This window comes from Pseudomonas sp. NFPP24 (genome assembly GCF_900112095.1).
GTDB classification, from domain to species: Bacteria; Pseudomonadota; Gammaproteobacteria; order Pseudomonadales; family Pseudomonadaceae; genus Aquipseudomonas; species Aquipseudomonas extremorientalis.
Window position 1 is genome coordinate 403,442 of record NZ_FOKD01000004.1, and the last position, 115,343, is coordinate 518,784.

Annotated in this window: 88 protein-coding genes, 2 tRNA genes and 1 riboswitch (2 of these 91 running past the window's edge); of the genes, 64 read left to right on the top strand and 26 right to left on the bottom strand. The window is 61.6% G+C overall.

Features of this window, described 5'->3' with window-relative positions; translation table 11 throughout:
- The 3 genes from BM026_RS11310 to aceE form a co-directional block, all read right to left on the bottom strand.
- A protein-coding gene (locus BM026_RS11310) for a putative bifunctional diguanylate cyclase/phosphodiesterase (RefSeq protein ID WP_071492324.1) crosses the window boundary here: on the bottom strand, nt 1-2,168 show its 5' portion. The gene continues 526 nt to the left of window position 1, outside the view; 2,168 of the gene's 2,694 nt are visible here — the first part of the coding sequence; it begins with the start codon at nt 2,166-2,168; its stop codon lies beyond the left edge, outside the window.
- 315 nt (nt 2,169-2,483) lie between these two features.
- A complete protein-coding gene (gene aceF, locus BM026_RS11315; protein ID WP_093513457.1) occupies nt 2,484-4,133 on the bottom strand; it encodes a dihydrolipoyllysine-residue acetyltransferase in 1,650 nt (549 codons plus the stop codon).
- An 11-nt stretch (nt 4,134-4,144) separates the two neighbouring features.
- Nucleotides 4,145-6,790 (bottom strand): pyruvate dehydrogenase (acetyl-transferring), homodimeric type, encoded by a 2,646-nt coding sequence (gene aceE / locus BM026_RS11320; RefSeq protein WP_058423512.1) that lies wholly within the window; start codon nt 6,788-6,790, stop codon nt 4,145-4,147.
- Between the two features lie 383 nt (nt 6,791-7,173).
- On the opposite strand from aceE, the gene glnE reads away from it, so the two are divergent.
- Genes glnE through BM026_RS11360 form a run of 8 tightly spaced genes read left to right on the top strand, consistent with a single transcriptional unit; the run spans nt 7,174 to nt 17,117 of the window.
- The gene (gene glnE / locus BM026_RS11325; RefSeq protein ID WP_093528566.1) at nt 7,174-10,113 is read left to right on the top strand and encodes a bifunctional [glutamate--ammonia ligase]-adenylyl-L-tyrosine phosphorylase/[glutamate--ammonia-ligase] adenylyltransferase; all 2,940 of its coding nucleotides are present in this window, start codon (nt 7,174-7,176) and stop codon (nt 10,111-10,113) included.
- Nucleotides 10,114-10,167: 54 nt separating this feature from the next.
- Nucleotides 10,168-11,202 carry a lipopolysaccharide heptosyltransferase II gene (gene waaF / locus BM026_RS11330; RefSeq protein WP_071492320.1) on the top strand — a complete coding sequence of 345 codons (1,035 nt, stop codon included), beginning with the start codon at nt 10,168-10,170 and terminating at the stop codon, nt 11,200-11,202.
- 1 nt (nt 11,203) lies between these two features.
- Nucleotides 11,204-12,265, top strand: a complete 1,062-nt coding sequence (gene waaC, locus BM026_RS11335) for a lipopolysaccharide heptosyltransferase I (protein ID WP_092246538.1) — start codon at nt 11,204-11,206, stop codon at nt 12,263-12,265.
- A complete protein-coding gene (locus BM026_RS11340; protein WP_092246541.1) occupies nt 12,265-13,389 on the top strand; it encodes a glycosyltransferase family 4 protein in 1,125 nt (374 codons plus the stop codon). Before waaC ends, BM026_RS11340 begins: the two co-directional genes overlap by 1 nt.
- Nucleotides 13,386-14,192 (top strand): lipopolysaccharide core heptose(I) kinase RfaP, encoded by an 807-nt coding sequence (rfaP, locus tag BM026_RS11345; protein WP_071492317.1) that lies wholly within the window; start codon nt 13,386-13,388, stop codon nt 14,190-14,192. The genes BM026_RS11340 and rfaP overlap by 4 nt, the downstream gene beginning before the upstream one ends.
- Nucleotides 14,192-14,926 carry a lipopolysaccharide kinase InaA family protein gene (locus BM026_RS11350; RefSeq protein WP_093121300.1) on the top strand — a complete coding sequence of 245 codons (735 nt, stop codon included), beginning with the start codon at nt 14,192-14,194 and terminating at the stop codon, nt 14,924-14,926. Before rfaP ends, BM026_RS11350 begins: the two co-directional genes overlap by 1 nt.
- A complete protein-coding gene (locus BM026_RS11355; protein WP_093121299.1) occupies nt 14,923-15,675 on the top strand; it encodes a lipopolysaccharide kinase InaA family protein in 753 nt (250 codons plus the stop codon). The genes BM026_RS11350 and BM026_RS11355 overlap by 4 nt, the downstream gene beginning before the upstream one ends.
- Nucleotides 15,675-17,117 (top strand): lipopolysaccharide kinase InaA family protein, encoded by a 1,443-nt coding sequence (locus BM026_RS11360; protein ID WP_093513453.1) that lies wholly within the window; start codon nt 15,675-15,677, stop codon nt 17,115-17,117. Before BM026_RS11355 ends, BM026_RS11360 begins: the two co-directional genes overlap by 1 nt.
- On the opposite strand, the gene BM026_RS11365 is transcribed toward BM026_RS11360, so the two are convergent.
- Nucleotides 17,118-19,202 (bottom strand): TonB-dependent receptor family protein, encoded by a 2,085-nt coding sequence (locus BM026_RS11365; RefSeq protein WP_093513452.1) that lies wholly within the window; start codon nt 19,200-19,202, stop codon nt 17,118-17,120.
- Between the two features lie 198 nt (nt 19,203-19,400).
- On the opposite strand from BM026_RS11365, the gene BM026_RS11370 reads away from it, so the two are divergent.
- The 6 genes from BM026_RS11370 (at nt 19,401) to BM026_RS11395 (ending at nt 26,037) form a co-directional block, all read left to right on the top strand.
- On the top strand, nt 19,401-19,757 hold the full coding sequence (locus BM026_RS11370) for a YceK/YidQ family lipoprotein (RefSeq protein WP_092246553.1): 357 nt from the start codon (nt 19,401-19,403) through the stop codon (nt 19,755-19,757).
- Between the two features lie 142 nt (nt 19,758-19,899).
- Nucleotides 19,900-21,657 (top strand): carbamoyltransferase family protein, encoded by a 1,758-nt coding sequence (locus tag BM026_RS11375; protein WP_092246556.1) that lies wholly within the window; start codon nt 19,900-19,902, stop codon nt 21,655-21,657.
- Nucleotides 21,658-22,554 carry a GNAT family N-acetyltransferase gene (locus tag BM026_RS11380; protein WP_093528569.1) on the top strand — a complete coding sequence of 299 codons (897 nt, stop codon included), beginning with the start codon at nt 21,658-21,660 and terminating at the stop codon, nt 22,552-22,554.
- Entirely contained in the window at nt 22,551-23,951 is a 1,401-nt protein-coding gene (locus BM026_RS11385) for a PIG-L deacetylase family protein (protein WP_093528572.1), read from the top strand. Before BM026_RS11380 ends, BM026_RS11385 begins: the two co-directional genes overlap by 4 nt.
- 59 nt (nt 23,952-24,010) lie before the next feature.
- Nucleotides 24,011-25,159, top strand: a complete 1,149-nt coding sequence (locus BM026_RS11390) for a glycosyltransferase (protein WP_093528575.1) — start codon at nt 24,011-24,013, stop codon at nt 25,157-25,159.
- Complete coding sequence (locus tag BM026_RS11395) at nt 25,156-26,037, top strand: glycosyltransferase (RefSeq protein ID WP_092246568.1); 882 nt, start codon at nt 25,156-25,158, stop codon at nt 26,035-26,037. The genes BM026_RS11390 and BM026_RS11395 overlap by 4 nt, the downstream gene beginning before the upstream one ends.
- 54 nt (nt 26,038-26,091) lie before the next feature.
- Here BM026_RS11395 and BM026_RS11400 read toward each other — a convergent pair whose 3' ends face one another.
- Nucleotides 26,092-27,948 (bottom strand): O-antigen ligase family protein, encoded by a 1,857-nt coding sequence (locus BM026_RS11400; RefSeq protein WP_092246570.1) that lies wholly within the window; start codon nt 27,946-27,948, stop codon nt 26,092-26,094.
- Nucleotides 27,949-28,105: 157 nt separating this feature from the next.
- Between BM026_RS11400 and msbA the strand changes: the two genes are divergently transcribed.
- From msbA to BM026_RS11415, 3 genes are all read left to right on the top strand, one after another.
- On the top strand, nt 28,106-29,911 hold the full coding sequence (gene msbA, locus BM026_RS11405; RefSeq protein WP_093121291.1) for a lipid A export permease/ATP-binding protein MsbA: 1,806 nt from the start codon (nt 28,106-28,108) through the stop codon (nt 29,909-29,911).
- A 109-nt stretch (nt 29,912-30,020) separates the two neighbouring features.
- Nucleotides 30,021-31,445: a bifunctional D-glycero-beta-D-manno-heptose-7-phosphate kinase/D-glycero-beta-D-manno-heptose 1-phosphate adenylyltransferase HldE gene (gene hldE, locus BM026_RS11410; RefSeq protein WP_093513448.1), complete on the top strand. Its 1,425-nt coding sequence runs from the start codon at nt 30,021-30,023 to the stop codon at nt 31,443-31,445.
- A complete protein-coding gene (locus BM026_RS11415) occupies nt 31,438-32,364 on the top strand; it encodes an NAD-dependent epimerase/dehydratase family protein (protein WP_071492299.1) in 927 nt (308 codons plus the stop codon). Before hldE ends, BM026_RS11415 begins: the two co-directional genes overlap by 8 nt.
- A 28-nt stretch (nt 32,365-32,392) precedes the next feature.
- On the opposite strand, the gene BM026_RS11420 is transcribed toward BM026_RS11415, so the two are convergent.
- From BM026_RS11420 to BM026_RS11435, 4 genes are read right to left on the bottom strand one after another with little or no spacing between them, the layout of a single operon-like run.
- A complete protein-coding gene (locus BM026_RS11420; RefSeq protein WP_093528578.1) occupies nt 32,393-33,352 on the bottom strand; it encodes a metal ABC transporter ATPase in 960 nt (319 codons plus the stop codon).
- Between the two features lie 41 nt (nt 33,353-33,393).
- Nucleotides 33,394-34,206: an aldo/keto reductase gene (locus BM026_RS11425; RefSeq protein ID WP_092246578.1), complete on the bottom strand. Its 813-nt coding sequence runs from the start codon at nt 34,204-34,206 to the stop codon at nt 33,394-33,396.
- Nucleotides 34,203-35,378 (bottom strand): NAD(P)/FAD-dependent oxidoreductase, encoded by a 1,176-nt coding sequence (locus BM026_RS11430; RefSeq protein ID WP_092246580.1) that lies wholly within the window; start codon nt 35,376-35,378, stop codon nt 34,203-34,205. The genes BM026_RS11425 and BM026_RS11430 overlap by 4 nt, the downstream gene beginning before the upstream one ends.
- A 55-nt stretch (nt 35,379-35,433) precedes the next feature.
- Nucleotides 35,434-35,769 carry a DMT family transporter gene (locus BM026_RS11435; RefSeq protein WP_012721885.1) on the bottom strand — a complete coding sequence of 112 codons (336 nt, stop codon included), beginning with the start codon at nt 35,767-35,769 and terminating at the stop codon, nt 35,434-35,436.
- A gap of 101 nt (nt 35,770-35,870) precedes the next feature.
- Between BM026_RS11435 and BM026_RS11440 the strand changes: the two genes are divergently transcribed.
- Both BM026_RS11440 and waaA read left to right on the top strand, forming a co-directional pair.
- A complete protein-coding gene (locus BM026_RS11440) occupies nt 35,871-36,761 on the top strand; it encodes a LysR family transcriptional regulator (RefSeq protein WP_093513446.1) in 891 nt (296 codons plus the stop codon).
- A 23-nt stretch (nt 36,762-36,784) separates the two neighbouring features.
- Nucleotides 36,785-38,062, top strand: coding sequence for a lipid IV(A) 3-deoxy-D-manno-octulosonic acid transferase (gene waaA / locus BM026_RS11445; protein ID WP_093528581.1), 1,278 nt, complete (start codon nt 36,785-36,787; stop codon nt 38,060-38,062).
- A gap of 38 nt (nt 38,063-38,100) precedes the next feature.
- Here the strand turns inward: waaA and BM026_RS11450 are convergent, their stop codons facing one another.
- Nucleotides 38,101-39,540, bottom strand: coding sequence for a TolC family outer membrane protein (locus BM026_RS11450; RefSeq protein ID WP_071492293.1), 1,440 nt, complete (start codon nt 39,538-39,540; stop codon nt 38,101-38,103).
- 196 nt (nt 39,541-39,736) lie between these two features.
- A riboswitch (TPP riboswitch) is annotated at nt 39,737-39,842 on the top strand.
- A 144-nt stretch (nt 39,843-39,986) separates the two neighbouring features.
- On the opposite strand from BM026_RS11450, the gene thiC reads away from it, so the two are divergent.
- Nucleotides 39,987-41,876 carry a phosphomethylpyrimidine synthase ThiC gene (thiC, locus tag BM026_RS11455; protein ID WP_071492292.1) on the top strand — a complete coding sequence of 630 codons (1,890 nt, stop codon included), beginning with the start codon at nt 39,987-39,989 and terminating at the stop codon, nt 41,874-41,876.
- Between the two features lie 130 nt (nt 41,877-42,006).
- The gene (gene cytX / locus BM026_RS11460; protein WP_093528584.1) at nt 42,007-43,299 is read left to right on the top strand and encodes a putative hydroxymethylpyrimidine transporter CytX; all 1,293 of its coding nucleotides are present in this window, start codon (nt 42,007-42,009) and stop codon (nt 43,297-43,299) included.
- Here cytX and BM026_RS11465 read toward each other — a convergent pair.
- Complete coding sequence (locus tag BM026_RS11465; RefSeq protein ID WP_092246590.1) at nt 43,265-44,002, bottom strand: RsiV family protein; 738 nt, start codon at nt 44,000-44,002, stop codon at nt 43,265-43,267. The genes cytX and BM026_RS11465 overlap by 35 nt on opposite strands.
- Before the next feature lie 193 nt (nt 44,003-44,195).
- On the opposite strand from BM026_RS11465, the gene BM026_RS11470 reads away from it, so the two are divergent.
- The 8 genes from BM026_RS11470 to BM026_RS11505 all read left to right on the top strand — a co-directional run bounded on the left by BM026_RS11470 (nt 44,196) and on the right by BM026_RS11505 (nt 53,131).
- Complete coding sequence (locus BM026_RS11470; protein ID WP_058423483.1) at nt 44,196-44,813, top strand: NUDIX domain-containing protein; 618 nt, start codon at nt 44,196-44,198, stop codon at nt 44,811-44,813.
- Nucleotides 44,804-45,253, top strand: coding sequence for a DUF1249 domain-containing protein (locus BM026_RS11475; protein ID WP_012721893.1), 450 nt, complete (start codon nt 44,804-44,806; stop codon nt 45,251-45,253). The genes BM026_RS11470 and BM026_RS11475 overlap by 10 nt, the downstream gene beginning before the upstream one ends.
- Before the next feature lie 97 nt (nt 45,254-45,350).
- Nucleotides 45,351-46,166: a 3',5'-cyclic-AMP phosphodiesterase gene (cpdA, locus tag BM026_RS11480; protein WP_093528587.1), complete on the top strand. Its 816-nt coding sequence runs from the start codon at nt 45,351-45,353 to the stop codon at nt 46,164-46,166.
- A 184-nt stretch (nt 46,167-46,350) separates the two neighbouring features.
- A complete protein-coding gene (locus BM026_RS11485; protein ID WP_071491694.1) occupies nt 46,351-46,959 on the top strand; it encodes a YqiA/YcfP family alpha/beta fold hydrolase in 609 nt (202 codons plus the stop codon).
- A 44-nt stretch (nt 46,960-47,003) separates the two neighbouring features.
- A complete protein-coding gene (gene parE / locus BM026_RS11490) occupies nt 47,004-48,911 on the top strand; it encodes a DNA topoisomerase IV subunit B (RefSeq protein ID WP_071491693.1) in 1,908 nt (635 codons plus the stop codon).
- Nucleotides 48,911-49,906: an esterase-like activity of phytase family protein gene (locus BM026_RS11495; RefSeq protein ID WP_093121283.1), complete on the top strand. Its 996-nt coding sequence runs from the start codon at nt 48,911-48,913 to the stop codon at nt 49,904-49,906. Before parE ends, BM026_RS11495 begins: the two co-directional genes overlap by 1 nt.
- 73 nt (nt 49,907-49,979) lie before the next feature.
- On the top strand, nt 49,980-52,244 hold the full coding sequence (gene parC / locus BM026_RS11500; protein ID WP_092246599.1) for a DNA topoisomerase IV subunit A: 2,265 nt from the start codon (nt 49,980-49,982) through the stop codon (nt 52,242-52,244).
- Between the two features lie 176 nt (nt 52,245-52,420).
- Nucleotides 52,421-53,131: a PqiC family protein gene (locus BM026_RS11505; protein ID WP_071491691.1), complete on the top strand. Its 711-nt coding sequence runs from the start codon at nt 52,421-52,423 to the stop codon at nt 53,129-53,131.
- Between the two features lie 186 nt (nt 53,132-53,317).
- Here the strand turns inward: BM026_RS11505 and BM026_RS11510 are convergent, their stop codons facing one another.
- Entirely contained in the window at nt 53,318-54,805 is a 1,488-nt protein-coding gene (locus BM026_RS11510) for an AhpA/YtjB family protein (RefSeq protein WP_071491690.1), read from the bottom strand.
- Between the two features lie 133 nt (nt 54,806-54,938).
- Here BM026_RS11510 and serB point away from each other — a divergent pair, with 133 nt between their 5' ends.
- Nucleotides 54,939-56,153 (top strand): phosphoserine phosphatase SerB, encoded by a 1,215-nt coding sequence (gene serB / locus BM026_RS11515; protein ID WP_093528590.1) that lies wholly within the window; start codon nt 54,939-54,941, stop codon nt 56,151-56,153.
- Nucleotides 56,154-56,234: 81 nt separating this feature from the next.
- Here the strand turns inward: serB and asd are convergent, their stop codons facing one another.
- The 3 genes from asd to BM026_RS11530 are packed head-to-tail and all read right to left on the bottom strand — an operon-like array spanning nt 56,235 to nt 59,519.
- Nucleotides 56,235-57,095, bottom strand: coding sequence for an archaetidylserine decarboxylase (gene asd / locus BM026_RS11520; protein ID WP_093528593.1), 861 nt, complete (start codon nt 57,093-57,095; stop codon nt 56,235-56,237).
- 15 nt (nt 57,096-57,110) lie between these two features.
- Nucleotides 57,111-57,926 (bottom strand): thiosulfate sulfurtransferase, encoded by an 816-nt coding sequence (rhdA, locus tag BM026_RS11525; RefSeq protein ID WP_093528596.1) that lies wholly within the window; start codon nt 57,924-57,926, stop codon nt 57,111-57,113.
- A 57-nt stretch (nt 57,927-57,983) separates the two neighbouring features.
- A complete protein-coding gene (locus BM026_RS11530; protein ID WP_093121280.1) occupies nt 57,984-59,519 on the bottom strand; it encodes an HDOD domain-containing protein in 1,536 nt (511 codons plus the stop codon).
- 166 nt (nt 59,520-59,685) lie between these two features.
- On the opposite strand from BM026_RS11530, the gene motA reads away from it, so the two are divergent.
- Together motA and motB are read left to right on the top strand one after the other, a co-directional pair.
- Nucleotides 59,686-60,537: a flagellar motor stator protein MotA gene (gene motA, locus BM026_RS11535; RefSeq protein WP_058423471.1), complete on the top strand. Its 852-nt coding sequence runs from the start codon at nt 59,686-59,688 to the stop codon at nt 60,535-60,537.
- A gap of 3 nt (nt 60,538-60,540) precedes the next feature.
- On the top strand, nt 60,541-61,560 hold the full coding sequence (motB, locus tag BM026_RS11540; RefSeq protein WP_071491685.1) for a flagellar motor protein MotB: 1,020 nt from the start codon (nt 60,541-60,543) through the stop codon (nt 61,558-61,560).
- Nucleotides 61,561-61,956: 396 nt separating this feature from the next.
- Here motB and rsgA read toward each other — a convergent pair whose 3' ends face one another.
- The gene (gene rsgA / locus BM026_RS11550; RefSeq protein ID WP_071491684.1) at nt 61,957-62,988 is read right to left on the bottom strand and encodes a small ribosomal subunit biogenesis GTPase RsgA; all 1,032 of its coding nucleotides are present in this window, start codon (nt 62,986-62,988) and stop codon (nt 61,957-61,959) included.
- 108 nt (nt 62,989-63,096) lie between these two features.
- On the opposite strand from rsgA, the gene orn reads away from it, so the two are divergent.
- Nucleotides 63,097-63,639, top strand: coding sequence for an oligoribonuclease (gene orn / locus BM026_RS11555; RefSeq protein WP_010213620.1), 543 nt, complete (start codon nt 63,097-63,099; stop codon nt 63,637-63,639).
- Nucleotides 63,640-63,818: 179 nt separating this feature from the next.
- Nucleotides 63,819-64,433 carry a trimeric intracellular cation channel family protein gene (locus tag BM026_RS11560; protein ID WP_058423469.1) on the top strand — a complete coding sequence of 205 codons (615 nt, stop codon included), beginning with the start codon at nt 63,819-63,821 and terminating at the stop codon, nt 64,431-64,433.
- On the opposite strand, the gene queG is transcribed toward BM026_RS11560, so the two are convergent.
- Nucleotides 64,430-65,494, bottom strand: a complete 1,065-nt coding sequence (gene queG, locus BM026_RS11565) for a tRNA epoxyqueuosine(34) reductase QueG (RefSeq protein ID WP_092246613.1) — start codon at nt 65,492-65,494, stop codon at nt 64,430-64,432. The two genes, BM026_RS11560 and queG, sit on opposite strands and share 4 nt — an antisense overlap.
- A gap of 63 nt (nt 65,495-65,557) precedes the next feature.
- On the opposite strand from queG, the gene BM026_RS11570 reads away from it, so the two are divergent.
- The 12 genes from BM026_RS11570 (at nt 65,558) to BM026_RS11625 (ending at nt 79,906) form a co-directional block, all read left to right on the top strand.
- Nucleotides 65,558-66,418, top strand: coding sequence for an NAD(P)H-hydrate dehydratase (locus BM026_RS11570; RefSeq protein WP_092246616.1), 861 nt, complete (start codon nt 65,558-65,560; stop codon nt 66,416-66,418).
- Nucleotides 66,406-66,876, top strand: a complete 471-nt coding sequence (gene tsaE / locus BM026_RS11575) for a tRNA (adenosine(37)-N6)-threonylcarbamoyltransferase complex ATPase subunit type 1 TsaE (RefSeq protein ID WP_071491680.1) — start codon at nt 66,406-66,408, stop codon at nt 66,874-66,876. Before BM026_RS11570 ends, tsaE begins: the two co-directional genes overlap by 13 nt.
- Before the next feature lie 15 nt (nt 66,877-66,891).
- The gene (locus BM026_RS11580; RefSeq protein WP_025857370.1) at nt 66,892-68,313 is read left to right on the top strand and encodes an N-acetylmuramoyl-L-alanine amidase; all 1,422 of its coding nucleotides are present in this window, start codon (nt 66,892-66,894) and stop codon (nt 68,311-68,313) included.
- On the top strand, nt 68,313-70,229 hold the full coding sequence (gene mutL / locus BM026_RS11585; RefSeq protein WP_093528599.1) for a DNA mismatch repair endonuclease MutL: 1,917 nt from the start codon (nt 68,313-68,315) through the stop codon (nt 70,227-70,229). Before BM026_RS11580 ends, mutL begins: the two co-directional genes overlap by 1 nt.
- On the top strand, nt 70,229-71,200 hold the full coding sequence (gene miaA, locus BM026_RS11590; RefSeq protein WP_093528602.1) for a tRNA (adenosine(37)-N6)-dimethylallyltransferase MiaA: 972 nt from the start codon (nt 70,229-70,231) through the stop codon (nt 71,198-71,200). The genes mutL and miaA overlap by 1 nt, the downstream gene beginning before the upstream one ends.
- 94 nt (nt 71,201-71,294) lie before the next feature.
- Nucleotides 71,295-71,555 carry an RNA chaperone Hfq gene (hfq, locus tag BM026_RS11595; RefSeq protein ID WP_058423463.1) on the top strand — a complete coding sequence of 87 codons (261 nt, stop codon included), beginning with the start codon at nt 71,295-71,297 and terminating at the stop codon, nt 71,553-71,555.
- A 12-nt stretch (nt 71,556-71,567) separates the two neighbouring features.
- Nucleotides 71,568-72,869, top strand: a complete 1,302-nt coding sequence (gene hflX, locus BM026_RS11600) for a ribosome rescue GTPase HflX (protein ID WP_071491677.1) — start codon at nt 71,568-71,570, stop codon at nt 72,867-72,869.
- A 96-nt stretch (nt 72,870-72,965) separates the two neighbouring features.
- Nucleotides 72,966-74,141 (top strand): FtsH protease activity modulator HflK, encoded by a 1,176-nt coding sequence (hflK, locus tag BM026_RS11605; protein WP_028615515.1) that lies wholly within the window; start codon nt 72,966-72,968, stop codon nt 74,139-74,141.
- Nucleotides 74,141-75,007 (top strand): protease modulator HflC, encoded by an 867-nt coding sequence (gene hflC / locus BM026_RS11610; RefSeq protein ID WP_025857365.1) that lies wholly within the window; start codon nt 74,141-74,143, stop codon nt 75,005-75,007. Before hflK ends, hflC begins: the two co-directional genes overlap by 1 nt.
- A 293-nt stretch (nt 75,008-75,300) precedes the next feature.
- Nucleotides 75,301-76,488 carry an ATP phosphoribosyltransferase regulatory subunit gene (locus BM026_RS11615; protein WP_016972601.1) on the top strand — a complete coding sequence of 396 codons (1,188 nt, stop codon included), beginning with the start codon at nt 75,301-75,303 and terminating at the stop codon, nt 76,486-76,488.
- Nucleotides 76,489-76,542: 54 nt separating this feature from the next.
- Nucleotides 76,543-77,832, top strand: a complete 1,290-nt coding sequence (locus BM026_RS11620; protein ID WP_071491676.1) for an adenylosuccinate synthase — start codon at nt 76,543-76,545, stop codon at nt 77,830-77,832.
- 139 nt (nt 77,833-77,971) lie between these two features.
- Nucleotides 77,972-79,906 carry a methyl-accepting chemotaxis protein gene (locus BM026_RS11625; RefSeq protein ID WP_071491675.1) on the top strand — a complete coding sequence of 645 codons (1,935 nt, stop codon included), beginning with the start codon at nt 77,972-77,974 and terminating at the stop codon, nt 79,904-79,906.
- Between the two features lie 108 nt (nt 79,907-80,014).
- Here BM026_RS11625 and BM026_RS11630 read toward each other — a convergent pair whose 3' ends face one another.
- The 4 genes from BM026_RS11630 to BM026_RS11645 all read right to left on the bottom strand — a co-directional run bounded on the left by BM026_RS11630 (nt 80,015) and on the right by BM026_RS11645 (nt 83,070).
- Nucleotides 80,015-81,574, bottom strand: coding sequence for an ABC transporter permease (locus tag BM026_RS11630; protein WP_093121275.1), 1,560 nt, complete (start codon nt 81,572-81,574; stop codon nt 80,015-80,017).
- Nucleotides 81,574-82,599, bottom strand: a complete 1,026-nt coding sequence (locus tag BM026_RS11635; protein ID WP_092246624.1) for an extracellular solute-binding protein — start codon at nt 82,597-82,599, stop codon at nt 81,574-81,576. Before BM026_RS11635 ends, BM026_RS11630 begins: the two co-directional genes overlap by 1 nt.
- 145 nt (nt 82,600-82,744) lie before the next feature.
- Nucleotides 82,745-82,831 (bottom strand) — tRNA-Leu (locus BM026_RS11640).
- 152 nt (nt 82,832-82,983) lie between these two features.
- Nucleotides 82,984-83,070: transfer RNA gene (locus tag BM026_RS11645), tRNA-Leu, on the bottom strand.
- Nucleotides 83,071-83,295: 225 nt separating this feature from the next.
- On the opposite strand from BM026_RS11645, the gene rnr reads away from it, so the two are divergent.
- The 7 genes from rnr (at nt 83,296) to dnaB (ending at nt 90,556) form a co-directional block, all read left to right on the top strand.
- Entirely contained in the window at nt 83,296-85,923 is a 2,628-nt protein-coding gene (rnr, locus tag BM026_RS11650; protein ID WP_071491670.1) for a ribonuclease R, read from the top strand.
- Entirely contained in the window at nt 85,920-86,681 is a 762-nt protein-coding gene (gene rlmB / locus BM026_RS11655; RefSeq protein ID WP_093528605.1) for a 23S rRNA (guanosine(2251)-2'-O)-methyltransferase RlmB, read from the top strand. The genes rnr and rlmB overlap by 4 nt, the downstream gene beginning before the upstream one ends.
- Before the next feature lie 290 nt (nt 86,682-86,971).
- On the top strand, nt 86,972-87,394 hold the full coding sequence (gene rpsF, locus BM026_RS11660; protein WP_003236224.1) for a 30S ribosomal protein S6: 423 nt from the start codon (nt 86,972-86,974) through the stop codon (nt 87,392-87,394).
- 28 nt (nt 87,395-87,422) lie between these two features.
- The gene (rpsR, locus tag BM026_RS11665) at nt 87,423-87,653 is read left to right on the top strand and encodes a 30S ribosomal protein S18 (RefSeq protein ID WP_002551829.1); all 231 of its coding nucleotides are present in this window, start codon (nt 87,423-87,425) and stop codon (nt 87,651-87,653) included.
- Nucleotides 87,654-87,689: 36 nt separating this feature from the next.
- Nucleotides 87,690-88,583, top strand: a complete 894-nt coding sequence (locus BM026_RS11670) for a YybS family protein (protein WP_071491668.1) — start codon at nt 87,690-87,692, stop codon at nt 88,581-88,583.
- A gap of 18 nt (nt 88,584-88,601) precedes the next feature.
- On the top strand, nt 88,602-89,048 hold the full coding sequence (gene rplI / locus BM026_RS11675; RefSeq protein ID WP_003171376.1) for a 50S ribosomal protein L9: 447 nt from the start codon (nt 88,602-88,604) through the stop codon (nt 89,046-89,048).
- A 110-nt stretch (nt 89,049-89,158) separates the two neighbouring features.
- Nucleotides 89,159-90,556, top strand: coding sequence for a replicative DNA helicase (dnaB, locus tag BM026_RS11680; protein ID WP_071491667.1), 1,398 nt, complete (start codon nt 89,159-89,161; stop codon nt 90,554-90,556).
- A gap of 6 nt (nt 90,557-90,562) precedes the next feature.
- Here the strand turns inward: dnaB and BM026_RS11685 are convergent, their stop codons facing one another.
- Nucleotides 90,563-94,519, bottom strand: a complete 3,957-nt coding sequence (locus BM026_RS11685; RefSeq protein ID WP_093528638.1) for a dermonecrotic toxin domain-containing protein — start codon at nt 94,517-94,519, stop codon at nt 90,563-90,565.
- A gap of 218 nt (nt 94,520-94,737) precedes the next feature.
- Between BM026_RS11685 and BM026_RS11690 the strand changes: the two genes are divergently transcribed.
- The 6 genes from BM026_RS11690 (at nt 94,738) to BM026_RS11715 (ending at nt 105,563) form a co-directional block, all read left to right on the top strand.
- Nucleotides 94,738-97,041: a YgiQ family radical SAM protein gene (locus BM026_RS11690; RefSeq protein ID WP_071491665.1), complete on the top strand. Its 2,304-nt coding sequence runs from the start codon at nt 94,738-94,740 to the stop codon at nt 97,039-97,041.
- A 204-nt stretch (nt 97,042-97,245) separates the two neighbouring features.
- Nucleotides 97,246-98,166 (top strand): Ssp4 family T6SS effector, encoded by a 921-nt coding sequence (locus tag BM026_RS11695; RefSeq protein ID WP_071491664.1) that lies wholly within the window; start codon nt 97,246-97,248, stop codon nt 98,164-98,166.
- Entirely contained in the window at nt 98,163-98,612 is a 450-nt protein-coding gene (locus BM026_RS11700) for a hypothetical protein (RefSeq protein ID WP_071491663.1), read from the top strand. The genes BM026_RS11695 and BM026_RS11700 overlap by 4 nt, the downstream gene beginning before the upstream one ends.
- A gap of 187 nt (nt 98,613-98,799) precedes the next feature.
- Entirely contained in the window at nt 98,800-102,090 is a 3,291-nt protein-coding gene (locus BM026_RS11705) for a transglutaminase family protein (RefSeq protein ID WP_093528608.1), read from the top strand.
- A gap of 96 nt (nt 102,091-102,186) precedes the next feature.
- Nucleotides 102,187-104,673, top strand: a complete 2,487-nt coding sequence (locus BM026_RS11710; protein ID WP_093528611.1) for a circularly permuted type 2 ATP-grasp protein — start codon at nt 102,187-102,189, stop codon at nt 104,671-104,673.
- A complete protein-coding gene (locus BM026_RS11715; RefSeq protein WP_092246636.1) occupies nt 104,673-105,563 on the top strand; it encodes a transglutaminase family protein in 891 nt (296 codons plus the stop codon). Before BM026_RS11710 ends, BM026_RS11715 begins: the two co-directional genes overlap by 1 nt.
- A gap of 46 nt (nt 105,564-105,609) precedes the next feature.
- Here the strand turns inward: BM026_RS11715 and BM026_RS11720 are convergent, their stop codons facing one another.
- A complete protein-coding gene (locus BM026_RS11720) occupies nt 105,610-105,792 on the bottom strand; it encodes a hypothetical protein (RefSeq protein ID WP_034105670.1) in 183 nt (60 codons plus the stop codon).
- 332 nt (nt 105,793-106,124) lie between these two features.
- Between BM026_RS11720 and azu the strand changes: the two genes are divergently transcribed.
- On the top strand, nt 106,125-106,571 hold the full coding sequence (gene azu / locus BM026_RS11725; RefSeq protein ID WP_010213586.1) for an azurin: 447 nt from the start codon (nt 106,125-106,127) through the stop codon (nt 106,569-106,571).
- Between the two features lie 99 nt (nt 106,572-106,670).
- On the opposite strand, the gene nadE is transcribed toward azu, so the two are convergent.
- The 3 genes from nadE to BM026_RS11740 all read right to left on the bottom strand — a co-directional run bounded on the left by nadE (nt 106,671) and on the right by BM026_RS11740 (nt 109,828).
- Complete coding sequence (gene nadE, locus BM026_RS11730; protein ID WP_071491657.1) at nt 106,671-107,498, bottom strand: ammonia-dependent NAD(+) synthetase; 828 nt, start codon at nt 107,496-107,498, stop codon at nt 106,671-106,673.
- Nucleotides 107,499-107,501: 3 nt separating this feature from the next.
- Nucleotides 107,502-108,716, bottom strand: a complete 1,215-nt coding sequence (gene pncB, locus BM026_RS11735) for a nicotinate phosphoribosyltransferase (protein WP_065900159.1) — start codon at nt 108,714-108,716, stop codon at nt 107,502-107,504.
- A 221-nt stretch (nt 108,717-108,937) separates the two neighbouring features.
- Nucleotides 108,938-109,828 carry a LysR family transcriptional regulator gene (locus BM026_RS11740; RefSeq protein WP_071491656.1) on the bottom strand — a complete coding sequence of 297 codons (891 nt, stop codon included), beginning with the start codon at nt 109,826-109,828 and terminating at the stop codon, nt 108,938-108,940.
- A 153-nt stretch (nt 109,829-109,981) separates the two neighbouring features.
- On the opposite strand from BM026_RS11740, the gene BM026_RS11745 reads away from it, so the two are divergent.
- The 4 genes from BM026_RS11745 to BM026_RS11760 all read left to right on the top strand — a co-directional run.
- Nucleotides 109,982-111,472 (top strand): L-piperidine-6-carboxylate dehydrogenase, encoded by a 1,491-nt coding sequence (locus tag BM026_RS11745; RefSeq protein WP_058423442.1) that lies wholly within the window; start codon nt 109,982-109,984, stop codon nt 111,470-111,472.
- 95 nt (nt 111,473-111,567) lie between these two features.
- The gene (locus tag BM026_RS11750; protein WP_092246640.1) at nt 111,568-112,851 is read left to right on the top strand and encodes an L-pipecolate oxidase; all 1,284 of its coding nucleotides are present in this window, start codon (nt 111,568-111,570) and stop codon (nt 112,849-112,851) included.
- A 374-nt stretch (nt 112,852-113,225) separates the two neighbouring features.
- Nucleotides 113,226-114,362: a branched-chain amino acid ABC transporter substrate-binding protein gene (locus BM026_RS11755; protein ID WP_025999776.1), complete on the top strand. Its 1,137-nt coding sequence runs from the start codon at nt 113,226-113,228 to the stop codon at nt 114,360-114,362.
- Between the two features lie 139 nt (nt 114,363-114,501).
- Nucleotides 114,502-115,343, top strand: the 5' portion of a protein-coding gene (locus tag BM026_RS11760) for an ABC transporter permease subunit (protein ID WP_058423439.1). Its footprint extends 73 nt past the window's final position; 842 of the gene's 915 nt are visible here — the first part of the coding sequence; it begins with the start codon at nt 114,502-114,504; its stop codon lies off the right edge, out of view.

Consider the following 115,343-nt stretch of genomic DNA (forward strand, 5'->3'; position numbering starts at 1 on the left):
CCAGCGGCGGTCAACTGACGGCTCATGCGACAGGCCTGGCGCGCGATCCATTTGCCGATGGGGATAATCAGGCCGGTTTCTTCAGCCACGCTGATGAATTGGTCAGGGCGGATCATGCCTTTTTCCGGATGGTTCCAGCGCAATAGCGCTTCCATGCCCAGCAGACGGCCACTGCGCAGGCACAGCTTGGGCTGGTAGAACACGTCCAGTTCGTTCTGGGTGAGGGCGCGGCGCAGGTTGTTCTCGACGAACAGCTTGTAGCTGGCCTCGGCATTCAGCGCTTCGGTAAAGATCTGCACCTGATGTTTGCCGTTGGCCTTGGCCTTGTGCAGGGCCAGGCCGGCGTTACGCATCAGGGTCTGCGGGTCGCGGCCATGCAGTGGCGCGCAGGCCAGGCCCACGGAGCCGGTGACGCTGATCAACTGGTTGTCGACGAACATCGGCTTGTCGAGGGTCGCGAGCAATTGGCTGGCCACCAACTGGCCACTTTCCAGATCGGTGTCGTCGAGCAGCACCGCAAACTCGTTGCTGGCAAAGCGCGCCAGGCTGCCACCGGTGCTCAGGCTGTTGCGCAGGCGCCGGGCCAGGCTGATCAGCAGCTTGTCTCCGGTCTGGTGGCCTAGGCTGTCGTTGATGCGCTTGAAGTTGTCGATGTCCACCAGCAGCAGGCTGATCGGGCTGTCGCTGTCACGGGCGAAGCGTTCATCGAGGTTGCGAATGAACGCCGGGCGATTGCCCAGGTTGGTCAGGTTGTCCGTGTAGGCCAGGCGCTCGATACGCTGCTGGGCCAGCTTGGTCTGGGTAATGTCTTCGTAGATGCCGATGTAGTGCGTCAGCTCACGGTTGTCGCCATACACCTTGGAAATCGACAGCTGGCCCCAGTAGGGCTCCAGGTTCTTGCGCCGGCTCTTGAATTCGCCCTGCCAGCTGTTGCTTTTGGCCAGGCTCGAGGGGGCGTCGAACAGCAATTCGCTGAGGTTCTCCAGCGCCGGCAATTGGGCCAGGCGGTGGCCGTGGACCTCTTCGGCGCTGTACTGGGTGATCGCAGTAAAGCTTGGGTTGACGTACTCCACTACACCATCGCAGTTGACCAGCAGAAAGGCGTTGGCGCTTTGTTCCACGGCACGCTGGAACAGGTGCAGGGCGCTGGTGGCGGTGCGGCGGTTGTGGTTGTTGATCACCTGGGCGAACTGGTCGGCCAACTCGCCGGCAAAGGCAATTTCATCGGCCTGCCAGGCGCGGGTGCTGCCGCTTTGCTCCAGGCACAGCACGCCCACCACATGGCCATCGACGCGAATGCTCGCGTCAAGCATCGCGTGGATGTCTTTGTCGCGCAGGCTGTCGGCCATTTCTCGGGTGCGCGGGTCGCGCAGTGCGTTGGTGGCGTCGATGGCCCGGCTGGAGTGCAAGGCTTCCAGGTAGTCCGGGAAGCAACTGGCGTCGATAGGCTCGGGCAAGTGATGCTGCCCGTCTGCGCGGTGGTAGGCGGAGATCGGCACCAGGCGCTGGCCTTCAAGGTTCCAGATGCTGGCGCAGTCGATCTGGTAGATATCGCAGGCGCTGCGGGTGATCAGCTCGGCGGCTTCCTGCAGCGAATTGTTAGTGGTGTAGCGCTGGCGGGCCAGCAGCAGGATCAACTCCTGTTGGGCGCGCACCCGCTCAAGGTGCTGCAACTGTTCCTGCTGGGCCCGCTGGTTGAGTTCCAGGGCGATCTGCAGGCGGCTGTTCTGGTTCTCCAGGTCTGCCGTGGGCACGGCAGTGGGGATTTCACTGAACAGGCCATCGACTACCATCAGGTAGCCGCGCAGCAGGTGGCGATTGTGTTGTTTGTAGGCTTCGCCCATTTCCAGCAGGCTCAGCGGGCCGTCGCTGGTGTGCAGGGTGTAGCGCACCAGGTAGTGCGGGCTCTGGTTCAGTTGCTGCTGGATGATGTCGTGCAGTTGATAGCGCGCCTGGGGCTCCATCAGGCTGGCGTAAGGAGTGCCGATCAGCGCGCACAGCTCGACCGCCGGCAGGCCGAATTGGCGCTCGCAATTGGGGTCGAGGTAAAGGAGGGCCCAGCTTGCCTCATTAAGCCGCTCGAAACGCAGCATACCGAGGCGCGAAGGCACCGGTAACTGCGTCACTACCTCGGCCGCCATTCGGGCGACATCGGGCTGGCTTTTCATGGGGGAGACTCACTTGAAATAACGCGCACGGCGCCGGGCTCACGCCCTCTTTTCTGTTGCCTGCGGCAAGGTTGCATCATGCGGCGCGGGCTGACAAGAGAGGATGAAGGCTAAGTGCTATAACGGGGTTATCGGCTGCGGAAGGGATTTCTGCAATCGAGGTGATGGAAGGTGTACAAACCTGTCTTGTATGTCCAGTTTCCTGCCTGAAAGCCGGCAAAAAAAGCCCCGCCAAGTGGCGGGGTTGAGGTACGAGCGTGGCGCTCGAAAATCGATACAGCCAGGCCTCCTCAGTGAAGAGGAGGCCGTGACGGTTTACAGCAAGATCGTGCGGATATCGTTCAGCACTTGGCCCAGACGCTGGGTGAAGCGCGCAGCGGCGGCGCCGTTGATCACACGGTGATCGTAGGACAGCGACAGCGGCAGCATCAGCTTCGGCTGGAACGCTTTACCGTCCCAAACCGGCTGGATAGTCGCCTTGGACACACCCAGGATCGCCACTTCCGGCGCGTTGACGATTGGCGTAAAGCCAGTACCGCCAATGTGACCGAGGCTGGAGATGGTGAAGCATGCGCCCTGCATGTCGTCCGGGGTGAGCTTCTTGTCGCGGGCCTTGGCAGCCAGCGCGGCGGCTTCGGCAGCGAGTTGCAGCAGGCTCTTCTGGTCGACGTTCTTGATCACCGGTACCAGCAGGCCATCCGGGGTGTCCACCGCGAAACCGATGTGCACGTACTTCTTGCGGATGATCGCCTTGCCGCTTGGCGCCAGCGAACTGTTGAAGTCCGGCAGCTCCTTGAGCAGGTAGGCACAGGCCTTGAGCAGCAGCGGCAGCACGGTCAGTTTCACGCCGGCTTTTTCGGCCACGGCTTTCTGCGCAATGCGGAAAGCTTCCAGGTCGGTGATGTCGGCCTGGTCGAACTGCGTCACGTGCGGGATGTTCAGCCAACTGGCGTGCAGGCCGGCCGCGCCGATTTGCATCAGGCGGGTCATCGGCACTTCTTCGACTTCGCCGAAGCGGCTGAAGTCCACGGTGCGGATCGGCGGAATGCCCGAACCACCGGTAGCGCCACCAGCAGCTGGCGCTTCCTTGGCTTTCTGCATCATGGCCTTGACGTAAACCTGCACGTCTTCCTTCAACACGCGACCGTGAGGGCCAGTGGCCGACACAGCGCTCAGCTCCACGCCGAACTCACGGGCCAACTGACGCACGGCAGGGCCGGCGTGAACCTTGGCACCGCTTGGCGCAGGTGCGGCAGCAGCAGCGGCCGGAGCGGCCTCGACTTTTGCAGCAGGTGCATGTGCAGGTGCAGCGGCAGCCGGTGCGGCTTCAGCCTTGGCGGCTGGAGCAGCGGCCGGGGCTGGGGCGGCGGCAGGCGCTGCGCCTTGTACTTTCAGCTTGAGGATGAAGTCACCGGTGCCGACTTCGTCTTCCAGCTTGACCGCAATGCTTTCCACCACGCCGGCAGCCGGCGAAGGGATTTCCATGGAGGCTTTGTCGGACTCCAGGGTGATCAGCGACTGGTCGGCTTCGACGGTGTCGCCGACCTTGACCAGCAGCTCGATGATCTTGGCCTTGCCCGACGAACCGATGTCCGGGACGTGAATGTCCTGGACAGTGGCGGCGGCAGGTGCGGCAGCCGCAGCGGCAGGCGCTTCGGCAGGTTTTTCAGCAGCAGGCGCAGGTGCAGCGGCGGCAGCAGGGGCCGCCGGCGCAGGGGCCGCATCAGCGGCACCTTCGATTTCCAGCTCCAGCAGTTCGTCGCCTTCTTTCAGGCGGTCGCCCAGCTTCACTTTCAGGCTCTTGACCACGCCGGCCTTGGGAGCAGGGATTTCCATGCTCGCCTTGTCCGATTCCAGGGTCAGGATGCTCTGGTCGGCTTCGACGGTGTCGCCGACCTTCACAAACAGCTCGATTACTTCACCTTCACCGCTGCCGATGTCAGGTACGCGAATGAGTTCGCTCACAAAAAGTCTCCTCAGCAGTCCAGTGGGTTGCGTTTTTCCGGGTTGATCCCGAACTTGACGATAGCGTCAGCCACCACCTTCGGTTCGATCTCACCACGGTCAGCCAAGGCTTCCAGGGCTGCCAACACCACGAAGTGACGGTCAACTTCGAAGAAGTGACGCAGCTTCTTGCGGCTGTCACTGCGGCCGAAACCGTCGGTGCCCAGGACTTTGAATTCCTTGGACGGGACCCACTGGCGAATTTGTTCAGCAAACAGTTTCATGTAGTCGGTCGAAGCGATCACCGGGCCTTTACGGCCGGTCAGGCACTCTTCAACGAAGGTGCGCTGTGGCTTCTGGCCAGGGTGCAGGCGGTTGTGACGCTCTACGGCCAGGCCATCGCGACGCAGTTCGTTGAAGCTGGTCACGCTCCATACGTCGGCCCCGACGTTGAACTCGTCACGCAGGATCTTGGCCGCTTCACGCACTTCGCGCAGGATGGTGCCGGAGCCCATCAGCTGTACGTGGTGCGCTGCTTCCTTGGTGTCTTCTTCGAGCAGGTACATGCCCTTGATGATGCCTTCTTCCACGCCGGCCGGCATGGCTGGCTGCTGGTAGGACTCGTTCATCACAGTGATGTAGTAGAAAACGTCCTGCTGCTCTTCGGTCATCTTCTTCATGCCGTCCTGGATGATCACCGCCAGCTCGTAGCCGTAGGTTGGATCAAAGGTGCGGCAGTTCGGGATGGTGGCAGCCAGGATGTGGCTGTGACCGTCTTCGTGTTGCAGGCCTTCGCCGTTCAGCGTGGTACGACCGGCGGTGCCGCCGATCAGGAAGCCACGGGTACGGCTGTCGCCTGCTGCCCAGGCCAGGTCGCCGATACGCTGGAAGCCGAACATCGAATAGAAGATGTAGAACGGCAGCATCGGCTGGTTGTGGCTGGAGTACGAAGTACCGGCAGCGATGAAGGAGCTCATTGCGCCCGCTTCGTTGATGCCTTCTTCGAGGATCTGGCCCTTCTTGTCTTCCTTGTAGAACATCACCTGGTCTTTATCGACTGGCTCGTAGAGCTGGCCGACGGAGGAGTAGATGCCCAACTGACGGAACATGCCTTCCATACCGAAGGTACGGGCTTCGTCCGGGATGATCGGGACGATGCGCGGGCCGATGTCCTTGTCCTTGACCAACTGCGCGAGGATCCGCACGAAGGCCATGGTGGTGGAGATTTCACGGTCGCCCGAGCCGTCAAGGATAGCCTTGAGGGTGCTCAGGTCCGGCGTCGGTACGCTGAAGCTCTGCGCGCGGCGTTGTGGCACGAAACCACCCAGTGCGGCGCGGCGCTCGGCCAGGTAGCGGGCTTCGGCGCTGTTCGGCTCCGGCTTGAAGAACGGCAGGTTTTCCAGCTCTTCATCCTTGACCGGGATGTCGAAGCGGTCACGGAACAACTTCAGGCTGTCGACATCGACTTTCTTGGTGTTGTGCGCAGTGTTCTTCGCTTCGCCGGCACCGGTGCCATAACCCTTGATGGTCTTGGCCAGGATGACGGTCGGTTGTTCTTTGTGGTTGACCGCTTCGTGGTACGCCGCGTAGACCTTGTACGGGTCGTGGCCGCCACGGTTGAGTTTCCAGATTTCGTCGTCGGACAGGTCGGCAACCATCGCCTTGAGTTCAGGCGTGTTGAAGAAGTGTTCGCGGACGAACGCGCCGTCCTTGGCCTTGTAGTTCTGGTACTCGCCGTCGATGACTTCGTCCATGCGACGCTGCAGGATACCGTCGACGTCCTTGGCCAGCAGTGGGTCCCAGAAACGACCCCAGATGACTTTGGTCACGTTCCACTGGGCGCCGCGGAACACGCCTTCGAGTTCCTGGATGATCTTGCCGTTGCCGCGAACCGGGCCGTCGAGGCGCTGCAGGTTGCAGTTGATGACAAAGATCAGGTTGTCCAGCTTCTCGCGGCCGGCCAGGGAGATGGCGCCCAGGGATTCCGGCTCGTCGCACTCGCCGTCGCCCAGGAAGCACCAGACCTTCTGTTTGCCTTCAGGGATGAAGCCACGGGCTTCCAGGTACTTCATGAAGCGTGCCTGGTAGATCGCCTGGATCGGGCCCAGGCCCATGGATACGGTCGGGAACTGCCAGAAATCAGGCATCAGCCAAGGGTGCGGGTACGACGACAGGCCGTTACCGTCCACTTCCTGGCGGAAGTTGTTCATGTGTTCTTCGCTGATGCGGCCTTCCATGAACGCACGGGCGTAGACGCCTGGCGAGGTGTGGCCCTGGAAGTAGATCAGGTCGCCGCCGTGTTCGTCGGTCGGGGCCTGGAAGAAGTAGTTGAAGCCGATGTCATACAGGGTTGCGCTGGAAGCGAAGCTGGAGATGTGACCGCCCAGGTCCGAATCTTTCAAGTTCGTGCGCATTACCATCGCCATGGCGTTCCAGCGTACCAGCGAGCGAATGCGGCGTTCCATGAACAGGTCGCCAGGCATGCGTGCTTCGTGGGTAACGGGGATGGTGTTGCGGTATGGCGTAGTGATGGCGTAAGGCAGTTGCGAGCCGCTGCGGGTCGCGAGTTCGCCCATACGGGTCATCAGGTAGTGAGCACGGTCTTCGCCTTCTTTGTCGAGAACCGATTCCAGGGCGTCCAGCCATTCCTGGGTTTCGACGGGATCGAGGTCTTGCATGGCTTGCTCCAGGGCGGAAAGGCTACCAGAATCGGTTGCCTGAAGTTTGCGACTGGCCTTGTGGGCAGACGACATAAATTCTTGGATGGCCGAAGGTTGCTTCGGCGTCCTGTAGTTTTACTACAAATCGTCGGCCATTTCAGCCTTTCGAATGTATATACGAGTAGTAAAACTACACAAGACTGAGCGTATGGCTCGGTCTGGCTGGTGAGCATAATCGTTATTGTTGATCTTTTGCGAACAAGAAAAGGTGAAAGCTTGATGTTGGCTGCCAAAATGAAATTAATTTCAGCTATTTCTAACCTTTGTTCGACAGTCCTTCATAGAGCGTGGTCCTTGCGTTCACAACACGTAGCCAATTACACGCCGATCAAGGATAGACCATGAGCCTTCCAACACTGGCCCAACTACCGGCCATTCTCTTGCCAAAAACCCAGCGGGCCGAGCAGTCATTTCGTGACGCAGTGGCCGCGCTGGACGACGATCATGGACTTTCTGCGTGGACGCCGCAACGGTGGGCCGACTTCGCCCGCGTGTGCGCCGCCAGTGATTTCGTCATTGAACAGAGTGTTCGTGACCCTTTGATGTTGCTCGAACTGGCCGCCTGGGGCGAATTGGACCGGGGTTTTGCGCCCGGCGAGCTGTGCGGGCAGATTGCTGGCGCTGTGCAACAAGTCGAAACAGAAGATGAACTCGGCCGTGTGCTGCGTCGCCAGCGCACGCGCCAGCAAGTGCGCATCATCTGGCGCGACCTGACCCGCCAGGCCGACCTGGTGCAAACCTGCCGCGACCTTTCCGACATGGCCGACGCCTGCATCGACCAGGCCTACCAGTGGCTGTACCAACGTCACTGCGTACAGTTCGGCACGCCCACCGGGCGGCGCAGCGGCGAGCCGCAGCACATGGTGATCCTCGGCATGGGCAAGCTCGGTGCGGTGGAGTTGAACCTGTCGTCGGATATCGACTTGATCTTCGCCTACCCCGAAGGTGGCGAGACGGTGGGTGTGAAACGCGCCCTGGATAACCAGGAATTCTTTATCCGCCTTGGTCAGAAACTGATCAAGGCCCTCGACCCGATCACCGTTGACGGCTTTGTGTTTCGCGTCGACATGCGCCTGCGCCCCTACGGCTCGGCCGGTGCGCTGGTACTGAGCTTCAACGCGCTGGAGCAGTATTACCAGGATCAGGGCCGTGACTGGGAACGCTACGCCATGATCAAGGCGCGGGTCGTGGCCGGCGACCAGGTGGCCGGTGCACAACTGCTCGACATGCTGCGGCCGTTCGTCTATCGCCGCTACCTGGACTTTTCCGCCATCGAAGCGCTGCGCACGATGAAGCAGTTGATTCAGCAGGAAGTACGGCGCAAAGGCATGGCCGACAACATCAAGCTGGGCTCGGGCGGCATCCGCGAAGTGGAGTTTATCGCCCAGGCGTTCCAGTTGATCCACGGCGGCCGCGACCTGAGCCTGCAACAGCGCCCGCTGCTCAAGGTGCTCGGCACCCTGGAAGGCCAGGGTTACCTGCCGCCGGCGGTGATTGCCGAATTGCGCAATGGCTACGAATTCCTGCGTTACACCGAGCACGCGATCCAGGCGATTGCCGATCGCCAGACACAAATGCTTCCGGACAGCCCCGAAGACCAGGCGCGCATTGCCTTTATGTTGGGCTTTGCCGATTGGGACGCTTTCCACGAGTGCCTGATGTACTGGCGCGGTCGGGTGGACTGGCACTTCCGCCAGGTGATCGCCGATCCGGATGAAGAAGAGGGCGAAGAAAGCGAGTTGGTGGTGGGCGGTGAGTGGTTGCCGCTTTGGGAGGAATCCCAGGATGAAGAGGCGGCCTGCCGTCAGTTGGCCGAAGGTGGTTTTACCGACGCGGCCAAGGCGCTCAAGGCGTTGGCCGGCCTGCGCAACAGCCCGCAACTGCGTGCCATGCAGCGTTTGGGGCGCGAACGGTTGGATGCTTTTATACCGCGCCTGCTTGCCCAGGCGGTCGAGCACGCCAACCCGGACCTGGTGCTGGAGCGCGTGTTGCCGCTGGTGGAAGCCGTCGCCCGGCGTTCCGCTTACCTGGTGCTGCTCACGGAAAACCCCGATGCCCTGCGCCGTCTGCTGACCCTGTGCGCCGCGAGCCCGTGGATCGCCGAGCAGATCACCCGTTTCCCGCTGTTGCTCGACGAATTGCTCAACGAAGGCCGCCTGTTCAAGCCACCGCTGGCGCCGGAACTGGCCGCCGAACTACGCGAGCGTCTTACACGCATCCCCGAAGATGACCTTGAGCAACAGATGGAAGCCCTGCGGCACTTCAAGCTGGCCCACCGCCTGCGCGTGGCGGCCTCGGAGATTGCCGGCAGCCTGCCGCTGATGAAAGTCAGCGACTACCTGACCTGGCTCGCCGAGGCCATCCTCGAACAAGTGCTGGCCCTGGCCTGGCGCCAGACCGTGGCGCGCCATGGCTCGCCGCAGCGGTTGGACGGCACCCTGTGCGATCCTGGGTTTATCATTGTCGGTTATGGGAAAGTCGGCGGTATAGAACTGGGGCATGGTTCGGACCTGGACCTGGTGTTTATCCACGACGGTGATCCCCAGGCGGAAACCGATGGCGCCAAGCCCATCGACGGTGCGCAGTTCTTCACGCGCCTGGGCCAGCGCATCATTCACCTGCTGACCACCCAGACCAACTCGGGCCAGTTGTATGAAGTGGACATGCGCCTGCGACCTTCCGGCGCATCCGGTTTGTTGGTGAGTTCGCTGGGGGCGTTTGAGCGCTATCAGCAAAATGAAGCCTGGACCTGGGAGCATCAGGCCCTGATCCGTGCGCGGGTGCTGGTGGGCAGCCAGGATGTGGGCCAGGCGTTCGAGCGGGTACGGGCTAAGGTATTGGGGCAGGAGCGGGACCTGGCGAAGCTGCGCCAGGAGGTCAGCGAGATGCGCGCCAAAATGCGTGACAACCTGGGCACCAAGGGCACGGCGGCCGGCACCGGCGCCAATGCCTTCGAAGCCACGGCGCTGTTCGACCTCAAGCAGGACGCCGGAGGTATCGTCGATATTGAATTTATGGTGCAATACGCGGCTTTGGCGTGGTCTGCGCAACATCCATCGTTGCTGCGCTACACCGACAATATCCGCATTCTGGAAGGCCTGGAGCAGGTAGGCTTGATGCCCGCCGCCGATGCCCATCTGCTGCGTGAGGTGTATAAGGCCTACCGATCCGCCGCGCACCGCCAGGCCTTGCAGAACGAGGCCGGTACAGTGGCCGGGGATCAGTTTGCCGACGAACGGCGCCAGGTAATGCGAATCTGGCAGGCGCTGGGGCTGAGCTGAAACACTATTACGGCGGGGAGGCATAAGCCTCCCCGCATCGTTTGTGGAAACTACATGAATATTCTGATCGTTGGGCCCAGTTGGGTCGGTGACATGGTGATGGCGCAGACACTCTTCCAGTGCCTGCGCGTGCGTTACCCGGACTGCCAGATCGACGTGCTCGCCCCCGAGTGGAGCCGGCCGATCCTCGAGCGCATGCCCGAGGTGCGCAAGGCCTTGAGCTTCCCGCTCGGCCACGGTGCCCTGGAGCTGGCAACCCGCCGTCGCATCGGCAAGTCCCTGGCGGGTGAGTACGACCAGGCGATCCTGCTGCCCAACTCGCTCAAGTCGGCGCTGGTGCCGTATTTTGCCGGTATCCCCAAGCGCACCGGCTGGCGCGGCGAGTTCCGCTACGTGCTGCTCAATGACGTGCGCACGCTGGACAAAGCCCGCTACCCGCTGATGATCGAACGCTTCATGGCCCTGGCCTATGAGCCGGGTGCCGAGTTGCCCAAGCCGTATCCGCGCCCGAGCCTGCAGATCGACCCGCTGAGCCGCGACGCGGCCCTGGCCAAGTTCGGCCTGACCCTGGACCGGCCGGTGTTGGCCTTGTGCCCCGGCGCCGAGTTTGGCGAGTCCAAGCGCTGGCCGTCGGAGCATTACGCGAAGGTGGCCGAGGCGAAGATCCGCGAAGGCTGGCAGGTGTGGCTGTTCGGTTCGAAGAAGGACCATCCGGTAGGTGAAGACATTCGCCAGCGCCTGATCCCCGGCCTGCGTGAAGAGGCAGTGAACCTCAGTGGCGACACGTCCCTGGCCGAGGCCATCGACCTGCTGTCCTGCGCCGATTCGGTGGTGTCCAACGACTCCGGCCTGATGCACGTGGCCGCTGCGCTGAACCGCCCGCTGGTGGCGGTGTATGGCTCCACCTCGCCGGGCTTCACGCCGCCCTTGGCCGATCAGGTCGAAGTGGTGCGCCTGGGCCTGGAGTGCAGCCCATGTTTTGACCGTACCTGCCGTTTCGGCCACTACAATTGCATGCGCCAGTTGTTGCCACAGCCGGTGAACGAGGCCTTGCAGCGGTTGCAGGGCTCTGCGGTCGAGGTCCGATAGCTTGCGCGTACTGGTAATCAAGACCTCATCCCTGGGCGACGTGATCCACGCCTTGCCGGCGCTGACCGACGCGGCGCGGGCGATCCCCGGCATTCAATTCGACTGGGTAGTGGAAGAAGGTTTTGCCGAGATTCCCACCTGGCACCCGGCGGTCGACAAGGTGATCCCGGTGGCGATCCGCCGCTGGCGCAAAAACATCTGGCAAACCATCAAGAGTGGCGAATGGCAGCGCTTCAAGCAGCAAGTCCAGTCGACCAAATACGATCTGGTGATCGACGCCCAGGGCCTGCTGAAAAGCGCCTGGCTGACCCGTTATGTGCGTGCGCCCGTCGCGGGTTTCGACAGAAACTCCGCCCGCGAGCCGATGGCCGCGCGTTTCTATTCGCGACGCCTCGCCGTTGCGCGAGGGCAACACGCGGTGGAGCGTCTGCGCCAGTTGTTCGCCGTGGCGCTCGGATATGACCTGCCCAAAGGCCTGGGCGACTACGGCCTGAGCACTGAAAAGCTCTTGGGCCTGCCGCCGAAAAAACCTTTTGTGCTGCTGTTGCACGGCACCACCTGGGACACCAAGCACTGGCCCGAAGCCTACTGGCGCGAGCTGGCCGAGCGCATGGGGCGCCTGGGTGTCGACGTGAAATTGCCGTGGGGTAACGCCGCCGAAAAAGCCCGTGCCGAACGCCTGGCCCAGGGCCTGCAAAACGCCGAGGTGCTACCCAAGCTGAACCTGGCCGGTGTGGCTCGTGTATTGGCCGGCGCTCGCGCCTGTGTGGCGGTGGACACCGGTCTCGGCCACCTGGCCGCCGCGCTGGATGTGCCGACCATCTCCCTGTTCGGCCCGACCAACCCCGGCCTGACCGGTGCCTACGGCAAGCGCCAGATTCATCTGGCCAGCGACTTCCCCTGCGCGCCGTGCCTGCAAAAGCAATGTACCTATCAACCGACGGCCGACGACCTGCGTCGGTTCGACCTCAAGCGCGAGTCGCCCCTGTGCTTCACGCGCCTGAACCCAGAGCGTGTGGCAAGCCGACTGAGCACGTTGTTATTGGCTGAGGAGCTGCACTGATGCAACTGGCTTTTGTGCTGTACAAATATTTCCCCTTCGGTGGCCTGCAGCGCGACTTCATGCGCATCGCCCTGGAGTGCCAGCAGCGCGGCCATCAGATTCGTGTGTACACGCTGATCTGGGAGGGCGACATCCCGCCCGGCTTCGAAGTGCTGGTGGCGCCGGTCAAGGCGTTCTTCAACCATCGGCGCAATGAAAAGCTCAGCGCCTGGATGGCTGCCGACCTGGCCAGGCGCCCAGTGGACCGCCTGATCGGCTTCAACAAAATGCCCAACCTGGACGTGTACTACGCCGCCGACGGTTGCTTTGAAGACAAGGCGCAAAACCTGCGCCACTCGCTGTACCGCTATTTCGGCCGCTACAAGCACTTCGCCGAGTACGAACGCGCAGTGTTCGCCAAGGACGCCAAGACCGAAGTCCTGATGATTTCCGAAGTGCAGCAGCCGCTGTTCATCAAGCATTACAACACCCCGGTGGAGCGCTTCCACCTGCTGCCACCGGGCATTGCCCAGGACCGCCGCGCACCGCCGAATGCCGCCGAAATCCGTGAGGGTTTCCGCAAGGAATTCAACCTCGGCGACGACGAGTTGCTGCTGGTGCAGATCGGCTCGGGCTTCAAGACCAAAGGGGTCGACCGCAGCCTCAAGGCCGTGGCCGCGTTGCCGCCTGAATTGAAAAAACGCACGCGCCTGTTTGTAATCGGCCAGGACGACCCCAAGGTATTCCAACTGCAAAGCGCCACCTTGGGCTTGGGCGATAACGTGCAGTTCCTCAAGGGCCGCAGCGATATCCCGCGTTTCCTGCTGGGCGCCGACCTGTTGATTCACCCGGCGTACAACGAAAACACCGGCACCGTCTTGCTCGAAGCCCTGGTGGCCGGGTTGCCGGTGCTGGTCTCGGCGGTATGTGGGTATGCCCACTACATTGCCGAGGCCGACAGTGGCCTGGTACTGGATGAGCCGTTTGAACAAGCGCAGCTCAACCAGTACCTGACGCACATGCTCACCGACACTGCACAGCGCGCGGCCTGGAGCCGCAATGGCCTGGCCTTCGCTGAGACGGCCGACCTTTACAGCATGCCGCAGCGCGCTGCGGATGTGATTCTGGCGGAGCCAAAACGATGAAGTTGATTCTTGCCGAACCGTTCAAGACATTGTGGGCCGGGCTTGATGCCTTTGCCGAAGTCGAGAAACTGCAAGGCCAGGTATTCCGTGAGCTGGCGGCGCGCCGCACGCTGCGCACCGTGGTGGATGGCCGTCCGTATTTCGTGAAGATCCACCGTGGCATCGGCTGGGGCGAAATCTTCAAGAACCTGATTACCGCCAAGCTGCCGGTGCTGGGCGCAGGCCTTGAATGGGCGGCGATTCATCGACTTCAGGCACTCGGCGTGCCGACCATGACCGGCGTGGCTTTCGGCGAGAAGGGCAGCAACCCGGCGGACCAGCACTCGTTCATCATCACCGAAGAGCTGGCGCCGACCCTCAGCCTCGAAGACGTCACGATCAATTGGGTCGCCGAACCGCCTGCGCCCGCGTTGCGTCATGCCCTCACGGCCGAGCTGGCGCGCATGGTTGGCGATATGCACCGGGGTGGCGTAAACCACCGCGACTGCTACCTGTGCCACTTCCTGCTGGACACCGCCAGGCCCATCGATGCGAACAACATCAAGCTGTCGGTGATCGACCTGCACCGCGCTCAACTGCGTGCCCATCTGCCGCTGCGCTGGCGCGACAAGGACCTGTCCGCGCTGTACTACTCGGCGCTGGATATCGGCCTCACCCGTCGCGACAAGCTGCGTTTCCTCAAGGGCTACTTCCGCCAGCCGCTGCGCCAGATCCTCGCTGAGCAATCGGCGTCACTGAGCCTGATGCAGCGCAAGGCCGACAAGCTGTATGCGCGCAAGCTGCGTTATGGGGATGCGATCTGATGGCGGGTTGGAACCTGGAACCTGCGTACGCCAGCCTGGCGGATGATTTCGGCAACCTCGAAGCGGTCTTCGCCCTGCAGGGCGAGCGCCTGACCCGCGATCCGCTGTCGGAAGTGATCCGCGTGGAGCGTGGCGGGGTCAACTATTACGTCAAGCGCTACATTGGTGCCGGCAAAGGGCTGCGGCGCTACCTGGGCAAGCCGCGGGTCAAGTCCGAATGGCAGAACCTCAAGCGTTTCGCCAAATGGGGTATTCCCACCGCTGATGTGGTTGCCTGGGGGCTGGAGCGAAAGGGCCTGGCCTATGATCGTGGGGCGATGATCACCCGCGAGCTGCCGAAGACCGAAGACCTCTCGGTATTGGCCGAGCGCAACGATGCGCGCCTGCGCGACCCCAAGTGGGTCGACGCGGTGAGCCGTCAGCTCGCCGAATACACACGCACCATGCACGATCATCGCTTTACCCATAACGACTTGAAGTGGCGCAACCTGTTGATCGATGACCAGCAGACCCTGTACCTGATCGACTGCCCCAACGGCGATTTCTGGCGCGGGTTCTGGCTCAAGTACCGCATCACCAAAGACCTGGCCTGCCTGGACAAGGTGGCCAAGTATCACTTGTCCGCCACCCAGCGCCTGCGTTTCTACATGCAATACCGTCAGCGCCGACACCTGAGTGCAGCGGACAAACAGCGTATTCGCCACGTGGTGAAGTTTTTCGAGGGACGTGAATGAGTGATTTCCTGGCGGCTGAAGACCGGGCGCTGCTGGAGCGCAACGGCTTGGCGACGTTCGACGCCCTGTGGGCCAAACAACTGGATGCAGTGGATGAACCCAACACCAGTCGCGGCGGCTGGAGCAGCGTGTTTCGTCTGGAGCTGGACGGCCACGGTTATTACCTCAAGCGTCAGAGCAACTACCTGACGCGCAGCCTGCACCGTCCCTTTGGCGAGCCGAGTTTCTCCCGCGAGTTCCGCAATATCAGTCGTTACCGCAAGCTCGGCATCCCTGCCTTGCAGGCGGCTTTCTACGGCGAGCGCAAGGTGGGCGGCGAGCATCGCGCCATGCTGCTGACCCGTGCCCTGGACGGCTGGAATGACCTGGATTCGCTGCTGGGGCAGTGGCCTCAATTGAGCGACGCCCAGCACCACGCGATCCTGCTGGCCTGCGGTCAGCTTGCGCGCCGGTTGCACAGCGTCGGCCAGGTGCATGGCTGTTTTTATCCCAAGCATATTTTTATGCAGGCCACCGGCGACGGCTATGCCGCGCAGTTGATCGACCTTGAGAAAACCCGCCCGCTGCTGTTCGGCTGGCGCGATCGGGTCAAGGACCTGGAGCCGTTGTTGCGACGTGCACCGCAGTGGTCGGATGAACAGGTGCGCCAACTGTTGGCCGCCTATCTTGATCAATCGAAGGACAGCGCGCTGGTCACCAGCTGGCTGCAGAAACTGACCGCGCGCCGTAGTCACAAGGAAAACCGTTGATGCGTCTGTCCGAGCTTAAAGCCGCCGGCCGTAACCCCGGGCTGCCACTGACCCTCGAACTGGCCGATGCGGCCGGCCCGGGCCAGTTGCAACTGCTGAGCCTGTTACGTGTGCTGCCGGGCGAGCGTTATGTGGGGGCGGCGGTCTGGCGCGGTCGTCCGGTTTTGGCCAAGTTACTGGTGGGCAGCAAGGCGGCGCGGCACTTTCAGCGTGAACTCAGCGGCGTGCGCCTGCTCGCCGAGCAAGGCCTGACCACGCCGTTGCTGCTGGCCGATGGCTTGCAGGAAGGCGAGGGCGGCTGGCTGCTGTTCGAGTTCATCGAGGGCGCCGAAAGCCTGGCCGCTGCCTGGCAGGCCGTCGAAGACCTGCCGCCGCTGGCTGACGAACAAACCGCCGTGCTGGCCGAAGCGCTGGGTGCCATTGCGCAGATGCACACCAGGGGCCTATGGCAGGAAGACCTGCACCTGGACAACCTGCTGCGCCAGGACGGCAAGCTGTACCTGATCGATGGCGCCGGGATCCGCGTCGAAGAAGCGGGTAAACCGCTCTCACGCAACCGTGTGCTGGAAAACCTCGGGGTGTTTTTCGCCCAGTTGCCGAAGAATATCGAGCCGTTTACCGAAGAGCTGCTGGTGTACTACCTGCTGAGCAACGGCGAGCACGCCCTGCCGCTGGAAGCCCTGGAGAAACAGGTGCGTAAAGTCAGTGCCTGGCGCCTCAAGGACTTCCTGAGCAAGGTCGGCCGTGAATGCACGCTGTTCAGCGTGGTGCGCGGCGCCTTTGCCTTGCGCGCGATCCGGCGGGAAGAGGAACCGGCCATGCTGCCGGTGCTGGAACAGGCTGACGCACTGCTGGACCAGGGGCATTTGTACAAGACCGGCGGCGCCGCCAGCGTGGCCAAGGTCGAGGTGGCCGGTCGGCCGCTGGTAATCAAGCGCTATAACATCAAGGGCTTCGCCCACTGGCTCAAACGCTTCTGGCGTCCGAGCCGTGCCTGGCACTCCTGGCGCGAAGGCAACCGCCTGGCGTTCCTCGGTATCGCCACGCCCAAGCCGCTGGCGGTGCTGGAAAAACGCTTCTTCTGGTTGCGCCGTCGCGCTTACCTGGTCACCGAATACCTGCCCGGCCCAGATATCATCGAGCGCTTCGCGCCGTACGTTGAAAATGGTGACGCGCCGGAAAACGAACTGCAGGCGCTGGATCACCTGTTCGCCGAGCTGATCCGTGAACGCATCAGCCATGGCGATTTCAAGGGCCACAACCTGTTCTGGGACCAGGGCCGCTGGTCGCTGATCGACCTGGACGCCATGTGTCAGCACGGCTCCGAGGCGAGCTTCGCCCCGGCGTATGCCAAGGACCGGGCGCGGTTCATGCGTAACTGGCCCGAAAGCAGTGCGTTGTACCAATTGATTGATCAGCGGTTGCCTCGAGACATCAACTGATCAGAACCGATACTCCGCCCCGGCGCCTGCATACCACGAACGTCCAGGCGCCGCTTCGTAGTAGCGGTTATTGCCGTCGCCGACGATCACCGAGCCGACGTACTGGCGGTCGAGCAGGTTGTCCAGGCGCAGGGTCTGGTGGAAGGTCCAGTGTTCGACTTTCTGCTCAAAGCGGGCGCGCCAGTTGAATACGCTGTAGGCCGGGGCGGCGTGTTGGCTGTTGGTGTCTTCGACGTAGACCTGGCTGCGGTACATCCCTTCGAGGGCGGTGCTGACCCAGTCCCTTGGTTTCCAGCTCAGTTCTGCGAACAGCGTGGTTTGAGGGACTCCCGGCAGGTAGTTGCCCTTGTCGACGGCGGTGTTGCCGCTGACGAAGTCACTGTCGTAGGTGGCTTGCAGGCGGGTGTAGGCGAGGTTGGCGCTCCAGTGCTCGCTGAGCTGGCTTTCGATGCCCAGTTCGAAGCCGCGGCGCAGGGTGCGGCCGGCGTTTTGGTAACTGGTGCGGCCGTCTTTGGATTGAGCGACCACTAACTCATCTTCTGTAGTTATCTGGAATACGGCCGCATTGATCCTGGTATTTTTCACTTGGGCCTTTAATCCCACTTCGTACTGTGTGCTCTCTGACGGTTTCAAGCCGAAGTTGAAGCCCTCCACATTGCCCGGCGCATAGGCCAATTCGGCCTGGGTTGGTGTTTCGAAGCCTTTGCCCGCGCTCACATAACCATGCAGTTCAGGCGTGAACGCATACATCACGCTCATTGACGGCGTATTTTTCTGATAGGTCTTGTTGCCGCTGGAATCGCCGTTGCTGAGGAACTGGTCGTCAACGTCCAACTGCATGGTGCTGTGCCGGACGCCGGCTTGCAGGGTCCAGCGGTCGAGGGCCCAGTTGGCCTGGATATAGGGGTCGAGACTGCGGGCGGTGTCGATTTCATCGCGGCGCAGTTGGCCTTTTACGCCGAGGGTGTTGCCGCTGTAGTTCTGGTAGCCGTGGCGACTGTCTTCGCTTTGATCGAAATCCAGGCCGGAGATGATCATTAGCTCGCCCGGTGCGCTTTCAATAGGCTGTATCCAACGCACGCTGCCGCCATAGAACTTGCGGTCGAATTGCACCACGCCGCCGCCACGCTCGTTGGCGGGTGTGCCCTTTGGAATCGACAAATACTGAATCACACTCCGCCGCCCCGTATATCCGTTCACCTGCAGTGTCGCATCGCCGAAGTACCGCTCGTAATTCATTCCCAATTGCTGATGATCGATGCTTTTACGCGTGTTGTACGTCAGCGCGTTGGCGCTCACCGAGCGTGGGTCGGCCTTGTACGCTGCCCAGGTCTGCCCCAGCGGGTCCTGGGTGCCGTTCTGCTGCAGGCTGCTGTAGATCAGCGCCAGCTTGCTGTCGTCATCCGGCTGGACATTGAGCTTGGCGAAGGTCTGGTCGCGGCGTGCGCTGCTGTGGTCGCGGTAGCCGTTGGTGTCCATGCGCGAAGCGTCGAGCACGAAACCGGCGCCGTTGGTCGCGCCTTCGGCGTTCAGGTGGTTCTTTTTCAGGCCGTCGCTGCCCACCAGGGTCTCGGCGCCGATGCGCGGTGGGCCTTCGCCGTCGCGGGAGAACATCTGGATCACGCCGCCGGCATTGCTGCCATACAGGGTGGCGGCAGGGCCGCGCAGCACTTCGATGCGTTCGGCGGTATCGAGGTTGAAGGTGGCCGCCTGGCCCTGGCCGTCCGGGGTACTGGCGGGGATGCCGTCGGCAATCAGCTTGATGCCGCGCACGCCGAACGCCGAGCGGGCGCCGAAGCCTCGGGAGGAAATCTGCAGGTCCTGGGCATAGTTCTGGCGGTTCTGCACCACCAGGCCAGGCACGCGGGACAGGGCCTCGGAGGCGTTGATGCCCAATTGGCCGTCGCTGATCTGTTCGCGGCTGATGCCGTCCACCGAGTACGGCAGGTCGAAGGTCGGGCTGGCGCTGCGCGAGCCGGTGACCACGCTGGGGTCGAGGACCAGCGGAGCGTCGTCGGCCCGAGCGGCATCGCTCAGGGCCAACAGGCCAGGCAACAACAAGGTGAAGCGGGCGAGGGTTTTCATCAGTCAGCCGGAATCCATGGCGCGCATAGGAGGTAGACGCGCAAAGGGGCGCGAGTTTAGTGGCTCAGGCGATTTTTATCATTTGGGAATCGTCCTACGCTGCAAATCAATTTTGCTGCTTTGGGTCACCCACCTTGGCGATGGTAGCGTGGTCAGCCTTGGCAATAACAATGGCGGACGGGCCATAAGGAGAGGGTCATGAGAATGGGGTCGAAAGTCTTGTGCAGTGCGCTGTCGCTTGTGTTGACGGGCTGCGGAACCATCAATACGGTCTTCCGGCCCGACGCGGTCACCAGCCAGAACCTCAAGGACTCGCGCAGTCACTGCGAAAACGTGCCGCGCATCTACAGCGGGGTGATCTACGGGTTCTGCACGCTCAATGGGGAGCCGGCGCCCGACAAGAGCCTGAAGGACAAGAGCCTGATCGACCATGACGGGAGCATGCTACCCTTTGTCGCGGTCGAGTTTGTCGCCTCCGGCGTGCTGGACACCCTGGTGCTGCCCTACACCGTTTACCGTCAAAGCCGGGACGGCAGCATCGAGATCTTCCGCTGATCCCTCTTGACGCTCGCCGCTAACAGCTTCCTTTCGCTTTTACGCTATAATCCCGCCCTTTAGCTGTTTCCCGCCCAGGCGGGGAGCACACTTTTTTCAGGCGCAACCCGCCTGCATGCAGACTAAAAGAGGCTAGACCCCTGTGGCATTGACGATTCTTGGCCTGTCCGGCGCCCTTAGCCATGATCCTTCCGCAGCCTTGTATATCGACGGCAAGCTGATCGCTGCCGCCGAAGAAGAACGCTTCGTACGCGACAAACATGCAAAGAACCGCATGCCCTACGAGTCGGCGAAGTTCTGCCTGGAACAGGCCGGTATCAAGCCTTCCGACGTTGACGTGGTGGCGATCCCGTTCGCCCCGATCAGCCTGTTCGGTGAGGCGCGCTGGCATTACGCCAAGCGTTACTGGTACGCCCCGGACCGCGCCCTTGATGCGATCCTGATGGGCAACCGTCGCTACAAGCGCTATCGCAACAAGATCGTCTGGTGCCTGGAGCAACTGGGCTTCGATCCGAAGAAAATCAAGATCGAACCGGTTGAACACCACCTGGCCCACGCTTCCAGCGCCTACCACTGCTCCGGCTTCCAGGAGAAAACCGCGATCCTCGGGATCGACGGTAAAGGTGAGTACGCCACCACGTTCTTCGGCTACGGCGAAAACGGCAAGATCCACAAGATCAAGGAATTCTACGACCCGGACTCCCTGGGCGGCCTGTACGGCGCGATCACCGAGTTCCTCGGTTTCGAGATGCTCGACGGTGAGTTCAAGGTCATGGGCATGGCGCCGTATGGCGACGCCAGCAAGTACGATTTCTCGCGCCTGGCCTCCTTCGAGAACGGCGAGCTGGTGATCAATACCGACTACGCCAACGTCATCGGCCTGCGCCGTTATAAAGAGAAGGGCAAGGGTTTCTACTTCTCGCCAAAACTGATCGAGTGGCTGGGTCCCAAGCGCGAAGGCGATATCGCCGACGAGCCGTACATCCACTACGCCGCCAGCATGCAGGCGCTGTTCGAGAAGCTGGCCTTGCAGATGATCGACCACTACCTGGGCGACATCCTCAAGGACACCGGCAAGCTGGCCTTCGCCGGCGGCTGCGCGCTGAACGTCAAGCTGAACCAGAAAATCATCGCCCGTGATGACGTCAAGGAGCTGTTCGTACAGCCAGCCTCCGGCGATGCCGGTACTGCCGTGGGCGCGGCGGCCTACGTGTCCCACGCCCGGGGTGTGCCGGTGGAGAAGATGGAACACGTCTACCTCGGCCCGTCCTACAGCAACGAAGACGTGATCGCCGCGTGCGCCAGGCATGAGAGCAAGCCGAACTGGCGCAAGATCGAGAACATGCCCCAGCGCATCGCCAGGATCATGGTCGACGGCAACCCGGTGGCCTGGTTCCAGGGCCGCATGGAGTTTGGCCCGCGTGCATTGGGCGGCCGCTCGATCATCGGTTGCCCGAGCGCTACCGGCGTGGCGGATCGCATCAACCACCAGATCAAGTTCCGCGAGCGCTGGAGGCCTTTCTGCCCGTCGATGCTCGACACCGTCGCGCCGCAGATGATCAAGGTCGACCACCCGGCACCCTTCATGACCTTCACCTTTGAAGTGGCCGAAGAGTGGAAGACCCGCGTGCCGGAAGTGGTCCATGAAGATGGCACCTCCCGCGCTCAGGTGCTCAAGCGCGAGTACAACCCGCGCTACTACGACATGATGAAAGAGCTCGAAGTACTGACCGGCAACGGCGTGTCCCTGAACACCTCGCTCAACCGTCGCGGCGAAGCGATGATCTGCTCGCCGACCGACGCGCTGAACATGTTCTTCGGCTCCGACCTGCAATACCTGATCATGGAAGACATTCTGGTCGTCAAGGACGGCGTGGACCCTTATGACGCCGTGGTCTAAATGCTGAACCGCTTCCAGGCGTGGCGTGAGCGTGGCTGGGCGCCTGTCGAGGCCGAGGTTTACGCCCAGGCCTGGCAGCGGTTTGGCGGCAGCGTTGCGACCCATCCGCAGGTTGTCGAACGCTTGGCGGGCTTGGCGCAGATTCCGGTGCGTTACCTGGGCTGGGAACAGGACGGCGAACTCCGGGGGGCGATTGCCACCTGGGGGCGCGACCTGGCCCTGTCCAAGGACGTACTCAAGCGCAGCGGCAAGAAAGGCCTGTTTGACCTGGGCAATGCTGAGATCATCCTGCCGATCACTGCCCATGCCCAGTTGCCGGTGCGCCATCGCGGGCGCTACCTGTCAGCGCTGAACGAGGGCCGCATCAGCACCCTCAAGTCCCAGGCCGAGCAGTTGGCCATGGCGCGTACCCCCGAAGACCTGTCGAAGAAGTTTCGCTACAACCAGCGCCGCGAACTGCGTCTGCTGGAAGAGGCGGGCGGCGTGGTGCGGGCGGTGAGCGAGTTTTCCAGTGTGGAGCTGTCGGCGATCTACTGCGATCTGTTCCAGCGCCGCTGGGGCTTTGCCGCCACAGGCGCCGAGCGCCTGGCTGAGGTGCTGGAGCTGCTCAAAGAGCTCCTGATCGGCTCGGTCCTGTTTCTCAACGATGCGCCGATCGCCGTACAACTGGTATACCGCGTCGAGGCGCCGGAGTGGATCAGCATCGAGTACGTCAATGGCGGTGTCGACCCTGAAACCCGGGCATTCAGCCCCGGCAGTGTGCTGAGCTTCCTCAACACCCAAAGTGCCTGGGAACAGGCGCGGGCCGTGGATAAACCGCTGCGTTTTTCCTTCGGGCGTGCCGACCGCGAGTACAAGGAGCGCTGGTGCAACCCGGTGCCGGTGTTCAGCGTATGAGCCGCAAACAGCAACTGCTCAAGCGCCACCGGCGCAATAAACGCATTGCGCTGCTGATCGGGCTGCTGCTGTTGATCGCGACCGGTGTGCTGGTGGCCTGGTGGTTGCCGCTGATCCTCGCGGTCGTGCTGTGGGTGGCCCATGAAGCCTGGTTTGCCGACCACCTGTTTTATTCGCCCAAGGACGACTACCAATACAGGTTTGCGTCGAGTGGTCAGCAGGTCGGGCTGCGTCTGGAGGGCGGCAGGTTGCTGGCAGAGACACCGCTCGAGCTGGCTGGCGATGAAACGCTGATCGTCGAAGTGCAGCTCAAGAGCACTCTCTGGGGGCGCTTGTTTGATCCTGCAGTTGATTTTCTGGACGATCGCCAGGCGTTCGAGCGCGGGGTTGCCGGCAAGCGTTGCCTCAATCTCACCGGTTCGGCGGCGGCATTGGCCGGCGGTGAACTGCGCCTGCGCGGGCGCTTTTGTCGCGTGATCGGCCAGCCGGTCTTGTGGGTGTTTCGCCAGCCAGATGCTGCCCGCCAGCGGGTGATGGTGATCGCCCCTCACGCCGATGATGCTGAGCTGGCTGCCTTCGGTCTGTACAGCCAGGCGGATGAAAGCTGGATCGTGACCCTGACCGCAGGTGAGATCGAGGCCGAGCACTATCAGCAAATGGGCTTGCCCAAGGCTGAAGCGGCGCGGATCAAAGGGCGCCTGCGTGCCTGGGACAGCATTGCCGTGCCGCGCTGGGCCGGTGTGCCCGAGGCGCACTGCGTGCAGTTGGGGTATTTCTGCCTGCAACTGTCGGCCATGCGTGACGCCCCCGATCAACCCCAGGCATCGCGCGAAGCGCAGTTGGACGATACGCGGCTGTTCCGCCAGTTCAATGCCTTGGCGTTGCCGGGGGATGTGGACGGTGCGCCGACCTGGAACAACCTGATAGCCGACCTGCGGGCGGTGTTGCTCAAGGCGCGTCCCGAGGTGATTGTGTTGCCGACGCCAGTGCTCGACCCCCACCCTGACCATATCTGCGCGCACACCGCGGTGGTGCAGGCGCTGCAGGGGCTTGAGTGGCAACCGACCACGTTGCTTGGTTATGCCAACCATCTGCATGATAACGACCGTTGGCCCATGGGGGATTCAGGCGCCGGCATCGCTTTGCCGCCGCAGTTCGATGCCGCCCAGGTACTTGAGCCCTATTGCCGGGTGCTCAGCTTGAGCCAGCAGCAGGACAAGGCCATGGCGCTGGGTATGATGCATGATCTGCAGCCCCGTGCACCGTTCAAGCGCCGGGTGCGTCGTCTGTTGCAGCAATGGCTGGCTGGCCGTGGTCCATCGCCTTACGGCGAGAACGAGTTTTTCCGCAAGGCCGTGCGCCGCCACGAGCTGCTTTGGGTGCTGAAGCAGGACTGAAATTGACTTTTTTCGTCGGGCTGCCCGCGTGCAGTAGCCCGATTGCCTCATGGAGTGATATGAAGCCTCGTTTCAAGGTTTTGCAGTTGCAGCCTGACTACAACGTCAAGCTCAATGATTTCGCTGATCTCGGCGAGCAGATCGTCAAGGCGTTGCCGACGGAGCGATTCGAGGTGACGTCCGCCTTCCTGAGCGGTCGACCGCAGCCGGGCCAGCCGTTGAGCGTGGCGGATCATTCCAAGTATTTCGAGTTTCCCGAGAAGGCCCTCAAAGGCATCCGCCTGGGCGCCATGTGGGAAATCTACAAGTACTGCCGTGAGCAGAAATTCGATGTGGTCATCTGTAACCGCTTCAAGTCGGTGAACATGATGCTGTCGCTCAACCGTTGGTTGAAGATCCCGTTGTGCATCGGCATCTCCCACGGTTTCGGCGAGTACGAACGCGCGTATCGCCGGCGCCAGACGCGCCGCCTGGTCAGCCCGGCCTGGCGTTTTGTCGGGGTATCGGCGGCAGTCAGGGATTACCTGATCGGCCTCAACTGCGGCTTTACCCGCGAGAACACCACTTTCGTAACCAACGCCATCGATATTCCCCAGGCCAGTGCCTTGCAGTTGCCGCGCGAGCAGGCGCGCCAGGCGCTCGGGCTGTCGCTTGACGCGCGAGTCATCGGCGCACTGGGGCGACTGGTGCCGATCAAGGGCCATACGCACCTGCTGCAAGCGTTTGCCCGCCTCAAGGATAAGTACCCTGACGCTCAAGTCGGCATCATTGGTTCCGGCCGTGCCGAAGCCGACTTGCGCGCGGACATCGAGCGCCTTGGCCTCACTGGCCGTGCGCACTTGTTGGGCTTTCGCGAGGATGGCCTCAAATATGTACGCGCCTTCGATATTTGGACCATGCCTTCCTTGCTTGAGGGCCTGGGCCTGGCCCTGCTCGAAGGCATGAGTGGACGCCTGCCGGTGATTGCTTCCAACGGGCCGGCCATGCTGCCGCTGGTGGAAGGGGCGGGTGGCTTGTCTCACGAGCCTGGCAATGTCGAGCAACTGACAGCGGCCCTGGACACTTATCTGGCCATGAGCGACGAGCAATTGCGCGCCAAGGGTGAACAGGTATTCCGTTATCTGGAAGAAAACCACGCCCTGGCCGAGTTCCAGCAAAAGTACCTGAACCTCATCGAAACCGGTTTGAAAGAAGTAGGTAGAGCATGACAGCACAACAACCCCTGGTCTCGGTGATCATCGCGTCCTACAACCACGGCCGGTACATCGAGGAGAGCATCCTCAGCGTGCTTGGCCAGACGTACCCTAACATCGAGCTGCTGGTGGTGGATGACGGTTCCAAGGATGACAGTGTCGAGCGCATCCAGCGCCTGCAGGCCGAGCACGGCTTTGATTTCCAGGTGCAGCAGAACCAGGGCCTGACCGCCACGCTCAACGGAGCCATCGCCCGCGCCAAGGGCAGCCTGATCGCCCCGTTCGGCTCCGATGACATCATGTTGCCGGACCGCATCGCCACCCAGGTGGCCTACATGGAAGGGAAGCCGAAGGTGGGCATGTGCGCTGGCAATATCGAGTTGATCGATGGTGACGGCAACCTGCACCCGGAGAAAAAGCAGCGCCGCGACGTACCGTTTCGCAGCCTGGATTTCGACGACATGTTCATGGACCGCAAGCCCTTCCCGCCGGCACCGACCATGTTGATTCGCCGCGAAGTGCTGGAAGAAGTCGGTGGCTTCGACCCATTGATCCCTTTGGAAGACCTGCTGATCCAATTGAAGATCACCGCCGCGGGCTACACCATTGACGCACTCGGCGTAGTGATGGCGCAGTATCGGCAGCACGCAAGCAACACCTACAAGAACCACCGCTATATGATCCAGAACATTCTCAAGACCTATGCCCATTTCAGCGAGCACCCGGCCTATGACGCGGTGCGCTACAACTTCCTGAACTCGATGTTCCTGAAGACGGCTGATCGTGACCGGCCACTGGCGCGCGAGATCCTCAAGCAGATCCCGCTGAAGTTCTGGGGGCGCAAGACCTTGCGTGGCTTGGTGCGGTTGTACCTGGCGCCCCTCAGGAAATGAGGCGGCGGGGGGTATGAAAAAGGCGACTATCAGCAGTGATAGTCGCCTTTTTTATCAGGTGGCGGGGCTGGTCAATGCCTGCACTTGCGCGCGGATCTTCGCCGTGGCGCCTTGGCTGGCAACGGACGCATAACCTTTGGCCAACTGTTCGAAGTGTGTCTCGAACAACCAGGCGCGGTCCTGTGGGTAGCGCTGCATATGGCGCAGGTTGCGCTGGCGCAACGCGTTGCGCAGCGGCGACGGGAAGATGCGCAGGTCGGCGATATCGATCAGGGCGAACTCACCGTCATCCATCAACAGCACGTTACCCAGGTGCAGCGAGCGGAAGTACACACCGCGCTCATGCAGCTTGGCCATGAACTGACCGAAACGTTCGATCAGCGACTCACGCAGGCTGTTGTCCAGACCTTGCAGGGCCTGGCGCAGAGTCAGGCCGGGCAGTGGCGCGTAGCTGACGGCAGTGCTGGCATCGCGCAGGCTATAGAGGCCTAGAATCTGCGGCGTGGGGATGCCCAGGGTGCGCAATTGCTCGGCGTTGCTGGCAAACCGCTCGGAGTAGGGGTTGAAGCTGCCCGAGGTGTACCAGTGGCGCGCACGGAAGATCTTCAGGAAGCGGCCGTCGGCCAGGCGCAGGACTTTCGGACCCAGCCCGTCGGCTTCGATCACGTGGGCATTGCTGCACAACTGGTCGAAAGCTGCGGGCTTGAGCGCTTGTACCGGCATGCGCAACAGGCTGTGGCGGCGCTGGGCGATGCTCAGGCCGGCAATGATCGCCAGCGGGATCCACAGCACGAACCAGTGCTCTTTCGGACGTGACAGGATGCCACCCCCTTCGGTCAGCCCGGCGCCGATGCCATAGGTCAGCAGCGACGAAGCCAGGATGAAGAGTGGCTGGGCGCGTTCTTTCAGGCCCTTGTACAGCCCCCAGCCGATCATGAAGATCCACGGGATAAAGCCGATGATGCCGACGTAATACAACACGCCCAGGGCAAAGCTGTGCGGCTCGCGCAGCTGATAGCCGTCGGACAGGGTCAGGTAGAGCTCGGAGTCGTAGCTGTGGCCGATCCATGGATGTTCGGCAATGCGTTGCAGTGACATGCCCCACAGTTCAAAGCGAAATGAGCTGCCTCGTTCGGTAATGGATTCCGGGTATAGCAGCAGCAATGCAGCAGCCCCCAGGACCAGGCTTGCTATCAGCAGGGCCGAGCGGCGGTTGCGGCTGACGAAGGTCATCCACAGGACGGTCAGTGTCAGGGCTACCAGCGGTGTACGCGAGCCTGTAGCCAGAACCGCCGCGAGCATGACTGCCAGAGCCGGGGCGCTGAACCACAGGACTTTCAGGCGCTGGGTGGTCATGCAGACATACAACCAGTAGACGCAGAAGAAACCGAATAGATGAGAACTGAGCAGCGGATTGTCGAGAGCGCCACGCCCACCGATCATGCGCATGCCCGGTTCGAAGCCTTTGACGAACGCCACCAGGTTGCACAGGCTCACCACCAGTGCGATTACCGCCGCACTGAAGAAGATCGGCTTGAACAGTTCGTTGCGGTAATGCAGCAACAGCCCGCAGCCACCAAACAACATGAAGGTATTGAGCGGGCGCTTGAACAGGTCGGTGTCGGTGGTGGGCTCCGGGCTCCACAGCAGGCTGGTCAAGGCCCATGCGGAGAAGACCAGAAAGGCGAGCGCCAGGGGCTCGCGCAGTAACTCTTTCAGCTCCCGGGGGCGCATGCACAACATGAAGAGCGTCGGGACGCTGAACAGGATGTAGACGATTCGATGCAGCACGTTGCGGTTGGATACGAAGAACAGCGAACTCAGCAACAGCAACAAGCCAATGGGCAAGATCCACAGGACCAGGAAGTCAAAAACGCGATTTGAGCCATAGATCAGGCGCTTGGAGTGCATACAGTAAAGCCATTCCATTTGAGAAAGCCGACCATCATAAAGTAGTGGCTATATAATGTCGCCGGTTGGAGCCAACCGGTTTGAGGGTCATGCAGGGTGCAAGTACAACAGAGAAGCTGTGCTAAAGTCAGCCTCCTTTTTCAAAACGCCGCGTGATATGACCGACTCCAGTCCGAGCGCAAGCCCTTCGAGCTTGAAAATATACTTCCGCCTGCTCAGTTACGTTAAGCCTTACGCCGGCTTGTTCGCGCTGAGTATCGTCGGATTTCTGATTTTCGCGTCGACCCAGCCCATGCTGGGGTACATCCTCAAGTACTTCGTCGACGGCCTTTCCAACCCTGAAGCCGTGCTATTCCCTACCGTGCCGTACCTTCGGGACCTGCAACTGCTGCAAGCCGTGCCGCTGCTGATCATCCTGATCGCCGCCTGGCAGGGCCTGGGTTCGTTCCTGGGCAACTACCTGCTGGCCAAGGTGTCCCTGGGCCTGGTCCATGACCTGCGCGTGCAGTTGTTCAACAACTTGCTGACGCTGCCCAATCGCTACTTCGACAACCACAACTCCGGGCACCTGATTTCTCGCATCACCTTCAACGTGACCATGGTCACGGGGGCGGCGACCGATGCGATCAAAGTGGTGATTCGTGAAGGCATGACAGTGATCTTTCTGTTCGCCTCGCTGCTGTACATGAACTGGCGCCTGACGCTGGTGATGATTGCCATCCTGCCGTTGATCGCCGTGATGGTGAGCACGGCCAGCAAGAAATTCCGCAAGCAGAGCAAGAAGATCCAGGTGGCGATGGGCGACGTGACTCACGTGGCCTCCGAAACCATCCAGGGCTACCGCGTGGTGCGCAGCTTCGGGGGGGAGGTCTACGAAGAAAAACGCTTCCTCAAGGCCAGCCAGAGCAACACCAACAAGCAACTGCGCATGACGCGCACCGGGGCGATCTACACACCGGCACTGCAACTGGTGATCTACACCGCGATGGCGGTGCTGATGTTCCTGGTCCTTTATCTTCGCGGTGACGCATCGGCCGGTGACATGGTGGCCTACATCACCCTGGCCGGCCTGCTGCCCAAGCCGATTCGCCAGCTCTCGGAAGTCAGCTCCACGATCCAGAAGGGCGTAGCGGGTGCCGAAAGCATTTTTGAACAGTTGGACGAAGAGGTCGAAGTCGACAACGGCACCATCGAGCGCGACAAGGTCAGCGGTCGTCTCGACGTACGCAACCTGAACTTTACCTACCCGGGCACCGAGCGCCATGTGCTCAAGGACATCAACTTCACCGCCGAGCCTGGGCAGATGATCGCCCTGGTCGGGCGCTCGGGCAGCGGGAAGTCGACCCTGGCCAGCCTGATCCCGCGCTTCTACCACCACGCAAGTGGCGAAATCCTGCTGGATGGTGTCGAGATCGAAGACTACAAGCTGCTCAACCTGCGCAAACACATTGCCCAGGTGACCCAGCATGTGACCTTGTTCAGCGACACGGTTACCAACAACATCGCCTACGGCGACCTGGCGGGTGCGCCTCGGGCGGACGTTGAAGCGGCCGCGGCGGACGCCAATGCCAAGGACTTCATCGACCAGTTGCCCAAGGGCTTCGACACCCAGGTTGGCGAAAACGGTGTGTTGCTGTCCGGCGGCCAGCGCCAGCGCCTGGCGATTGCCCGCGCCCTCCTGAAGAATGCACCGCTGCTGATTCTCGACGAGGCCACCTCGGCCCTCGACACCGAGTCCGAGCGCCACATACAGGCAGCGCTGGACAAGGTCATGCAAGGTCGCACCACCTTGGTGATTGCTCACCGTTTGTCCACCATCGAGAAGGCCGACCTGATCCTGGTGATGGACGACGGTCGAATTGTCGAGCGTGGCACGCACAGTGAGCTGCTGGCACAGAACGGCTATTACGCCCGCCTGCATGCCATGGGCCTGGATGCGCCGATTTCCGCCGACATCACCTGAACCTCCCTGGAGGAGCCGGCAAGCCGGCTCCTTGCAAAACCCTCCCGCAAACCTCCCACAACCCTGTGCTAATATCGCGCCCCTGTTCATTTTGTATGTGGGTTGCTCCATGAAGTTGTCCATGCCGCGATTCGATCAAGCCCCTGTCTTGGTGGTCGGCGATGTCATGCTCGACCGTTACTGGCATGGTGGTACCTCACGGATTTCCCCTGAGGCGCCGGTGCCGGTCGTCAAGGTCGAGCAAATCGAAGACCGTCCAGGTGGCGCTGCCAACGTTGCCCTCAATATTGCCGCGCTCGGCGCCCCGGCCTCGCTGGTCGGCGTGACCGGCGACGACGAAGCCGCCGACAGCCTGGCCAACAGCCTGCGCGGTGCTGGCGTGCGTGCGCAGTTCCAGCGCATTGCCCATCAGCCGACCATCGTCAAGCTGCGGGTGATGAGCCGTCACCAGCAATTGCTGCGTATCGATTTTGAAGAACCCTTCGCCACCGACGCCCTGGCCTTGAGTGGTCAGGTCGATCAGTTGCTGGAAGGCATCAAGGTGCTGGTGTTGTCCGACTACGGTAAAGGCGCCTTGAAAAACCACCAGGAACTGATCCAGGCCGCCAAGGCCCGGGGCATTCCGGTATTGGCCGATCCCAAGGGCAAGGACTTTTCGATTTATCGCGGAGCCAGCCTGATTACGCCGAATCTCAGCGAATTCGAAGCCATCGTCGGCGGTTGCGCCGATGAGCACGATCTGGTGACCAAGGGCGCGACGCTGATGGCCGACCTCGACCTCGGCGCCTTGCTGGTGACCCGCGGCGAGCACGGCATGACCCTGTTGCGCCCCGGCCACCCGGCAATGCACTTGCCGGCACGTGCCCGTGAAGTATTCGACGTCACCGGCGCCGGCGACACCGTGATTTCTACCCTGGCGGCCTCGATTGCCGCCGGTGAAGAACTGCCCCACGCCGTGGCCCTGGCCAACCTGGCGGCGGGCATCGTGGTGGGCAAGTTGGGTACTGCTGCCATCAGCGCACCTGAATTGCGCCGTGCGATCCAGCGCTCCGAAGGCTCGGAGCGGGGCGTGCTGACTATCGAACAATTGCTGCTGGCGATTGACGATGCCCGCGCCCACAACGAAAGCATTGTGTTCACCAACGGTTGTTTCGACATCCTGCACGCCGGCCATGTGACTTACCTGGAACAGGCGCGTGCCCAGGGGGATCGACTGATTGTCGCGGTCAATGACGATGCGTCGGTCAGCCGCCTGAAAGGCCCTGGCCGTCCGATCAACAGTGTCGACCGGCGCATGGCGGTGCTGGCGGGGCTGGGCGCGGTGGACTGGGTGATCAGCTTCCCTGAAGCGACCCCGGAAAACCTGCTGGCCCAGGTCAAGCCGGACGTGCTGGTCAAGGGCGGCGACTACTCTGTCGACCAGGTCGTGGGGGCGGACATCGTCAGCGCCTACGGTGGCAAGGTCAAGGTGCTGGGCCTGGTCGAGAACAGCTCGACCACCGCCATTGTCGAGAAGATCCGCAACAATGAGTAAGCAGGTTCTTGTCACCGGCGGCGCGGGGTTTATCGGCTCGCACCTGGTCGATGCGCTGCTCGCCAAAGGCTACGGCGTGCGGGTACTGGATAACCTCTCCACCGGCAAGCGCAGTAACTTGCCGTTGGACAATCCGCGCGTCGAACTGCTGGAAGGTGATGTGGCCGATGCCGAGTGGGTCGCCCGTGCCGCTGTCGGCGCAGCGGCGGTGGTGCATCTGGCAGCGGTGGCCTCGGTGCAGGCCTCGGTGGATGACCCGGTCAGCACGCACCAGAGCAATTTCGTCGGCACCCTGAATGTGTGCGAAGCCATGCGCAAGGCCGGCGTCAAGCGTGTGGTGTATGCCTCCAGCGCTGCGGTATATGGCAACAATGGCGAAGGGGCTTCGATCGACGAAGAGACCACCAAGGCGCCGCTCACGCCCTATGCGTCCGACAAGTTGGCCGGCGAGCACTACTTCGATTTCTACCGTCGCCAGCATGGCCTGGAGCCGGTGATCTTCCGTTTCTTCAATATCTTCGGGCCACGGCAGGACCCGTCATCGCCGTATTCCGGCGTGATCAGTATCTTCAGCGAGCGCGTGCAACAGGGCGTGCCGATTGCCGTGTTTGGCGATGGCGAGCAAACCCGCGACTTCATGTACGTGGGGGACCTGGTGGATTTGCTGGTGCAGGCTATTGAAGCGCCTGAAGCTCCGCTGGGCGCAATCAATGTCGGCTGGAACCGCACCACCACGCTCAAGGATGTGCTGCGGGCCTTGGAAGACATCGTCGGCAAGCTGCCGGCGGTGACTTACGGGCCGGCACGCTCCGGCGATATCCGGCATTCGCGGGCGAACAACCAGCGGTTGCTGGCGAGCTTCACACTGCCGGAGCCCACGCCGTTGAAGGTGGGCCTGGAGCGCTTGCTCAAAGGCTGAACGCCATCGCTGTGGGAGCTGGCTTGCGTCAGGCCTTGGTTTTTTTCTTCGGCACGATCTTGCGCAGCACCCGCTGGGCCAGGCGTTTCAATTTCGACTCTTTCTCAGGCTCTGCCAGACCTTGCTGGCGCAGCCAATCCTTCCAGCGAATCCGCTCCTCACGAACCAGCCAGCCTTCCTGCTGGGCGAAGCTCTCCGCCAGGTACAAGCCTCGCATGCTCGCCGGGTACAACTGGTCTTTCTTGACGGTGTACAACTCAGCCTGGGGCTGGCCGTCTTTCAATGGCATCAGGTACAGGTCCGGGCGTTGACGGTCGAGGCGGGCGACCAGTTGGTCGCCTTCGAGGCGTTCGTCCACATGGAACAGGCTCAGGGATTTGGCTTCCTTGGGCACTTCCAGGCGCAGGTCGTAGATCAATTGCAGCGATGCCGTGGGCAGGTGCACATAGGCGCGCGGGCGTTCGATCAACTGGGTGGTGGCGCAGCGCACCGGGCGAGCCGCGCCGGACAGCGGGCTGAGGCGAAAGGGCAGGGCTTCGCGGTAATGCAGGGCGGCGGAGTAGGGGGCCGGCAGCCAGGTGTCGTTGAAGCGCCCGCCGAGCCAGCCTTCCGGCGTCTCCAGCAGGCATTCTTCGGCAATTTCCTGGATGGCGGTGTGCAGCGGCAGGTTCAGCTCATGGGCGGGCACGTAGCCTGAGATCAGCTTGAGTACCACGTCGCCACGGTCCTGGCGGCGCTGGCGCACCAGCACCCAGTAATCCTTGTTTTGCCAATGCAGGGTCAGGCGCACCGACACGCCGAGGTTGGCCAGTTCCAGGGCGAAACGCTCGGGGTCTGCCACCTCCACCGGCTTGCGCCGTTGCAGGGTCTGGGCAAAGTTGAGCGGCATGCCGACGCTCTGGTAGCTCAGGCCTTCGGGGGTGGCTTCGACGTGCAGCGGCAGTGTCTTGAAGTTGCTGGGGTTTTTTCTTATGAGCGTTCGCGGCATGTCGGCTCCTTCTTGCGACGGGGTCGGCCGCGTCGGCGGCATCAGAGTTGACGAATGACCTGGGCAGCGGTCGCCACGTTATGGGCCAGGTGCAGCGGATTAATGGTCCCGACAATAGCACTGGCAACGCCTGTTTGCGCAAACAACAACATGAAACTGGCGCGAATTGGATCCATTCCCGGCTCCAGGCACACGTGGCCGCTGGCCAAGGCCTTTTTCACCAGGATGCCCTTGCCATGGGCCGCCGCATATTCAATGACGGCTTTCTCGGCTTGTTCGTTCAGATTGTAGGTGACCATCGCGCAATCGCCCTGTTCCAGAGCCTTTACGCCGCCCTCGACGGTCTTGCCGGAAAAGCCGAAACCACGGATCTTGCCTTCCTGTTTCAGCGCCGACAGGGTCTGGTAGACCTCGCAGTCATTGAGGATATGCAGGTCGTTACCGTCGGAGTGCACCAGCACCAGGTCGATAAAATCGGTTTCAAGTCGTTTCAAGCTGCGCTCGATCGACATCCGGGTGTGGGCCGCGCTGAAGTCGTGGCTGGACGCGCCATTCTCGAATTCTTCGCCGACTTTGCTGACGATCACCCAGTCTTTGCGCTGGCCCCGCAGCAGCGGCCCCAGACGTTCTTCGCTCATGCCATAGGCCGGCGCGGTGTCGATCAGGTTGATGCCCAGTTCACGGGCCTGGCGCAACAGCATGCGGGCCTCGTCGTCGCCGGGGATCTGGAAGCCGCTGGGGTATTTCACCCCTTGGTCGCGGCCCAGCTTGACGGTGCCCAGGCCCAGGGGTGATACCAGCAGGCCAGTGCTGCCCAGGGGGCGGTGCAGGTCGTGCAGGGTGGGCAGGCTCATGGCAACAGTTGCTCCCAGGCAGGCACGCCGATGGCGGGTCTTGGCAGGTCGGGCAGCGGCTCGCCGACACTTGGGCGGATGCCGTCACGCTCCAGGCTGTTGATCACCCGATCGGCGAAGTCTGGTGCCAGGGCCAATTTGGTCGGCCAGCCCACCAGCAGACGGCCTTGCTCGGCGATGAAGGCGTTGTCGGGCCGGGTCAGGCCCGATTGCAGGGGCTCCGCGCGGTCGACGCGCAGGGTCGCCCATTGGGTCTGGCTCATGTCGATCCAGGGCAGCAACTGCGCCAGCTCTTTTTGCGCCATAGCAATCTGTTCCTGCGGGGTGCGCGCCACACCATCGGCTTCGGCAATATCGCCGCCCATGTACCACACCCAGTTGCCATCGGCCGCCGGGTGAGTGGTAACGGTAATGCGCGGTTTGGTGCCGCCGCCCAGGCAGTGGGCATACAGTGGCTTCAGGCCGGGCCCTTTGGCGATGATCATATGCAATGGGCGTTTTTGCATGGCCGGCTGGCTGATGCCCAGCGCGGTCAGCAGATCCGCCGTACCTGCGCCGGCACTCAACACGATGCGCTGGGCGCGGATCTCGCGACTGTCCACCTTCAAGCCCACCAACGTGTCGCCTTCCAACAACGGTTCGATGTGCTGGCCGGCGAGCAAACCATCGCCGGCCAGTTGGGCCAGGCGTTCGATCAGGCTCGGTACATCGATGACCAACTCGGCAAGGCGGTAGACCTTGCCCTTGAAGCGGCGGTCTTGCAGCGCTGCGGGTAAATCGTCGCCCTTGACCTGATCAACACGGCCACGCACGGCCTTGCTGGCGAAAAAACTGGTGAGGTTGCCGGCGAGCGTGCCGGGGGACCACAGGTAATGCGCCTCGGACAACAAGCGTACGCCGCGCAGGTCCAGCTCACCGCTACCCGCCAGTGCTTCGCGCCAGCGACGCGGCATGTCGGCAATGGCTTCGGACGCGCCGGTGATCGCGCCGTGCAGGGCGTACTTAGCACCACCGTGAATGATCCCCTGGGACTTCACGCTCTGCCCGCCACCCAAGGTGGCGTTTTCCACCACCACCGTGGAAAACCCCTGGCGGCGCAGGCGCGCATTCAGCCAGAGGCCGGCAACCCCGGCGCCGACAATCAGAACGTCGGTGGAAATAACGGATGGCATGGGCGACCTCAGTGTTCAAGACAAGAGGTGCAGTATACAGGCTGTTGAGGAGTGGTCAGTGCCCGGCGGTTTTCGAGAACAGCTGGATCACCACCACGCCCAGCACAATCAGGCCCATCCCCAGCATCGCCGGGATATCCAGCTTCTGCCCGTAGATGAACAACGCCGCGATGCTGACCATCACAATGCCCATTCCAGCCCACACCGCGTAGGCCACGCCCACCGGCACGGTGCGCACCACCAGCGTCAGCATCCAGAACGCCACGCCGTAGCCGACGATCACCAGCAGCAGTGGGATAGGCGTGCTCCAGCCCTTGATGGCTTTCATGGAAACGGTGGCGATCACTTCCGAGCAGATGGCGATAGCCAGATAGCAGTAGGCGGCGTTCATGGGGCAGTCCTCGGATAAAGCGGTCAGTTAAGGCTGGCATTTTAGAGTTATGTCAGATGGGGTAAAGTCATTACCTATCCGAATCAAAGATGGGTTGAGCCATGAGCGTACAGTGGGATCTGGAACGGATGCGTTTGTTTGTCAGCGTCGCCGAGCAGCGTTCGTTTTCGGCGGTGGCGCGCCAGCAGCGCAAGGCTCAATCGGCGGTCAGCAATGGGATTGCCATGCTGGAGGCGGACCTGGGCGTCAGCCTGTTCGAGCGTAGCAGCGGCCGCCAGCCCCGGCTGACCGAAGCCGGCAGTGTGTTGCTGGAAGAAGCGCGCGAAGTGCTGCGCCAGTGCGAGCGACTCAATGGCCGGGCACTGTCATTGACCCGTGGTGAAGAGGCCTGCCTGCGCCTGGCCCAGGATGAAGCCATGCTGTTCCAGCCAGTGCTCGATAGTCTTGAGGCACTGGCCGGGCAGTACCCGTTGTTGGAGGTACAGTTGTCCAGCGCGGCCCAGGGTGATGTGGCGCGCAAGCTGGTGGAGCGCAAGGCTGACCTGGGCCTGCTGTTCTATCACGACCAGATCCCAGAAGCCCTGGAGCGGCGCGTGGTCGGCAGCGTGGAGATGGTCACGGTGTGCGGTGTGAATCACCCGCTGGCCAAGGAAACCTATGTAACGTGCCAGCACCTGGCGCAGTTCCGCCAGTTGCTGATGTCGACCCAGACCAGTGTCTACCCCGGCAGCGAAGCCGCCAGCCCGCTGGTGTGGCGCGCCGACAGTTTCTACGTGCTGGCCGAATGGCTGATGAGTGGCCTGGGCTGGGCCTGGTTGCCGCGGCATATCGTGCAATACCCGACCTACCAGCAACAGATGGTCGAACTGGACAGCGAATGGACGCCGCCGGCCCTGGTGGTCGAGCTGGTCTGGCGGCGCGACGAACATCTGGGGCCGGCAGCGCGCTTCCTGGCCAAACGATTTGCCGAGTGCTTGCAGGCGATCGACTGAAAAAGCCGATAAACTCCGCCGCCATGAATAGAACTCTCTACAGCTGTCTGTTTTACCTGGCGCTGCCCTTGGTGGCTTTACGTCTGTGGCTGCGCGCGCGCAAGGCGCCGGCCTATGCCAAGCGCGTCGGCGAGCGCTTCTCCTATGGCTTGCCGGTGATGCGGCCGGGTGGGATCTGGGTGCACGCCGTGTCGGTGGGCGAAAGCATTGCCGCTGCGCCTATGGTGCGCGGGTTGCTGGAGCGTTATCCGACGCTGCCGATCACCGTCACCTGCATGACGCCGACCGGTTCCGAGCGTATCCAGGCGTTGTTCGCCAATGAACCGCGAATCCAGCACTGCTACTTGCCGTATGACTTGCCGTGCGCGGCCAAGCGTTTTCTTGATCGTGTACAGCCCAAGCTCGCGGTGATCATGGAAACCGAGCTGTGGCCCAATCATATCCACGCCTGCGCCCGGCGCGGGATTCCGGTGGCATTGGCCAATGCGCGGTTGTCGGCGCGTTCGGCCAAGGGCTATGGGCGCTTTGCCAGGCTGACGGCGCCGATGTTGGCCGAAATGAGCCTGTTCGCTGTGCAGACGCAAGCCGAAGCGCAGCGCTTCCTGGATTTGGGGGCTCGGCCGGAAACCGTCGAAGTCACCGGCTCGATCAAGTTCGACCTGACCATCGACCCCCAGTTGCCGGTGCGCGCCGCCGCGTTGCGCGCGCAATGGGGTGCCAGCGAGCGTCCGGTGTGGATCGCAGCGAGTACCCATGAAGGTGAAGATGAGGTGGTGCTGGCCGCCCATCGCCGACTGCTCGACAGCTACCCCAACGCTCTGCTGATTCTGGTGCCGCGCCATCAGGAGCGCTTCGGCCCGATGTTCGCATTGTGCGAGCAGCAGGGTTTTGCCACGGTGCGTCGCTCCAGTGGCGAACCCGTCACCGCGAACACGTCGGTACTGCTCGGCGACACCATGGGCGAGTTGCTGTTTCTCTACGCCTTGGCCGATAGCGCGTTCGTAGGCGGCAGCCTGGTGGCGACCGGTGGGCACAACCCACTGGAACCGGCGGCGCTGGCCTTGCCGGTGATCATGGGGCCACATGTGTTCAACTTCCTCGAAATCACCGCGATGATGCGTGAAGCCGGGGCTTTGCGCGCGGTGGACGACGCAGAAGGGTTGGCCGAAGCCGTGCGCCAGTTGTTCGAACTGCCGCAGGATGCGCGCAAGATGGCGCAGGCGGGGCTCAAGGTGATGCAGGCCAACCAGGGCGCGTTGAAGCGGTTGCTGGATGGCCTGGGTCGACTGCTGCCTGACTGAATCAGCACCTGACTCAATGTGGGAGGGGGGCAGTGGATTCAGTTGCCGGGGCGGGCCTTGAGCTGCTCGGCGGCAGCCTTGGCCAGGTCCGGCGGCAGGAAGTCGCGGTCCGGGTTGTAGTCAGCCTTGAGGTAGCGCGCCAGGTCCTGCAGGTCTCCCGGGTTCAAGGTGCCGGCCGCCTGCTTCAGGCGCAGGTTGTCGAGGATGTAGTCGTAGCGGCTGTTGTTGTAGTTGCGCACCGACGCGTAGAGCTGGCGCTGTGAGTCGAGCACGTCGACGATATTGCGCGTCCCCACCTGATAGCCGATTTCCGTGGCTTCCACCGCGCTCTGGTTGGAGATGATCGACTGGCGGCGCGCCTGTACCTGCTCCACGTCGGTGTTCACCGCGCGGTGCAGGTTGCGGGTGTTTTCCACCACCTGGCGGCGCAGGCCTTCGCGCTGCTGCTCGGTCTGGCCCAGGCGCGAGTAGGACTCACGCACCTGCGAGCTGGTCAGCCCGCCGCTGTAGATCGGGATGCTCAGGCGCAGGCCAATGGTGCGCTGTTCCACATCACCCCGGTACGGGGTGCCGAAGGCGTTCGGGTTGCTGAAACCGAGGGCGTCATTGTCGCCTTTCTCATATTGCGCCACGGCGTCCAGGGTTGGCGCGTGACCGGCCTTGCGCTGCTTGAGGGTTTCTTCGGCGGCAGTGACCGCGTAGTTGCTGGCCAGCAGGTTCAGGTTCTGGCGGCCGGCGGTTTCGACCCAGGCCTTGGCGTCGTTCGGCAGCGGCGGCAGCACCGGCAGCGTGTGGACGATGCCCTGGATCGAGTTGTACTGGCGGTTGGTCAGGGTGATCAGCGCTTCGAACGCATCCTCGACCTGGCGCTGGGCCAGGATGCGGTTGGCGCGGGCGGTGTCGTAGCTGGCCTGGGATTGCAGCACGTCGGTCTTGTCCGACAGGCCCACGTCAAAGCGCTCGTTGGACTGGTCCAGCTGGCGTTTGAACGCGTTTTCTTCGGCCTTGGTCGAGGCCAGGTTGTCCTGGGCGCGCAGCACGGCAAAATAGCTTTCGGCGCTTTGCAGGATCAGGTTCTGTTCGGTGGCCGACAGTTGCAATGCCGCCTGCTCATTGGTGGCCTCGGCGGCTTGCAGCTGGAACCAGCGGTCGGCACGGAACAGCGGCTGGCTCAGGGTGGCGCGCCAGGAGTGCGCATCGCGGTTGGCGGTGGCGGCCGGGGTGTCGATCTGGGTGCGCACGTTGTTGATATCGGCACCGCCGGTCAGGTTCGGCAGCAGGCCGGCGCGGGCCTGGGGCACCACTTCCTTTTGCGCGCCATACTGGGCACGGGCGGCGGCCAGGTCGGCGTTGTTGTCCACCGCTTCCTGGTAGACGCTGACCAGGTCGGTTTTGGCGGACAAGGGCGCTTCAGCTGCCCAGACCATTCCGTTGGTCGCACAAGACACGGCAAAAGCCAGTGAAAGTTTGCGCAGCATGAGGCGATCCCTAGTTTGAATATTACGATGATAATTTAGCGCCCAAGGCTAAGGCCGGCCATTCCTGGCGTCAAGCATTGTGGCGGCAACCGAGTGTAGTGGTGCTGACTCGGCGCAACAATCCCGCAATCACGCCATTCATCACGCTGAATGCACCGCCATTGGCAATTTGCCCACGGCATGGTCTAGACTGGCCGCGTTCTTGTCGGGGTGCCTTGTTGGAAGGCTGAGATCGGTAAATACCGGATCCCGTTGAACCTGATCAGGTTAGCGCCTGCGTAGGGAACAAGATTTCTCGTCACCCGGCGAGTCCTCTTGTGCTTCGTCCGGGATGTTGTTCGACAATCGAACAGCCTCGTGCGCCAAGCACAGCACTGGTTCCAGTGCGTCCGTCCGTCACAGGTTCGCTCCGACAATAATCCACCGCCTGGATATTGGAGCCCGTGATGACTACAAAATTAAAAAATACCGTGCATTTGAGTGAGTCGGCCAAAGTCGACTCCGGCTCCGTGCAGCCCTTTACCCGCTCGCAGAAGATCTACGTAGAAGGCACTCGCCCGGACATCCGTGTACCGATGCGACAAATCAGCCTGGACGTCACCCCCACCGATTTCGGCGGTGAGATCAACGCGCCGGTTACCGTGTATGACACCTCCGGCCCCTACACCGACCCCAACGTGATCATCGATGTGCGCAAAGGCCTGGGCGATGTGCGCTCGCCGTGGATCGAAGCGCGTGGCGACACCGAGCGCCTGCCGGGCCTCAGCTCGCACTTCGGCCAACAGCGCCTCAGCGACGCCGAGTTGACCGCGTTGCGCTTCGCCCATGTGAAGAACCCGCGTCGTGCCAAGGCCGGCGCCAATGTCACCCAGATGCACTACGCGCGCAAAGGCATCATCACCGCCGAGATGGAATACGTCGCCATCCGCGAAAACATGAAGCTCGAAGAAGCCCGCGCCAGTGGCCTGCTCGACCAGCAGCACGCCGGCCACAGCTTTGGCGCCAGCGTGCCGAAGATCATCACCCCCGAATTCGTGCGCGAAGAAATCGCCCGCGGCCGCGCGATCATCCCGGCCAACATCAACCACACCGAACTGGAACCGATGATCATCGGCCGTAACTTTCTGGTGAAGATCAACGGCAACATCGGCAACAGCGCCCTGGGTTCGTCCATCGAAGAAGAAGTGGCCAAACTGACCTGGGGCATTCGCTGGGGCTCGGACACGGTGATGGACCTGTCCACCGGCAAACATATTCATGAAACCCGCGAATGGATCATCCGCAATTCGCCGGTGCCGATCGGCACCGTGCCGATCTACCAGGCCCTGGAAAAAGTCGGCGGCGCCGCCGAGGACCTGACCTGGGAGCTGTTCCGCGACACCCTGATCGAACAGGCCGAGCAGGGCGTCGACTACTTCACCATCCACGCCGGCGTGTTGCTGCGCTACGTGCCGCTGACCGCCAAGCGCGTCACCGGCATCGTGTCTCGTGGCGGCTCGATCATGGCCAAGTGGTGCCTGGCGCACCACAAAGAGAACTTCACCTACACGCATTTCGACGAAATCTGCGAAATCATGAAGGCCTACGACGTCAGCTTCTCCCTCGGCGATGGCCTGCGCCCGGGTTCGATTGCCGACGCCAACGACGCCGCGCAATTCGGTGAGCTGGAAACCTTGGGCGAACTGACCAAGACCGCCTGGAAGCACGACGTGCAAACCATGATCGAAGGCCCTGGCCACGTACCGATGCAGCTGATCAAGGAGAACATGGACAAGCAGCTCGAGTGCTGCGACGAAGCGCCGTTCTACACCCTCGGCCCGCTGACCACCGACATCGCGCCAGGCTACGACCACATCACCTCCGGCATCGGCGCGGCGATGATCGGCTGGTTCGGTTGCGCCATGCTCTGCTACGTCACGCCCAAGGAACACCTGGGCCTGCCGAACAAGGATGACGTGAAGACCGGGATCATCACCTACAAGATCGCCGCCCACGCGGCGGACCTCGCCAAAGGTCATCCGGGCGCGCAGATCCGCGATAACGCCTTGAGCAAGGCGCGTTTCGAGTTCCGCTGGGAAGACCAGTTCAACCTTGGCCTTGACCCCGACACCGCGCGTTCCTATCACGACGAAACCCTGCCGAAGGACTCGGCAAAGGTCGCGCACTTCTGCTCGATGTGCGGGCCGAAGTTCTGCTCGATGAAGATCACCCAGGAAGTGCGTGAGTACGCGGCCAACCAGCGCATTGAAGCGGTGGACGTGGACGTTGCCAAGGGCCTGGCCGAGCAGGCGGAGCGGTTCAAGCAGGAAGGCAGTCAGCTCTACAAAAAGGTCTGATTCGAGATCGTAGGCGCCTGTACCGGCCTTATCGGGGGCAAGCCCCCTCCCACATTACTCAAATTGTGGGAGGGGGCTTGCCCCCGATAGCGATCCGACAAACAACAAATGTTCCTCAGAGATAACCCCCTTGAGCATTCAACCGAGTACTTACTCCCCCGATATCGCAGTGCCGAGCGACAAAAGAGTCTTCGGCGCCCGCGACCTGTTCTCCCTGTGGTTCTCCCTCGGCATCGGCCTGATGGTCCTGCAGACCGGCGCCTTGCTGGCGCCGGGCCTGGGCTTGTCCGGTTCGTTGCTGGCGATTTTCCTCGGCACCCTGGTCGGCGTCCTGCTGCTGGCCGCCGTCGGCGTCATCGGCAGCGATACCGGCCTGTCCGCCATGGCCGCGCTCAAGCTCAGCCTGGGTGCCAAGGGCGCCAGCCTGCCGGCGTTGCTCAACCTGCTGCAACTGATCGGCTGGGGCTCGTTCGAAATCATCGTGATGCGTGACGCCGCGAGCCTGTTGGGCGCGCGGGCATTCAGCGACGGCAGCCTGTTGGCCAGCCCATTGCTGTGGACGCTGTTCTTCGGCGGTCTGGCGACCTTGCTGGCGGTCAGCGGTCCACTGACGTTTGTGCGTCAGGTCCTGCGCAAATGGGGCATCTGGCTGCTGCTCGCCGCCTGCCTGTGGCTGACCTGGAACCTGTTCGCCAAAGCCGACCTCGCCGCACTCTGGGCCAACGCCGGTGACAGTTCGATGCCGTTCGCGGTGGGCGTTGATATCGCGATTGCCATGCCGCTGTCATGGCTGCCGCTGATTGCCGATTACTCACGCTTCGGCAAGCGCGCCAAAAACGTGTTTGGCGGCACGGCGCTGGGTTTCTTTATCGGTAATTTCTGGCTGATGAGCCTGGGCGTGGCCTACACCCTGGCGTTTGCGCCGAGCGGTGAGGTGAATGCGCTGTTGCTGGCGCTGGCCGGGGCTGGCCTGGGGATTCCGCTGCTGCTGATCCTGCTGGATGAGTCGGAAAATGCCTTTGCCGATATTCACTCGGCGGCGGTTTCCAGCGGCCTGCTGTTGCGTTTGAAGGTGGAGCACCTGGCGTTGGCCATCGGCGTGATCTGCACGCTTATCGCCTGCTTTGCACCGTTGGCGCAATACCAGAACTTCCTGTTGCTGATCGGCTCGGTGTTCGCGCCGCTGTTCGGCGTGGTGCTGGTGGATCACTTTATCCTGCGTCGTCGTGGCCAGGGTGCTGTCGCCAACCTGCGTTGGCCGGCGCTGCTGGCTTGGCTGGGCGGCGTCGCGACGTATCACCTGTTGGCCAATCTGTATCCGGACATCGGCGCGACCCTGCCGGCGCTGGTGCTGGCAGGGCTGTTGCAGTTAATTCTGGCTAAAGCCTTCAGCGGCGTGCAGGCACCAGCTCAGGCTGGATGATGCCGTCCAGGCGTGAGTAGGGAATCTGCAATTCGACGTGGCCCAGGGCGTACGGCGCGATGGTGTTGGTAGGGTACTTGAGGATCACGCCCCCATAGGTCAGCGCCACGTTCGGGGTTTTCTGGAAGGGGTAGGTCTTCACATACTCCGGCTCCAGGCTCAGGCGGGTGCTGATCAGCCAGCTGTTGTGGGCCACCTGGGCGGCTTTCCAGAACGCATCTTCCTTGCCGGGCAGCAGCATGTCGGTCAGGGTCAGGGCCTTTTGCCGCTGGCGCGAATAGTTGATGAACGCACGGCCGGGCTCGCCGTGGGTGGCGCCCTGGTCCAGGTAGCTGGACAATTCGATGATCACCAAGCCGTCATGCTGTTCACGTACCTTGGCCTGCAAGTACATGCTGTTGCGTGGAGCGGCGGTTTTCAGGAATTGCTCGCGATAGGTCTCCAGGCTCGTCGGCAGGGGATCGCTTTGGGTCATTTCCAGCAGGCGCTGTTCAATCAATGCGTCCAGCTTGGGTTCCTTGGCAAAGTGCACGGTGTCGATATTCACCAGCGGGCAATCGGCGCTGGCGCAGCCCGGCTTGCTTTGCTCGGTGGCGTCGCGGGTGGCTTCCACCGGGGTTTTGTAACTCGGCTGGAACAGGCTCTGGCACGCGCCGAGGGTCAATGCGATGCAGGCCACGGAGGCGATTTTTAAAAGCGACATGTAAGTCCTTCGTCTATCGATAAGAGCGAAATTTGTGGAGCTTCGACTGCCAGCACGGCAGTCAGTTCGCCACTAAGCTGATTAGAGTGTGTTTGACGCCCGCCGTCTATCCCGGCAACTGGAAAGGGGCTGCATCCAGAGGCATGAGCGCGTTAGGATGGCGCCAATTGCGCAGGCTCAACGAGGAAGGGATATGACGGATTTTGCAAAATCGACGCCGAGCACAATCGAGATTGTTCAGCGCGACAATGCCTACCAGGGCTTCTACAAGCTTGATCGCGTGCAACTGCGCCACGAGAAGTTCGATGGCGGCATGAGCCGGGTGATCAACCGTGAAGTCTTTGTTCGTCATGATGCCGTGTGCGTGCTGCCCTACGACCCGCAGCGTGACGAAGTGGTGCTGATCGAGCAGTTCCGCGTCGGCGCCATGGGGCGTACCGACAACCCGTGGCTGGTAGAGATGGTCGCCGGCCTGATCGACAAGGATGAAGAGCCGGAGGAGGTTGCACACCGCGAAGCCGAGGAGGAAGCTGGGCTGACATTCTCCGCGCTGTGGCCGATCACCAAATATTTCCCGTCGCCCGGTGGCAGTACCGAATTTGTCCACTTGTACCTGGGCCGTTGCGACAGCTCGGGCGCGGGGGGCGTCCATGGATTGGAAGAAGAAGCTGAAGATATCCGCGTCACCGTGTGGGCCTTCGAAGATGCCCTGCAAGCGGTGCGCGACGGCAAAATTTCCAACGCAGCCAGCATTATCGCCCTGCAGTGGCTTGCGCTTAATCGCGCGGAAGTGAGGGGGTTATGGCAGTAAAGGCACGGGAACGTTATCGAGTCGACCTGATCGGGCTGCAAGCCGCCTGCGAGGCCAACTATGCGCGGCTGATGCGCCTGCTCCCCGACATGCGTCACGCCCCCGAGGCGCGGCGTATCGGCGTGACCCATGGCGACCAGATGCTCGGCGTGCTGGCCTTGGAAGTGATCGTCAACTGCCCGTACACCACCACCCTGCGCGTGCGCCAGGAGCACAGCCTGCCTTGGCTGCCGGTGCCGCAGTTGGAAGTGCAGGTGTACCACGACGCACGCATGGCCGAAGTGATCAGCGCCGAACATGCGCGGCGCTTTCGCAGCATCTATCCTTACCCCAACGTGTTCATGCACCAGCCCGACGAGAAAGCACAACTGAATGTGTTCCTCGGTGAATGGTTGAGTCACTGCCTGGCCCTGGGCCATGAGTTCGAAGCCGTGCGGTAGATGTGAACTGCGTCCGCTTCCTGGGTTTCCTCTTTGTGTCCTGCCCCAGCATAATCACGCCAAACGTCCATTCCTGCGATTGCCTTGGGAGAGCGCCTTGCCGAGCGTATCCACCGTGAGCCCCGATGCACCGGCCTTGCTGGTGCAACTGTCCGACAGCCACCTGTTTGCCGAGGCCGATGGCACGCTGTTGGGCATGAACACCCGTGACAGCCTGCAAAGGGTGATCGAGTTGGTGCGTGCGCAGCAGGCACGCATTGATCTGGTGTTAGCCACCGGGGATCTTTCCCAGGACGGCACGCTGGAGTCTTATCAGCAGTTTCGCGATATGACGGCGCCCATCGGCGCCCCGACGCGCTGGATTCCTGGCAATCACGACGAGCCGCAGGTCATGGCCCACGCCGCCGTGCACAGCGACTTGCTGGAACCGGTGGTCGATATCGGCCATTGGCGTGTCACCCTGCTGGACTCCGCTGTACCCGGCTCTGTGCCCGGTTACTTGCAGGACAGCCAATTGCAACTGCTCGCCCAGGCCCTGAGCGAAGCGCCGAACCGTCACCATCTGGTGTGCTTCCACCATCATCCGGTGTCCATCGGTTGCGCCTGGATGGAACCCATTGGCCTGCGTAACCCGGAGGCCCTGTTTGCGGTGCTCGACCGTTTCCCGCAGGTGAGGGCGGTACTGTGGGGGCATGTGCACCAGGAAATCGACCACGAGCGCAACGGCGTGCGCCTGCTGGCGTCGCCGTCCACCTGCATCCAGTTCGCGCCGGGCAGCGAGGATTTCAAGGTCAGTGAACAGGCACCGGGCTACCGCTGGCTGCGCCTGCACGCCGACGGACGGTTGGAGACCGGGGTGGAGCGTGTCCAGGGCTTCGAATTTACCGTGGACTACGGCAGCAACGGCTATTGACTGTGGGATGGGGCTTGCCCCCGATGGCGGTGGATCAGTCACATCTAACAGTGCCTGACACTCCGCTATCGGGGGCAAGCCCACTCCCACATTGGATCTTCGGTGTATTGAGGGCTGAGGTCATCACACACGGCTTCGATCCCTGTAAACTGCGCCTCTTTGGCTGAGTCATGGAGAGCCCGGCATGTCCGCTTCGATCCTGTATATCCACGGTTTCAACAGCGCGCCGGCGTCCAACAAGGCCAGCCAGCTGATCACCGTGATGGACAACCTTGGCCTGGCCGGGCAACTGCGTGTACCGGCCCTGCATCACCATCCCCGTCAGGCGATTCCTCAACTGGAAGCCGCGATTGCCGAACTGGGTCGGCCACTGCTGGTCGGCAGCTCACTCGGCGGCTACTATGCAACCCATCTTGCCGAACGCCATGGCCTCAAGGCATTGCTGGTGAACCCGGCGGTCAGCCCCCATCGGATGTTCGACGGTTACCTGGGCACCCAGAAGAACCTCTACACCGATGAAACCTGGGAGCTGACCCACGACCACGTGACGGCCCTGGCCGAACTGGAAGTCCCGGCGCCCCAGGACGCCGCGCGGTATCAGGTGTGGTTGCAGACCGGGGATGAAACCCTGGATTATCGCCTCGCCCAGCAGTATTACCGGGCCTGTGCCTTGCGCATCCAGGCCGGCGGCGACCATGGTTACCAGGGTTTCGCCCGGCAATTACCGGCGATCTTGAGCTTTGCCGGTATTGGCGCAGATCAGTATCAATCCTTCGACTTTGCTGCACTGTAAAGTCGCAGGTCATTTTTTAATCGAACGACTCACGACGAGACCCCATGGCCACTCCCAGCGCTAGCTCTTATAACGCCGACGCCATCGAAGTCCTCTCGGGCCTCGACCCGGTGCGCAAACGCCCCGGCATGTACACCGACACCAGTCGGCCGAACCACCTTGCCCAGGAAGTCATCGACAACAGCGTCGACGAAGCCTTGGCCGGGCACGCCAAGTCGGTGCATGTCATTCTCCACGCTGACCACTCCCTGGAAGTGTCCGACGATGGTCGCGGCATGCCGGTGGACATCCACCCGGAAGAGGGGGTGCCGGGCGTCGAGCTGATCCTCACCAAGCTCCACGCGGGTGGCAAGTTCTCCAACAAGAACTACCAGTTTTCCGGTGGCCTGCACGGTGTGGGTATTTCCGTGGTCAACGCCCTGTCCACGCTGGTGCGGGTCAAGGTCAAGCGCGACGGCAACGAGTACCAGATGACCTTTGCCGATGGCTACAAAGCCACCGACCTGGAAGTGATCGGCACCGTTGGCAAGCGCAACACCGGCACCAGCGTGTACTTCGCGCCGGACCCGAAATACTTCGATTCGCCGAAATTCTCCATCAGCCGCCTCAAGCATGTGCTCAAGGCCAAGGCCGTGCTATGCCCGGGCCTGCTGGTGACCTTTGAAGACAAAGGCACCGGCGAGAAGGTCGAGTGGCATTACGAAGACGGCCTGCGTTCGTACCTGGAAGACTCCGTCAGCGACTTCGAGCGCCTGCCCAACGAGCCGTTCTGCGGCAGCCTGGCCGGTAATAAAGAGGCCGTGGACTGGGCGCTGCTGTGGTTGCCCGAGGGCGGCGATAGCGTGCAGGAAAGCTACGTCAACCTGATCCCCACCGCCCAGGGCGGCACCCACGTCAACGGCTTACGCCAGGGCCTGCTCGATGCCATGCGCGAATTCTGCGAATACCGCAGCCTGCTGCCACGCGGGGTGAAGCTGGCGCCGGAAGACGTGTGGGAGCGCATTGCGTTCGTGCTGTCGATGAAGATGCAGGAGCCGCAATTTTCCGGCCAGACCAAAGAGCGCCTGTCGTCCCGTGAAGCGGCGGCGTTTGTCTCTGGGGTGGTCAAGGATGCGTTCAGCCTGTGGCTCAATGAGCACCCTGAACTGGGCCTGGCCCTGGCTGAGCTGGCGATCAACAACGCCGGCCGTCGCTTGAAGGCCAGCAAGAAGGTCGAGCGCAAACGCATCACCCAGGGCCCGGCATTGCCCGGCAAACTGGCCGATTGCGCCGGGCAGGACCCGATGCGCTCCGAGCTGTTCCTGGTGGAAGGTGACTCCGCCGGCGGTTCCGCCAAGCAAGCGCGGGACAAGGAGTTCCAGGCGATCCTGCCGTTGCGCGGCAAGATCCTCAACACCTGGGAAGTCGATGGCAGCGAAGTCCTGGCCAGCCAGGAAGTGCACAACATCGCCGTGGCCATTGGGGTAGACCCGGGCGCGGCGGACATGAGTCAGTTGCGCTACGGCAAGATCTGCATCCTCGCCGACGCCGACTCCGACGGCCTGCACATCGCCACGCTGTTGTGCGCGCTGTTCGTCCAGCATTTCCGCCCGCTGGTGGATGCCGGCCATGTCTACGTCGCCATGCCGCCGCTGTACCGGATCGACCTGGGCAAAGAGATTTACTACGCCCTGGATGAAGCCGAGCGCGATGGCATCCTCGACCGCCTGGTGGCCGAGAAGAAGCGCGGCAAGCCACAGGTCACGCGATTCAAAGGCCTGGGTGAAATGAACCCGCCGCAACTGCGCGAAACCACCATGGACCCGAACACCCGGCGCCTGGTGCAGTTGACGCTGGGCGACGACTTCGCCGCCACCTCGGAAATGATGGACATGCTGCTGGCGAAGAAACGCGCGCCGGACCGCAAGTCCTGGCTGGAATCCAAAGGCAACCTGGCCGAGGTTCTGGGCTGATGCGCACAGGTTTCGCCCTGGCGATCCTGATGTTGAGCAGTTTGGCGGCCGCCCAGGTGGCTGCCGCGCCTGCGGCCGAGCTCAAGTTGGTGTCCGAACACCCGGTGGACGGCATGCGCGGCGGCAACCTGTCGGGCCTGGCGTTGTGCGGTAACGAGTTGTGGACGGTTTCCGATCGTGACGACGACCAGATCTACCGCCTGGATACAAGCGAGACGACTTGGAAGGCCGAAACCGTGAAGATCGACGTGCCGCCGGTGCCCGAGTCCGGCTTGCCCTGGGGGTTGCGTTCGCGCACCAAGGCAGCCTCGCTCATTCGCGGTGGCGACCTGGATTTTGAAGGTATCACCTGCGATGCCGCCGGTAACCGCTACATTGTCAGCGAAGCCCATGCGGCGGTGCTGCAAGTGCCGGTTACGGGGGCGCCGGACTGGTTGAGGATCGCGCCGGGCATGGTGCGTGAGGCCCGGGCCAGCGGCCTGTTGCTGCACTTCAATGCATTGTTTGAAGGCTTGGCGATCAACCCTGAAGGCAATCAGATCTGGCTGGCGGCTGAGCGTGAACGGCGTGGCCTGATTTCCATCAAGCGTCCGCAAAGCCTGTGGGACTGCGATGGCCCGTGCGTGTTATTGAGTGAGGCGGGCACCGAGATGCAGCCTGCCCAGGTGCCCAAGGCCAAGGCGGTCGCCAGGAATTTTTCGGATGTGGCGCTGTTTCAGGGCAAATTGTTCACGCTCGAAAGCAGCCAATACCAGCTGTGCCGCCGCGATGCCGTCACAGGGGCTGTCGAGCAATGCTGGTCATTTGCTTCCGAGATGCTTACGCCGCAACGCCGATACGATCAGCCCTACGGCCTGGCCGAAGCGTTGGTGGTGGACGCCGATGGCGCCTGGATCGGTCTGGACAACAATTTCGGCCCACGTGCCGATGGTGAAAAACGCCCCATGGTCTATCGTTTTGCCGCCCCTGTCGGTGGCTGGAGCGCCAAGCCATGAGCCAACACTTTTTTGAATTGACCCGGTGCCGTGGCATTTCCGCTGCGCCATACCCAAGCATGATGAGGCCCGCATGAGTGACATCCTCGCAGACAGCTTAGACGGCGTAGAACGCCGGTCGCTGGCTGACTTCACCGAAAATGCCTACCTCAACTACTCCATGTACGTGATCATGGACCGTGCCTTGCCGCATATCGGCGACGGCCTGAAGCCCGTACAACGGCGCATCATCTACGCCATGAGTGAGTTGGGCCTGGACGCTGATTCCAAGCACAAGAAATCGGCACGTACCGTCGGTGACGTACTCGGTAAGTTCCATCCCCACGGCGACTCGGCGTGCTACGAAGCCATGGTGCTGATGGCCCAACCGTTCAGCTATCGCTACACGCTGGTGGACGGCCAGGGTAACTGGGGTGCGCCGGATGATCCCAAGTCCTTCGCTGCCATGCGATACACCGAAGCGCGCCTGTCGCGTTACTCGGAAGTCTTGCTGAGCGAACTGGGGCAGGGCACCGCCGACTGGGGGCCCAACTTCGACGGCACGCTCGACGAGCCACTGGTGTTACCGGCACGTTTGCCGAATATCCTGCTCAATGGCACCACCGGTATTGCGGTGGGTATGGCCACTGACGTACCGCCGCACAACCTGCGTGAGGTCGCCACGGCCTGCGTGCGTTTGCTGGATGAGCCCAAAGCCACGGTTGAACAGCTCTGCGAGCACATCCAGGGCCCGGACTATCCGACCGAAGCGGAAATCATCACACCGCGCGCCGACCTGCTGAAAATGTACGAAACCGGCAAGGGCTCGGTGCGCATGCGCGCCGTGTACCACATCGAGGATGGCGACATTATCGTCACCGCACTGCCGCACCAGGTGTCGGGCGCCAAGGTGCTGGAGCAGATCGCCGCGCTGATGCAGGCCAAACCGTCGAAACTGCCGCAGGTGGCCGACCTGCGTGACGAGTCCGACCACGAGAACCCATGCCGCATCGTGATCATCCCGACCAACAGCCGGGTCGACCACGAAGTGTTGATGCAGCATCTGTTTGCCAGCACGGACCTGGAGTCCAGCTACCGGGTCAACGTCAACATCATCGGCCTGGACGGCAAGCCGCAGTTGAAGAACCTGCGCAACCTGCTGGTGGAGTGGCTGGAGTTCCGGGTGCAGACCGTGCGTCGCCGCCTGCAATTCCGCCTCGACAAGGTCGAGCGCCGCCTGCACCTGTTGGACGGCTTGCTGATTGCCTACCTCAACCTGGATGAAGTGATCCATATCATCCGTACCGCCGAGCACCCGAAAGCCGAGCTGATCGCGCGGTTTGAGCTGAGCGAGATCCAGGCTGACTACATCCTCGATACCCGCTTGCGTCAATTGGCGCGACTGGAAGAGATGAAGCTGCGCGACGAACAGGACGCGCTGCTCAAGGAGCAAGCCAAGCTGCAAGCCCTGCTGGGCAGTGAGGCCAAGCTGAAGAAACTGGTGCGCAGCGAGCTGATCAAAGACGCCGAAACCTACGGTGACGAGCGTCGTTCGCCAATTGTGCAGCGTGCCGAGGCGAAAGCCCTGACAGAAACCGAGCTGCTGCCAAACGAGAAAATTACTGTCGTTCTGTCGGAAAAGGGTTGGGTTCGATCCGCCAAGGGGCATGATATTGACGCCACTGGTCTGTCGTACAAGGCCGGTGACGGGTTCAAGACCGCTGCGGCCGGGCGTTCCAACCAGTTTGCGGTGTTTATCGATTCCACCGGGCGCAGTTATTCGGTACCGGCCCACACCTTGCCATCCGCACGGGGACAGGGCGAGCCGTTGACCGGGCGTCTGACGCCGCCGCCAGGGGCGAATTTCGAATGTGTGCTGCTGCCGGACGACGATGCGCTGTATGTGATCGCGTCCGACGCGGGTTACGGTTTCGTGGTCAAGGGTGAAGACCTGCAGGCCAAGAACAAGGCGGGCAAGGCGTTGCTGAGCTTGCCCAACAACGCCAAGGTGATCCTGCCGCGGCCGGTGGATGATCGTGAGAGCAACTGGCTGGCGTCGGTGACCACCGAAGGGCGTTTGCTGGTGTTCAAGATCAGCGACCTGCCGCAGTTGGGCAAAGGTAAAGGCAACAAGATCATCGGTATTCCCGGCGAGCGGGTGGCCAGTCGCGAAGAGTACGTGACCGACATCGCGGTGATCCCGGAAGGCGCGACCCTGGTGCTCCAGGCCGGCAAGCGTACGCTGTCGCTACGCCCTGACGACCTTGAACATTACAAGGGCGAACGTGGTCGGCGTGGTAACAAACTGCCTCGAGGCTTCCAGCGAGTGGATGCCTTGCTGGTAGAAGCGCCGGTTTAACGCGTTTTAGAGCTCTCGATCTACGATTTAACGCGTAGATCGATGCTTTGGCGCTGGAGTCATGGCGCATATTCACGGATGATATGGCCTTTCCAGCGCCGGCGTGGCCGAGCGTGTTTAGGTTATTTTTAGTATTACATTGTGGTTCGCCTTGTGGCAGCCACCTGGATGGGATGATGACTGCTCCACGCCTTCCTTTTATTTTCATGCTCGCTGGCCTTTTGGGGCTGGCGGGCTGCAGCACACACCAACCGGTGTCGCTGTACCAGCTGGACAGCGGAAGCCCGGCTCAACCTGCACAGTCCGCCGGCATGGCCGTGCTGCTCGGCCCGGTGGTCGTAGCCGACTACCTGCAACGCGAAACCCTCCTGCAACGTCAGAACGATGGAAGCCTGCAAGGTTCCACCGATGGCCGTTGGGCGGGGAGTTTGTCCTCTGATATCAATCAGTTGATGTTGCGCCAGGTGGCGGGTCAGTTGGACAGCCAGCGGGTGGTCCTGGCACCAGGGCCCTCCGGGTTCACGCCTGATGTACAGGTGTTGCTGACCATTACCCGGCTTGACTCCGGCACGTCGCAACCGGCCATCCTCGATGCGCAATGGCGCTTGATCGACCGTCGTGGGCAGGTGCGTGATAACCGTATCGTGCACTTGCAGGAACAGCACACCGGTTCCACTGCGTCCCAGGTCCAGGCCCAGGGCGTGTTGTTGCAGCATTTGGCGCAGCAGTTGTCGGTGGCGCTCAAGCCATTGGCCAACCAACCGCCGATTGCCGAAGCGCCGCGCAAGCAAAGCGCGCCGGCGCAGGCCAGGCCGGCAGAGCCGCAAAAGCCGAAGATGCCGATGGCTACGCCGATCCGTACGGATATGGAAGTGTTCAGGTTCTGACCTGAATCGCGCACAAACAAAAGGCCCGCTGATTAAGCGGGCCTTTTTGTTTGTGCGCAATTTGAGCCAGGCTGCGGACCCAATGTGGGAGGGGGCTTGCCCCCGATAGCGGTAGTTCAGTTAATGATGTGTTAACTGATACTCGGCTATCGGGGGCAAGCCCCCTCCCACATGAGTCCTACCGTTTTATTTGGCGCGGGTCTCATGCATCCGCGCCAACTGCCGCTCCAGCATCGACGGATACGGCTCCATCAATCGCTCCACACAACTGGCCCCCTCGGGGCTGGCAATCGGGCGGATACGCGCGCGTTGGCGGATCAGCGTGTCTTCACTGATCTTGCGCTCCACCAGCAGCAGGTTGCGGCTGTGTTGGGACAGGGCCAGGGCGTCCTGGGCGATTTCGGTGAGCAGCAGGTCGATCTGGCTTATGCCGAACAGATCGTCGCCCACTGTCAGGCCAAGCTGTAGTTGCAGGGTAATGCCGCTGTCCGCCACTTCGATCTGCAATTCATGACCCAGGGCACGCAGCAACTCGCCGCAGCAGATGGCGTTGGTCAGGTAGTCTTCACCGCTGTCTTCACTGTGGAACAGCATCAGCGTGCTGCCATCGTTCAGGGTGTGCAATTCGCTCTGGTACAGCGAAGCGGCCTGGTCGAGGCAGTCACGGTAGCGTTCCAGCAACTCGGTCAGGCGTGCGCGTGGCAGGCGACGGAGTTGATCCTGTGCTCCCAGTTGCACCGCCAGAACGGCGCTGTACTGGGGTTCCGCACTCTTTACCGGAGCCGGTTTGGCGGCGACGGCCGGGGCGCTGGCTGAGGTGTCGCGCAGATCGGCGAACGGGTCTTCGTCGTCCAGCTCGTCCTCTTCGGCTTTGAACGCCTGGCGAGTGGCAGGTTTGAGGCCTGCGACCGGGGCGTCTTCCACTTCAAACTCAGGCTCATCGTCGAACTCAGGCTCGGGCTCAATCTCGCGCACCACCGGTTCCGGGGCGAAACTGGCGTGCAGCTGGCGAGCGAGGTCGCCTATTTCGTCCTGGCGATCAGTGGCCGGAGTATGTTCGTCGATGTCCCGCAGCCAGATGCGCAGTTGCATCAAGGGCGTAGAGATATGCCGTCCCAGGCGCAGGCTCAGGGCCAGGGCCAGGGCCAGCAGGATCGCGCTGAGAATGCCCATGCTTTGCAGGCTGATGGTCATCGGCTGCTGGAATTGCTGCATGTCGAGGCTGATGCGCAGTTGGCCGGCCTTCACATCCTGAAACGTAATATTGCTCGAATACAGGCCTTCGGCTTCACCCAGCAGGCCGTTTTTCGGGCGTTGCCCGGCTTCGGCCATGATCCGGTTGTCCACGCTGTAGATGGCGGCGTGGGCCACCAGCGGGTTCTTGGTCAGGTTGTTGAGCAGTACGTTGAGGCTGAGGATGTCGTTGGACACCAGCAACTCAGTCGCCGAGGTGGCGGTCTGGGTAGTCAGGCTCTCGCCCAGGGCGTCGGCTTGTTCGTGCATGGCCTGCTTGAACTGCAATCCCATCACGCAGGCGTAGATCACCAGGGCCAGGGCGACCAGGATCACGTTATGGCTGGCGATGCGTAATGCGATCGGTACACGGCGGTGGCGCAGTGCCCGGAAGATCAGCAGGAAGAAGTTATCGGTTTTTACTGGCGTGGGCCGGTTCACTTGCGCTCGGCTCTTGGTCCGTGAAGTTGACGCGCAGTATAGCGACAGCCCCATGACCGGCAAAGCGCTGGCTGTGCCCGATGGTCACTGAAAGTGGGTAGAATGCGGTTTTTTTCCAGCCTGGGGGTGCGCCTTGCGCGAAATTGTCCTGATTAACATCACTGGGGAAGACCGCCCGGGTCTGACCGCAGCCATTACCGGCGTTCTGGCCCAGGGTGGTGTGAACATTCTCGACATCGGCCAGGCGGTGATCCACGACACCCTGTCGTTCGGCATCCTGGTCGAGATTCCGAGCACCGAGCAGGCGTCTTCGGTGCTCAAGGACATCCTGTTTACGGCCTACAAGCTGGACCAACAGGTGCGTTTCACCCCGGTGTCCGAAGAGGATTACCGGCAATGGGTTGCCGGCCAGGGCAAGAAACGCCACATCGTGACGCTGCTGACCCGCAAGGTCACCGCCGAGCAACTACAGCGCGTCAGCTCCATCACCGCGCAATATGGCCTGAATATCGACCATATCGACCGTTTGTCGGGTCGTATGCCATTGGACACGCCGGCCGACAAGGGCAAGGGCTGCATCGAGTTCTCCGTGCGCGGTGAACCGGCCGACCCGCAAGCCCTGCGTGCCGAGTTCCTCAGCGTGGCCCAGGAGCTGAACGTCGATATCGCCTTCCAGGAGGACTCGCTGTTCCGCCGTAACCGCCGCCTGGCAGTGTTCGACATGGACTCGACTCTCATCGAGGCTGAGGTCATCGACGAGCTGGCCAAGGCCGCGGGTGTTGGCGAGCAAGTATCGGAAATCACCGAGCGCGCCATGGCCGGTGAACTCGACTTCCGCGCCAGCTTCAAGGAGCGCCTGGCGCTGCTCAAGGGCCTGGACGTGAGCGTGCTGGACTCCATCGGCGCTTCCCTGCGCCTGACCGAGGGCGCCGAAACCCTGTTCGCCGAACTCAAGCGCCTGGGCTACAAGACCGCCATTCTGTCCGGCGGCTTCACCTACTTCGCCAAGCAATTGCAGGCCAGGCTGGGTATCGACTATGTGTTCGCCAACGAGCTGGAAGTGGTGGATGGCAAGGTGACCGGCGTGGCGGTGGAGCCGATTGTCGACGCACAGCGCAAAGCGGATCTGCTCAAGGAATTGGCTCACAAGGAAGGGTTGCGTCTGGAGCAGACCATTGCAGTCGGCGACGGGGCGAATGACTTGCCGATGCTGGCGATTGCCGGGTTGGGTGTGGCGTTCCGGGCCAAGCCGTTGGTAAAGCAATCGGCCAAGCAGGCGATTTCGACGCTGGGGCTGGACGGTGTGTTGTACCTGCTGGGCTTTCGCGATCGCGACGGTCAGCTGTAACTCGATCTCACAGTAGGAATACAGTTAAAAATGTGGGAGGGGGCAAGCCCCCTCCCACATTTGCTCTGTACTGAATTCAAATCAGGCTTTTGGCAGTGCAATACCCTCGCCCATCTGCACTGGCGTACCCGCCGCCAATTCTTCAGCCCACTTCACCTGGTCCGGCCCGAACAGCACAATCGCCGTCGATCCCAGCTTGAAGCGCCCCAGCTCGGCACCTTTTTCCAGGTGGATCGGCGCACGTGCAGCTTCGTCGTAGCGGAAGGTTTTCAGCTCGCGCTTTGGCGGTGTCACCAAGCCGGCCCATACGGTTTCAATCGACGCCACAATCATCGCGCCCACCAATACCACAGCCATCGGGCCGCGTTCGGTGTCGAAGATGCAGGCAACGCGCTCGTTACGTGCGAACAACTCGGGTACGTTTTCAGCGGTGGTCTGGTTGACCGAAAAGATGCGTCCAGGAATGTAGACCATCTCGCGCAGCGTGCCGGCCAACGGCATGTGCACGCGGTGGTAGTCCTTCGGCGAGAGGTAGATGGTGGCGAAGTCGCCGCCCATGAACGGTGCAGCTACGGCCGCATCGCCACCCAGCAGTTCCAGCACGCTGAAGCTGTGGCCCTTGGCCTGGAATACGCGGCCATGTTCGATCGAGCCCAGTTGGCTGACCGCGCCATCGGCAGGGCTCAGCACCGCGCCTGGGGTTTGATCCAGCGGGCGGGCGCCGTCTTTCAGGGCGCGGGTGAAGAAGGCGTTGAAGTGCTCGTAGGCGCTCAGGTCTTCAACCAGGGCCTGGGACATGTCCACTTGATAGCGCTTGGCAAACCAGGCGGTGAAGGCATTCTTGAACCAGCGCACGCGGCACTCGGCGATACAACCTGCCAGGCGCGACAGCAAGTGGTGCGGCAGCAAGTACTGGCTGAGGATAAACAACTGCTTTTTCATAACTGTCCTTAAACCTTAAATCTCGACGGGGGTGTCGGGGTGGTTGCCCCATTCGCCCCAGGAACCGGCATAACCTTTGACTCGCGGATAACCGAGCGCCTTGGCCACCAGGTAGGTGAAGCCAGAGCGGTGGTGAGTCTGGCAGTGAGTGATGATTTCTTTATCTTTGGTCAATCCGAGGTCTTCGAGAATCTGCGGCATGTCACGACGGATACGCAGGTTGCGTGCCTTGTCCATGCCGGCGGTCCATTCGAAGTTGACCGCGCCGGGGACATGCCCGCCTTTGGCAGCGAGGACCTTCTCGCCGGAGTATTCCAGCGGCCCGCGAGCATCCCAGATGCCCAGGTCGGCAGCACCCAGGCGGCTTTGCAGGTATTCACGCGTGGCGGTGGGGCCTTCGTGCAGCGTGAGGCTGACCGGGCCACCGACAGGCGCGGGCACGTCGGTGGAGACCGGGTGGTGTTCTTCCAGCCAGGCCAGCAGGCCGCCATCCAGGTAGTGGTATTTCTGGTGGCCGATCACGTCGAGCATCCAGATAAAGCGCCCGGCCCAGCCGCCGCCTTCGTCGTCATAGACCACGTAGGTTGCATCCGGGGTGTGGCCCAGTTCGCCGAACAGTTTTTCCAGGTCCGCCTTGCTGGGCAGCAGGCCGGGCGCCGGCGGCTGGCCCAGTTGGGTGCGCTTGGGGTCAACGAAATGCGCGCCGGGGATATGCCCTTCGGCGTAGCGGGCAGCGCTGGTGAGGTCCACCAGAATCAGGTGTTCGGCACCGAGGCGACCAATCAGGTCGCTGGATTCGATCACCAGCGGCAAGCCAGAGAAGTCAGGCATGTGAGGTCTCCTGGGCACAAATGTTGGCGATAAAAGAGGGCGATTGTAGCGCAAGCATCAGGCGCTGCGGTTGGTAAAGCAGTGCAGGGCTTTTTCGATGCATTGGGCGGTTTTGCCGAAGGCCTGCACGGTGGTTTCCGAGAACGGCCCCCCACCCTGGTCGGCCACCATCAGCATCACCACCTTGCCATTGCAGCTCAGGGAGCGCAGCAGCAGGTGTTCGCCGGTGAACAGACGGCGCAGGATCGGCGGCAGCAAGGCTGAGAACTGGGCATGGTTTTCGGGGTTGAGGCGCACCTGGGCGGACTTTTCCAGCAGGCGTTGCAGCAAGGTGCTGTTGACCACGTCCAGGCTCAGGTTGGCGGCGTCCTTGGGCAGGCCATCGACCTGGTGCACGCGCAAGGTGCTCATGGCGCGATCGGCCATCAACAGCATGACCCGTTGCATGCCGCTGGCGACCAAGGCCTCCTTGGCGCAGGTGGTCAGGTGCATCGCGTTGGCAAAGCGGCTCGGTTCCACCAAGAGTTCAGTGCAGCGCTTGCGCCACACGGCCAGGGCCTCGGCGGTGGGCGGTGGCGCCGGCAGCAGGCCGCGATGGATCTTCGCCACGTGCCACGGCCAGATCAGCGATAGCGCCGGGTGCCAGAGGTCGGGCATCAGGGTGGTACGGGCACTGGTGACGGCTTGTTGGTGGACCAGTTGCTGCACCTCACCCAACGGTTGTTGCAGGTACAGCGCTGTGAGCAACTGCCAGCGTTCGGTGTGCGGGCAGGTCCAGGATTCCTGGGCCGACATCGCCAGGCCGTTGGCCAGCAACACGGTATTGGCCGGCTGGTTCAGCCAGCGCCGCAGATTGGGTTCAGCGTCGAGCAATTGCTGGTGGCGCAGCGGGTCGTCTTCACGAGCGATATGCAGGGCCTTGACCAGCAGGCGCTGCTCGCTCATCAGCAACTTATAGCCCTGGGACACCCAGATCGGCAGGTGCCAGGCTTCGGTCATGCCGACGCAAAGGTCCAGCAGGCGTACGCCGAACAATTCCTGCTCGACCGTGCGGGCTGATTGGCCCTTGTGGATAACCCGCAGCTCCCACTCCTCCAGAAGCTTGGGGTAGGCCACCGCCATCGGCCACAGTGGCGACAGGAACAACAGGCTGCCCCAGTGGATGTCTTGCCACAGCCGCGCCAGGCGACTGCCGAACAAACCGTTGGCCTGCTGCGACGCGTGCTGGCTGACCAGCAACAGTTGGCGCAACGCCACGGGGATCTCGTTGGCCGGCACCGAGGGCAGGCGTGCCAGCAGTTCTTCGGCGCGCTTGAGGCCCAGGCGGTTGAGCGCCACTTCCAGGTTTTCCGCCGGTTCCGCCAGGCTGCCATGGGTGTGGCTGTTGGCCTCGCGCATCACGCTGAGCACCAGGGCCGGGCTGCTTTGCATCAGTTCGGCAATATCCCGCAATGAACTGCGGTTATCGCGGATGCCTTTGCACACACGGTCGTGACTGGCCTGGGGAACGGGCAGCAGCACTTCGTCCAGGCGCTTGATCCAAGCGGCGAGAGAGTTGGGTTTTGCAGTTGGGACTGTCGTTTCATTAGCCATGATTGGGGCGCGATCATCACTTGCGGTCTACACGCCCGGAGCGGGCCGAACTGGCTTTTCGCCTTAACGGGCTATAGTCTGGCGCAGTTTTGCCGATAAGTAGAACAAGAGTTTTCTGCTACACCCAATATGTCCATGAACCCGACGGCGCAAGTACTCATCTCCTATGGCTAAAATTATCGGCATCATCGTCGTCTTCGCAAGCGTGCTCGGCGGGTACGTCCTGTCCCACGGTAAAATCGCTGCGCTGATCCAGCCTTTCGAGGTGATGATCATCGGCGGTGCGGCGCTGGGTGCATTCCTGCAGGCCAACCCCGGCTACATGACCATGCACGTGATCAAGAAGTCGCTGGGCATGTTCGGTTCACGCTTTACCCATACCTTCTACCTGGAGGTGTTGGGCCTGGTCTACGAGATCCTCAACAAGAGCCGTCGCGAAGGCATGATGGCCATCGAGGCCGATATCGAAGACGCTGCCGCCAGCCCGATTTTCGCCAAGTACCCGGCCGTGCTCAAGGACGAGCGCATGACCGCCTACATCTGTGACTACCTGCGCATCATGTCCTCCGGCAACATGGCCCCCCATGAGCTGGAAGGCCTGTTCGACATGGAGTTGTTCAGCCTTAAAGAAGAGCTGGAGCACCCCTCCCACGCTGTGACCGGCATCGCCGATGGTATGCCGGGTTTCGGTATCGTCGCGGCGGTACTCGGTATCGTGGTGACCATGGCGTCCCTGGGTGAGGGCGACCAGGCCGCTATCGGCATGCACGTGGGTGCAGCGCTGGTCGGTACCTTCTTCGGTATTCTGGCGGCCTATGGCTTCTTCGGCCCGCTGGCGACTTCCCTGGCCCATGACGCCAAGGAAGAAGTGAACCTGTACGAATCGATCAAGGCCAGCCTGGTTGCTTCCGCTTCCGGCATGCCGCCGTCGCTGGCGGTGGAGTTCGGTCGTAAAGTGCTGTACCCCAAGCATCGCCCAAGCTTCGCCGAGCTGGAACAAGCGGTTCGCGGTCGCTAAGCCATGGAGAACAACCAGCCGATAATCATCAAGCGCGTCAAGCGCTTCGCTGCGGGGCACCATGGTGGCGCCTGGAAAATCGCCTTCGCCGACTTTGCGACGGCGATGATGGCGTTCTTTCTGGTGCTGTGGCTGATGTCCACCGCCACGCCCGAACAGAAGATCGCCATTGCCGGTTACTTCAAGGACCCGATTGGCTTTTCGGAAAGCGGCACGCCCTTTGTGATCGACCTGGGCGGTTCGCCGCAGTTGGCGCCTGAGCGCACCATCAACCCCGAAGTCAAGACTGAAGCGCCTCAGGAAAAAATCCCGATCGAGCGCGATACTGTCGAGTCGATGGCCGAACAGGTCGAGCAGGAGCGCCTTGAGCTGTTGCTGCAGGAGCTGCAGAACAAGGTCGAGGAAAACCCGCAACTGCTGAAGTTCAAGGACCAGATCTCCTTCGAAATCACGCCTGAAGGCCTGCGCATCCAGATCACCGACGCCGCCAACCGGCCGATGTTCGACTCCGGCAGCGCGCGTTTGAAGCCGTACTTCGAAGACATCCTGCTGGCCATGGCCGATACCATCAAAGCGGTACCCAACAAGATCAGCATCAGCGGCCACACCGACGCCAAGCCTTACGCGGGCCAGGGGGATTTCGGCAACTGGGAACTCTCGGCCAACCGCGCCAACGCCGCACGCCGTGCGCTGGTGGCCGGCAGCTATCCGGATGCGCAGGTGGCGCGGGTGGTGGGTTTTGCTTCGTCGCAGCTGTTTGATCATCAAGACCCGTTCAACCCGGTCAACCGCCGGATCGACATCGTGGTGCTGACCAAAAAGGCCCAGCGTGCGATTGAAGGTGACCAGCCGCCAGCGCCGCAACCTACTCCGGGGGCCGGCGCACCGGGTGAAGTACCGGCCGACCCGAACGCCATTCCGCCAGGGCAGGAGCCGTTGCCGGCGCATGAATTGCGCCAGAAGCTGAACCTGTTTGATGACGGTGGGGTGAAGGATCCTACGGTGCCCAAGACGGGTTCTTAAGCTGCCGAAGCTGCTTCACTCATGAAAACGCCCCGATACTGATCGGGGCGTTTTCTTTTGCAGTCATAGCGGGAGGTAGGCTTTGACGCCTTTGATCACGCCTCGCATGTCATCGGTGCACAGGCGCGGTACGAAGTACTCCCGCCCTGTGGCTCGCGTCTTTCTATGGAGCTTGCTTCGCCCCTTCTGCGCCGCTGGATCAACCCCGAAGAGGATCCAGACTCCTGCCAGCTTGCGCTGGTGACGGAGCAATTATGCGCATCAGGAATTCCGAATTCAGGCTGGCTCGTGTCGGTGGGCCGTCCAGTTGTCCTGAATTCTTGATGCCAGACCCCGTTAAATCAATGGACCAGGCCATGCTGTGCCGTGCTTTATGTGTATCAAGGCATGGCGGTTTTAGTAACTGCTCTCCGGCAAGCTCGCAATAATCGACCGATAGCTGTTCATCCGCTGCTGCTGCACGCGCCCATCCTCCAGCGCCTTGAGCAACGCACAGCCCGGTTCGCGGTCGTGTTTGCAGTCGCGGAAGCGGCAGGTGCCGATCAGGTCGTTGAACTCGATGAAGCCCGCTTCCACATCACTGCGGCTGACGTGGCCGAGGCCGAATTCGCGGATGCCGGGGGAGTCGATCAGTTCGCCACCGCCGGGGAAGTGGAATAACCGCGCGGTGGTGGTGGTGTGGGTGCCCTGGCCGGACAGTTCCGACAGCGGACCTACGCGGGTATCGACTTCCGGCAGCAGGCTGTTGACCAGCGAGGACTTACCCACGCCGGACTGGCCCACAAACACGCTGATGCGCCCGTCCAGCTGCTGTTGCAGCTGTTCCATGCCATTACCGTGATGCGCCGAAACCTCCAGCACCGGGTAACCCAGGGTGCGATAGACCGCCAGCAGGGCGTTGAGTGCCGGGGCATTCTGCTCGTCGATCAGGTCGAATTTGTTCAGCAGCAACAGCGGGCGGATGCCGGCGTGTTCGGCCGCCACCAGGTAGCGGTCGATCAGGTTGGCATGGGGCTCGGGCAGCGGCGCGAACACGATCACGATCATGTCGACGTTGGCCGCCACCGGCTTGAGCTGGCCGCGGCTATCGGGGCGGCGCAGTTCGGTGGTGCGCGGCAGTTGGGCGACGATTACGCCGATACCCTGGTTGCCAGCACGCCACACAACCCGGTCACCAGTGACCAGCGCCGGCAGGTTGGCGCGCAAGTGGCAGCGGAACACCTGGCCGGCGAGTTCGCCTTCGAGCGCCTCGACTTCGACCTGCACGCCGAAGTGCGCGATCACCAGGCCTGTTTGTTCAGGGCCGAGGTCGCCGCCCTCGAGCGCTTCCACGGCGGAGGATTCACGTTTGGCGGCGCGCGCGGCGCGTTCGCCCTGAATCTTTTCGATGCGCCAGTTTTGGCGACGGTTGAGCTGGCGTTTGGCCATTGGTGTTCCGTGTCGATAATGCAAAGGTTGGGTAAAACGGTCGCGAGTCTAGCACGGCCCCGCCTGCTAAACTGCGCAGCTACGCCAAGGTGCCAAGAGAATCAACCCATGCAAAACCCACAGAACCTGATTTGGATCGATCTGGAAATGACCGGTCTGAACCCCGACACCGACGTCATCATCGAGATGGCGACCATTGTCACCGACAGCAACCTCAACACCTTGGCCGAAGGTCCGGTGATCGCCATCCACCACAGCGATGCCGTACTCGCCACCATGGACGAGTGGAACACCCGCACCCACGGTAACTCCGGCCTGACCCAGCGCGTGCGTGACAGCCGCATCAGCATGGCCGAAGCCGAAGCCGAAACCATCGCCTTCCTGGAAAAATGGGTGCCCAAGGGCAAGTCGCCGATCTGCGGCAACAGCATCTGCCAGGATCGCCGCTTCCTTTATACGCATATGAAAGCGCTGGAAAGCTACTTCCACTACCGCAACCTGGATGTGTCCACGCTTAAAGAGCTGGCGGCGCGCTGGGCGCCGGAAGTGAAGGACAGCTTCCATAAAGGCAGCACGCACCTGGCGCTGGATGATATTCGCGAGTCGATTGCCGAGTTGCAGCACTACCGCAAGCATTTCATCAAGGCTTGAATTCCTTCAAGGGTGAGCCGGTTTTTTGTGGCGAGCGGGCTTGTCCCGCGTTGGGCTGCGAAGCAGCCCTAATACTGCCAACACACCTCTCCAAACAGATATCATTGCCGGCTTTGGGGCTGCTGCGCAGCCCAACGCGGGGCTAGCCCGCTCGCCACAGTTTTGCAAGGATCGCCCTCATGCTGCTGATGCTCTACCTCATCGCCATCACTGCCGAAGCCATGACCGGTGCGCTGTCGGCCGGGCGGCGGGGCATGGACTGGTTTGGCGTCGTACTGATCGCCTGCGTGACGGCACTGGGTGGTGGTTCGGTGCGCGATGTGTTGCTGGGGCATTACCCGCTGACTTGGGTCAAGCACCCGGAATACCTGGTGCTGACCTCCGTCGCCGCGCTGGTGACGATCTTTATCGCCCCGCTGATGCGCCGCCTGCGTTCGTTGTTCCTGGCATTGGACGCCCTGGGCCTGGTGGCCTTCACCCTGATCGGTTGCATGACCGCCCTGGAAATGGGCCATGGCATGCTGGTGGCCTCGGTCAGCGGCGTGATCACCGGGGTTTTCGGTGGCATCCTGCGGGATATCTTCTGCAACGATATCCCGCTGATCTTCCGCCGTGAGCTGTACGCCAGCGTGTCGTTCCTGGCCGCCTGGTTCTACATGCTGTGCCTGTATCTGGAATTGCCCAGTGAGCAATCGATCCTGCTGACGCTGTTCAGCGGCTTTCTACTGCGCTTGCTGGCGATCCGTTTCCACTGGGAAATGCCCAAGTTCGTCTACAACGACGACGTGCACTAGCGGTTGGCGTGCTGGTTCAGCGCCCATTCCACATGTTCGCGCACCAGTTCGGAGGGATATTCGCGCCGCGCCTTCAAGGCTTCCAGCACCGGAATGCTCGACGGTGCGTTGCCCAGGCCTACCGCCAGGTTGCGCAACCAACGCTCATAGCCGGCGCGGCGCAGGGGTGAACCTTCGGTGCTGCTGAGGAATTTATCCTCATCCCACATAAACAACTCGGCCAGTTCGGCGTTATCCAGGTTGTGGCGTGGCTTGAAGTCGCCTTCGGCCGTGGCGCGGGCGAAACGATTCCACGGGCAAACGATCTGACAGTCATCACAACCGAACACGCGGTTGCCGATCAACGGGCGCAGGTCTTCGGGGATTGCGTTCTTGAGCTCGATGGTCAGGTAGGAAATGCAGCGCCGGGCGTCCAGCACGTAGGGGCCGACAAAGGCATTGGTGGGGCAGATGTCCAGGCAGGCGGTGCAGCGCCCGCAATGTTCAGTGCTATGAGGTGCGTCGATCGGCAGTGGCAGGTCGACAAACAGCTCGCTGAGGAAGAAGTAGCTGCCGGCCTTGCGATTGAGCACCAGGGTGTTCTTGCCGATCCAGCCCAGCCCGGCTTTTTCGGCGATGGCTTTCTCAAGCACGGGTGCGCTGTCGACGAAGGCACGGAAGCCGAAGGGGCCGATTTGCGCCTGGATACGGTCGGCCAGTTGCTGCACGCGCTTGCGGATCAGCTTGTGGTAGTCGCGGCCCAGGGCGTAGCGCGAGATATAGGCTTTTTCCGGCTTGGCCAGCAGTTGCGCCATCTGTGTGTCGCCGGGCAGGTAATCCATGCGCAGCGACACCACGCGCAAGGTGCCGGGCACCAGCTCATCCGGATGGGAGCGTTTGCTGCCATGGGCGCCCATGTAGTCCATCTCGCCGTGGTAACCCGCGTCGAGCCAGCGTTGCAGGTGCTGTTCATGCTCGGCCAGGTCCAGGCCGCTGATGCCGACTTGCTGAAAGCCCAGCTCGCGGCCCCAGTCTTTGATCGATTGGGCGAGGGCAGGCAGATCGGTGGTGATGGCAGGCATGAGACAAGGGAAACCGCAGGTTAGATAGGTATAATTCTGCCAGACATCGGAGCTTGAAGACGCATGCCGCAGACAAAACACGCAATAACCGACGTACAACCGCTGCTGCACGGCCATTTGCCGCAACTCGCTGCGCGTTCCCCGGACGCCCATAAAGGCCGGTTCGGCCACCTGCTGGTCATCGGTGGTGACCACGGCTTTGGCGGCGCAGCGCTGCTGAGTGCCGAAAGCGCCTTGCGCAGCGGCGCGGGCATGGTGTCCCTGGCTACTCGCCTGGAGCATGTGCCCGCGGCCCTGGCGCGACTGCCGGAAGTCATGACCGTCGGCGTCGCCTCGGCCAACCAACTGATGGGCCTGCTGGAAAAGATCTCGGTCATTGTGATCGGGCCTGGGCTCGGTGACGCGTCTTGGGGCAGAAGCCTGCTTTCGGTCGCCGCCAACGCCAGCCAGCCGCAGGTTTGGGACGCCGACGCCTTGAATCAACTCGCCACCGGCAGCGTCAGCTTGCCGGCCAACTGCGTGATCACACCGCATCCCGGGGAGGCGGCGCGGTTGTTGGGTCTGTCGACAGCCGAGGTTCAGGCCGATCGCCTTAAGGTGGCGCGCGCGTTGAGCCAGAAATTCAACGCAGTGGCTATTCTCAAGGGCGCAGGCAGTTTGATTGCCAGCCCGGACGGGCGTGTTTCACGCTGTGACCAAGGCCACCCGGCGATGGCCACGGCAGGGCTGGGCGACGTGTTGGCCGGTCTGGTGGGTGCACTGCTGGCCCAGGGCATGCCAGCCTATGAGGCAAGCTGCCTGGCCGTGTGGTTGCACGCAACGGCGGGAGATCGCCAGGGCACGTTCGGTCGCGGGTTGGCCGCCAGTGACCTGATCCCTGCCATTCGTCAATTGCTGGAGGAGCAGTCACCGTGTCTGAAGTAATTCTTTTCCTGGTCGATGAAGAGGCCATGGTTGCCTTCGGCCAGCGCATCGCCCAGGTCACGGCGGGAGCGGGGCTGATCTTTCTGGAAGGCGACCTGGGGGCGGGCAAGACCACGCTGTCCCGGGGGATCATTCGCGGGTTGGGCCACACGGGGGCGGTAAAAAGCCCGACGTTCACCCTGGTAGAGCCCTACGAAATCGGCGACGTGCGAGCGTTCCATTTCGACCTCTATCGCCTGGTCGATCCCGAAGAACTGGAATACATGGGTATCCGGGATTACTTCGACGAAGATGCGCTGTGCCTGATCGAGTGGCCAGATAAAGGCACAGGCTTTTTGCCAAAGCCCGACCTGACCATTACCATTACGCCGCATGAGCATGGACGTCAGTTGAAGTTGTTGCCCCAGAGCGTGCGCGGCCAGTCGTGGTGCGCGGCTTTGGCATTGGAATTCAAATAATTGGTGGGGTTAGGTATGCGCTTTCGCGCGTTGGTTGCTGTCGTGGGGGTGTTGCTTGCGGCAATGACTGTCAATGCTCTGGCTGCTTCACAGGTGAAGAGTGTTCGCCTGTGGCGAGCGCCGGATAACACGCGACTGGTGTTCGACCTGTCTGGCCCGGTCCAGCACAGCGTCTTTACCCTGACGGCGCCTGATCGTCTGGTGATCGACATCAACGGCGCGACCCTGGCCGCGCCGTTGAAAGTCTCCACCGCCAACACCCCGATTACCGCCATGCGTTCGGCCCAGCGTACGCCGACCGATTTGCGCGTGGTCATCGACCTGAAAAAGGTCGTGACCCCCAAAAGCTTCTCTCTGGCGCCCAACGCCCAGTACGGCAACCGGCTGGTGGTCGATCTGTTCGACAACGCCGCCGATGCCGCGCCGCCGCCTGCGCCGACCCCGAGCGTGGCAACGGTGCCGGCGGTGCCGGTGAACCCGTCGCAACCGCAGGTCAAGCTGCCACCGCCGCCACCGGCCCCGGCCGGCAAGCGTGACATTATCGTGGTGATTGACGCCGGTCACGGGGGGGAAGACCCGGGTGCTTCCGGCTCACGCGGCCAGCATGAGAAAGACGTGGTACTCGCCATCGCCCGCGAACTGCAGCGCCAGGTCAATGGCATGAAGGGCTACCGCGCCGAGCTGACGCGTACCGGCGACTACTTCATTCCGCTGCGCGGCCGTACCGAAATCGCCCGCAAGAAAGGCGCCGACCTGTTTGTGTCGATCCACGCCGACGCCGCGCCTTCGGCCGCCGCGTTTGGCGCCTCGGTGTTTGCCCTGTCGGATCGAGGTGCTACGTCCGAGACCGCCCGTTGGCTGGCCGACAGTGAAAACCGTTCCGACCTGATCGGCGGCGCCGGTAACGTGTCCCTCGATGACAAAGACAAAATGCTCGCCGGCGTACTGCTGGACCTGTCGATGACCGCTTCGCTGACGTCCAGCTTGAACGTGGGCCAGAAGGTCCTGAGCAACATCGGCCGGGTCACTTCGCTGCACAAGCAGCGTGTGGAACAGGCCGGGTTCATGGTGCTGAAATCGCCGGATATCCCCTCGATCCTGGTGGAAACCGGGTTTATCTCCAACTCCAACGAAGCCTCGAAGCTGGCAAGCGCCAGTCACCAGCAGGCGCTGGCGCGTTCGATCAGTGCCGGTATCCGCCAGTTCTTCCAGCAGAACCCGCCGCCGGGCACCTACATCGCCTGGCTGCGTGACTCGGGGAAAATCGCCCAGGGCCCGCGTGACCATCGCGTGCAGCCGGGTGACACCCTGGCCATGCTGGCGGTGCGTTTCCAGGTATCGGCCGCGACCTTGCGCAGCGCCAACAACCTGAAAACCGATGAATTGAAAGTCGGCCAGGTGTTGACTATCCCCGGCACTGAATTGGCGGCACAGTAATGAGCGAATCACTCCTGAACAGCGGATCGCGCATTGAGCTGCTGAGCCCGCGCCTTGCCAACCAGATTGCGGCAGGCGAGGTGGTCGAGCGCCCCGCATCGGTGATCAAGGAGCTGCTGGAAAACAGCATCGACTCCGGCGCCAAGCGCATCGACGTCGATGTGGAGCAGGGCGGCGTCAAGCTGTTGCGCGTGCGCGACGATGGCAGCGGTATTTCCGCCGATGACCTGCCGCTGGCTCTGGCGCGTCACGCCACCAGCAAGATTCGCGACCTGGAAGACCTTGAGCGGGTGATGAGCCTGGGCTTTCGCGGCGAGGCCCTGGCGTCCATCAGTTCCGTGGCGCGCCTGACCCTGACCTCCCGCACCCGCGGCGCCGAACAAGCCTGGCAAGTGGAAACCGAAGGCCGCGACATGGCACCTCGGGTGCAGCCGGCGGCGCATCCGGTCGGCACCTCGGTGGAAGTGCGCGACCTGTTCTTCAACACCCCGGCGCGACGTAAATTCCTCAAGGCCGAGAAAACCGAATTCGATCACCTGCAGGAAGTCATCAAGCGCTTGGCCCTGGCCCGCTTCGACGTGGCTTTCCACCTGCGCCATAACGGCAAGACCATCCTCAGCCTGCATGAAGCCAACGATGACGCTGCGCGTGCGCGCCGGGTGTCGGCGATTTGCGGCGCGGGTTTCCTGGAGCAGGCGCTGCCGATTGAAATCGAGCGCAATGGCTTGCGGTTGTGGGGCTGGGTCGGGTTGCCGACGTTCTCCCGCAGCCAGGCGGACTTGCAGTATTTCTTCGTGAACGGCCGAGCGGTGCGCGACAAGCTGGTGGCCCATGCGGTGCGCCAGGCGTATCGCGACGTGCTGTTCAACGGGCGTCACCCGACGTTTGTGCTGTTCTTTGAGGTCGACCCGTCGGTGGTGGACGTCAACGTGCACCCCACCAAGCACGAAGTGCGCTTCCGTGATGGACGCATGGTGCATGACTTCCTCTATGGCACCTTGCACCGCACCCTGGGGGATGTGCGTCCGGATGATCAGTTGTCCGCACCGATTGTGACGGCAGTGGTCCGGCCGAGTGGCCCGCAAGCTGGTGAGTTCGGCCCTCAAGGCGAAATGAGCCTGGCGGCAAACCTGCTGCAATCGCCACAGCAGCAACCTTCGTATACCGCGCCGAATGCCGGCTCCGGCTCGGGTTATCAGTACCAATACACCCCGCGCCCGCAGTCGGCGGTGCCGGTGGCCGAAGCCCAGGCTGCGTATCGCGAGTTTTTTGCACCGCTGCCGGGGGCTGAGCTGGGGGCGCCGGTCGCCTTGCCGGAGGGCGGTGGTGATATTCCGCCGCTGGGTTACGCGTTGGCGCAGCTCAAGGGCATCTACATCCTGGCGGAGAACGCCCACGGCCTGGTGCTGGTGGACATGCACGCCGCCCACGAGCGGATCATGTACGAACGCCTCAAGATTGCCATGGCCAGCGAAGGCCTCAGTGGGCAGCCGCTGCTGGTGCCGGAATCCCTGGCAGTCAGCCAGCGTGAGGCCGACTGCGCCGAAGAGCACCACAGCGTGTTCCAGAAACTGGGCTTTGAATTGCAACGCCTTGGCCCGGAAACCCTGGCCATCCGCCAGATTCCCGCGCTGCTCAAGCAGGCCGAGGCTAACCGGCTGGTGGCTGACGTGCTGGCTGACCTGATGGAGTACGGCACCAGTGACCGCATCCAGGCGCACATCAACGAGCTGCTCGGCACCATGGCCTGCCACGGCGCCATCCGCGCCAACCGCCGCCTGGCCCTGCCGGAAATGAACGGCTTGCTGCGCGACATGGAAAACACCGAGCGCAGCGGGCAATGCAACCATGGCCGACCGACCTGGACCCAGATGGGCCTGGACGATCTGGACAAACTATTCCTGCGCGGCCGTTGATGAGTGCCTTGCCCCCCGCGATCTTCCTGATGGGCCCCACGGCCGCCGGCAAGACCGACCTGGCCATCGAGCTGACCAAGGTGTTGCCGTGCGAGCTGATCAGTGTCGACTCTGCCCTGGTTTACCGGGACATGGACATCGGCACCGCCAAGCCTTCGAAAGAGCTTCTGGCCCAGTATCCGCACCGGTTGATCGACATCATCGACCCGTCCGAGAGCTATTCGGCTGCAGATTTTCGTACCGATGCACTCGCCGCCATGGCCGACATCACCGCACGGGGCAATATCCCGCTGCTGGTGGGGGGGACGATGCTCTACTACAAGGCTTTGCAGGAAGGCCTGGCGGATATGCCCCCGGCCGACGCCCAGGTGCGCGCCGAGCTCGAAGAAGAAGCGGCACGCCTTGGCTGGCGAGCCCTGCACGACCAGTTGGCGGCAGTCGACCCGGTCTCCGCCGCACGCATTCACCCCAATGACCCCCAGCGCCTCACCCGCGCCCTGGAAGTCTGGCGTGTGAGCGGGCAGACCATGACTGAACACCGGCGCAAACAAAGTGCGCAAAGTGCTGACGCAGGCGCTTCGGGACAGTCACAATTGCCCTATACTGTGGCGAATCTGGCCATCGCTCCGGCAAATCGCCAGGTGCTGCATGAACGAATTGCACAAAGATTCACAATTATGTTGGAACAGGGGTTTGTGGACGAGGTCGTAGCTCTGCGTTCCAGAGGTGACCTGCATCCAGGGTTGCCTTCGATACGTGCCGTAGGCTACCGCCAAGTCTGGGATCATCTGGATGGCAAGCTGACGTCAGCCGAAATGCAGGAACGCGGCATCATTGCCACGCGCCAATTGGCGAAACGCCAGTTCACCTGGTTGCGCAGCTGGAGCGATTTGCACTGGCTGGACAGCCTGGACAGCGACAATCTGTCACGCGCCTTGAAATACTTGGGAACGGTCTCCATATTGAGCTGAGTCCTTGCAATTGCCGTCTATCCTTGGGGGTGTGACGGCCATAAGCTATCTATTTTCCGATTTTTTATTATTGATCCTTAAAGGAGTGCGGCACATGTCAAAAGGGCATTCGCTACAAGACCCTTACTTGAATACTTTACGTAAAGAGAAAGTGGGGGTTTCCATCTATCTGGTCAACGGTATCAAGCTGCAAGGTACGATCGAGTCGTTCGACCAGTTCGTGATCCTGCTGAAAAACACCGTCAGCCAGATGGTCTACAAGCACGCTATCTCGACAGTCGTTCCAGTTCGTCCAATCCGTCTGCCTAGCGCAGCGGGTGATGAACAGGGTGACGTTGAGGCAGGTAACGCCTGATAGGAGTCTCCTTTGTTCTTTGAGCGCCACGGTGGTGGTGAGCGAGTGATCCTCGTTCACTTGGATGGACAGGACCCTGAGGCGCGCGAAGATCCGCAGGAGTTTCAGGAGTTGGCAAATTCGGCCGGCGCCGAGACCGTTGCGTTTTTTAACGTGCCGCGTCATCGGCCAACCGCCAAATTCCTGATTGGCAGCGGCAAGGTCGAGGAGCTGCGCGACCTGGTCCACGCCGAAGAAGCCGATCTGGTGATCTTCAACCACATCCTCACGCCCAGTCAGGAACGTAACCTCGAACGTGTCTTCGAGTGTCGCGTGATCGACCGTACCGGTCTGATTCTCGATATTTTCGCCCAGCGCGCCCGTACCCATGAAGGCAAGCTCCAGGTCGAACTGGCCCAGCTTGACCACATGAGCACCCGGCTGGTCCGCGGCTGGACTCACCTTGAGCGCCAGGGTGGCGGTATCGGTATGCGCGGCCCGGGTGAAACCCAGCTCGAAACCGACCGACGCCTGCTGCGGGTTCGCCTGCGCCAGATCAAGGGTCGCCTCGAGAAGGTGCGCAGCCAGCGCGAGCAATCGCGGCGTGGCCGTTCCCGTGCGGATATCCCGACCGTGTCCCTGGTGGGTTACACCAACGCCGGCAAATCCACACTGTTCAACAACGTGACGAAGTCGGACGTGTACGCGGCCGACCAACTGTTCGCCACCCTCGACCCGACCCTGCGCCGTCTGGATCTTGACGACCTGGGGCCGATTGTCCTGGCCGATACCGTGGGTTTCATTCGTCACTTGCCGCACAAGCTGGTCGAGGCATTTCGGTCTACGCTCGAAGAGTCGAGCAATTCCGACTTACTGTTGCACGTGATCGATGCGGCGGAACCGGATCGCATGTTGCAGATTGAACAGGTGATGCTGGTGCTGGGCGAGATTGGCGCCCAGGACTTGCCGATCCTCGAGGTCTATAACAAACTCGATTTGCTTGAGGGCGTTGAGCCACAAATCCAGCGCGATGAGAACGGCAAGCCCCAGCGGGTCTGGCTGTCGGCGCGTGATGGCAGCGGTCTCGAGTTGCTTGAACAAGCCATTGCCGAGTTGCTCGGCAGCGATTTGTTCGTTGGCACCTTGCGCTTGCCCCAGCGTTTTGCTCGACTGCGTGCACAGTTTTTCGAGTTGGGCGCGGTACAGAAAGAAGAACACGACGAAGAGGGTGTCAGCTTGCTGGCCGTTCGATTGCCGCGCTCGGAGCTGAATCGGCTGGTCAGCCGTGAAGGCGTGGTACCGACAGAGTTCATCGAACAACACACTTTGCAATAAAAGCCTCCTAAAGCGGTTGTGCCGCAGTGGCAGGCATTCTGTAGCATTGGTCGGCGCGCCGTGGGTGCGTCTTTGCTTTATCAGATGGAGAGCGCTATGGCTTGGAATGAGCCGGGTGGCAACTCGAATAATCAGGATCCCTGGGGTGGTAAACGCCGCAATAATGGCGACCGCAAGGGGCCACCAGATCTCGACGAGGCCTTCCGAAAGCTGCAGGAAAGCCTGAATGGGTTGTTCGGTGGTGGGAAAAAACGTGGTGGTGACGACGGCGGTCGCACAAGCAAGGGCGGTGGCTATGGCCTGCTGGGCCTGGGTCTTGTCGTGCTGGCGGCCGTTTGGCTGTACAGCGCCGTTTACGTGGTGGACGAGCAGGAGCAGGCCGTGGTGCTGCGCTTCGGCAAGTACTACGAAACCGTCGGACCGGGCCTGAACATCTATTTCCCGCCGATCGACAAGAAGTACATGGAGAACGTCACGCGTGAGCGTGCCTACACCAAGCAGGGCCAGATGCTGACCGAAGACGAGAACATCGTCGAAGTGCCGCTGACCGTGCAGTACAAGATCAGCAACCTGCAGGACTTCGTGCTGAACGTTGACCAGCCGGAAATCAGCCTGCAACACGCCACCGAAAGTGCCCTGCGCCACGTCGTCGGTTCGACCGCGATGGACCAGGTGCTGACCGAAGGGCGTGAATTGATGGCCAGCGAGATCAAGGAGCGCCTGCAACGGTTCCTCGACACCTACCGCACCGGTATCACCGTCACCCAGGTGAACGTACAGAGCGCAGCCGCACCGCGTGAAGTACAGGAAGCCTTCGACGACGTGATCCGCGCCCGTGAAGACGAGCAGCGTTCGCGCAACCAGGCTGAAACCTACGCCAACGGCGTCGTGCCGGAAGCCCGTGGTCAGGCCCAGCGCATCCTCGAGGATGCCAACGGTTACCGCGACGAAGTGGTCTCCCGCGCCAAGGGTGAGGCGGATCGCTTTACCAAGCTGGTTGCCGAGTACCGCAAGGCGCCGGAAGTCACGCGTGAGCGTCTGTACCTGGACACCATGCAGGAAGTCTTCAGCAACACCAGCAAGGTTCTCGTGACCGGCAGCAAGGGTGGGCAGAACAACCTGCTGTACCTGCCGCTGGACAAGATGATCGAAGGTGGTCGTAGCAGCACCAGCGCACCGTCCACCGGTTCCAATGCCGCTGCCAACGAAGCGAGCGCCCGTGCGGCCGCCGACTTGCTGCAACAGCAAACACGTACCAGGGAGAGTCGTTGATGAGCAATAAATCGCTGACCGCCCTGATTGTGGGTGTCGTCGTGGTCATCGCTGCCTGGAACTGCTTCTACATCGTGGCTCAGACCGAGCGTGCGGTGCTGCTGCAATTCGGTCGCGTGGTCCAGGCGGATGTCCAGCCGGGCCTGCATGTGAAAGTCCCCTACGTCAACCAGGTGCGCAAGTTCGACGCCCGCCTGATGACCCTGGATGCACCGACACAGCGCTTCCTGACCCTGGAAAAGAAAGCCGTGATGGTTGACGCCTACGCCAAGTGGCGCGTCAAGGATGCCGAGCGCTTCTACACCGCGACCTCCGGCCTCAAGCAGATTGCCGACGAGCGCTTGTCGCGTCGTCTGGAATCGGGCCTGCGTGACCAGTTTGGTAAGCGCACCCTGCACGAGGTGGTATCCGGTGAGCGTGACGCGCTAATGGCTGACATCACCCGTTCGCTGAACACCATGGCGGAAAAAGAACTGGGCATCGAAGTGGTCGATGTCCGGGTCAAGGCTATCGACCTGCCGAAGGAAGTGAACCGCAGCGTGTTCGAGCGCATGAGCACCGAGCGTGAACGTGAAGCCCGTGAGCACCGCGCCAAGGGTAACGAGTTGGCCGAGGGTATCCGTGCGGATGCCGACCGTCAGCGTCGTGTACTGCTGGCTGAAGCCTATCGCGAGTCTGAAGAGGCCCGTGGTGATGGCGACGCTCAAGCCGCGGCGATCTACGCCAAGGCCTACGGCCAGGACCAGGAGTTCTACGCGTTCTACCGTAGCCTGCGTGCCTACCGTGAAAGCTTTGCGAACAAAACCGACGTCATGGTGCTGGACCCAAGTAGCGATTTCTTCCGCTACCTGGAAAAAGCCAAGTAATCAGCTCGTCACTGTGTAGGAAGCACTCCGTCGGGCGGCTAAAACGCCAGGCGGGGTGATCCTTTCAGAAAACGGGTGTATGATGCGGCAGCCGGGAAATTCCCGGCTTTTTTGCGTCTGCATGTTTGATTCGGCAGGCGTGACAGGTTTTTCGAGGAAAGTGCCCGACGAGGCCGATTGCAGGCCGTTCGTCACGTCGCTCTTGCGCGTGGTTTATGCAGGGGGCGGGTGTTTTCTGCTTCACTCAAGGCTCGGCCGAGGGCTGGCCGCCCGGATCAAAGGGGAATGGCGTAATGGCAACGGTAGACCGCTGGCTGCTGCCAGATGGCATCGAAGAAGTACTGCCACCAGAAGCTGCGCGCATTGAAGTAGCGCGCCGCCAGGTGTTGGATCTGTTCCAGAGCTGGGGTTACGAGTTTGTCGTGACCCCCCATATCGAGTACCTGGAATCCCTGCTGACCGGCGCGGGCCAGGACCTGGATCTGCGCACCTTCAAGGTCATCGACCCGCAGTCGGGCCGTCAGATGGGCTTCCGTGCCGATATCACGCCGCAAGTGGCGCGCATCGATGCGCACACCCTGCGCCGAGAAGGCCCGAGCCGCCTGTGTTACGCCGGTAGCGTGCTGCATGCTCAGCCACGTGCGTTGTCGTCGTCCCGCAGCCCGATCCAGTTGGGCGCCGAGTTGTACGGCGATGCCAGCCCAAGCAGCGACGTTGAAGTAATCAGCTTGATGCTGGCCATGCTGCAATTGGCCGACGTACCGGATGTCCACATGGACCTGGGTCACGTAGGTATCTACCGTGGCCTGGCCCGTGCGGCCGGTTTGTCTGGTGAAGTTGAACAACAGCTGTTCGATGCCCTGCAACGCAAGGCTATCGATGAAGTCATCGCCTTGACCGCTGGCGTGCCTGCCGATCTGGCCGACATGCTGCGCGCACTGGTCAACCTGTGTGGCGGCCGTGAAGTGCTGGTGGCAGCCCGTGAGCGCCTGGCCAATGCGCCGGCGCCGGTACTGGCGGCACTGGATGACGTGCTGGCAATTGCCGAGCAGCTATCGGCGCGTTTCCCGGAGCTGCCGCTGTACTTTGATCTGGGTGAGTTGCGCGGTTACCACTACCACACCGGTGTGGTGTTCGCCGTATTTGTACCGGGCGTTGGCCAGGCCATCGCCCAAGGCGGTCGTTATGACGATATCGGCGCTGACTTCGGTCGTGCGCGTCCGGCCACTGGTTTTTCCACCGATTTGAAAACCCTGGTGACCCTGGGGCGTGCTGAGGTCGAGCTGCCGTCTGGTGGCATCTGGATGCCCGACAGTACGGACGCAGCACTCTGGCAGCAGGTTTGCCAGTTGCGCAGTGAGGGTCAGCGTGTTGTCCAGGCCTTGCCTGGTCAGCCATTGGCCGCCGCCCGTGAAGCGGACTGCGACCGGCAATTGATTCTGCAGAACGGGCTTTGGCAAGTATCGCCACTGGCTTCTTGAGTTTTCCTGCCGGCCATCGCCGGCACCAAGTTTGCGCGAATGAGGACAAGTGTTATGGGTAAGAATGTCGTAGTCCTGGGCACCCAATGGGGTGATGAGGGCAAAGGCAAGATCGTTGATCTGCTGACCGAACATGCTGCCGCCGTAGTGCGCTACCAAGGTGGCCACAACGCTGGCCACACCCTGGTCATCGATGGCGAAAAAACTGTCTTGCACCTGATCCCGTCGGGCGTATTGCGCGAAGGCGTGCAGTGCCTGATCGGCAACGGTGTAGTAGTTGCACCGGATGCCCTGCTGCGTGAGATCACCAAGCTGGAAGAAAAAGGCGTACCGGTGCGCGAGCGCCTGCGTATCAGCCCGTCCTGCCCGCTGATCCTGTCCTTCCACGTTGCGCTGGACCAGGCTCGTGAAAAAGCCCGTGGCGAGCTGAAGATCGGCACCACCGGTCGCGGCATCGGCCCGGCCTACGAAGACAAGGTCGCACGTCGTGGCCTGCGTGTGGGCGACCTGCTCAACATGCCACGCTTCGAAGACAAGCTGCGTGAACTGGTGGATTACCACAACTTCATGCTGGTCGGTTACTACAAAGAGCCGGCCATCGAGTTCGAAAAGACCCTGGCCGAGTGCAAGGAATACGCTGAGCTGCTCAAGCCGCTGATGCTGGACGTGACCGCCGAGCTGCACGACCTGCGTCGCGCCGGCAAGGACATCATGTTCGAAGGCGCCCAAGGCTCCCTGCTGGACATCGACCACGGCACCTACCCGTACGTGACCAGCTCCAACACCACCGCAGGTGGCGTTGCGACCGGTTCGGGCGTGGGCCCGATGTTCCTGGACTACATCCTGGGCATCACCAAGGCCTACACCACCCGTGTCGGTTCGGGTCCGTTCCCGACTGAGCTGTTCGACGAAGTCGGCGCTCACTTGGCCAAGCAAGGTCACGAGTTTGGTGCGACCACCGGCCGTGCCCGTCGTTGCGGCTGGTTTGACGCCGTTATCCTGCGTCGCGCTATCGACGTGAACAGCATTTCGGGCATCTGCCTGACCAAGCTGGATGTGCTCGACGGTCTGGAAACCATCAATATCTGCACTGGTTATAAAGATGCGGAAGGTAAAGATGTCGCCCCGACTGACGCTGACAGCTACGTAGGCCTGCAGCCTGTGTACGAAGAAGTGCCGGGCTGGACCGAATCGACCGTGGGCGCCAAGACCCTGGAAGAGCTGCCGGCGAATGCCCGTGCGTACATCAAGCGTGTTGAAGCGCTGATTGGCGCGCCGATCGACATTATTTCGACGGGGCCGGACCGCAACGAAACCATCGTTCTGCGTCATCCGTTCGCTTAATAAGCTGTTGATGTAAAAAGCAAAGGGTTCCTTCGGGAGCCCTTTGTCGTTTCTGTCGCCCGAGCGGCACGACCCTTGCTTTGGTTCTTTCTTTCGCGGTGCTATCAAATTAATGGCACCCGTGATGGAGGGATTCCCGATGTCTGCCGTTCTCTCATTGTTACAAAGCCGTCTGTTGCGGCCGGTGTTCGTTACCCTAGGTATCGCTCTTTTGGTGCAAGTACTGGTGGCGGTCGCCCTGACGCGAAGCACGGTCACTGCACTGGAGGCTGATCTGGGCAATCGCCTGGGTGTCGACAGCCAGAAGCTGTCCGGCGAATTGGCCCAGGCTGGCAAGGAAGTCACGTCCAGTCTCGATAGCTTGTCGACAAGCACTCGCCAACGTCTGACCGCTGGGCTCTCGGCTCGCCTGCAGGAAGAGCAGAAGCAACTGCGTGCAACCCTGGAAAAAGACCTGAAAGACTCCGCCAATGACATGGCACAGCTGCTCGCCTCAGTGGCGCCCCGCGCCATGTGGGACAGTGACGTGCCGACGTTGTCGGAGTTCGCCCGACGCGCCCAGCGCAATCCCAACGTGCTGTTTGTGGTGTATGACGACGCGGCAGGTGAGCACCTGACTCGCTACCTGAACCGTGAAAACCCGATCAACCAGGCGTTGTTGGAAAAGGGCAAGGGTGATCGTGCCCTGGATAAAGTGCTGGATGCGGCCAAGGATGATCCTTCTGTGTTCTACGTGGAAGCGTCCATCAGCCCGAATGGTGTAGAGATCGGCAAGGTGCGCATGGGGGTTTCGACAGCTGCGGTTGAAGCAGACTTGCAAGCGCTCGACAAGCGTTTCGCGGCGCTGATCGCCAGTGGTGATCAACTGGTCGGCGACAGCCTCAAGGGCGCAGCGGCCGACAGTGCTGCGGCCATGGGCGCCCGTCTGCAATCTGCGCAAGCCACAGCCACCCAAATGACGGCCAACACCACCAGCGCCGTCCAGGACGCTGCCGGCACCCTGCGCTGGCGCATTGGCATGGGGCTCGCGCTGGTCGGTCTTGGCGTATTGCTGTTGATCGCTGTTGTGCTGGGTCGTCGTGTGGTCAACCGCTTGAAGCTGTTGATCGCGGCCATGGATGATCTGGCGGCGGGCGAGGGCGACCTCACCAAGCGCGTACAAATCAGCAGCAAGGACGAAATCGGCGACATGGCCTCGGCGGTCAATCGCTTTGTGGATAAGTTGCAGCCCATCGTGCGTGAGGCGGGGGATGTAGCCCAGCGAACGGGTGTGGAAATCGGCGCCATGACCTTGCGCAACGCCGGTGCCGATGCGGCCGCGGGCTTGCAGCGTGATGAAGTGGCTGAAAGTCTGCGTGCGCTGTCGCAGATGGCAGATGAAGCTCAGGCTGAAAGCCACGCCATGCAGGCGGCGTTGCAACAGGTGGTGGATATTCGTCAGGCCACGGACGAGAACTCGCGCACCTCGGCTGAAGTCGGCAGTTTGATCGAGGCACTGGCGGGGCAGGTGCAGGCAGGTTCCACGGTTATCGAGCGCCTGGCCCAGCAAAGCGAGCAGATCGAGGTGGTGCTGACCGTGATTCACGGTATTGCCGAGCAAACCAACCTGCTGGCACTCAACGCGGCGATTGAGGCGGCACGTGCCGGTGAAACCGGGCGCGGCTTCGCGGTGGTGGCGGATGAGGTGCGCGCACTGGCGAGCAAGACCCAAAGCTCCACCGGCGATATCCAGGCGCATATCGTGGCGTTGCAGCAGGGCGCGCGGGAGGCGGTGGAAACCATCGGCAAGGCTGGGCGCCAGGCCAACGAAGGCTTGTTGGTGCTGCGTGACAGCGTGCGTTTGCAGCAGACGGTGCAGGCCTCGGTGGAGCAGGTACATGCCGCGATTGGTTTGGCAACACGTGCAGCCGAGCATCAGGCCCAGGGCGCCCATGCGGTGCGTGGTCGGGTGGAGGTAATCCATGCCCAGGCCGAGCGTGCCGCGCAGGCGGTGGTGGAGACCACCGCCAGTGGCAAGGTGCTGGATGGGTTGGCGGCGCAGTTGAAGGCGAGCCTGGGGCAGTTCAGGGCGTAGTGTTGCCTATACCTGCCTCATCGGGGGCAAGCCCCCTCCCACATTTGTCAGCATTCCATAGCTGGAACTCGGTCAACTGTGAGAGGGGGCTTGCCCCCGATGGCGGTCTCAACGGCTCAGATACATCCGCGTCGTGAGCAGATAAACCGGCAACCCCGACACCACTATCAACAACGCCGCATAAGGTGCCGCCGCCGCAAATTCCACATTCGAAGTGTGCGCCCACACCGCCGTCGCCAAAGTATTCAAGCCGGTCGGGCTGAGCAGCAGCGTCGCCGTCAATTCCTTCATCGCATCCAGGAACACCAGCGCAAATGCTGCGCCAAGGGCCGGGAAGATAATCGGCAGCGTCACCCGACAAAATGCACTGAACGACGAAGCGCCCAGCGTGCGTGCAGCTTCTTCAAGCTGTGGCGCCGCCTTGTTCAGTGCCGTGCGAATCGGTGCCTGGGCCAGTGGCAGAAACAGTAGCGCATAGGCAATCAGCAACAGTGCCGAGGTCTGGTACAGCGCCGGCACGTAATGCAGGGCGAAATACACCAGGCTCAGTGCGATCACCAGGCCGGGCAAGGCGTGCAGCAGGTAGGGCAGGCGCTCGGCCCAGATCGCCAGCTGACCTTTGTAGCGCACTACCAGAAGTCCCACCGGCACCGCCAGTACCAGGCAAAGCGCGGCGCCGCCGAGAGACAGTGCCAGGGAGGACAGCAACGCCTCACTGATCTCGGCCAGCGGAAACGCAGCCGACGAACCCACCGCCAGCCAATAACCGAGCATTCCCAGGGGAATGCCGCTACCGATGATCGCCAACGCCAGGCAATACACCTGGCCCAATGGCGCCCACTTACCCAATCGCACCAGCTCCGCATGTCGCGCTGCGCCCTGGCCAATGCGCACGTGCCGGCCCTTGCCACGCACGCGCAGCTCCAGCCACAGCAGCGTCAGGCACATCACCAGCAGCACGGCGGACAGCATCGCAGCATTCGCATTGCTGAATTCCAGCTCGAACTGCTGGTAGATCGCGGTGGTGAAGGTCTGCAACCCAATGATCGACAGCGCACCGAACTCCACCAGCATATGCAGCGCGATCAGCAATGCCCCCGCCAGCAGCGAGGGCCACAGCAGCGGCAAGGTGACGCGAAAAAAGATGCTCCAGCGATTCAGTCCCAGGGTGCGGGCCGACTCTTCCAGTGCGGGATCAAGATTGCGCAGCGTCGCCGCCACCGGCAAGAACACCAGCGGATATTTGGACAGGCTCATCACCAGGATGGCGCCACCGAGCCCTTCGAAACTGGCGCTCAGCGACACCCAGGTAAAGCTGCTGACAAACGCCGGTACCGCAAACGGCAGGCACAGGATCACGCCCCAGATACGTCGCCCCGGCAGGTTGCTGCGCTCCAGCAGCCAGGCGAGGGACAGGCCGATCACTGCGCAGCCCGCCGTCACGCCCACCATCAGCGCCAGGGTGTTGCGCAGCAACCCAAACACATAAGGTCGCCACAGCAGATGCACCGCTTCCGCCCAGCCCGCTTGCCAGGCCTTGGTGCCGACGTACGCCAGCGGCAACAGGCTCAAGCCAACCAGAAACAGCACCGGCAGCAACAGCCAGATCGACGGACGTTTGCGCCTTGGGCTGAGCCCTGTGCGCAGGGCGGGTAGCGACGGGTTCATCAGTTCAAGCCAACGTCACGTTCCAGGTCCAGGGCTTCTTCGGCGTTGCCCAGGTCGGCCGGGGTGACTTTCGGCGGTTGCAGTTCGCTGAAAGGCTTGAGGCCGCGATTGGATTCCATACCCTTGCGCAGCGGGTATTCGGCCGAGGTGTTGGTGATCACGCGCTGGCCTTCTTCACTGGCCATGAACGCCAACAGTTGCTGGGCTTCCTTGGGGTGCTTGCTGGATTTCAGCGCGGCGGCGGAAGACACGGTGATCAAGCCGCCGGCGTCGCCATTGGTGAAGTAGTGCAGTCGGGAATCCAGATTGGTCTTTTCTTTCTTCAGGGCGAACCAGTAGTAGTTGTTCACCAGAACAGTGGCCACTTCGCCGTTTTCGACGGCTTTCAGCGCAACCATGTTGTTGCTGTACACCTTGCCGAAGGCGCGCAGGCCGGTCAGCCATTCTTCAGCCGCTTCGCGACCGTGCAGCTTGATGATCGCCACGGCTTGTTCCTGGAACGCGCCGCTGGTTGGCACGAAGCCGACTTTGCCTTGCCACTCGGGGCCGGCAAAGTCGAGTACCGATTCGGGAAGGTCTTTTTCAGCAATCAGCTTCGGGTTGAAAGCCACAACGCGGGTGCGCGCGGTCACGCCCATCCAGTCGCCATTGGCGCCAACATAATCCTTGGGCAATACGTCGAGGGTGCTGGCGTCGATCCTGGCCAGCAGGCCTTGCTCGCCGAGTTTGTTCAGCGGAGGCGATTCTTCGGTGTAGATCACATCGGCGGGCGAGCGGTCGCCTTCTTCGACGACTTGGCTGGCCAACTGGTTGCTGCTTCCTTTGCGCACGTTGACGTGGATGCCGGTCTTGGCTTCGAAGGCCTTGGCGAGTTCATCGCCGACTTCTTTGTGCTGGCCGTTGTACAGGGTCAGGGAGACCTTGTCGGCGGAATAGGCGGTGGGCGAGAGCAAGGTCAGGCCGAGCAGGGTGAGGGTCAGGCCACGCAGAAGGGATGTCTTGAGACGGGTATCGCGGATGGTCATCCGAAGTTTTCCTCGCTTGTGTGCAACAAATCATTGCAAGGATAAACGATAAAGTTTCTCAGGTGCGGACGCAGGCGGAAATCGGCTGGGAAGTTTTCAAACCCCGGAAACGAAAAAACCCGCTTTCGCGGGTTTGATCTGAATTTGGTGCCCAGGAGAAGACTCGAACTTCCACGACCTTGCGATCACCAGCACCTGAAGCTGGCGTGTCTACCAATTTCACCACCTGGGCATTATCAACAACGCTTGCGCTGTTGATGGAGCGAACTATACGGAGGGCTTTTTGATCTGTAAACCCCTGATTCAAAAAAATAAATCAAGTTTTCCGTTAAAAATCAGAGCCTTGAAACGAAAAAACCCGCTTTCGCGGGTTTGATCTGAATTTGGTGCCCAGGAGAAGACTCGAACTTCCACGACCGTAAGGTCACCAGCACCTGAAGCTGGCGTGTCTACCAATTTCACCACCTGGGCATTATCAAACAACGTTGCCGTCGTCGATGGCGCGCACTATACGGAGGGGATTTTAAGCTGTAAACCCCCGCCACGAAAAAAGCCTGGAAAATTTCGCCAGTGGTCGTGCAAGGTGCCTGTTGCGGGCTGCAAAGGGCTTTAAAAGGCTTGTTGACGTCTGAAATTTCCCGTTTCAATACGCGTATGCCAAACTAACCCGCATATAGACAAGGTGAAAACTCTCTAATGGCCGATTGGCAGTCCCTCGATCCCGAGGCCGCTCGTGAAGCGGAAAAATATGAAAACCCTATTCCTAGCCGCGAACTGATCCTGGCGCACCTCGCCGATCGGGGCTCGCCTGCTAGCCGCGAGCAGTTGGTTGAAGAATTCGGTCTGACCACCGAAGACCAACTCGAAGCCCTGCGCCGCCGCCTGCGCGCCATGGAGCGCGACGCACAATTGATCTACACCCGCCGTGGCACTTACGCGCCAGTGGACAAGCTCGACCTGATCCTCGGCCGCATCGCCGGCCATCGTGATGGCTTCGGCTTCCTGATCCCGGACGACGGCAGCGATGACCTGTTCATGAGCCCGGCGCAAATGCGCCTGGTGTTCGATGGCGACCGTGCCCTGGCGCGTGTTTCCGGCCTGGACCGTCGCGGTCGCCGTGAAGGCGTGATCGTCGAAGTGGTGTCCCGTGGTCACGAGACCATCGTCGGTCGCTACTTCGAAGAAGGCGGCATTGGTTTTGTGGTGCCCGATAACCCCAAGGTGCAGCAGGAAGTGCTGATCACCCCGGGCCGCAATGCGAATGCCAAGGTTGGTCAGTTTGTCGAGGTGAAGATCACCCACTGGCCGACCCCTCGCTTCCAGCCGCAGGGTGATGTGATTGAAGTGGTCGGCAACTACATGGCGCCGGGCATGGAAATCGATGTCGCGCTGCGTACCTACGATATTCCTCACGTCTGGCCTGAAGCCGTCGTGAAGGAGGCGCGCAAGCTCAAGCCGGAAGTCGAAGAGAAGGACAAAGAGAAGCGCATCGATCTGCGCCATCTGCCGTTCGTCACCATCGACGGTGAAGACGCCCGCGACTTCGACGATGCGGTCTACTGCGAAGCCAAGCCGGGCAAGCTGCGTCTGTTCTCCGGCGGCTGGAAGTTGTATGTGGCGATTGCCGACGTCTCCAGCTACGTGAAGATCGGTTCGGCCCTGGACAACGAAGCCCAGGTGCGTGGCAACTCGGTGTACTTCCCCGAGCGCGTGATTCCGATGCTGCCGGAAGAGTTGTCCAACGGGCTGTGCTCGCTGAACCCCAAAGTCGACCGTTTGGCCATGGTGTGCGAGATGACTATCTCGAAAACCGGCGAAATGACCGATTACCAGTTCTATGAAGCGGTGATTCATTCCCAGGCGCGCCTGACCTACAACAAGGTCAGCACCATCCTGGAACAGCCGAAAACCAGCGAAGCCAAAGCATTGCGCGGTGAGTACGGCCATGTCGTGCCGCATCTCAAGCAGCTCTATGCGCTGTACAAGGTGTTGCTGGGCGCACGTCACACCCGAGGCGCGATCGATTTTGAAACCCAGGAAACCCGGATTGTCTTCGGTTCCGAGCGCAAGATCGCTGCGATCACCCCGACCACCCGTAACGATGCGCACAAGCTGATCGAGGAATGCATGCTGGCGGCCAACGTGGCCACCGCTGAGTTCCTGAAAAAGCACGAGATCCCTGCGTTGTACCGGGTGCACGACGGCCCGCCGCCGGAGCGTCTGGAAAAGCTGCGCGCGTTCCTCGGCGAACTCGGCCTGTCCCTGCACAAAGGCAAGGACGGCCCGACGCCGAAGGATTACCAGGCTCTGCTGGCCAGCATCAAGGACCGCCCGGATTACCACGTGATCCAGACCGTCATGCTGCGCTCCCTGAGCCAGGCGGTGTACAGCGCGGATAACCAGGGCCACTTCGGCCTGAACTACGAGGCGTACACCCACTTCACTTCGCCGATCCGTCGTTACCCGGACCTGCTCACGCACCGTGCGATCCGCAGCGTGATCCATTCCAAGATGAACACCCCGCACGTCAAGCGCGCCGGTGCCATGACCATTCCGAAGGCGCGGATCTATCCGTACGACGAAGCGGCCCTGGAACAGCTGGGCGAGCAGTGTTCCATGAGCGAACGCCGCGCCGACGAAGCCACCCGCGACGTGGTGAACTGGCTCAAGTGCGAGTTCATGAAGGATCGCGTAGGCGAATCGTTCCCGGGTGTGATCACCGCCGTGACCGGCTTCGGTCTGTTTGTGGAACTGACCGATATCTACGTCGAAGGCCTGGTGCACGTCACCGCCTTGCCGGGCGACTACTACCACTTCGACCCTGTGCATCACCGCCTGGCGGGCGAGCGCACCGGTCGCAGCTTCCGCCTTGGCGATACCGTTGAAGTGCAGGTCATGCGCGTCGATCTCGACGAGCGCAAGATCGACTTCGGCATGTCCGATAAACCAGCCGAATCGCCGGGCAGCCGTAAAAAGCGTGGTAGCGAACCGACCAGCAAAGGCAAGGCCGCGCCTGCCAAAGCAGCGACCGTCGAGCCTGCGCCAGCCAAGGCCGGTCGTCGTTCATCGACCAAGGAAAAGGCCCCCGAAGCCTACCGCCCAAGCGATGCAGCGGCGAAAAACGCCGAACTGCGCAAGAGCCGTGAGTTGAAGCAGCAGTTGCTCAATGAAGCCAAAAGCGGTGGTAAAGCGGCGTCTGGGGGAAAGTCCCACGGGGCGGAAAAGCCGTCGAGCAAGCCCAGTAAACACCGTAAAGGCCCGCCAAAAGCGGGTTCGGCTCCCGCGAAGAGCGGCGGGTCGCGCAAACCTAAGGCCAAGTCATGAGTCTGGAAAAAATCTACGGCGTCCACGCCGTAGAAGCACTGCTGCGTCACCATCCCAAGCGCGTCAAGCAAGTCTGGCTGGCGGAAGGGCGCAGCGAGCCGCGCGTACAAGCGCTGGTTGAATTGGCCACGCAAAACAAGGTTGCCATCGGCCAGGCCGAGCGTCGTGAAATGGACGTGTGGGTAGAGGGTGTTCACCAGGGCGTGGTGGCGGATGTCAGCCCGAGCCAGGTCTGGGGCGAGGCGATGCTCGACGAGCTGCTCGACCGCACCGAAGGTGCACCGTTGCTGCTGGTGTTGGACGGCGTGACCGACCCGCACAACCTCGGCGCCTGCCTGCGCTCGGCGGACGCTGCCGGTGCGCTGGCGGTAATCGTGCCTAAAGACAAGTCGGCGACGCTGACGCCGGTGGTGCGTAAAGTCGCGTGTGGCGCAGCCGAAGTGATTCCGCTGGTGGCCGTGACCAACCTGGCGCGCACCCTGGAGAAGCTCCAGCAGCGCGGCCTGTGGGTGGTGGGTACGGCGGGAGAGGCCGAGGTCAGCATTTATGACCAGGACCTCACCGGCCCGACCATCCTGATCATGGGCGCCGAAGGCAAAGGTATGCGCCGCCTGACCCGCGAGCATTGTGATTACCTGGTGCACCTGCCGATGGCCGGTAGTGTCAGCAGCCTCAACGTGTCGGTCGCCACCGGCGTCTGCCTGTTCGAAGCCCTGCGCCAGCGTGGCGCAAAGGACAAGGCCAAAACGAAGAAGTGATCAAAATGTGGGAGGGGTCTTGCCCTCGATAGTGGTGTGTCAGTTGCAGATGATGTGGCTGATCCTTCGTAATCGGGGGCAAGCCCCCTCCCACAGTGTTTTTGGGGTGTCTGGAAGATTGTTCAAATAATCACCAATCACCTTGCACGCATCCTCCCCCTTCTCTACAATTGCGCCCCTTGCCTTCCTGGCGGGCACCGAGGTGCCTCCCTGCGGCAAGATCCATAAGTGTCATTCACTCCTTGTCTGACCGTTTTTGAGCGGCAGGCTACAACCCGTAAGGAGCATTCATGCGTCATTACGAAATCATCTTTTTGGTCCACCCGGATCAAAGCGAGCAAGTCGGCGGCATGGTTGAGCGTTACACCAAGCTGATCGAAGAAGACGGCGGCAAAATCCACCGTCTGGAAGATTGGGGCCGTCGTCAACTGGCCTACGCAATCAACAATGTTCACAAGGCTCACTACGTGATGCTGAACGTTGAGTGCACTGGCAAGGCCCTGGCCGAGCTGGAAGACAACTTCCGCTACAACGATGCTGTGATCCGTAACCTGGTCATCCGTCGCGAAGAAGCCGTTACCGGCCAATCCGAGATGCTCAAGGCTGAAGAAAACCGCAGTGAGCGCCGTGAGCGTCGCGACCGTCCTGAGCACGAAGGCGCTGATAGCGCTGATAGTGATGACAGCGACAACAGCGATAACGCTGACGAGTAATCCACGGACCTTTTAAGGAGCCTATCAAATGGCACGTTTCTTCCGTCGTCGTAAATTCTGCCGCTTCACCGCTGAAGACGTGAAAGAGATCGATTACAAAGATCTCAACACTCTGAAAGCCTACGTATCCGAGACCGGCAAAATCGTTCCAAGCCGTATCACCGGTACCAAAGCACGTTATCAGCGTCAGCTGGCCACCGCTATCAAGCGCGCCCGCTTCCTGGCCCTGCTGGCCTACACCGACAGCCACGGCCGCTGAGACCGGGCAGTCGACAAGTAGTAAGGGATTGAATGCATGCGCGCCTTAGCTGAGTTCATCATGCGCGGTCGCGTGCAGGCCACTCTCGTAGTGGCTGGATGTGCAGCATTGCCGTTGTTGTATTGGTTGGGTGCTGCCGCAGGTTGCCTTGTGCTGCTGCGGCGCGGTTTGCAGGATGCCCTTGGCGTCCTGGCCCTGGGAGTGCTGGCCGCCTTGATCTGGTGGCTGCAACTGGGCGAACCCAAGGTACTTCTGGTACTGCTGGGATCGTCGAGCCTTGCGTTGGTTTTGCGCGCAAGTGAGTCCTGGGCCCGCACGCTGCTGGTCAGCGTGGCAGTGGGGTTGGTGTTTTCGGTGTTGATCGACGCGGCTTTCCGCCCGCAGATCGAGGTGCTGTCGCAAGAGATCGTCAAGGTCCTGCCGATGGCCCTCGGGGAACTCTACCAGCAGCTTTCGGTAGATGAGCGAGCGCGTCTTGCGACACTGATTGCACCGGCCCTGATCGGCCTGATGGCGGTAATGATGCAGATTGTCAGCGTGCTGAGCCTGATGCTTGGGCGATATTGGCAGGCGTTGTTGTACAACCCGGGTGGTTTTGGTCGCGAATTTCGCAGTATCAGAATCCCCGTGGGCCCGGCGATGTTGCTGCTGGCACTCATGGTGGTCGGACCGTACTTCGGTTCACAAGCCACCTTGCTGGTGCTGTTTTGCAGCGTACCGCTGGTGTTCGCCGGACTGGCCCTGATTCACGGGCTGGTCGCGCAGAAGCGCCTGGCCAAGTTCTGGCTGGTGGGGATGTACGTAACAATGGTGCTGTTCATGCAGCTGATCTATCCGTTACTCGTGGTTCTGGCCATTGTCGACGGCCTGATTGATTTTCGCGGTCGTCTGGCGCCGAAAGACGCCGATAACGCGAACGGTGAAGGTTAAAAGTTAGAGGATTTTCACATGCAACTGATCCTTCTGGAAAAAGTCGCCAACCTGGGCAACCTGGGCGACAAAGTGAACGTTAAGGCCGGCTACGGTCGTAACTACCTGCTGCCATACGGCAAAGCCACCGCTGCAACCGCTGCCAACCTGGCTGCGTTTGAAGAGCGTCGTGCCGAGCTGGAAAAAGCCGCAGCAGACAAAAAAGCTTCGGCCGAAACTCGCGCTGCCCAACTGGCTGAGCTGGAAGTGACTATCACTGCCACCGCCGGTGACGAAGGCAAGCTGTTCGGTTCGATCGGCACCCACGACATCGCTGATGCACTGACCGCCTCCGGCGTTGAAGTGCAGAAGAGCGAAGTTCGTCTGCCGAACGGCACCATCCGCAACGTAGGCGAATTCGACGTAGCCGTGCACCTGCACGCCGAAGTTGAAGCCACCGTACGCGTTGTCGTGGTAGCAGCTTAAGCCGCACCTAACTGGCTGGCACCTCGCGTGCCAGGCGGTTAACATCGGGCACGATCCTGTTTACAGGTCGTGCCTTTTGTTTTTCTACACACCCCAAATTCCAAGTGGCCATGAACGATATTTCAGCTCCTGAGCAATACGATCTGCAAACCGCTGCCCTGAAGGTGCCGCCGCATTCCATCGAGGCCGAACAGGCTGTGCTCGGTGGTTTGATGCTGGACAACAACGCCTGGGAACGCGTGCTGGATCAAGTCTCAGACGGTGATTTCTATCGCCATGACCACCGCCTGATCTTCCGCGCCATCGCCAAGCTGGCCGACCAGAACTCGCCGATCGACGTGGTGACCCTGGCCGAACAACTGGACAAGGAAGGCCAGACCTCCCAGGTCGGCGGCCTGGGCTACCTGGGCGAACTGGCGAAAAACACGCCGTCCGTCGCCAACATCAAGGCCTATGCCCAGATCGTTCGCCAGCGCGCCACGTTGCGCCAACTGATCGGCATCAGCACCGAGATCGCCGACAGCGCCTTCAACCCCGAAGGGCGCACCGCCGAAGAGATCCTCGACGAAGCCGAGCGCCAGATCTTCCAGATCGCCGAGGCCCGCCCGAAAACCGGCGGCCCGGTGGGCGTCAACGAGCTGTTGACCAAGGCCATCGACCGCATCGACACCCTGTTCAACACCGACGCCGCCATCACTGGTATTTCCACCGGCTACACCGACCTCGACGAGAAAACCAGCGGCCTGCAGCCCTCCGACTTGATCATCGTCGCCGGCCGTCCTTCCATGGGTAAGACCACCTTCGCGATGAACCTGGTGGAAAACGCGGTGTTGCGCAGCGACAAGACCGTGCTGGTGTACTCCCTGGAGATGCCAGGCGAATCGCTGATCATGCGGATGCTCTCGTCGCTCGGGCGTATCGACCAGACCAAGGTGCGTTCCGGCCAACTGGAAGACGACGATTGGCCGCGCCTGACCTCGGCGGTCAACCTGCTTAACGACCGCAAGCTGTTCATCGATGACACCGCCGGTATCAGCCCCTCGGAAATGCGTGCGCGTACCCGCCGCCTGGCGCGCGAGCACGGCGATATCGCCCTGATCATGATCGACTACCTGCAGTTGATGCAGATCCCCGGTTCCAGCGGCGACAGCCGGACCAACGAGATTTCCGAAATCTCCCGGTCCCTCAAGGCCCTGGCCAAGGAATTCAACTGCCCGGTGGTGGCGCTGTCCCAGCTCAACCGTTCCCTGGAGCAACGCCCCAACAAGCGCCCGGTGAACTCCGACTTGCGCGAATCCGGCGCGATCGAGCAGGACGCCGACGTAATCATGTTCGTGTACCGCGACGAGGTGTACCACCCCGAGACCGAGCACAAGGGCATTGCCGAGATCATCATCGGCAAGCAGCGGAACGGCCCGATCGGGTTTATCCGCCTGGCGTTCATCGGCAAGTACACACGCTTCGAAAACCTCGCGCCGGGCAGTTATAACTTCGACGACGACGAATAACGCGCCTTACGGTCGGGCAAACAGCGCACGGATGGTGGCTTCGTCGTATTGGTAGTTCCAGCGCAACTCAGTGCCGGCGGGAATAGATTCGCTGGCAAATAATCCGGTGAGTATCATTTGATCCTGTCGGTTGCCGACCTGGGCCTGGACCCTGAATTTTGCCGCCTCAACGTTGTAGCCCGAGGCGGCCTGTCGCACCGGAACATCGGCCTCATATTCAAAAATGGTATTGATCCTCGACAACGCGTTGTCGCCGGACAGTACCGGCTGAGTGTTGAGCGCGTGGGGCGACACAGGCCTCACATCCTTGACGGCCATCAGATAAGGATCTCGGCGCGCCTTCGCCACGAAAAACGGCAGGATGTCCCCTCCATACACGCCCAGCGCTTCGCCCTTGCTCAGCGGGCGCCGCGTGATGACCGTGGCTTCGCCGATCATTGCGGCCTCCTGGGGGAATTTTTGATGAGCGGCGGTGAAGGGTAAAACCTCAAGCTTGTCTTCATACAGGCGCGCGACGTTTTCATAACCTTCCCAGCGGATGTAGGGCAGCAGCTGGTCTTTGCTGAATACCGTGCCGGACGTTAACGACTTCCCTTGGGCTTGCATGAGTCGGATCCGCATGGGCTGACCATTTTCATCGCGCAGTGGGTAGCGGCCACAGTTGGCGCGGTCATAAATACGCCGATAGTTCTGGCTGTGCTGGTAGCTGCGCTCGGTGCGCATGTAGGCCAATTCCTGAGGAGTGTAGAGTGCGTCTACAGTGCCTTCCTCGGCTGATCCGTAAGAATTGGACGAGTGTGCCGACCCATACCCGTCAATGGAGTCGACGCTTTCGAGTGATGGCGCAGGCGAGCCCCCTCCGCCCGGTAACCCACCTTTGGCGGGGTCGATTTCCCAACCCCCGTTGGCGTTTTTGCGCAGATAGGGCGAATAGGCCCGGAAACGGCTACGCGCATCGACCAGTCGCCATCCCTGCGGGTCTTTTTTGATCTGGTAGTAGTTCTGCTCGTCCTGGACGTAATAGCGAAAACTTCCGTCAGGCAGTGGCGGCGCTTGAAAGGTCTGGTCAGCCAGCCTTGTCAGTCCGGCCGGAGGGGTTGGTTCGGCGAACAAGGGGTCAAGTGGCAACCCTGCCGAGGGCCGGGTTTCGAGGGTAAGGGGCTTGCCGCGCAGACGCGGAAGGCTGCTGGCCATCAGTGACTTGCCGGATTTGTGCAGGGCCTGCTCAAACGAATCCGCACCCGATTGGCGCAGCAGTGCACGGTGCTCCAAGGGGGAAAGTGTTTGCTCGATTGCGTGAGGCAGATCGGTCAGTGGGGGGGGGAGGGTATCTGGTGAGGCGTGAAGCGCGTATAGCTCGCCTTTGCGGATCAGCGTATGGCTCGAAGTGGCATCCGCGTTACCGATACTCCCCAGAAGCGGCCCCTCGGTACTGTCGTCATACACATCAATCCGGCGCGACCCAGGCCAACCGGGTATCTGCTCCAGTGTGTAAAGCATCAATTGCACGCTTTCCCGGTTGCGCAAGGTATTGAGGAAAATGCTCTCTTGCAGCTGGGCGACCTTTGCCATCTTTGTGTAGTGGTCTGCTTCTTCGAGCGATACGGGGTCCAGGCTGTCTCCCGCTTGCAAGCGTTGGCGTTTGCTTGCTGGGAGTGTGCGCTCTATCTCTTCAAGATGTCGTTTGGACAGTTGCGGCATCAGTGTGCGCAGACTTTTTTCGGTGGGTGTGACCGCGGCTTCATTGGCCGCGTTGAGTTGAGAAAACAGCCATTGTTTTTTCTGTGCGGCCTGCTTGCTCAATCTCAGGGCAAGGTTTTCGGTTTTACTGAAGTAGTCGATAGGCGAGGAGGGCAGCAGATTATTGAACGCGGTCTGAGGCATTTGCGCCTCTATGGCATGCAATAACTCGCCCTTTCTGAAACGGTCTTCGCTGACCTTGATTTCGACGTTGCCCTGACCGAACTGCATCACGGTCTGTTGCTGCTGGTCGACCACCTTCAGCCCGTAAGTGGCGGGCCATTCGGGCAGCGAGGTGAGCAGGTGGGCTTGAATCAGCGGCGAGTGAGCCGTCACGGAGGTGCCCTCGGCACGGCTCAGGTTGAAATCATTGATTTCCTGGTCCAGGTTGAAGTGTGTAACCGTATCGCACAGCAAGGGCGCAGGGCGCACCATCTCTTGATGGGCTTGGCGCAATGTGGTGCTGTCCAGCCCGCTGATCAGCAGGATGGGCTCTACGGACGGTTGGGTTATGTTGGCCGCATCTGGGCCCAGGCGCTTGATCAGTTTGAGCGTGTCCCAATCCTCTGGCGTTTCGTGCACATGGCGCCAGCCGCCGGCTTCGTTGTTCAACAGGGGAGGTGAATAAGCGTGCGGATCGCTGGGGTGTGACAACTCCCATCGTGTGCCATCGGGTGAGCGCTGAATGGCATGGGGGTGATCATCCAGTTTTAGATACGACTGCTGTTGGTATTGATAGATACCTTGTTTATCGGCAACCACGTGTTCAGGCAATGTCGCGGGGTGTTGGTAGGGTTCCAAGTCAGAGTGCCAGAGGCGCCAGCCCTGATTGCGTACCTGAACTTTCACGAGGCCCGCCGTAAAGCGTCCTGCCTTGATCACGCCGGCGGTCGCTACGGCCATGGCAACGTTATCCACCACGTCCAGCAGGTCGTCGAGCGCCTGTTGGCTATCGCCCCGGCTCCAGGCGGCAAAGCCGTTATAGACCGTGCCGATCAATTGGGCGGCGGTAACGACCAGCAGAACCTCCCCGACGATTGGCACGAAGGATGCGGCAAAGAACAGCAGGGATTTACCCAGGTCGGCATAGAACTGCAGGCGTTTTTGTCGGCTGATGGCATCAACCTGTGCCGTCGGGACCGCGACTTCGCAAGCGTCGCTTTCTATCTGGGAAAACCGTCGCAGGATGATGGCGTGGAACAGATTGCCGGTGATTTTGGTCAGGGTCAGCGGTTTGTCCAGCTGCGCTGGCTTGATTTTCCCGGGTGAGCCGATGGGCAGCCAATCAATCCACATGGGCTTTACATGCAGCAGCGATTCTCGCTGATGCACTGGGGCCAGCCGCTTGAAGAAGGCCAGGTAGTCCGGTCGCATCAGGCGTTTAACGAGTTGAGTTTCCAGGTCGTCCATCGAGGGGTGCTGGCGAAGTGCCTCGATCGGGTCTTCAGGTGTGTAGAGAAGCGGTCCGGTTTCTGCCCGGACGTCAACGATGACCAGGACGTCAGGCAACACCACTCCACCAAGCGTCAGGTGAAAGCAGTCGAAGGACACGTGGTGTCCGCGCTCGGAGAGCTCGACCAATTCTTCGTAAAGGGTTTTCGGCATCTTCTTCTTGAGGTAGGCCAGGTGCAAGGCAACGTTGAAACGCTGCTGTTCGTGCTCGCGAAAGAACCGGCGTACCGACAGATTGGTGCTGATGACCGTGCGAATATGCTTGAGGTATTGCCCGCCCAGGTCCAGTTTGCGGCAAAAACCGGCGAAGAGCGTCGCGGAAATCAACGAAGGAAATCGTGAGTCCTGGGTGATGTTGAAAAGCTCGGTCCCGGTCTCCATGCCGCCGTCCTCTGCTTCCGAAGCCTCGAAGTTCTGCAGGGCCGCCTCCAAAAGGGATTGTTCAGTGGTGCGTGCGTGGGTGCGTAGCAGCCCGAACAGGTGATGGTTTTTCCATTCGCGCACCAGGATCGAAGTCTTCGCATTCAGCAGCGTCAGGTATTCGCGGCGCAGCGCCTGCTCAAACAGCGGAAAAGCGAACGCCTCGGGGCTTTGCAGTTGCCTGAGGAGTTCTTGGATCTTGTGCCTGGATTGATTGCTCTTGAGCAGGTTGGCGCGCAGGGCTGCGCGGGTGTCTGCGGGGGAGTCGGTGAGCCAAGTGGGGAGTTGGGTCTGGATGAAGGCGGCGTGGGCGTCGGGTGTTACCAGTGGAGGCGCGGGATTACTGCTCATCTGGGTTTCCATGAAAAGGCTAGTTGAATCCTGACAGCCTATCCAGGGTGTTTCCGGGGATGGGGCTAGCGGATTAGGCCCTTGCCCCCTGCAAATCCGGCTATGAGTACCGGGGAAAAGTGATGCCAGGGTAAAAGCCGACCATTACCGTCGGAATTGGTCAAAATTTGTGCTATATTCCGCGCCCGCGATTTTCCATCTCAACACCGGTCACCGTCATGCAAACAGCCAAGCCGTTATTTGACTATCCCAAGTACTGGGCCGAATGTTTCGGTCCAGCGCCATTCCTGCCGATGAGCAGGGAGGAGATGGATCAGCTTGGCTGGGATTCCTGCGACATCATCATCGTCACCGGTGATGCCTACGTTGACCATCCGTCGTTCGGCATGGCGATCATCGGCCGGCTGCTGGAGTCCCAGGGCTTCCGCGTCGGGATCATTGCCCAGCCGAACTGGCAGTCCAAAGACGACTTCATGAAGCTCGGCGAGCCGAACCTGTTCTTCGGCGTCGCGGCCGGCAACATGGACTCCATGATCAACCGCTACACCGCCGACAAGAAAATCCGCTCCGACGACGCCTACACCCCAGGCGGCATGGCCGGCAAACGCCCGGATCGCGCCAGCCTGGTGTACAGCCAGCGGTGCAAGGAAGCCTACAAGAACGTGCCGATCGTACTCGGCGGCATCGAAGCCTCCCTGCGTCGCATCGCCCACTACGACTACTGGCAGGACCGGGTGCGCAATTCGATCCTGATCGACGCCACCGCCGATATCCTGCTGTACGGCAACGCCGAGCGCGCCATCGTCGAAGTCGCCCAGCGCCTGTCGTGGGGCCACAAGATCGAAGACATCACCGATGTGCGCGGTACCGCGTTCATCCGTCGCGACACGCCGGCCGGCTGGTATGAAGTGGACTCCACGCGTATCGACCGTCCGGGCAAGATCGACAAGATCATCAACCCGTACGTCAACACCCAGGACACCCAGGCCTGCGCCATCGAGCAGGAAAAAGGGCCGCAGGATGATCCGGAAGAAGCCAAGGTCGTGCAGATCCTGGCCAGCCCGAAGATGACCCGCGACAAGACCGTGATCCGCCTGCCATCGGTGGAGAAAGTCCGTGGCGATGCGGTGCTCTACGCCCACGCCAACCGCGTGCTGCACCTGGAAACCAACCCAGGCAACGCCCGCGCCCTGGTGCAGAAGCACGGCGAAGTGGACGTGTGGTTCAACCCGCCACCCATTCCGATGACCACCGAAGAAATGGACTACGTGTTCGGCATGCCGTACGCCCGCGTCCCGCACCCCGCGTACGGCAAGGAAAAAATCCCGGCCTACGACATGATCCGCTTCTCGGTGAACATCATGCGTGGCTGCTTCGGCGGCTGCACTTTCTGCTCCATCACCGAGCACGAAGGCCGCATCATCCAGAACCGTTCCGAAGAGTCGATCATTCGCGAGATCGAAGAGATCCGCGACAAGGTCCCCGGCTTTACCGGCGTGATCTCCGACCTCGGCGGTCCGACCGCGAACATGTACCGCATCGCCTGCAAGAGCCCGGAAATCGAATCCGCGTGCCGCAAGCCGTCGTGCGTGTTCCCCGGTATCTGCCCGAACCTGAACACTGACCACTCGTCGTTGATCCAACTGTACCGCAGCGCCCGTGCGTTGCCGGGTGTGAAGAAGATCCTCATCGCCTCCGGCCTGCGCTACGACCTGGCCGTCGAGTCGCCGGAATACGTGAAAGAGCTGGTCACCCACCACGTCGGCGGCTACCTCAAGATCGCCCCGGAACACACCGAGGAAGGTCCGCTCAACCAGATGATGAAGCCGGGCATTGGCAGCTATGACAAGTTCAAGCGCATGTTCGAGAAGTACACCAAGGAAGCGGGCAAGGAGCAGTACCTGATTCCGTACTTCATCGCCGCCCACCCGGGTACCACCGATGAAGACATGATGAACCTGGCCCTGTGGCTCAAGGGCAACGGCTTCCGCGCCGACCAGGTACAGGCGTTCTACCCGTCGCCGATGGCCACCGCCACGGCCATGTATCACTCGGGCAAGAACCCGCTGCGCAAGGTCACCTACAAGAGCGACGCGGTAACGATCGTCAAGAGCGAAGAGCAGCGCCGCCTGCACAAGGCGTTCCTGCGCTACCACGACCCGAAAGGCTGGCCGATGCTGCGTGAGGCACTGACCCGCATGGGCCGCGCCGACCTGATCGGGCCGGGCAAGGACCAACTGATCCCGTTGCACCAGCCGAGCACCGACAGCTACCAGAGCGCCCGTCGCAAGAACTCGACGCCGGCCGGCAGCCACAAGGTCGCCAAGGAAACCACCACCAGGATCCTCACCCAGCACACCGGCCTGCCGCCGCGCGGCAGTGACGGCAGCAACCCATGGGACAAGCGTGAACAAGCCAAGGCCGCGGCCCAGGCGCGCAACAAGCAGGCCGCCAAGGAGCGTGCCGATGCGGCCAAGGGCAAGGGCGGCAAGCCTGCGCGCAAGCCGGTCGTGCCGCGTTGATCGCAGCCTGAACATGCCAGACGCCAGCCTCGTGCTGGCGTTTTGCTTTCTAGCTGTTGGGTAACCTGTTTGCTAAGGTGGCGCCCATTAGAAAGCCATCGCGGGCAAGCCCGGCTCCCACAGGAGAATGCATTCCAAATGTGGGAGTGGGCTTGCCCGCGATGGGGCCCGCCTGGTCACCATCATTCTCAAGGAAGAACACTTATGGCTAACCCCCTGGCCTCCATCGGCATGGACTCCAACCGCTCTCAGTTCATGGCGCGCCAGCGCATCGAAAGCCAGATCAACCTTCCGCGCCTGTTTGCGGCCATCGACGCCGATCCAGGTATCGTTGGCGCAGGCGTCGTATACATCGACGCCGACTTCAACGTCATTACCCTGCGCGAATTCAAGCCCATCTGCAGCATCAAGCCCAAGCGCATCATTTTGCGTGAAGCGCAGAAGTACATTGCGCCAACACAGTTTGCTCAACATGTCGTGAGCAATCCTCGAGAGTCGCGACTGATTGGCGAAGCCGTGAATACCGGAATCTCCTGCTTGGGGGCGGTCATCAGTTGGGCTGCGATCGCCAGTGGAACCATTCTGGTGCCTTTCAGCGCTGGCGCCAGTTCCGTCATCGTTGTAGTGGGGTATGCGGCCGCCGGCGCGAGTACGCTTCAGTGCTTTAACGGCATTGCTCGAACAGCGCTTGAGGTCGCCAAACCGGAGGTAAACGATTGGCTCGACAGTGAGGGCTGGTACCAGAATGCATCCGTTGTGCTGGACGCCGTTTCACTGGCTGGCGTAGGCGGTTCGGCCCTGACGACGGTCAAGCTGGTCAGGGCTGCCAAAGCATCGACGGGCAAGAGCCTGCGTGATGTGCTTCGCGGTTTGAATCGCCAGGAAAGAGCCAAGCTGACGAAAGAGCTGCTGAGCATCAACCATCCCAGCTTGACCGCCAAGATGCTCAAATTGCGGCAGGCGTCGGGCGAACTCACCAAGCGTTTCACCCCTACGCAGCTCAAGCACAGCACCACGACCCAGATCAAAGACGTCCTCGGCGCAACCGTAGGATTTGGCGGGAGTGCGTACTCCGGAAACGTCAATACCATCGCGATTGGGTTGTACGAGGAAATAAACGAATGAACGAGTTAATGACGCTACGCGACTTTTTCAGGCAATACTTTCTGACGTTTATGGGCGGCGTATTTGCTGCGTGTTTTTCTTTGGCGTTGGCTGTGGCGTTGGCGTTCATCACCTATTTTCGTGATGCGCCCATTGCTCAAGTGGGGCTCAAGATCATGTCTGCCGGGGCGCTGCTCATTCTGTTGACGGTCCATAGCAACTTTATGATTTTGCGGGGCCGCCCCTCCTGGGTGTGGGTGATGGTCGGCATCTACGTCGCCTGTCTGCTGTTTGTAGTTCCGATGATTCAATTCCAGCCTCACAAAATTCTTTATGGGTTGGCGCTGTTATTCCCATTGCTCGGATTATTGACACTTAACAGCAAGGTTCAACGAGAGATGCGCCAGAAGCTGCTTGAAATACGCCACCTGCGCCAAGCCGTGATCGCCAAGCGCAAAACCGGCTGATTGGGTAGATTCCCCACCCACCTTCACACCTGCGCCACAAATATGTGCGTCACTTGCACCAGAGCATCGCCGTTGGCGCCGTTTTGGTGCTGTACTGCACCGGGTCCCACGATAAAGCGCAATGACCGCCGCTCTGGCATAAGTCTTGCGCGCTTTGTGTCCATGCCCTGGCTCGCAGGAGGCCGCCGTGTCGATTCATATCGCGTTGCACCACGTTACGCATTACCGCTACGACCGTGCTGTCGAACTCGGCCCGCAGATTGTACGGTTGCGTCCGGCCGCCCATAGCCGCACGCGGATTCTGTCCTACGCGCTGAAAGTGCTGCCCGAGCAGCATTTTATCAATTGGCAGCAAGACCCCCAGGGCAATTACCTGGCGCGGTTGGTGTTCCCGGAAAAGACCGATGAGCTGCGCATCGAGGTCGACCTGGTTGCCGAGATGGCGGTGTTCAACCCGTTCGACTTTTTCCTTGAACCCTACGCCGAAAAAATCCCCTTTAGCTATGCCGCCGATGAACAACGCGAGCTGGCGCCGTACCTGGAAACCCTGCCGCTGACGCCGAAGTTCGCCGCGTACCTTGCGGGCATCGACCGTACGCCGTTGCCGGCCGTGGATTTCCTGGTGGGCCTCAATCAGCGCCTGGCGGCCGACATCGGCTACCTGATCCGCATGGAACCGGGCGTGCAGACGCCGGAATTCACCCTGGAAAACGCCTCCGGCTCCTGCCGTGATTCGGCCTGGCTGCTGGTGCAATTGCTGCGCAACCTGGGCTTGGCGGCGCGGTTTGTGTCTGGCTATCTGATCCAGTTGACCGCCGACGTCAAAGCCCTCGACGGCCCGTCCGGCACCGAAGTGGACTTCACCGACCTGCACGCCTGGTGCGAAGTGTATTTGCCCGGCGCCGGTTGGATCGGCCTGGATGCCACCTCCGGGCTGTTCGCCGGTGAAGGGCATATCCCGTTGGCCTGCAGTCCCGATCCCTCATCTGCCGCGCCGATCAGTGGGCTGGTGGAACCCTGCGAGTGTGAATTCACCCACGAAATGTCTGTAGAGAGGATTTGGGAGGCCCCACGGGTCACCAAGCCCTACACCGAGGAACAGTGGCTGGCGATTCAGGCACTGGGACGGCAGATCGATGGCGACCTGCTCAAGGACGATGTCCGCCTGACCATGGGCGGCGAGCCGACCTTTGTCTCCATCGACGATCCCGACGGCGCCGAATGGAACACCGCCGCCCTCGGCCCGGACAAACGCCGCCTGTCCGCCGAGCTGTTCCAGCGCATGCGCAAGCACTACGCGCCCAAAGGGCTGGTGCACTTCGGCCAGGGCAAGTGGTACCCCGGCGAGCAACTGCCGCGCTGGTCGCTCAACTGCTACTGGCGCCGTGACGGCGTGCCGATCTGGCACAACAGCGCGTTGATCGCCGATGAGCAAAAGGATTACGGTGCGGACGGCGTGATGGCCGGGCGTTTCCTGGCCAGCGTCGCCGAACGCCTTAAGCTGCCGGCACGCTTTGTGTTCCCGGCCTTCGAAGACAATTTCTATTACCTGTGGCGCGAAGGCGCGCTGCCGCAGAACGTCACCGCCCAGGACCCGCGCCTGGGCGATGAACTGGAGCGCGAACGCCTGCGCAAGGTGTTCGCCCAGGGCCTGGATAAAATCATCGGGCAAGTACTGCCGCTGGCGCGTACGCCTGCCAATGATCGTTGGCAGAGTGGTCGCTGGTACCTGCGCGATAACCACTGCCGTTTGGTGCCGGGAGATTCTCCCCTGGGCTATCGCCTGCCGTTGGCTTCGCAGCCGTGGGTGACGGCGGCGGAGTATCCGTTTGTGCACCCGACGGACCCTAACCAGGATCAGCCCGAGCTGCCGTCCACCGCCCAACTGCAAAGCCATGGCGAACCTGCGCCGAGTGATGAACGTGTACCCAAGGTGGACGAGTCCGCCGACTGGCTGACCCGCACCGCACTGTGCGCCGAAGCGCGGGAAGGGCGGCTCTATCTGTTCATGCCGCCGCTGGAGCGCGTCGAGGACTATCTGGAACTGGTGGCGGCCATCGAAGCCACCGCTGAAGAACTGCACTGCCCGGTCTTGCTCGAAGGCTACGAGCCACCGGCCGATTCGCGCCTGAGCAACTTTCGCGTCACGCCGGACCCGGGTGTGATCGAGGTCAACGTGCAGCCGTCCGCCTCCTGGGACGAGTTGGTCGAGCGCACCGAGTTCCTCTACGAAGAGGCGCGGCAAACCCGCCTGACCACCGAGAAATTCATGATCGACGGGCGCCATACCGGCACCGGTGGCGGTAACCATTTCGTGCTCGGTGGCGCCACGCCCAAGGATTCGCCGTTCCTGCGTCGCCCCGATCTGCTGCGCAGCTTGATCAGCTACTGGCACAACCATCCTTCGTTGTCCTACCTGTTTTCCGGCCTGTTCATCGGCCCGACCTCCCAGGCGCCCCGGGTGGACGAGGCGCGCAACGATGCGCTGTATGAGCTGGAAATCGCCTTCGCGCAAATGCCTGCTCCCGGCGAAGAATGCCCGCCCTGGCTGGTCGACCGCCTGCTGCGCAACCTGCTGATCGACGTGACCGGCAACACTCACCGCGCCGAATTCTGCATCGACAAACTCTACTCACCGGATGGCGCTACCGGCCGCCTGGGCCTGCTGGAACTGCGTGCATTCGAGATGCCGCCCCATGCACGCATGAGCCTGACCCAACAACTGCTGCTGCGTGCCTTGGTCGCGCGCTTCTGGCGCGAGCCCTATGCACCGCCGAAGCTGGCGCGCTGGGGCACCGAGTTGCACGACCGCTTCCTGTTGCCGCACTTTATCGAGCAGGATTTTGCCGATGTGATCGTCGAGCTCAACGCAGCCGGCTACCCGCTGCGCGCCGAGTGGTTTGCCGCGCACCTGGAGTTCCGTTTTCCCAAGGTTGGCGACTACGCCGTCAGCGGTATCGAACTGGAACTGCGCCAGGCCCTGGAGCCCTGGCATGTACTGGGCGAGGAGGGCGCGGTGGGCGGTACGGTTCGCTATGTGGATTCGTCGCTGGAGCGCCTGCAAGTCAAGTTGACCGGGCTGCCACCGCAACGCTACCTGCTGACCTGCAACGGCATCCCGGTGCCGCTGCAGGCCACCGGGCGCGTCGGTGAGTTTGTCGCCGGCGTGCGTTATCGCGCCTGGCAACCGGCCAACTGCCTGCAACCGACCATCCCGGTGCATGCGCCCTTGGTGTTCGATCTGCTGGATACCTGGATGCAGCGCTCGTTGGGCGGCTGCCAGTACCACGTCGCCCATCCGGGTGGACGCAATTACGACAGCTTGCCGGTAAATGCCAATGAGGCGGAGAGCCGGCGGATGGCGCGGTTTTTCCGGCTTGGGCATAGCCCCGGCAAGCTCCCCGTACCGACGGTAACCATCAACGATGAATTACCGATGACCCTGGATATGCGGCGTTTCCCCAATAAAAATGACTGAACACTGTTTAAGTGTGGGAGAGGGCAAGCCCCCTCCCACAGTGGATTGCAGTGAATTTGAGTTAATCTGAGCCCCCTTGTCCCTGCCGAGCGTTCCATGTCCGACTTGCTCGACCGTTACCCGCTGACCGCGGGCACTTATCACGAACTGCTGGACGACAGCGGCGCAGTGCGTGCCCATTGGCAGCGCCTGCTCGACCACCTGCAACGCAGCACGCCTGCACAATTGGCCCAGCGCCAGGCGCTGCTGACCCGGCAGATCCAGGAAAACGGCGTGACCTACAATGTCTACGCCGACCCCAAGGGCGCCGACCGCCCCTGGGAATTGGACCTGCTGCCCCATGTGCTGGCCGCCGATGAATGGCAGCACCTGTGCGCCGGTATCGCCCAGCGTGCACGCCTGCTCAATGCCGTGCTTGCCGACCTGTATGGCCCGCAACGCCTGATCAAGGAAGGCTTGCTGCCGGCCGAGCTGGTGTTCGGGCATAACAACTTCCTGTGGCCGTGCCAGGGTATCCAACCGCCGGACGGTGCCTTTTTGCACCTGTACGCCGTGGACCTTGCGCGCACGCCGGATGGCCGCTGGTGGGTCACCGCCGACCGTACCCAGGCGCCGTCGGGCGCCGGTTATGCATTGGAAAACCGCACTATCGTGTCCCGCGCCTTTCCGGATCTTTACCGCGACTTGCAGGTGCAGCACCTCACCGGTTTCTTCCGCACCTTGCAGGAAACCCTGGCCCGCCAGGCGCCCGGCGATGACCAGCCGCCGTTGATCGTGCTGCTCACCCCTGGCCGGTTCAACGAAAGCTACTTCGAGCACCTCTACCTCGCCCGCCAGCTCGGCTACCCGCTGGTGGAAGGCGGCGACCTCACCGTGCGTGACAGCACGGTGTTCCTGAAAACCCTCAGCGGCCTGCGCCGGGTGCACGCAATCATGCGTCGCCTGGATGATGACTTCTGCGACCCGCTGGAACTGCGCACCGACTCCGCCCTCGGGGTACCCGGCCTGCTTGATGCGGTGCGCCAAGGCAACGTGCTGGTGGCCAATGCCTTGGGCAGCGGTGTGCTGGAGTCCCCCGGTTTGCTGGGTTTCCTGCCGAAGATCAACGAATTCCTGTTTGGCGAAGAACTGATCCTGCCGTCCATCGCCACCTGGTGGTGCGGTGAAGCGCCGGTACTGGCCGAGGCCCTGGAAAAACTGCCGGAGCTGCTGATCAAGCCTGCGTTTCCGTCGCAGAGTTTCACCCCGGTATTTGGCCGTGACCTGAATGAAGAACAGCGCGAAGCCCTGGCCGAGCGCATGCGTGCGCGGCCCTACGCGTACGTCGCCCAGGAGTTGGCGCAGCTGTCCCAGGCGCCGGTGTGGCACACCGAGGATGATCATTTGCAACACCGCGCCATCGGCATGCGCGTGTACGCCGTGGCCAGCGATGACGGTTATCGCGTGTTGCCCGGCGGCCTGACACGGGTCGCCGCTGAAGCCGATGCCGAAGTGGTGTCGATGCAACGCGGCGGCGCCAGCAAGGACACCTGGGTGCTCGGTGAACGCGCATCCGGTGGTGAACATTGGCGCGCACAACGCGCAATCGGCGCCCATGATCTGGTACGACGCGACCCTTATCTGCCGTCCCGCGTAGTGGAAAACCTGTTCTGGTTCGGCCGTTACTGCGAACGCTGTGACGACAGTGCGCGTTGGCTGCGCATCGTGCTGGCGCGTTATGTGGACGGCGACGATCCACTGGCCTTGCAGGCCGCCGTCGAGCTGGGCGAAAACCTGCGCCTATTGCCGGAAGAGGGCGAGTTACCGGAGCGCTTGCAGGCCGCACTCTTGGGCGATGACTGGCCATCGAGCCTGCGCGCCAACCTGCAACGCTTGCAATGGGCGGCGTCCCAGGTGCGCGGCAAGCTGTCCCGGGAGAACTGGCAGGCCCTGGTGGAGCTGCAACGCGAAGCCCTGGAGCTGGAAAGCGAGACCCCGGATTTTGGCGAATTGCTGGACTTTCTCAACCGCCTGGTGATGTCCCTGGCGGCGCTGTCCGGGTTCGCCCTGGACGACATGACCCGCGACGAAGGCTGGCGCTTTTTGATGATGGGCCGGCGCATCGAGCGCCTGCAATTCCTGAGCAGCAGCCTGGCGGCATTCCTGCGCGGTGTGGCAGTGTTTGACCAGGCTGGCTTGGAGTGGTTGTTGGAGTTGGGCAACAGCAGCATCACCTATCGCTCGCGCTACCTGGCGGTGCCGCAGTTGATCCCGGTGCTCGATCTGTTGCTGCTGGATGAACAGAACCCCCATGCGGTGCTGTTCCAGCTCAAACTGGTGAGCCGCACCCTGCGCCGTCTCAACGACGACTTTGGCGTGCCGCGTGAAACCGGCCTCGGCCCGTTGGTGGAGCGCCTGGCGCGCTTCGACCTGGGCTGCCTGGAGAACCCATTGTTCGGCGAGTCCAGCGTGCGTGCCGCACTGGACGGCCTGGCCGACCTGCTGCAAGCAGTGGCCGATGAGAGTGGGCAAGTGTCGGATCGCCTGGCCTTGCGCCATTTTGCCCATGTGGATGATGTCAGCCAGCAAACGGTGTCGGTGTGATGAGTGCGCGCTACCAGATTTTCCACGATACCCATTACCACTACGACAGCCCGGTGTCCCTGGCCCAGCAGTTGGCGCACCTGTGGCCACGGCCGTGCGCCTGGCAGCGTTGCAGCTCGCAGCAACTGGATATCAGCCCGCAGCCGTCGTCGCGCCGCGATGAGCTGGACGTGTTCGGCAACCCTATCACCCGCCTGGCGTTCGAGCGGCCCCATGACGAACTGCTGGTGAATGCCGGGCTGACCGTGGAAGTGCTGGCGCGGCCGGTGCTGGATTTCCAGCAATCGCCGGCCTGGGACCAGACCCGCGACCGCCTGACCTACAGCAGCCAGCCGATGTCCGGCGAGCTGATCGAAGCCTGCCGCTATCGTTTCGAATCGCCCTACGTGCACTTGAAGAAAACCTTCGTCGAGTTCTCCGAAAGCTGTTTTCCGCCTGGCAAGCCGTTGCTGCTGGGCGTGCGGGCATTGATGGAGAAGATCTTCAGCGAATTCACCTTCGATGCCGAAGCCACCCAGGTGGCCACGCCGCTGGTGGAAGTGCTGGAGCGCCGTCGCGGCGTGTGCCAGGACTTCGCCCACCTGATGCTCGCCTGCCTGCGCTCCCGAGGCCTGGCGGCGCGTTACATCAGTGGCTATCTGCTCACCCAGCCACCGCCCGGCCAGCCACGGCTGATCGGCGCCGATGCGTCCCATGCGTGGGTCTCGGTGTATTGCCCGGTTTCAGGCTGGGTGGATTTTGATCCGACGAACAATGTGCAGCCGGCACTGGAGCACATCACCCTGGCCTGGGGCCGGGACTTTTCCGATGTGTCGCCGTTGCGGGGGGTGATTCTGGGGGGAGGGAGCCATGACCCGGAGGTGCGGGTGACGGTGATGCCGCTGGAATGATGGTTGATTGTGCCGAGCCGGAGCAGCCGGCTCAGCACAAAGGAAATTATTCAGCCGGATCTTTTGGTGTTTCGGTCTCGTCGCTCGTTACTTCAGCATCAGCGTCCGGGTTCAGTGCGCCAGCTTCTTCGTCTGCAGCGGCTTTCTTGCGTTGCAGTTTTTCCTCTTTCTTCTGTTCCTTGGCCAAGTCTCTCTGACGTTTGGCGAAGGAGTAATTAGGTTTGGCCATGGGCGATCCTCTAAGGTCGAAGGTGAGGGTGGCGGCGCGCAGCTGCCTTGGGACGACATGGTAGCAGCTTCAAGGTGCGCTTGGCCTTCACTTACCGCAGGCGTAGGCGGCCAGCAGGCCGTTGAACAGTTGATTGAGGTGCATGGCTCGGACTCCAGTGGGTGATGGGCCGATCATAATCAGCGTGCGGCACTTTGGCTGGTTGATTGTGTCGATAAGTCTGATAGCCTAAAGTTGTATACAATCTGTTGATTCAGGTCATAAGAATTTCTGCCTGCTTCAGGCACCCTTGTCGCATTACGCGTTTTTTAAACCCTGCCTTGGAGATTCACATGTTTGCCAAACTCGTTGCTGTTTCCCTGCTGACTCTGGCAAGTGGCCAGTTGCTTGCTGCAGAGTGCAAGGTCACTGTCGACTCCACCGACCAAATGTCCTTCAACACCAAAGCCATCGAAATCGACAAGAGCTGCAAGACATTCACCGTTGAGCTGACGCACTCCGGCAACCTGCCGAAAAACGTCATGGGCCACAACTGGGTGCTGACCAGCGCCGCCAACATGCAGCCGGTTGCCACTGACGGCATGGCCGCCGGTATCGACAAGGACTACCTGAAACCAGGTGATGACCGCATCATCGCCCACACCAAGATCATCGGTGCCGGCGAGAAAGACTCGGTGACCTTCGATGTGTCGAAGCTGGCCGCCGGGACTGACTACGCGTTCTTCTGCTCGTTCCCAGGCCACATCTCGATGATGAAAGGCACTGTGACCGTCAAGTAACACCGCATCACCGTTCATCGGGGGCAAGCCCCCTCCCACATTTGGATGTGTTCACAAATCAAAGTGTGGGAGGGGGCTTGCCCCCGATGGCGTCCTACCTCACGGCGCAAACGGCATGACCCGCTTGTGCTCGGTCTTGCGATACGTCTCGCAGATAATCCTGAACGCTTCCTCACGCACCGGCTCGCCGTGCAGGAACGCATCGATCTCCGCGTAGGTCACGCCATGTGACGCTTCGTCCGGCTTGCCCGGCGACAGGTCTTCCAGGTCCGCGGTCGGTACTTTTTCCACCAACGACTCCGGCGCCCCGAAGTACCGCGCAATCGCACGCACCTGGTTCTTCACCAGCCCGCTCAACGGTGCCAAATCGCAGGCCCCATCACCGAACTTGGTGAAAAAGCCCATCACCGCTTCCGCCGCATGGTCGGTGCCGATCACCAGGCCACCGGTCGCGCCCGCGATGGTGTACTGCGCCACCATGCGCATGCGCGCCTTGGTGTTGCCCAGCACGAAATCGCGGGACACCGCCGCCTTGCCTTCGAACGCCGCCACTTCATTGGCCAGGGCTTTGACCGCCGGGCCGATGTTCACAGTATGGCGCTCGTCCGGCTCGATAAAGTCCACCGAGGCCGTGGCGTCGATTTCGTCGAACTGGGTTTCGTAGGGCAGGCGCACCGCGATAAAGCGGTAGGCCTCATCACCGGTATTTTCACGCAGCTCTTTCACCGCGCGTTGGGCCAACAGGCCGGCGGTCAGGGAGTCGACACCACCGCTGATGCCCAGCACCAGCGCCTTGAGCCCGGCATTGCGCAGGCAATCCTGGATAAACCCCACGCGACGGGCAACCTCGGCCTCAAGTGCGGCCTGGTCGTTGAACGGCGCTTGGACCTTGAGCTGCTGCGCAATCTCACGCTGTACGGCTTGCATGATTCACTCCTTGCTGGATAGGGCAGGTACTTTGAAAACGTGACGCAAATAGGCGACGAAATTCGGGTCGGTGCAGTGGGTCTTGCCCGCTTCATCGGAGATCTTCGCGACGGGCTGGCCATTGCAGGCGGTCATTTTAAGCACGATGCTCATCGGCTCGACACCTGGAATGTCACAGGTCAGGTTGGTGCCGATGCCAAAGCTCACATTGATCCGACCACGCAGTGCGCGGAATATTTCCAGGGCCTTGGGCAGCGACAGACTGTCGGAGAACACCAGGGTCTTGCTCATCGGCTCGATGCCGAGCTTGTGGTAGTGGGCGATGGCTTTTTCCGCCCACTGCACCGGGTCGCCGGAGTCGTGGCGCAGGCCGTCGAACAGCTTGGCGAAGTACAAGTCGAAGTCGCCGAGGAACGCGTCGGTGGTGATGCAGTCGGTCAGGGCGATGCCCAGCAGGCCACGGTATTCGCGGACCCAGCAGTCCAGCGCGGCGATCTGGCTGTCGATCAGGCGTGGGCCGAGTTGCTGGTGGGCCATGATCCATTCGTGGGCCATGGTGCCCAGCGGCTTCATATCGAATTCGCGGGCCAGATGCACGTTGCTGGTGCCGACAAAGCGCCCGGGGAAGTCATGCTTGAGCACACTGACCACTTCTTCCTGCACACGGTACGAGAAGCGCCGGCGCGTGCCGAAGTCGGCCACTTGCAGCTCGGACAGCTCGTCGCTGCTGGCGTTGGCGGTCAGCCAGTCGAACTTGCGGTACAACTGCTCGCGGGCCTGTTCGAGGATCACCGTCTGGTAGCGGTAGCGGTTACGCACTTCGCTGACGATGGCCAGCATCGGCACTTCAAACAGAATCACATGCAGCCACGGCCCGCGCAGGCGGATGAACAGCTCACCGTTCTCGATGCCGGTCTGCACGTAGCGCAGGTTGAAGCGGAACAGCCCGAGAAAGCGCAAAAAATCCGGCTTCATGAAGCTGATGCGCTCCAGGAAACCCAGTTGGTCGGGGCTCAGGCTCAGCTCGGCAAGACGTTCGATCTGGTAGCGGATCTCGGCCAGGTACGGGCGCAAGTCTTCGCTGTTACGGCAACGGAACTCCCATTCAACTTCCACGTTGGGGTAGTTGTGCAGCACCGCCTGCATCATGGTCAGCTTGTAGAAGTCGGTGTCGAGCAAGTTCTGCACGATGCGATCGGCAAACACACTCTCGCTCATAACGGGAATCTCCAGACGGGACGGCGATGGGCGCCGACCTTTACGCACAATTAAGGAAGGGGGCTAGTGGCGCATAGACCTGTGGGGTTTTGCCAGTGTTTTTTTCAGTGGGACCACTGGCCTCATCGGGGGCAAGCCCCCTCCCACACTTGGAATGCGTTTCAGATGTGGGAGGGGCGGCGCGACGATTCGACTTGCCCTCGATGGCGGTATTCCAGGCACTAAATGACCTGCTCCATCATCCACTTCACAAAATCACGCACCTTGGGCACCTCTGCTGAATGCTCCGGGTAGGCCAGGTAATACGCGTCCTGGCTCGGCATCGCATGCTGCCAGGGGATCACCAGCTTGCCGTCGGCCAGTTCCTCTTCCACCAGGAAGCGCGGCAGCAAGGCCACGCCGCAGCCCACCTGCGCCGCCCGGATGCACATATAGAAGGTGTCAAAGCGCGGCCCATGGTAGCTGTGTTCGGTCTGGTAACCCTGGCTGGCGAACCAGTCATGCCAGCCCTGGGGCCGCGAGGCGTTTTGCAGCAGGACCAGGCCGCTCAGTTGCGTGGGGTCGCTCAAAGGCTGCGCCGGCAGGCTTTCCGGCGCACACACCGGTACCAGCTCTTCGCTGAACAATTTCAGGCTCTCGGTACCGGGGCGTGAGCCCTGGCCGAAGTAGAAGGCCATGTCGGCCTTGCCTTGCAGCAGTTCGTCCGGCTCCTGCTCGTTGCACAGGTCCAGGTGGATCTGCGGGTGACGCAGGCGCCAACCCTTGAGGCGCGGCACCAGCCAGCGCGCGCCGAAGGTGTAGGGCGTGGACACGCGCAATACTTCGGTCTCGCCGCCGTAGGAGCGCAGGTAGTGGGTGGACATCTCCACCTGGGTGAGGATCTTGCGCACTTCCACCAGGTACAGGTCGCCTGCCGGAGTCATCTGCAAACGGCGGCGCACCCGGCGAAACAGCAGGTGTTGCAACAGTTCTTCCAACTGCGCCACTTGTTTGCTCACGGCGCTCTGGGTGAGGTTCAGCTCCTCGGCGGCGCGGGTAAAGCTCAGGTGGCGGGTGGCGGCTTCGAAGCACTGCAGGGCAGTGATCGAGGGCAAATGTCTTTTATTCAGCACGGCACGCCTCTTTTTATTCTTTGCATGAATAAACGGAATGATATCTCGCCTAATCGTCGTTTGTTGGCAAGTCTTGGGCCAGCTACAAATAAGGCCTGGATCGCCGTGTGTGTGACGGTGCGAATTTTCTGTTTGAAATTTAAGGAGTGACCCATGGTAGCCGCATTGCTTGATCGTCTCGGGGTAAACCCGGCGTTGTACCAGTCGGGTAAACAACCTGTGCATTCGCCGATCGATGGCAGCCGTATCGGCAGTGTGCACTGGGAGGGCGCCGCCGAGGTGGAGCAGCAGGTCAGTCGTGCCGAGCATGCATTCGAGGCCTGGCGCAAAGTACCGGCGCCGCGCCGTGGCGAACTGGTGCGCCAATTTGGCGATGTATTGCGCGAATACAAGGCCGACCTGGGCGAGCTGGTATCCTGGGAAGCCGGCAAGATCACCCAGGAAGGCCTGGGCGAAGTGCAGGAAATGATCGACATTTGCGACTTCGCCGTCGGCCTGTCGCGCCAGTTGTACGGCTTGACCATCGCCTCCGAGCGTCCGGGCCACCACATGCGTGAAACCTGGCACCCGCTGGGTGTGGTCGGCGTGATCAGTGCCTTCAACTTCCCGGTGGCGGTGTGGGCGTGGAACACCGCCCTGGCGCTGGTGTGCGGCAACGCGGTGATCTGGAAACCCTCGGAAAAGACCCCGCTCACCGCCCTGGCCTGCCAGGCACTGTTCGAGCGCGTGCTGAAAAAATTCGATGGTGCCCCGCAGTACCTGAGCCAAGTAATCATCGGTGGCCGTGACGCCGGTGCTGCGCTGGTGGACGACCCGCGTGTCGCCCTGATCAGCGCCACCGGCAGCACGCGCATGGGCCGCGAAGTGGCACCGAAAGTCGCCGCGCGCTTCGCCCGCAGCATCCTGGAACTTGGCGGCAACAACGCGATGATCCTCGGCCCGAGCGCCGACCTGGACATGGCCGTGCGCGCCATCCTGTTCAGCGCCGTTGGTACCGCCGGTCAGCGTTGCACCACACTGCGCCGCCTGATCGCCCATGAATCGGTCAAGGAAGAAATCGTCACTCGCCTCAAGGCGGCTTATTCCAAGGTGCGCATCGGCCACCCGCTGGAAGGCAACCTGATCGGCCCGCTGATCGACAAGCACGGCTTCGACGCTATGCAGGACGCGCTGGAGCAGGCCCTGAGCGAAGGCGGCAAGGTGTTTGGCGGCAAGCGCCAGTTGGAAGACAAGTTCCCGAATGCCTACTACGTGTCACCGGCGATTGTGGAAATGCCCGAGCAAAGTGATGTGGTGTGCACCGAGACCTTCGCGCCGATTCTCTACGTGGTCGGCTACACCGACTTCGCCGAGGCCCTGCGCCTGAACAACGCCGTGCCACAAGGCTTGTCGTCGTGCATCTTCACCACTGACGTGCGTGAAGCCGAGCAGTTCATGTCGGCGGTGGGCAGCGACTGCGGCATCGCCAACGTCAACATCGGCCCGAGCGGCGCGGAAATCGGCGGCGCGTTCGGTGGCGAGAAAGAGACCGGCGGCGGGCGCGAATCCGGGTCGGACGCGTGGCGCGGGTACATGCGTCGCCAGACCAATACCGTGAACTACTCGCTGGAGTTGCCGCTGGCACAGGGCATCACGTTTGACTGATCCTGCTGGCCGGAATGGGATCAACATGTGGGAGGGGGCAAGCCCACTCCTACATTGACCGAGCTGTTTGTTAGGTTTCATCACGGAGTCTGGCAATGCCATTACGCGAAACATGTTTGTGGGAACACCTCACCCCCAGCCGGCCGGATCGCGCTGGGCTCAACGGCGAGGTCAAGGTGGATGTGTGCGTGATCGGCGCCGGTATTACCGGTCTGTCGGCGGCCATTCATTTGCTGGAACAGGGTAAAAGCGTGGCCGTGCTGGAGGCGCATCGCACTGGCCATGGCGGTTCGGGGCGCAACGTGGGGCTGGTCAACGCCGGGTTGTGGATCCCGCCGGACGAGATCGAAGCCGGTTTCGGCGAGGCGGTGGGCAGCCAGCTCAACCGCATGCTGGGCGCGGCACCCTCGCTGGTGTTCAGCCTGATCGACAAATACAACATCGATTGCCAATTGCGCCGTGAAGGCACCTTGCACATGGCGCACAACGCCCGTGGCGAGGCGGACCTGCGCAGTCGTGAAGAACAATGGAAGCGTCGTGGCGCACCAGTGGAACTGCTCACCGGCCAGGCCTGCGAGCAGGCTACCGGTACCAAAAAGATTGCCGCCGCCTTGCTGGACCGGCGTGCCGGCACCCTGAACCCGATGGCTTACACCAGCGGCCTTGCCAATGCTGCCGTCGGGCTGGGCGGGCAGTTGTTCGATCATTCACCGGTTACTCAACTTGAGCGCCAAGGTGCGCACTGGTCGGTGCAGACCGCCCAGGGCTCAGTGCAGGCTGCACAGGTGGTCATCGCCTCCAACGCCTACACAGAAGGCGAATGGACCGAGCTGCGGCGCAACTTTTTCCCCGGTTACTACTACCAGGTCGCATCAGCCCCGCTGACAGACGAAGCCGCCCAACAGATTTTGCCCGGCGGCCAAGGCTCCTGGGATACGCGCCAGGTGCTGAGCAGCATCCGCCGCGACGCTGACGGTCGCTTGCTACTCGGCAGTCTGGGCAACGGCAACCAGAAACCTACCTGGTTCCTCAAGGCGTGGGCTGATCGGGTGCAGCAGCATTACTTCCCGTACCTCAAATCGGTGCAGTGGGAGTACACCTGGACCGGCTGCATCGCCTTCACCCCGGACCATTTGATGCGCCTGTTCGAGCCCGCTCCGGGCCTTGTGGCAGTAACGGGCTATAACGGTCGTGGCGTGACCACCGGCAGCGTGGTCGGCAAGGCGTTTGCCGACTACTTGTGTCACCAGAATCCCCAGGCTTTACCGATTCCCTTCGCGCCCATGCAACCGCTGTCCGGGGTAGGGCTGCGTAGCTGTCTGTATGAAGCAGGATTTTCGCTGTATCACGCCGGCCAATGCCTCAGGATCGTGATCTGATCAGCGAAATACCGCTCAAAAGCCTGCATTTTCTTAGCAGGCTACTAATCTGTATTGGTGCAAGTCGTAGCAATCACGCACTGTAAATGTGCAGTTCCGTTACGCAGGTTGTTACAGCTGTAGGAACTGTCGTTTATAGCTCTGGTTGCAGGTGCGACCCGTCGAGGTTGTACTTTTTCGGTCCATCGGTTGCACCTCTGGGCGCTAGAGGGTTGCACGTCCTGGCGAACGGAGCCGAAACGCCTGCAATAACAATGACACCGTGTCTTTTTGAAGAATAAAAACCTAATGGCACGCGCTTTGCTCTGGGCTTTCAGTGAAAAGTTTGAACGCAAGTTGTCGTGCCAAAAATCAAAAATATCGGAGCACCACTCATGTCCCAGACGTTTTACAAGAAAGGTTTTCTGGCCCTCGCCGTTGCAGCGGCGCTGGGTGTTTCTACGTTTGTTCAAGCTGATGTGAAGATTGGCGTGGCGGGCCCGATGACGGGTGCCAACGCGGCTTTTGGTGAGCAGTACATGAAGGGTGCCCAGGCGGCAGCCGATGTGATCAACAAGGCCGGTGGCATCAACGGCGAGAAAATCGTGCTGGTGGCTGGCGACGACGCTTGCGAACCCAAGCAAGCCGTGGCCGTGGCCAACCGCCTGGCGGACCAGGACAAGGTGATCGGCGTGGTCGGCCACTTCTGTTCCTCCAACACCATCCCGGCGTCCGAGGTGTACGACGAAGCGGGCATCATCGCAATCACCCCTGGCTCCACCAACCCACAGGTGACTGAACGCGGCCTGGGCGCCATGTTCCGTATGTGCGGGCGTGACGACCAGCAAGGCATCGTGGCCGGCGACTACATCGTCGATGTGCTCAAGGGCAAGAAGGTCGCGGTCATCAACGACAAGGACACCTACGGCAAAGGCCTGGCCGACGCCACCGCTGCCCAGTTGACCAAGCGCGGTGTCAAGCCGGTGCTGGAAGAAGGCCTGACCCGTGGCGAGAAAGACTTCAGCGCCCTGGTCACCAAGATCCGCTCCACCGGTGCCGACGTCGTGTACTTCGGCGGCCTGCACCCGGAAGCCGGCCCATTGGTTCGCCAGATCCGTGAAGCGGGTCTGAAAGACGTGAAGTTCATGTCCGATGACGGCGTGGTCACCGACGAACTGGTTGCTACCGCGGGCGGTAAGCAATATGTCGACGGCGTGTACATGACCTTCGGCGCCGACCCGCGCCTGCTGCCGGACAGCAAGGCCGTAGTGGAAGAGTTCCGCAAAAACGGCACCGAGCCCGAAGGCTACACCCTGTACGCCTACGCGTCGGTCCAGGCCCTGGCTGCCGGCTTCAACGGCGCCAAGTCCAACAAGGGCGAAGACGCCGCCAAGTGGCTCAAGGCTCACCCGGTGAAAACCGTTATGGGCGAAAAAGCCTGGGACTCCAAGGGCGACCTGAAAATCTCCGACTACGTGGTTTACCAGTGGGATAAAGACGGCAAATACCACCAGCTGGAAAAACAGAAGTAATCCAGAACACCACAGCTCCAATGTGGGAGCGGGCTTGCCCCCTCCCACAGGAGATCGTGTTGTTATCAATATCTGTCTTTTCCTCCAGAAGCGCCGCGCACCTCCCGGTGTGCAGGTGCTCACCGCGTGAGATTGCGTTATGGATGGTATTTTCCTGCAGCAACTGGTCAACGGCCTGACCCTCGGGTCGGTCTATGGCCTGATCGCCATCGGCTACACAATGGTCTATGGCATCATTGGCATGATCAACTTCGCCCACGGCGAGGTTTATATGATTTCCGCTTACCTCGCGGCGATCAGTCTGGCACTGCTGGCTTACTTCGGCATCGAATCCTTCCCGCTGCTCATTCTCGGCACCTTGATCTTCACCGTGGTCGTCACTGGCGTGTACGGTTGGGTCATCGAGCGTGTCGCCTACAAACCGCTGCGCAACTCCACCCGACTGGCACCGCTGATCAGCGCCATCGGCATCTCCCTGATCCTGCAGAACTATGCGCAGATCGCTCAGGGCGCCAAGCAACAAGGCATTCCCACCCTGCTGGCAGGCGCCTGGCGCGTCGATTTCGGCACAGGGTTCGTCCAGCTCACCTACACCAAGGTCTTCATCCTCGTGGCGGCGTTCGCCGGCATGGCGTTGCTCACCTACGTGATCAAGTACACCAAGCTCGGCCGCATGTGCCGCGCCACCCAGCAAGACCGCAAGATGGCGTCGATCCTCGGCATCAACACCGACCGGGTGATCTCCTACGTGTTCGTCATCGGCGCCGCCATGGCGGCATTGGCCGGCGTGCTCATCACCCTCAACTACGGCACCTTCGACTTCTATGCCGGCTTCATCATCGGCATCAAGGCGTTCACCGCGGCGGTACTCGGCGGCATCGGCTCCCTGCCTGGGGCGATGCTGGGCGGGATCATCCTCGGTATCTCCGAGTCGCTGTTCTCGGGGTTGATCAACTCTGACTACAAAGACGTGTTCAGTTT

Excerpts from the sequence above, each read along its gene's own strand:
- BM026_RS11635 (WP_092246624.1), bottom strand. The coding sequence starts at position 82,599 with ATGACCATCCGCGATACCCGTCTCAAGACATCCCTTCTGCGTGGCCTG.
- mutL (WP_093528599.1), top strand. The coding sequence starts at position 68,313 with ATGAGCGAATCACTCCTGAACAGCGGATCGCGCATTGAGCTGCTGAGC.
- BM026_RS11625 (WP_071491675.1), top strand. The coding sequence starts at position 77,972 with ATGTCTGCCGTTCTCTCATTGTTACAAAGCCGTCTGTTGCGGCCGGTG.
- BM026_RS11440 (WP_093513446.1), top strand. The coding sequence starts at position 35,871 with ATGAGCGTACAGTGGGATCTGGAACGGATGCGTTTGTTTGTCAGCGTC.
- BM026_RS11450 (WP_071492293.1), bottom strand. The coding sequence starts at position 39,540 with ATGCTGCGCAAACTTTCACTGGCTTTTGCCGTGTCTTGTGCGACCAAC.
- msbA (WP_093121291.1), top strand. The coding sequence starts at position 28,106 with ATGACCGACTCCAGTCCGAGCGCAAGCCCTTCGAGCTTGAAAATATAC.
- BM026_RS11435 (WP_012721885.1), bottom strand. The coding sequence starts at position 35,769 with ATGAACGCCGCCTACTGCTATCTGGCTATCGCCATCTGCTCGGAAGTG.
- waaF (WP_071492320.1), top strand. The coding sequence starts at position 10,168 with ATGAATATTCTGATCGTTGGGCCCAGTTGGGTCGGTGACATGGTGATG.
- BM026_RS11495 (WP_093121283.1), top strand. The coding sequence starts at position 48,911 with ATGCGCACAGGTTTCGCCCTGGCGATCCTGATGTTGAGCAGTTTGGCG.
- hflK (WP_028615515.1), top strand. The coding sequence starts at position 72,966 with ATGGCTTGGAATGAGCCGGGTGGCAACTCGAATAATCAGGATCCCTGG.
- pncB (WP_065900159.1), bottom strand. The coding sequence starts at position 108,716 with ATGAGCGAGAGTGTGTTTGCCGATCGCATCGTGCAGAACTTGCTCGAC.
- BM026_RS11430 (WP_092246580.1), bottom strand. The coding sequence starts at position 35,378 with ATGCCATCCGTTATTTCCACCGACGTTCTGATTGTCGGCGCCGGGGTT.
- azu (WP_010213586.1), top strand. The coding sequence starts at position 106,125 with ATGTTTGCCAAACTCGTTGCTGTTTCCCTGCTGACTCTGGCAAGTGGC.
- aceE (WP_058423512.1), bottom strand. The coding sequence starts at position 6,790 with ATGCAAGACCTCGATCCCGTCGAAACCCAGGAATGGCTGGACGCCCTG.
- hflC (WP_025857365.1), top strand. The coding sequence starts at position 74,141 with ATGAGCAATAAATCGCTGACCGCCCTGATTGTGGGTGTCGTCGTGGTC.
- BM026_RS11720 (WP_034105670.1), bottom strand. The coding sequence starts at position 105,792 with ATGGCCAAACCTAATTACTCCTTCGCCAAACGTCAGAGAGACTTGGCC.
- BM026_RS11385 (WP_093528572.1), top strand. The coding sequence starts at position 22,551 with ATGAGCCGCAAACAGCAACTGCTCAAGCGCCACCGGCGCAATAAACGC.
- BM026_RS11505 (WP_071491691.1), top strand. The coding sequence starts at position 52,421 with ATGACTGCTCCACGCCTTCCTTTTATTTTCATGCTCGCTGGCCTTTTG.
- BM026_RS11360 (WP_093513453.1), top strand. The coding sequence starts at position 15,675 with ATGCGTCTGTCCGAGCTTAAAGCCGCCGGCCGTAACCCCGGGCTGCCA.
- BM026_RS11715 (WP_092246636.1), top strand. The coding sequence starts at position 104,673 with ATGAGTGCGCGCTACCAGATTTTCCACGATACCCATTACCACTACGAC.
- rplI (WP_003171376.1), top strand. The coding sequence starts at position 88,602 with ATGCAACTGATCCTTCTGGAAAAAGTCGCCAACCTGGGCAACCTGGGC.
- BM026_RS11425 (WP_092246578.1), bottom strand. The coding sequence starts at position 34,206 with ATGAGCCTGCCCACCCTGCACGACCTGCACCGCCCCCTGGGCAGCACT.
- hfq (WP_058423463.1), top strand. The coding sequence starts at position 71,295 with ATGTCAAAAGGGCATTCGCTACAAGACCCTTACTTGAATACTTTACGT.
- BM026_RS11465 (WP_092246590.1), bottom strand. The coding sequence starts at position 44,002 with ATGTCGCTTTTAAAAATCGCCTCCGTGGCCTGCATCGCATTGACCCTC.
- BM026_RS11395 (WP_092246568.1), top strand. The coding sequence starts at position 25,156 with ATGACAGCACAACAACCCCTGGTCTCGGTGATCATCGCGTCCTACAAC.
- BM026_RS11560 (WP_058423469.1), top strand. The coding sequence starts at position 63,819 with ATGCTGCTGATGCTCTACCTCATCGCCATCACTGCCGAAGCCATGACC.
- BM026_RS11400 (WP_092246570.1), bottom strand. The coding sequence starts at position 27,948 with ATGCACTCCAAGCGCCTGATCTATGGCTCAAATCGCGTTTTTGACTTC.
- rpsF (WP_003236224.1), top strand. The coding sequence starts at position 86,972 with ATGCGTCATTACGAAATCATCTTTTTGGTCCACCCGGATCAAAGCGAG.
- BM026_RS11570 (WP_092246616.1), top strand. The coding sequence starts at position 65,558 with ATGCCGCAGACAAAACACGCAATAACCGACGTACAACCGCTGCTGCAC.
- BM026_RS11750 (WP_092246640.1), top strand. The coding sequence starts at position 111,568 with ATGCCATTACGCGAAACATGTTTGTGGGAACACCTCACCCCCAGCCGG.
- BM026_RS11710 (WP_093528611.1), top strand. The coding sequence starts at position 102,187 with ATGTCCGACTTGCTCGACCGTTACCCGCTGACCGCGGGCACTTATCAC.
- rfaP (WP_071492317.1), top strand. The coding sequence starts at position 13,386 with ATGAAGTTGATTCTTGCCGAACCGTTCAAGACATTGTGGGCCGGGCTT.
- BM026_RS11415 (WP_071492299.1), top strand. The coding sequence starts at position 31,438 with ATGAGTAAGCAGGTTCTTGTCACCGGCGGCGCGGGGTTTATCGGCTCG.
- BM026_RS11630 (WP_093121275.1), bottom strand. The coding sequence starts at position 81,574 with ATGAACCCGTCGCTACCCGCCCTGCGCACAGGGCTCAGCCCAAGGCGC.
- orn (WP_010213620.1), top strand. The coding sequence starts at position 63,097 with ATGCAAAACCCACAGAACCTGATTTGGATCGATCTGGAAATGACCGGT.
- rsgA (WP_071491684.1), bottom strand. The coding sequence starts at position 62,988 with ATGGCCAAACGCCAGCTCAACCGTCGCCAAAACTGGCGCATCGAAAAG.
- BM026_RS11370 (WP_092246553.1), top strand. The coding sequence starts at position 19,401 with ATGAGAATGGGGTCGAAAGTCTTGTGCAGTGCGCTGTCGCTTGTGTTG.
- BM026_RS11380 (WP_093528569.1), top strand. The coding sequence starts at position 21,658 with ATGCTGAACCGCTTCCAGGCGTGGCGTGAGCGTGGCTGGGCGCCTGTC.
- queG (WP_092246613.1), bottom strand. The coding sequence starts at position 65,494 with ATGCCTGCCATCACCACCGATCTGCCTGCCCTCGCCCAATCGATCAAA.
- BM026_RS11340 (WP_092246541.1), top strand. The coding sequence starts at position 12,265 with ATGCAACTGGCTTTTGTGCTGTACAAATATTTCCCCTTCGGTGGCCTG.
- BM026_RS11695 (WP_071491664.1), top strand. The coding sequence starts at position 97,246 with ATGGCTAACCCCCTGGCCTCCATCGGCATGGACTCCAACCGCTCTCAG.
- asd (WP_093528593.1), bottom strand. The coding sequence starts at position 57,095 with ATGAAAAAGCAGTTGTTTATCCTCAGCCAGTACTTGCTGCCGCACCAC.
- miaA (WP_093528602.1), top strand. The coding sequence starts at position 70,229 with ATGAGTGCCTTGCCCCCCGCGATCTTCCTGATGGGCCCCACGGCCGCC.
- BM026_RS11620 (WP_071491676.1), top strand. The coding sequence starts at position 76,543 with ATGGGTAAGAATGTCGTAGTCCTGGGCACCCAATGGGGTGATGAGGGC.
- BM026_RS11350 (WP_093121300.1), top strand. The coding sequence starts at position 14,192 with ATGGCGGGTTGGAACCTGGAACCTGCGTACGCCAGCCTGGCGGATGAT.
- dnaB (WP_071491667.1), top strand. The coding sequence starts at position 89,159 with ATGAACGATATTTCAGCTCCTGAGCAATACGATCTGCAAACCGCTGCC.
- rhdA (WP_093528596.1), bottom strand. The coding sequence starts at position 57,926 with ATGCCTGACTTCTCTGGCTTGCCGCTGGTGATCGAATCCAGCGACCTG.
- parE (WP_071491693.1), top strand. The coding sequence starts at position 47,004 with ATGGCCACTCCCAGCGCTAGCTCTTATAACGCCGACGCCATCGAAGTC.
- BM026_RS11475 (WP_012721893.1), top strand. The coding sequence starts at position 44,804 with ATGGCAGTAAAGGCACGGGAACGTTATCGAGTCGACCTGATCGGGCTG.
- BM026_RS11530 (WP_093121280.1), bottom strand. The coding sequence starts at position 59,519 with ATGGCTAATGAAACGACAGTCCCAACTGCAAAACCCAACTCTCTCGCC.
- thiC (WP_071492292.1), top strand. The coding sequence starts at position 39,987 with ATGACTACAAAATTAAAAAATACCGTGCATTTGAGTGAGTCGGCCAAA.
- BM026_RS11390 (WP_093528575.1), top strand. The coding sequence starts at position 24,011 with ATGAAGCCTCGTTTCAAGGTTTTGCAGTTGCAGCCTGACTACAACGTC.
- nadE (WP_071491657.1), bottom strand. The coding sequence starts at position 107,498 with ATGCAAGCCGTACAGCGTGAGATTGCGCAGCAGCTCAAGGTCCAAGCG.
- rnr (WP_071491670.1), top strand. The coding sequence starts at position 83,296 with ATGGCCGATTGGCAGTCCCTCGATCCCGAGGCCGCTCGTGAAGCGGAA.
- waaA (WP_093528581.1), top strand. The coding sequence starts at position 36,785 with ATGAATAGAACTCTCTACAGCTGTCTGTTTTACCTGGCGCTGCCCTTG.
- BM026_RS11485 (WP_071491694.1), top strand. The coding sequence starts at position 46,351 with ATGTCCGCTTCGATCCTGTATATCCACGGTTTCAACAGCGCGCCGGCG.
- glnE (WP_093528566.1), top strand. The coding sequence starts at position 7,174 with ATGAGCCTTCCAACACTGGCCCAACTACCGGCCATTCTCTTGCCAAAA.
- hldE (WP_093513448.1), top strand. The coding sequence starts at position 30,021 with ATGAAGTTGTCCATGCCGCGATTCGATCAAGCCCCTGTCTTGGTGGTC.
- BM026_RS11745 (WP_058423442.1), top strand. The coding sequence starts at position 109,982 with ATGGTAGCCGCATTGCTTGATCGTCTCGGGGTAAACCCGGCGTTGTAC.
- BM026_RS11690 (WP_071491665.1), top strand. The coding sequence starts at position 94,738 with ATGCAAACAGCCAAGCCGTTATTTGACTATCCCAAGTACTGGGCCGAA.
- BM026_RS11685 (WP_093528638.1), bottom strand. The coding sequence starts at position 94,519 with ATGAGCAGTAATCCCGCGCCTCCACTGGTAACACCCGACGCCCACGCC.
- motA (WP_058423471.1), top strand. The coding sequence starts at position 59,686 with ATGGCTAAAATTATCGGCATCATCGTCGTCTTCGCAAGCGTGCTCGGC.
- motB (WP_071491685.1), top strand. The coding sequence starts at position 60,541 with ATGGAGAACAACCAGCCGATAATCATCAAGCGCGTCAAGCGCTTCGCT.
- BM026_RS11755 (WP_025999776.1), top strand. The coding sequence starts at position 113,226 with ATGTCCCAGACGTTTTACAAGAAAGGTTTTCTGGCCCTCGCCGTTGCA.
- rpsR (WP_002551829.1), top strand. The coding sequence starts at position 87,423 with ATGGCACGTTTCTTCCGTCGTCGTAAATTCTGCCGCTTCACCGCTGAA.
- BM026_RS11470 (WP_058423483.1), top strand. The coding sequence starts at position 44,196 with ATGACGGATTTTGCAAAATCGACGCCGAGCACAATCGAGATTGTTCAG.
- BM026_RS11615 (WP_016972601.1), top strand. The coding sequence starts at position 75,301 with ATGGCAACGGTAGACCGCTGGCTGCTGCCAGATGGCATCGAAGAAGTA.
- BM026_RS11700 (WP_071491663.1), top strand. The coding sequence starts at position 98,163 with ATGAACGAGTTAATGACGCTACGCGACTTTTTCAGGCAATACTTTCTG.
- BM026_RS11580 (WP_025857370.1), top strand. The coding sequence starts at position 66,892 with ATGCGCTTTCGCGCGTTGGTTGCTGTCGTGGGGGTGTTGCTTGCGGCA.
- parC (WP_092246599.1), top strand. The coding sequence starts at position 49,980 with ATGAGTGACATCCTCGCAGACAGCTTAGACGGCGTAGAACGCCGGTCG.
- BM026_RS11670 (WP_071491668.1), top strand. The coding sequence starts at position 87,690 with ATGCGCGCCTTAGCTGAGTTCATCATGCGCGGTCGCGTGCAGGCCACT.
- rlmB (WP_093528605.1), top strand. The coding sequence starts at position 85,920 with ATGAGTCTGGAAAAAATCTACGGCGTCCACGCCGTAGAAGCACTGCTG.
- BM026_RS11420 (WP_093528578.1), bottom strand. The coding sequence starts at position 33,352 with ATGCCGCGAACGCTCATAAGAAAAAACCCCAGCAACTTCAAGACACTG.
- BM026_RS11355 (WP_093121299.1), top strand. The coding sequence starts at position 14,923 with ATGAGTGATTTCCTGGCGGCTGAAGACCGGGCGCTGCTGGAGCGCAAC.
- BM026_RS11365 (WP_093513452.1), bottom strand. The coding sequence starts at position 19,202 with ATGAAAACCCTCGCCCGCTTCACCTTGTTGTTGCCTGGCCTGTTGGCC.